Source organism: Microcoleus sp. B4-C2 (assembly GCF_036705265.1).
Lineage (GTDB): Bacteria > Cyanobacteriota > Cyanobacteriia > Cyanobacteriales > Microcoleaceae > Microcoleus.
This window is the reverse complement of record NZ_JAUBUB010000001.1, coordinates 1-115,343: the sequence shown is the minus strand read 5'-3', so window position 1 is coordinate 115,343 and position 115,343 is coordinate 1. Positions and strand designations below refer to the sequence as shown.

Annotated in this window: 93 protein-coding genes; 40 read left to right on the top strand and 53 right to left on the bottom strand. The window is 45.6% G+C overall.

All coding sequences use genetic code 11. The features are described 5' to 3' along the window. Positions 1-19: 19 nt before the first annotated feature. The 7 genes from QUB20_RS00465 to QUB20_RS00435 all read right to left on the bottom strand — a co-directional run bounded on the left by QUB20_RS00465 (position 20) and on the right by QUB20_RS00435 (position 5,613). The gene (locus tag QUB20_RS00465; protein WP_333242161.1) at positions 20-1,060 is read right to left on the bottom strand and encodes a CBS domain-containing protein; all 1,041 of its coding nucleotides are present in this window, start codon (positions 1,058-1,060) and stop codon (positions 20-22) included. Between the two features lie 22 nt (positions 1,061-1,082). Then, on the bottom strand, positions 1,083-1,601 hold the full coding sequence (locus tag QUB20_RS00460; protein WP_333242159.1) for a CBS domain-containing protein: 519 nt from the start codon (positions 1,599-1,601) through the stop codon (positions 1,083-1,085). Between the two features lie 70 nt (positions 1,602-1,671). Further along, positions 1,672-3,033 (bottom strand): IS4 family transposase, encoded by a 1,362-nt coding sequence (locus QUB20_RS00455; protein ID WP_333242156.1) that lies wholly within the window; start codon positions 3,031-3,033, stop codon positions 1,672-1,674. A gap of 102 nt (positions 3,034-3,135) precedes the next feature. After that, the gene (locus QUB20_RS00450; protein WP_333242153.1) at positions 3,136-3,570 is read right to left on the bottom strand and encodes a CBS domain-containing protein; all 435 of its coding nucleotides are present in this window, start codon (positions 3,568-3,570) and stop codon (positions 3,136-3,138) included. Positions 3,571-3,583: 13 nt separating this feature from the next. Beyond that, positions 3,584-3,802 carry a hypothetical protein gene (locus QUB20_RS00445; protein WP_333242150.1) on the bottom strand — a complete coding sequence of 73 codons (219 nt, stop codon included), beginning with the start codon at positions 3,800-3,802 and terminating at the stop codon, positions 3,584-3,586. Positions 3,803-3,991: 189 nt separating this feature from the next. Further along, on the bottom strand, positions 3,992-4,999 hold the full coding sequence (locus tag QUB20_RS00440) for a P-loop NTPase fold protein (RefSeq protein ID WP_333242147.1): 1,008 nt from the start codon (positions 4,997-4,999) through the stop codon (positions 3,992-3,994). Between the two features lie 26 nt (positions 5,000-5,025). After that, positions 5,026-5,613: an adenylate kinase gene (locus QUB20_RS00435; RefSeq protein WP_333242144.1), complete on the bottom strand. Its 588-nt coding sequence runs from the start codon at positions 5,611-5,613 to the stop codon at positions 5,026-5,028. Positions 5,614-5,889: 276 nt separating this feature from the next. Here QUB20_RS00435 and QUB20_RS00430 point away from each other — a divergent pair, with 276 nt between their 5' ends. Then, positions 5,890-6,417 carry a DNA-binding response regulator gene (locus QUB20_RS00430; RefSeq protein ID WP_333242141.1) on the top strand — a complete coding sequence of 176 codons (528 nt, stop codon included), beginning with the start codon at positions 5,890-5,892 and terminating at the stop codon, positions 6,415-6,417. A 149-nt stretch (positions 6,418-6,566) separates the two neighbouring features. Here QUB20_RS00430 and QUB20_RS00425 read toward each other — a convergent pair whose 3' ends face one another. From QUB20_RS00425 to QUB20_RS00410, 4 genes are all read right to left on the bottom strand, one after another. Continuing rightward, positions 6,567-7,769 carry a catalase gene (locus QUB20_RS00425; RefSeq protein WP_333242138.1) on the bottom strand — a complete coding sequence of 401 codons (1,203 nt, stop codon included), beginning with the start codon at positions 7,767-7,769 and terminating at the stop codon, positions 6,567-6,569. Positions 7,770-7,967: 198 nt separating this feature from the next. Next, positions 7,968-9,614: a peroxidase family protein gene (locus tag QUB20_RS00420; RefSeq protein WP_333242136.1), complete on the bottom strand. Its 1,647-nt coding sequence runs from the start codon at positions 9,612-9,614 to the stop codon at positions 7,968-7,970. 75 nt (positions 9,615-9,689) lie between these two features. Continuing rightward, positions 9,690-10,877 (bottom strand): DUF2235 domain-containing protein, encoded by a 1,188-nt coding sequence (locus QUB20_RS00415; protein ID WP_333242132.1) that lies wholly within the window; start codon positions 10,875-10,877, stop codon positions 9,690-9,692. Between the two features lie 489 nt (positions 10,878-11,366). Next, complete coding sequence (locus tag QUB20_RS00410; RefSeq protein ID WP_333242129.1) at positions 11,367-12,809, bottom strand: MFS transporter; 1,443 nt, start codon at positions 12,807-12,809, stop codon at positions 11,367-11,369. 681 nt (positions 12,810-13,490) lie between these two features. Here QUB20_RS00410 and cbiD point away from each other — a divergent pair. The 5 genes from cbiD to QUB20_RS00385 all read left to right on the top strand — a co-directional run bounded on the left by cbiD (position 13,491) and on the right by QUB20_RS00385 (position 19,680). Further along, positions 13,491-14,612: a cobalt-precorrin-5B (C(1))-methyltransferase CbiD gene (gene cbiD / locus QUB20_RS00405; RefSeq protein ID WP_333242414.1), complete on the top strand. Its 1,122-nt coding sequence runs from the start codon at positions 13,491-13,493 to the stop codon at positions 14,610-14,612. 347 nt (positions 14,613-14,959) lie between these two features. After that, a complete protein-coding gene (gene guaA / locus QUB20_RS00400; RefSeq protein ID WP_445299360.1) occupies positions 14,960-16,561 on the top strand; it encodes a glutamine-hydrolyzing GMP synthase in 1,602 nt (533 codons plus the stop codon). 361 nt (positions 16,562-16,922) lie between these two features. Continuing rightward, positions 16,923-17,138, top strand: a complete 216-nt coding sequence (locus QUB20_RS00395) for a hypothetical protein (RefSeq protein WP_333242122.1) — start codon at positions 16,923-16,925, stop codon at positions 17,136-17,138. A gap of 661 nt (positions 17,139-17,799) precedes the next feature. Then, entirely contained in the window at positions 17,800-18,399 is a 600-nt protein-coding gene (locus tag QUB20_RS00390) for a pirin family protein (protein WP_333242119.1), read from the top strand. Between the two features lie 87 nt (positions 18,400-18,486). Beyond that, positions 18,487-19,680, top strand: a complete 1,194-nt coding sequence (locus QUB20_RS00385; protein WP_333291076.1) for a transposase — start codon at positions 18,487-18,489, stop codon at positions 19,678-19,680. Between the two features lie 206 nt (positions 19,681-19,886). Here QUB20_RS00385 and QUB20_RS00380 read toward each other — a convergent pair whose 3' ends face one another. The 4 genes from QUB20_RS00380 to QUB20_RS00365 all read right to left on the bottom strand — a co-directional run bounded on the left by QUB20_RS00380 (position 19,887) and on the right by QUB20_RS00365 (position 30,323). Continuing rightward, a complete protein-coding gene (locus tag QUB20_RS00380) occupies positions 19,887-24,479 on the bottom strand; it encodes a response regulator (RefSeq protein WP_333244300.1) in 4,593 nt (1,530 codons plus the stop codon). A gap of 277 nt (positions 24,480-24,756) precedes the next feature. Then, entirely contained in the window at positions 24,757-26,034 is a 1,278-nt protein-coding gene (gene iscB, locus QUB20_RS00375; RefSeq protein ID WP_333244297.1) for an RNA-guided endonuclease IscB, read from the bottom strand. A 914-nt stretch (positions 26,035-26,948) separates the two neighbouring features. Continuing rightward, positions 26,949-30,047: an MFS transporter gene (locus QUB20_RS00370; RefSeq protein WP_333244295.1), complete on the bottom strand. Its 3,099-nt coding sequence runs from the start codon at positions 30,045-30,047 to the stop codon at positions 26,949-26,951. 120 nt (positions 30,048-30,167) lie between these two features. Then, positions 30,168-30,323, bottom strand: a complete 156-nt coding sequence (locus QUB20_RS00365) for a hypothetical protein (RefSeq protein ID WP_333244292.1) — start codon at positions 30,321-30,323, stop codon at positions 30,168-30,170. A gap of 41 nt (positions 30,324-30,364) precedes the next feature. Between QUB20_RS00365 and QUB20_RS00360 the strand changes: the two genes are divergently transcribed. Next, positions 30,365-31,774 carry a 2-polyprenyl-6-methoxyphenol hydroxylase-like oxidoreductase gene (locus QUB20_RS00360; RefSeq protein WP_333244289.1) on the top strand — a complete coding sequence of 470 codons (1,410 nt, stop codon included), beginning with the start codon at positions 30,365-30,367 and terminating at the stop codon, positions 31,772-31,774. Positions 31,775-32,237: 463 nt separating this feature from the next. Here the strand turns inward: QUB20_RS00360 and QUB20_RS00355 are convergent, their stop codons facing one another. Further along, on the bottom strand, positions 32,238-33,119 hold the full coding sequence (locus QUB20_RS00355) for a glycerol acyltransferase (RefSeq protein WP_333244286.1): 882 nt from the start codon (positions 33,117-33,119) through the stop codon (positions 32,238-32,240). 750 nt (positions 33,120-33,869) lie between these two features. Here QUB20_RS00355 and QUB20_RS00350 point away from each other — a divergent pair. Next, positions 33,870-34,865 (top strand): SH3 domain-containing protein, encoded by a 996-nt coding sequence (locus tag QUB20_RS00350; protein ID WP_333244283.1) that lies wholly within the window; start codon positions 33,870-33,872, stop codon positions 34,863-34,865. A gap of 142 nt (positions 34,866-35,007) precedes the next feature. On the opposite strand, the gene QUB20_RS00345 is transcribed toward QUB20_RS00350, so the two are convergent. The 8 genes from QUB20_RS00345 to groES form a co-directional block, all read right to left on the bottom strand. Continuing rightward, positions 35,008-35,193, bottom strand: a complete 186-nt coding sequence (locus QUB20_RS00345) for a hypothetical protein (protein WP_333244280.1) — start codon at positions 35,191-35,193, stop codon at positions 35,008-35,010. Beyond that, entirely contained in the window at positions 35,193-35,852 is a 660-nt protein-coding gene (locus QUB20_RS00340; RefSeq protein ID WP_333244277.1) for a glutathione S-transferase family protein, read from the bottom strand. The genes QUB20_RS00345 and QUB20_RS00340 overlap by 1 nt, the downstream gene beginning before the upstream one ends. 46 nt (positions 35,853-35,898) lie before the next feature. Continuing rightward, positions 35,899-36,408 carry a hypothetical protein gene (locus QUB20_RS00335; protein ID WP_333243083.1) on the bottom strand — a complete coding sequence of 170 codons (510 nt, stop codon included), beginning with the start codon at positions 36,406-36,408 and terminating at the stop codon, positions 35,899-35,901. Further along, positions 36,368-36,856 carry a hypothetical protein gene (locus QUB20_RS00330; protein WP_333243080.1) on the bottom strand — a complete coding sequence of 163 codons (489 nt, stop codon included), beginning with the start codon at positions 36,854-36,856 and terminating at the stop codon, positions 36,368-36,370. The genes QUB20_RS00335 and QUB20_RS00330 overlap by 41 nt, the downstream gene beginning before the upstream one ends. A gap of 87 nt (positions 36,857-36,943) precedes the next feature. Then, positions 36,944-37,324 carry a hypothetical protein gene (locus QUB20_RS00325; protein WP_333243077.1) on the bottom strand — a complete coding sequence of 127 codons (381 nt, stop codon included), beginning with the start codon at positions 37,322-37,324 and terminating at the stop codon, positions 36,944-36,946. A 176-nt stretch (positions 37,325-37,500) separates the two neighbouring features. Further along, a complete protein-coding gene (locus QUB20_RS00320) occupies positions 37,501-37,866 on the bottom strand; it encodes a Tse2 family ADP-ribosyltransferase toxin (protein ID WP_333243074.1) in 366 nt (121 codons plus the stop codon). Between the two features lie 213 nt (positions 37,867-38,079). Next, complete coding sequence (gene groL / locus QUB20_RS00315) at positions 38,080-39,720, bottom strand: chaperonin GroEL (RefSeq protein ID WP_333046934.1); 1,641 nt, start codon at positions 39,718-39,720, stop codon at positions 38,080-38,082. 138 nt (positions 39,721-39,858) lie between these two features. Further along, positions 39,859-40,170: a co-chaperone GroES gene (gene groES / locus QUB20_RS00310; protein WP_332945088.1), complete on the bottom strand. Its 312-nt coding sequence runs from the start codon at positions 40,168-40,170 to the stop codon at positions 39,859-39,861. 552 nt (positions 40,171-40,722) lie between these two features. On the opposite strand from groES, the gene QUB20_RS00305 reads away from it, so the two are divergent. The 7 genes from QUB20_RS00305 to QUB20_RS00275 all read left to right on the top strand — a co-directional run bounded on the left by QUB20_RS00305 (position 40,723) and on the right by QUB20_RS00275 (position 47,379). After that, on the top strand, positions 40,723-41,148 hold the full coding sequence (locus QUB20_RS00305) for a ferredoxin (RefSeq protein WP_333244271.1): 426 nt from the start codon (positions 40,723-40,725) through the stop codon (positions 41,146-41,148). A gap of 650 nt (positions 41,149-41,798) precedes the next feature. Next, positions 41,799-42,449, top strand: coding sequence for a response regulator transcription factor (locus QUB20_RS00300; protein ID WP_015174512.1), 651 nt, complete (start codon positions 41,799-41,801; stop codon positions 42,447-42,449). A 338-nt stretch (positions 42,450-42,787) separates the two neighbouring features. After that, complete coding sequence (locus QUB20_RS00295; protein WP_006633075.1) at positions 42,788-43,309, top strand: LabA-like NYN domain-containing protein; 522 nt, start codon at positions 42,788-42,790, stop codon at positions 43,307-43,309. A 329-nt stretch (positions 43,310-43,638) separates the two neighbouring features. Then, positions 43,639-45,279 carry a 2-isopropylmalate synthase gene (locus tag QUB20_RS00290; RefSeq protein ID WP_333244268.1) on the top strand — a complete coding sequence of 547 codons (1,641 nt, stop codon included), beginning with the start codon at positions 43,639-43,641 and terminating at the stop codon, positions 45,277-45,279. A gap of 142 nt (positions 45,280-45,421) precedes the next feature. After that, the gene (locus QUB20_RS00285) at positions 45,422-46,222 is read left to right on the top strand and encodes a class I SAM-dependent methyltransferase (RefSeq protein WP_333244265.1); all 801 of its coding nucleotides are present in this window, start codon (positions 45,422-45,424) and stop codon (positions 46,220-46,222) included. Between the two features lie 390 nt (positions 46,223-46,612). Then, positions 46,613-46,918, top strand: a complete 306-nt coding sequence (locus QUB20_RS00280) for an antitoxin family protein (protein WP_333244262.1) — start codon at positions 46,613-46,615, stop codon at positions 46,916-46,918. Then, positions 46,912-47,379, top strand: a complete 468-nt coding sequence (locus QUB20_RS00275; protein ID WP_333244258.1) for a type II toxin-antitoxin system VapC family toxin — start codon at positions 46,912-46,914, stop codon at positions 47,377-47,379. Before QUB20_RS00280 ends, QUB20_RS00275 begins: the two co-directional genes overlap by 7 nt. A gap of 88 nt (positions 47,380-47,467) precedes the next feature. On the opposite strand, the gene hisC is transcribed toward QUB20_RS00275, so the two are convergent. The 4 genes from hisC to QUB20_RS00255 form a co-directional block, all read right to left on the bottom strand. Further along, positions 47,468-48,514: a histidinol-phosphate transaminase gene (hisC, locus tag QUB20_RS00270; RefSeq protein ID WP_333244255.1), complete on the bottom strand. Its 1,047-nt coding sequence runs from the start codon at positions 48,512-48,514 to the stop codon at positions 47,468-47,470. Between the two features lie 130 nt (positions 48,515-48,644). Further along, positions 48,645-49,358 carry a glycerophosphodiester phosphodiesterase family protein gene (locus tag QUB20_RS00265; protein ID WP_333244252.1) on the bottom strand — a complete coding sequence of 238 codons (714 nt, stop codon included), beginning with the start codon at positions 49,356-49,358 and terminating at the stop codon, positions 48,645-48,647. Next, positions 49,355-50,209: an alpha/beta hydrolase gene (locus tag QUB20_RS00260; RefSeq protein WP_333244249.1), complete on the bottom strand. Its 855-nt coding sequence runs from the start codon at positions 50,207-50,209 to the stop codon at positions 49,355-49,357. Before QUB20_RS00260 ends, QUB20_RS00265 begins: the two co-directional genes overlap by 4 nt. Before the next feature lie 178 nt (positions 50,210-50,387). After that, positions 50,388-51,689: an esterase-like activity of phytase family protein gene (locus QUB20_RS00255; protein WP_333244247.1), complete on the bottom strand. Its 1,302-nt coding sequence runs from the start codon at positions 51,687-51,689 to the stop codon at positions 50,388-50,390. 21 nt (positions 51,690-51,710) lie between these two features. Between QUB20_RS00255 and QUB20_RS00250 the strand changes: the two genes are divergently transcribed. Then, on the top strand, positions 51,711-53,045 hold the full coding sequence (locus QUB20_RS00250) for a tetratricopeptide repeat protein (RefSeq protein WP_333244244.1): 1,335 nt from the start codon (positions 51,711-51,713) through the stop codon (positions 53,043-53,045). A 70-nt stretch (positions 53,046-53,115) separates the two neighbouring features. Here the strand turns inward: QUB20_RS00250 and QUB20_RS00245 are convergent, their stop codons facing one another. Further along, the gene (locus tag QUB20_RS00245) at positions 53,116-53,637 is read right to left on the bottom strand and encodes a GNAT family N-acetyltransferase (RefSeq protein ID WP_333244241.1); all 522 of its coding nucleotides are present in this window, start codon (positions 53,635-53,637) and stop codon (positions 53,116-53,118) included. 446 nt (positions 53,638-54,083) lie between these two features. Here QUB20_RS00245 and QUB20_RS00240 point away from each other — a divergent pair, with 446 nt between their 5' ends. Beyond that, complete coding sequence (locus QUB20_RS00240; RefSeq protein ID WP_333244238.1) at positions 54,084-56,153, top strand: ABC transporter ATP-binding protein; 2,070 nt, start codon at positions 54,084-54,086, stop codon at positions 56,151-56,153. Between the two features lie 50 nt (positions 56,154-56,203). After that, positions 56,204-56,398 carry a hypothetical protein gene (locus tag QUB20_RS00235; RefSeq protein ID WP_333291073.1) on the top strand — a complete coding sequence of 65 codons (195 nt, stop codon included), beginning with the start codon at positions 56,204-56,206 and terminating at the stop codon, positions 56,396-56,398. A 38-nt stretch (positions 56,399-56,436) separates the two neighbouring features. Here QUB20_RS00235 and QUB20_RS00230 read toward each other — a convergent pair whose 3' ends face one another. The 5 genes from QUB20_RS00230 to QUB20_RS00210 form a co-directional block, all read right to left on the bottom strand. After that, a complete protein-coding gene (locus tag QUB20_RS00230) occupies positions 56,437-56,655 on the bottom strand; it encodes a hypothetical protein (protein ID WP_172184703.1) in 219 nt (72 codons plus the stop codon). Positions 56,656-56,800: 145 nt separating this feature from the next. Further along, positions 56,801-58,018, bottom strand: a complete 1,218-nt coding sequence (locus QUB20_RS00225; RefSeq protein ID WP_333053031.1) for a DNA double-strand break repair nuclease NurA — start codon at positions 58,016-58,018, stop codon at positions 56,801-56,803. Between the two features lie 415 nt (positions 58,019-58,433). Next, on the bottom strand, positions 58,434-59,228 hold the full coding sequence (locus QUB20_RS00220) for an HAD hydrolase-like protein (RefSeq protein WP_333244233.1): 795 nt from the start codon (positions 59,226-59,228) through the stop codon (positions 58,434-58,436). A gap of 230 nt (positions 59,229-59,458) precedes the next feature. After that, positions 59,459-60,193 carry a DUF928 domain-containing protein gene (locus tag QUB20_RS00215; RefSeq protein ID WP_333243029.1) on the bottom strand — a complete coding sequence of 245 codons (735 nt, stop codon included), beginning with the start codon at positions 60,191-60,193 and terminating at the stop codon, positions 59,459-59,461. Positions 60,194-60,475: 282 nt separating this feature from the next. Next, entirely contained in the window at positions 60,476-61,216 is a 741-nt protein-coding gene (locus tag QUB20_RS00210) for a DUF928 domain-containing protein (protein WP_333244230.1), read from the bottom strand. A gap of 336 nt (positions 61,217-61,552) precedes the next feature. Here QUB20_RS00210 and QUB20_RS00205 point away from each other — a divergent pair, with 336 nt between their 5' ends. From QUB20_RS00205 to malQ, 4 genes are all read left to right on the top strand, one after another. Next, a complete protein-coding gene (locus QUB20_RS00205; protein WP_333244227.1) occupies positions 61,553-63,343 on the top strand; it encodes a CHASE2 domain-containing protein in 1,791 nt (596 codons plus the stop codon). Between the two features lie 74 nt (positions 63,344-63,417). Then, complete coding sequence (locus tag QUB20_RS00200; protein ID WP_333205872.1) at positions 63,418-64,176, top strand: MinD/ParA family protein; 759 nt, start codon at positions 63,418-63,420, stop codon at positions 64,174-64,176. Between the two features lie 175 nt (positions 64,177-64,351). Further along, positions 64,352-64,477, top strand: a complete 126-nt coding sequence (locus QUB20_RS00195) for a photosystem II protein Y (RefSeq protein WP_333105443.1) — start codon at positions 64,352-64,354, stop codon at positions 64,475-64,477. A gap of 464 nt (positions 64,478-64,941) precedes the next feature. Beyond that, positions 64,942-66,450 (top strand): 4-alpha-glucanotransferase, encoded by a 1,509-nt coding sequence (malQ, locus tag QUB20_RS00190; protein ID WP_333243021.1) that lies wholly within the window; start codon positions 64,942-64,944, stop codon positions 66,448-66,450. A 521-nt stretch (positions 66,451-66,971) separates the two neighbouring features. Here the strand turns inward: malQ and QUB20_RS00185 are convergent. Then, positions 66,972-67,853 (bottom strand): RodZ domain-containing protein, encoded by an 882-nt coding sequence (locus QUB20_RS00185; protein ID WP_333243018.1) that lies wholly within the window; start codon positions 67,851-67,853, stop codon positions 66,972-66,974. After that, positions 67,850-68,644, bottom strand: a complete 795-nt coding sequence (locus QUB20_RS00180) for a pseudouridine synthase (protein ID WP_333243108.1) — start codon at positions 68,642-68,644, stop codon at positions 67,850-67,852. Before QUB20_RS00180 ends, QUB20_RS00185 begins: the two co-directional genes overlap by 4 nt. Before the next feature lie 618 nt (positions 68,645-69,262). Between QUB20_RS00180 and QUB20_RS00175 the strand changes: the two genes are divergently transcribed. Beyond that, a complete protein-coding gene (locus QUB20_RS00175) occupies positions 69,263-70,054 on the top strand; it encodes a DUF2993 domain-containing protein (protein WP_333244223.1) in 792 nt (263 codons plus the stop codon). 139 nt (positions 70,055-70,193) lie between these two features. Here QUB20_RS00175 and QUB20_RS00170 read toward each other — a convergent pair whose 3' ends face one another. The 3 genes from QUB20_RS00170 to QUB20_RS00160 form a co-directional block, all read right to left on the bottom strand. Next, a complete protein-coding gene (locus QUB20_RS00170) occupies positions 70,194-71,111 on the bottom strand; it encodes a phosphatidate cytidylyltransferase (protein ID WP_333243012.1) in 918 nt (305 codons plus the stop codon). A 335-nt stretch (positions 71,112-71,446) separates the two neighbouring features. Further along, positions 71,447-72,040 (bottom strand): precorrin-6Y C5,15-methyltransferase subunit CbiT, encoded by a 594-nt coding sequence (gene cbiT, locus QUB20_RS00165; protein WP_190659397.1) that lies wholly within the window; start codon positions 72,038-72,040, stop codon positions 71,447-71,449. Between the two features lie 99 nt (positions 72,041-72,139). Next, positions 72,140-73,702: an aminotransferase class I/II-fold pyridoxal phosphate-dependent enzyme gene (locus QUB20_RS00160; protein ID WP_333244219.1), complete on the bottom strand. Its 1,563-nt coding sequence runs from the start codon at positions 73,700-73,702 to the stop codon at positions 72,140-72,142. A 358-nt stretch (positions 73,703-74,060) separates the two neighbouring features. Here QUB20_RS00160 and QUB20_RS00155 point away from each other — a divergent pair, with 358 nt between their 5' ends. Beyond that, complete coding sequence (locus QUB20_RS00155; protein ID WP_333244216.1) at positions 74,061-74,309, top strand: gamma-aminobutyric acid A receptor, epsilon-like protein; 249 nt, start codon at positions 74,061-74,063, stop codon at positions 74,307-74,309. Between the two features lie 137 nt (positions 74,310-74,446). Here the strand turns inward: QUB20_RS00155 and QUB20_RS00150 are convergent, their stop codons facing one another. Next, complete coding sequence (locus QUB20_RS00150) at positions 74,447-74,806, bottom strand: hypothetical protein (RefSeq protein WP_333243004.1); 360 nt, start codon at positions 74,804-74,806, stop codon at positions 74,447-74,449. A 121-nt stretch (positions 74,807-74,927) separates the two neighbouring features. Here QUB20_RS00150 and ychF point away from each other — a divergent pair, with 121 nt between their 5' ends. Beyond that, positions 74,928-76,019, top strand: coding sequence for a redox-regulated ATPase YchF (ychF, locus tag QUB20_RS00145; RefSeq protein WP_333244213.1), 1,092 nt, complete (start codon positions 74,928-74,930; stop codon positions 76,017-76,019). A gap of 23 nt (positions 76,020-76,042) precedes the next feature. Beyond that, a complete protein-coding gene (locus QUB20_RS00140; RefSeq protein ID WP_333244210.1) occupies positions 76,043-76,414 on the top strand; it encodes a phage holin family protein in 372 nt (123 codons plus the stop codon). Positions 76,415-76,564: 150 nt separating this feature from the next. On the opposite strand, the gene QUB20_RS00135 is transcribed toward QUB20_RS00140, so the two are convergent. The 3 genes from QUB20_RS00135 to QUB20_RS00125 all read right to left on the bottom strand — a co-directional run bounded on the left by QUB20_RS00135 (position 76,565) and on the right by QUB20_RS00125 (position 78,767). Then, positions 76,565-77,011 (bottom strand): NUDIX hydrolase, encoded by a 447-nt coding sequence (locus QUB20_RS00135; protein ID WP_333244207.1) that lies wholly within the window; start codon positions 77,009-77,011, stop codon positions 76,565-76,567. Between the two features lie 158 nt (positions 77,012-77,169). After that, the gene (locus tag QUB20_RS00130; RefSeq protein ID WP_190659407.1) at positions 77,170-77,622 is read right to left on the bottom strand and encodes a DUF3531 family protein; all 453 of its coding nucleotides are present in this window, start codon (positions 77,620-77,622) and stop codon (positions 77,170-77,172) included. Positions 77,623-77,750: 128 nt separating this feature from the next. Further along, positions 77,751-78,767, bottom strand: a complete 1,017-nt coding sequence (locus QUB20_RS00125; RefSeq protein WP_333244204.1) for a Sll0314/Alr1548 family TPR repeat-containing protein — start codon at positions 78,765-78,767, stop codon at positions 77,751-77,753. A gap of 416 nt (positions 78,768-79,183) precedes the next feature. Here QUB20_RS00125 and QUB20_RS00120 point away from each other — a divergent pair, with 416 nt between their 5' ends. Both QUB20_RS00120 and rsmG read left to right on the top strand, forming a co-directional pair. Continuing rightward, positions 79,184-79,855, top strand: a complete 672-nt coding sequence (locus tag QUB20_RS00120) for an energy-coupling factor ABC transporter ATP-binding protein (protein WP_333053058.1) — start codon at positions 79,184-79,186, stop codon at positions 79,853-79,855. A gap of 104 nt (positions 79,856-79,959) precedes the next feature. After that, positions 79,960-80,703 carry a 16S rRNA (guanine(527)-N(7))-methyltransferase RsmG gene (gene rsmG / locus QUB20_RS00115; protein ID WP_333244201.1) on the top strand — a complete coding sequence of 248 codons (744 nt, stop codon included), beginning with the start codon at positions 79,960-79,962 and terminating at the stop codon, positions 80,701-80,703. Between the two features lie 66 nt (positions 80,704-80,769). Here the strand turns inward: rsmG and QUB20_RS00110 are convergent, their stop codons facing one another. The 3 genes from QUB20_RS00110 to rpiA all read right to left on the bottom strand — a co-directional run bounded on the left by QUB20_RS00110 (position 80,770) and on the right by rpiA (position 84,037). Continuing rightward, on the bottom strand, positions 80,770-81,525 hold the full coding sequence (locus tag QUB20_RS00110) for a Fe-Mn family superoxide dismutase (protein WP_333244197.1): 756 nt from the start codon (positions 81,523-81,525) through the stop codon (positions 80,770-80,772). 214 nt (positions 81,526-81,739) lie between these two features. Continuing rightward, entirely contained in the window at positions 81,740-82,945 is a 1,206-nt protein-coding gene (locus QUB20_RS00105; RefSeq protein ID WP_445299359.1) for an aldo/keto reductase, read from the bottom strand. Between the two features lie 375 nt (positions 82,946-83,320). After that, entirely contained in the window at positions 83,321-84,037 is a 717-nt protein-coding gene (gene rpiA / locus QUB20_RS00100; RefSeq protein ID WP_333153978.1) for a ribose-5-phosphate isomerase RpiA, read from the bottom strand. A gap of 409 nt (positions 84,038-84,446) precedes the next feature. Between rpiA and QUB20_RS00095 the strand changes: the two genes are divergently transcribed. Beyond that, positions 84,447-84,809 (top strand): hypothetical protein, encoded by a 363-nt coding sequence (locus QUB20_RS00095; protein WP_333244303.1) that lies wholly within the window; start codon positions 84,447-84,449, stop codon positions 84,807-84,809. 42 nt (positions 84,810-84,851) lie between these two features. After that, positions 84,852-88,127, top strand: a complete 3,276-nt coding sequence (locus QUB20_RS00090; RefSeq protein WP_333244194.1) for a tetratricopeptide repeat protein — start codon at positions 84,852-84,854, stop codon at positions 88,125-88,127. Positions 88,128-88,271: 144 nt separating this feature from the next. Here QUB20_RS00090 and QUB20_RS00085 read toward each other — a convergent pair whose 3' ends face one another. Both QUB20_RS00085 and QUB20_RS00080 read right to left on the bottom strand, forming a co-directional pair. Next, positions 88,272-88,400 (bottom strand): hypothetical protein, encoded by a 129-nt coding sequence (locus tag QUB20_RS00085; RefSeq protein ID WP_333244191.1) that lies wholly within the window; start codon positions 88,398-88,400, stop codon positions 88,272-88,274. Between the two features lie 43 nt (positions 88,401-88,443). Next, complete coding sequence (locus tag QUB20_RS00080; protein ID WP_333244188.1) at positions 88,444-92,397, bottom strand: PAS domain S-box protein; 3,954 nt, start codon at positions 92,395-92,397, stop codon at positions 88,444-88,446. A 639-nt stretch (positions 92,398-93,036) separates the two neighbouring features. Here QUB20_RS00080 and QUB20_RS00075 point away from each other — a divergent pair. Further along, positions 93,037-93,624, top strand: a complete 588-nt coding sequence (locus QUB20_RS00075) for a cytochrome b (protein WP_333053073.1) — start codon at positions 93,037-93,039, stop codon at positions 93,622-93,624. A gap of 86 nt (positions 93,625-93,710) precedes the next feature. On the opposite strand, the gene QUB20_RS00070 is transcribed toward QUB20_RS00075, so the two are convergent. After that, a complete protein-coding gene (locus tag QUB20_RS00070; protein ID WP_333244185.1) occupies positions 93,711-97,517 on the bottom strand; it encodes an alpha-mannosidase in 3,807 nt (1,268 codons plus the stop codon). Positions 97,518-97,860: 343 nt separating this feature from the next. On the opposite strand from QUB20_RS00070, the gene QUB20_RS00065 reads away from it, so the two are divergent. From QUB20_RS00065 to QUB20_RS00050, 4 genes are all read left to right on the top strand, one after another. After that, positions 97,861-99,846 (top strand): hypothetical protein, encoded by a 1,986-nt coding sequence (locus QUB20_RS00065; RefSeq protein WP_333244182.1) that lies wholly within the window; start codon positions 97,861-97,863, stop codon positions 99,844-99,846. Positions 99,847-99,919: 73 nt separating this feature from the next. Further along, positions 99,920-100,036 carry a photosystem II reaction center protein I gene (locus QUB20_RS00060; protein ID WP_039887172.1) on the top strand — a complete coding sequence of 39 codons (117 nt, stop codon included), beginning with the start codon at positions 99,920-99,922 and terminating at the stop codon, positions 100,034-100,036. A 444-nt stretch (positions 100,037-100,480) separates the two neighbouring features. Beyond that, positions 100,481-103,009 carry a DUF3769 domain-containing protein gene (locus tag QUB20_RS00055; protein WP_333244179.1) on the top strand — a complete coding sequence of 843 codons (2,529 nt, stop codon included), beginning with the start codon at positions 100,481-100,483 and terminating at the stop codon, positions 103,007-103,009. 131 nt (positions 103,010-103,140) lie between these two features. After that, a complete protein-coding gene (locus tag QUB20_RS00050; RefSeq protein WP_333209691.1) occupies positions 103,141-103,812 on the top strand; it encodes a hypothetical protein in 672 nt (223 codons plus the stop codon). A 25-nt stretch (positions 103,813-103,837) separates the two neighbouring features. On the opposite strand, the gene QUB20_RS00045 is transcribed toward QUB20_RS00050, so the two are convergent. Then, positions 103,838-104,353, bottom strand: coding sequence for a phycobiliprotein lyase (locus tag QUB20_RS00045; protein ID WP_333053082.1), 516 nt, complete (start codon positions 104,351-104,353; stop codon positions 103,838-103,840). A gap of 703 nt (positions 104,354-105,056) precedes the next feature. On the opposite strand from QUB20_RS00045, the gene QUB20_RS00040 reads away from it, so the two are divergent. Next, the gene (locus QUB20_RS00040; RefSeq protein ID WP_333244176.1) at positions 105,057-107,285 is read left to right on the top strand and encodes a hypothetical protein; all 2,229 of its coding nucleotides are present in this window, start codon (positions 105,057-105,059) and stop codon (positions 107,283-107,285) included. Between the two features lie 105 nt (positions 107,286-107,390). On the opposite strand, the gene QUB20_RS00035 is transcribed toward QUB20_RS00040, so the two are convergent. The 3 genes from QUB20_RS00035 to QUB20_RS00025 all read right to left on the bottom strand — a co-directional run bounded on the left by QUB20_RS00035 (position 107,391) and on the right by QUB20_RS00025 (position 111,557). After that, on the bottom strand, positions 107,391-108,086 hold the full coding sequence (locus QUB20_RS00035; protein WP_333244173.1) for a Uma2 family endonuclease: 696 nt from the start codon (positions 108,084-108,086) through the stop codon (positions 107,391-107,393). A 226-nt stretch (positions 108,087-108,312) separates the two neighbouring features. Continuing rightward, positions 108,313-109,722: a heterodisulfide reductase-related iron-sulfur binding cluster gene (locus tag QUB20_RS00030; protein ID WP_333244170.1), complete on the bottom strand. Its 1,410-nt coding sequence runs from the start codon at positions 109,720-109,722 to the stop codon at positions 108,313-108,315. Between the two features lie 374 nt (positions 109,723-110,096). Further along, positions 110,097-111,557: an FAD-binding oxidoreductase gene (locus QUB20_RS00025; RefSeq protein WP_333244167.1), complete on the bottom strand. Its 1,461-nt coding sequence runs from the start codon at positions 111,555-111,557 to the stop codon at positions 110,097-110,099. Positions 111,558-111,654: 97 nt separating this feature from the next. Between QUB20_RS00025 and QUB20_RS00020 the strand changes: the two genes are divergently transcribed. From QUB20_RS00020 to QUB20_RS00005, 4 genes are all read left to right on the top strand, one after another. Next, entirely contained in the window at positions 111,655-113,118 is a 1,464-nt protein-coding gene (locus tag QUB20_RS00020) for an ATPase domain-containing protein (protein ID WP_333244164.1), read from the top strand. A 409-nt stretch (positions 113,119-113,527) separates the two neighbouring features. Then, the gene (locus QUB20_RS00015) at positions 113,528-113,899 is read left to right on the top strand and encodes a response regulator (protein ID WP_333244161.1); all 372 of its coding nucleotides are present in this window, start codon (positions 113,528-113,530) and stop codon (positions 113,897-113,899) included. Next, positions 113,896-115,056 carry an ATP-binding protein gene (locus tag QUB20_RS00010; RefSeq protein ID WP_333244158.1) on the top strand — a complete coding sequence of 387 codons (1,161 nt, stop codon included), beginning with the start codon at positions 113,896-113,898 and terminating at the stop codon, positions 115,054-115,056. Before QUB20_RS00015 ends, QUB20_RS00010 begins: the two co-directional genes overlap by 4 nt. Before the next feature lie 19 nt (positions 115,057-115,075). Further along, on the top strand, positions 115,076-115,270 hold the full coding sequence (locus QUB20_RS00005; protein ID WP_333245387.1) for a DUF4079 family protein: 195 nt from the start codon (positions 115,076-115,078) through the stop codon (positions 115,268-115,270). The last annotated feature ends 73 nt before the right edge of the window (positions 115,271-115,343 follow it).

Genomic DNA, 115,343 nt, shown 5'->3' with positions numbered 1-115,343 from the left:
GCGTCAATTATCTCGCAGTTTATTTGGGATTTTCAGGAGTTGGCGATCCTGGATTTATAAACATTAGGAAGCCTCGAAAAATATCAGTATAGCTGATTATTCCATCGAAGGTAAATTTACCACTATCAGAGTCTTTTGTGCAAACTACAAGAGCAGTAGGTCTATCCTTAGAATTATCGGGAACAAATGTTTCGATCACTTTAGAGGTAACAGTCCTAGGACTTACGGTATTTCTCTCATTTACCCGAAGCATAATATGTTTCAACGGCAATTCTGAGTATCGATCAAAAGTTATATCGTGTAAGAAAGTATTAACCATTATATCATCAACTATTCCGGTCACAAATCTACCATCTGGTGTTGTGATAGGAATATGAGTGAAGGGATTTTCATTCAACGTACTTCGGGCTTGCAACAAATCGTCATCCTCAGTTAATACAGTAAGATCCTCTCTTTTCTTAAATAGGCTATTTTGATCTATAGTTGCCCTTAAGAACTGTGTATGATTTGGATCGTTGATTTTACGCAATACATCGGTGTAGGATATTGTTCCTACGATAAGCTTATTGTCTCCATATACACATAGAGTCCGATATCGTCGAGTAAAATTTTGTCCTTCAGGTCTTACAGGATTCATTAAAGCCTCAAAAACATCTCCAACTCTACTATTTCTTAGAGAAAGAGTCTTGACAGGTATCGTCATAAGTTGTGCAAAATCTGGAATTTGATCGAGACGTTTTGCATGAATTTCTTTAGTGAATTTTTGCACTTCCGATTTTTGTTGAGGTGTCAGAGGAAATTCTGGCGGATATAGTTCATTGGGAGGGGTTAAAATTTTTGCTAGGTCTGTCTTGCTAATAACAGTTTTTAGCTCCCCTCTTGGTTCATCACTTTTAGGATCAATAGGCTCAATAATGGGAACGTGCCTGATCTTCCGTATGTCCATCATAGCATCTAACTTGGCCACTTTATCAGTTGGCTTTAACCACCATAATGGTCTATTCTCTTGGAATTCAGGGAACCCCTGATTAAAAAGTGATCCTGGGTTATTAATAGACATGGGTAAAATCCTCCATTGTTATTTAATTTTGACGGTAAACTTGTAAGCGAAGTTGTAAGATATCAATCGGCGTTACTACCATTTTCGGGTAAGTTTTGCCGTCTAATTGCTCTATAATAACTACTTCCTTAAATCCCAAATGTAAGTAAGCATTAATACACTCTTGCAAGGTTTGACTTTTCTCAACCAAACATAGTTTAGTTACAGGTTTCATTATTTCCGATAAAGATATACCCATTAAACTAAAATACATGGGATGAGTCAGTGTTGTCACCTGCTTTTTATCAACCATTCCTAGCAAATTGCCATCGCGATCGCAGATAGTTATATGCTCTATCGGCAAATATTTCATCGCAAATCGAGCTTGAGCTAGGGTATCTGATGGTAGTAGAGTATATGGTTGTTCCATACTACCTACTTCCGATAACGCTAAAAAGCGTTCGGCTTTCAATTGACAAAATTTTTGATTAGATTTAATGTGACTTAAGATGCTTTCGGGAGAAGCTACGCCATAAACTGTTTCGTCCTCATTGATAATCATTACTCACAAGTTAAGCTAAAAGCACTATTGTCAATGAGTAATTTTACTCATTTTTTACCTGTTGCTCCAATTAAAATATGACTCCATTTGTTCCTTTATTATTAAAAAAAAATTGTTCTGGACTTCTTTGAGTTCCAGGGAAAGGAGAAATAATGAGCCTGACATGAGGTTTTCGTCGTCGCTTAACAATCCCTAAATCTTGATTTTTATCGTCGGCAAAATACTTAACTAGGTCAGAAGCTATTCCTTTTTGATAGGCCACAGAAAAATGATACATCCCCCGATAAATCATTTCTAATGAAACACGTTCAATTGGCACTCCTAATTCATCTGCAACCGCATCTCCTAAATCTACTAAAATCGCATAAAATAGCCAAGTACCCCAGATTTGTAGCTTGATTCCGTTTAACGAACCTGTCCATAAATAGCTGAGATTTAGTAATCTTTTTACTAGGCAAAATGCCTCTTCAATTCGCCAGCGTCTTTGATATAAATCTGCTACTACATAGGGGGGTAATATTTCGGGTTCTTGGACACTTGTTAGATAAGAACGCCAGGATTTTTTCGAGCGAATTTGTACTAATCTTATAGTCAACGCTGGTGTTTTTTTTGTCCCTGCACCTATCCTAATTATCTGGTCTTTGACATCATAAGTATTGGTTAATACCCGCTCGACTTGATAAGATGCACCTTTCTTAATCCGAGTAATAAATCCAATTTCTTGCTCGATTAATTTTGACCAAAAAGCGAAGTGATAGAAGCCTCTATCTAATAACAGCAAGGTTTTTGGCTTAACTGTTTTTAGTAAGTCTTCCTCCCAATTAGTATCTGCTTGTTTCGGGTTTGTCCAAAACCAAATTTCTTCGGGAAGATGAGTTACTAGGTCTATTATTACTCCCATTTTCCCGGATAATTGACCAATTGGAACATCTGATAAACTTTCGAGTTTACGAAATAATGCTTCTAAGGTTGAGCCGTCAGCTATCCAGATATTTTCAAAGTTTTTTAAGGCAAATTGTACACTATCTGGTAATGGTCTCGATTTTCTAGTCAACCATTCCCGACGAAAATGAGGCAGTAATTCTTTAAATACTTTTTCAAATAAAACTGCGGGAAAAGTTAAAAATCTTTGTGATAATGCTTGTTGACTAATTTCAGACGGCTCACACCATAAAAATCCTTCTCTATTTAATAATCTAGTTAATTCTGTTACTCCTGCTACATTTCGCCATAATAAACTTAATATTGCTGCCATCATTAATGGTAGTGTTAGAATTCTATCTCTTAAATTTAGTTGGCGATAAAAAGTTTTTTGGGCAGCCATTGCTGGAATTAATAAATCTTCCAGGTGATTCGCAATCGCTTCATTTTCTACTTGGGGACTATTTTTTTTCTTTGCATGATCTCGGTTGATTCGTTTTTTGCTATTCATAACTGGTTTAATTATGGCTCAACTGCTTGTCCGGTAAAGGTTTCATCCTATTTTACCTTTTTTTGTCTACCCCCTTGACAATTTGCACTTTTTCTTAACTTGTCACAAATGATTGATAATAGGTAAAACTCTGATTGCTGAAGTTGATTTATAAGATTCCACTAATTTATCGATCGCATAAATTAGCCTCTGATTTTTAGAAGTATAAGGCTTGATTTTTTCTAGTTTAAACACCTCGATTATCGGCTTTTTTAAACTATTAACTAATTCCTCATTTAATTGTTTGCGGATTTTAGAGATTTTAATTCTAAACTTAACAGGTACATCTAAAACTGGCGGTGGTAGCGATCGTAAAATTGATAAGTCAGTTAGGATACCCGCCATTTTTTTATCCTCATCTACAATAACAATTTCACTCGCATTTTGCACAGTAACTAAAGCTAATGCTTCTGCTACTGTATCTGTATCTTTCAAGATACAAAAGTCATTGGTTATAACTTTTGTGTCTTCTATACTAACTGCATCGCTATTTTCCATAAATTTTCAACGATTACATATAAGTTACTGATTGAGATAATTTTTGAATCGCTTTCCAGTCATCACTATTTGTGATTTTACCATCATTATAGTAGGTAACTATAAAGTCTATTAAATTTCGATTTTCTAAGAATTGTGCAAATATTGGATTTTTGTTCGTAGACTTGATTAAATTATCTATGCTATCATCTGTTCCACCTTCATGTTGCCAAGCAGTGTATATTTGATCCATAAGTTGATGATTGTTAGCTAAACGATCGTAAAACTCAGGAAAATTTAACAGGAGTAAAATTATTTTGCAAAATTTATACTTGTCATCAGTATTCCAGTCTATTTTTTTCTTTTCAAGAATGCTTCGATCGTCGGTTAATCGGGGTTGTGCCAGCTTATCAGCAAGGGTAGAGTTGTGTTTTTTGACAATCTATTGAATCATATAAAAAGCCGTAATAAATTGCTGCATTTTACGGATATTTGAATTAGTCGCTTTAGAAATCATCCCCCATATTTTTTCATCATTACTATACTGGGCAGTTAAAGAACCTTGAAGCAGTCTATCTTTAACTTCATCTCGATTTTTATCAGATAGAAAAAAGTTAAGATTGATGATTTTTTCTATATATTCCCTACCAGTAATACCAAGCTCTTTAGGATATCTTTGTCCCACTGCCTGCTCAATAATTCTTTTATCAATTCCAATGACAAAAATACAGTTAGACTGATCTAAATGCAATTTCAAGCATTCTAGGACAAATAAAGCATTTTCTGGTAAGCAACGATCCAAATCATCAATAAATATCATCAATCGGCCATTGTTACCCACATAACTTTCTACTGCTTTTCCAAAGACATCTTCAAATTCATTGATAAATTGATAAGGATTAATGAGGTGAGGGTTTTCACCAGGATTAACTAACATTGCAAGTTGTTTAGCTATGGCTTCGGTATTAATAAAACCTGCTGTTGCACCATTAACATATCCTGTCGCTAAAACACCAGCTAATTTAAAAGCGCAAACTGAATAAGTTAAAGCGGCTTTTGTAATAGTTTGACGCTCTTTTGGAGAGATACTTTCATCTGCACATATTTGACTAAGAATTGTCTGGATAAGAGCATTCTTAATATCCAGTTTATCGTCATATTTCCAAGCATTAAACCAAACCGTTTTATATCTTTTTGCAGGAGTTGCTAATTGTTCAAAATCCCGTTTCATCTGTGCCATGAGGCTAGTTTTGCCGCTCCCCCAAGAACCAAAAATACCAATGGTAAAAGCGCCTTCTTTATGATGTGAATTTTGATTTTGTCGGTCAGGTGGTTGTGTGGCATCAATCGCCATATTACACAGTAATTCTGCGTAAATATCATAATTAAGCTCACTGCTACTTCCTGGGCCGCCGCGAATGATATTTCTATCGGCTTGAGTAAAAGGCATAATTTGTTTCCTCCTTGATTTATCAATTAAGACTTAGTGGACTTTTTTACTTCTGACAAAACTTCTTGAATTGCTGAGCTAACTGCCTCTTTAGACATAAACCCGTTGATGGTTTCTAGCAATAACCACTCACTATATAAGTTGATTAAAGGTGCCGTTTCTTCTTGAAAAATTTGGATGCGTCGCCGAATAACTTCTGGAGTATCATCTGTACGATTTTCCTTGATGGCTCTCTTTCTCAGTCGCTGAACTAAAACTGAGTCTGGTACATCAAAATTGATAACACAATCACAACTTGGCTGATCTAAATCCCTTAATAATTTGTCTAAAGCTCCAACTTGAGCGACGTTCCGAGGAAATCCGTCTAATATCCAACCTGGTGTTGCTTCTTTTTTTGTCAATTGTTCTTTTACAATATCTAGCACAATGCTATCAGGGACTAATGCCCCTTTATCTATATAAAATTGTGCTTTTTGACCTATTTTAGTTTCGTTTTTTCGCTCATGTCGCAGTAGTTCGCCGGTTGAAATGTGATGAATCCCGAAGTCCTTGGCTACGATCGCAGCTTGAGTGCCTTTGCCTGCGCCATTCGGACCTAAAAATATAATTCGCATACTTTTTATGATTCAACTGTTGGATAAGCTAGGATTGTTCTGTTGATAACGAACTTAAAGCTAACAAAGACTACCAAATTACGCTATTATTACATTAGCCTTTTCCAGAATACTCGAAACGGCCACAAAAAAATATGACCGCAAGCGTTCTATAAAAGACCAATGTATGTAATATCACTGTTATATCTACCTTAAAACAAAAAAAAATAATCCGCAACTATTAAACATTATCAATTTATGCTACCATTACGTTAGCAATTTCCACCAAGACGAAAAATGGTTACACGAAAACCTACTAGAAAGGATCTATTTGCCGAAGCAGCCCAAACTTGGGACTTGAATCGCATCTATGAACTATTTACCGAAGCTAAACGTCGCATTTTCCCCAACGCCCGCCAAGGGCTCACTGATACAGAAAAATTATATTTGCGTGGTCTTTTGTGCAATTTCAGCCCTAGTGATATTGCGCGTCAATTGTCGAAAAGTGCTAGGGGGGCTGAGTTTTATATGTGCAAAACTCTCTATCAATATTTTAAGGGTATTCCTGAAACTCCTAGTGATGATGTTGGCAATTGGCGCAATGTTCATCAATGGTTGGATAAAGCTGGTTATAAAATAGATTTATCCGGTGATTCAACTGTCGGTAGGTCTTTACCGAAAGACGCTAAAATACATATAACTGATATGATTTTTTTTAATGATAGTGAAAATAATAATGCAACAATTTCTATAGATATCAATATTAAGTTATCGTTTCCTTCAGATGTGACAAATCAAGGTGAGGATAAAATAGCAAATGATTAAAGATAAATTTAGGAAAACAACGTGAAACAGGCTACATTTAAAGGGTTTGGGAATCGCCCGATGATAATCGATCCAAACTCTTACAGAAGGACATGATATTACTACACAGAAACCCGGTAACTTCTGCGAAACCGGGTTTCTAGGCTGTACTAAAATGTTTCTTCTCCGGTTGGTTCTTGGTGGACAAGACCTCGCTTTTGAAGGCGATAATTCGCTACAACCGGGTAAACAACACCGCGTATCCGATTGATCGCACCTACGGGACGATGAACTGCTAAGCCGTTCCAAGGAGAATATCTCAGGTTTTCGTTGAAATCAGATTGTTTGTCATAATCAATAATCTGATGCTTGACGGTGAGACGACCTACTCTCAAGAAGGGTGATTCTTTTTCCTTCCAGACATTGATGCCATCGTCGATCGGCATTTTTAAGCTGGTTTGGAACTGAATGCCAAAATCCCACCAATATTGAGCATCAGGTTTCGCCAAGGCTTGAATTAGATCGTCCCGGTAATAATTGTCTGGCTTATTGGGATCTAAACCCAAGGCTTTAGCGCGATCGACAAAAGGAATCTTAGGAATTCCCGGTCGAGATTGTTCTGGAATTATCTCGTGCGGTGGTTTGCATGAAACCGGAGTAAACCCATACTTAATTACCGCAGGATATTCGACAGGAACTACACCAGGCTGGGAGGGATCGAAATCGGGATTTAGACCCAAAGCAGAGGGTGAACCGCTCCAATATTTTGCTGTTAGCAAACTCTTCGGAGTCCGGCTACCCGTAAGCGTTGACACAGCTAAAAAGTGTCTGGGATGTCGTATTAGCCACTTTTTCAATGTCTCTGGTGATTCAACCAGAGCCGAAAAAAAGCCGTAGTAGTCTTTGATGGTTTGGCTCACAAATAGCTCTGAATTGTGAACAATGATGTCCTGGGTTTTTGACTCGTGGCTTTGCGCCAGTCGTTCCCCTTCCACCCCCATCACTTTCAGTGATATTGAGCGCGAATCTTTTTGGTAATCAGGGTATACTTTGGTAGCTCCGTTAGCAAATCGCAACCAAACAGGATATTCTTTGGGTTTTGCTAGCAAACCTTGCTTAAGGGAAATAGCATTGAGTCGCGAAGAACTTAATGAAGCGCGTTTGCCCAATTCCTGTTTAATCGCTTCCTCATCAAAGTCAAAAATTTCCAGAGTTCCTTTAACGCAGGCATGAGCTTTGGCGTGAGTATCTCGCAGCGCCCGATCCTTATCCCCGTAAAGATTATCCATCCGAAGCTTGGCCTGCTCAACCAAAAGATCGTAGTATTTGCGTTCGTCTTGTTCGGGATATTCGGTAAATAACTTCTTGCTCATAAATAACCTTCGGTTAATCGCTAAAAAAGGTTCTACACAAACCGTTGCATCTGTTAAATAGTATAACGGCTGGTGCAATTGCTCCCGAATTGCCGTAGCCGATCGCTTGTGAAAAGAGCGCCTTTTTCTTCCTCATTTTTGAGGGCGCAGGTGTGTTTGCGCCCCCCACTACCTTGAGTCTTAGTTGTCAGCTACAACTTAAAGCTCGAAGGAGACTTTGTACTTAGGATCGCTTGGAGGAACATTACGATTCACTAAATCAGAGACTGTTTTGGTATTTTGGATAATTTCCCAACCAACCTCAGAAAAAGTTTCCTTATTGAAGACTTTAGGCGATAACAAAGGATTAGTTAAAGCTTGGGAGAAAGCATCAATGCCAATTATCCGTGCTACTAAAGGCGGAATTGCTGAATTTTCTCGGACATCTTCAGCGTACAATCCGACAAATAATTCAATCTTATCAACATGACCGTACAACTCTTTTAATTTCTGTTGAGCGTATTCGTCACCCGTAATTTGATTGAAATCAGTCACCTTGGGATAACCACACATTTCGCGGTAATCGTTATAACTGGCTAACTGCGCCTGCCGTCCGAGTTTAACAGATGCTAGTTCGGTAGCATCAATAAATGTATAGGGTGTTCCTGCGATCTTAAAATCAGGTGTGTTAAACAAACCAATTCTAGTGCCTGGTTGGGAACAAGTTTCTTCCATCAATGCACCCAACCCTTTATCGATTAACATCTGATTATTCCAGAGGGAATCGTACATAGATTTTTCTTTGCCGTCATAGGTAAAGGTTTCAGGAACCGCACTATGCCAGCGATAGACAAAACTAAACTCAATCGCCATCCAATTTTCTCGATACCAACTTTCGTTGGTAAAAGCTTCTGGATCGGCAAAGAACCTAAAATTATAGGGCGTAATGTGGAAAATGTACTCTTCCATAATGATATTGAGAACAATCACCATGAGAATATTTCTCGCGGTTTGGAAGAGCCTCTCATCGTCCCATTCTGGATAGCTTTTGGACAAAACATCACAAATTCGATTATGCTCCCTGATACATAAAGTGTTGAGCATGACATAGCCAACTTGGACGTTTGCCCGTTCAACTCCCATTGCAAATAGCTTGCTTTTCTTTTCGGGGGGTTGTCTTTTCTCATCATTAAGGGGTGCATGAAGACCTTCAAATTGAGGATCGATAATACCCTGCTCAGGATCGGCATAATAAAAGAGTGGATACTCTTCTTCTACGCCATCTTTGCGCTTGAGTTTTTGGGTTTTAAATTTACCGTCTTTGAAAGCTCTGAGCATATTTGTTTGTTTGCGGGTCAACCCGTAAACATTACACATATCAATCTGATGGTTGGAGGTATTTTTGAAGCGGTTTTCCTGATCGATCCGGAGAAAACTATCTGTAAACCACTGCACCCAATAGGGAAAGAGCAGAGTCGATTTTTCCGAATAAATGGTTTTTCCGTCTCTTTTTTGGAATAATGTCTTTACTTTGTCGAGTGGTGGTAAATTCCCTTCTTTGTTGAATTCTGGGTCTGGAGGTAAATGTCGCCCAGTATAAGTCTTGTCTGTAAGTGAATCCCAAGAGATGTAGGTATCAGTTTTCTTGGGATTATCTGTCCCTGGAATTTTGGGATCTAAGCCCATTAAGCTATAGGGAAGCGGGCGAGTCGGAAGTTTGTAAATGATGCTATTGAGAAAAAATTTGTTTAGTTTACGTTTCAGAGGCTCGTAACTTTGAACTAAGTCCCAAATTGGTTTGAAATGAGTCAACGTATATGCCAAAGCTTTGTTGCTGAATCCATCTCTAGATGTATCTCTTGTCATGATTGCTTTTCCTTTCGATTGTTGTAGATTAGATCGTCTTCTTATGTTCGCTTCTGAGAGATTGATAAAGTTCGATCATTTTTCTATATTTTCAATTACTTTGGAGAAAATTTTTTGCAAATTCTTAGGCCGATAGTCTTGGCGTTTTTTCAATCGCTCGATCGCGCTTTCATGAATATCCTCAAGGGTCTCCCCCACCTCGCGCCACTTGATTCCTGCCAATTTGAAGAACCCAGGATTGTTTTGAAATGGAGCCTTATAATCAGGCTGGATATCCTTAATGGCATCTGGGTGGAATTCAAGCTTCAATTCAAAGTCACTGATTTGATCCAACATCCACTTCAAGACAGCATCTGATAACCCGCGGTATTCTGGCGTACCACCGCCGATGCAGCCATGCTCGCCTGGAAACCAAACTTGACGAAGCTTCTGGTTCGGGGCATCAGGATTTTTCTTCATCAGGGTAACATCAAAGATTTCGCGAATTTCGTCGATCGCAACGGCGTGCAACGCATTCTCAATATCCTTATTTAAAGTGGTGTCGTGGAATTTGTACCTTGTTTTGATCTGTCCCTCAAACTTCTTCAAGGCGGGTACAAGAGGAATACCAAGGGCTCCAACGGTGTCGAAACAACCAAGCAAGGTAATCGGGACGCGATCGCCCTTATCTTTGCCGAATTTTTCGCGGAAACTCTTTGCTTCCGAATGCTTTGGTGAAATCTCTCGCTTACGGTAAAGCTCGTAAGCTTGTGATGCCATGGTAACGTTACGGCGGGATAGGAGACCGGAGCAATAGATCATCCCCGCTAGACTCCTGACTGTGTAAGCACCGCGACTGAACCCGAATAGATAGATTTCGTCACCCTGATCGTAGTTGAAAGAAAGAAAACGATAGGCATCTTGTATATTTTTATCGATTCCCAGCCCAGTGACTCCGCCCACAATCTTGTTACTGTCTACTCCAATTCCCTCGTCATAAAACACAATCTGCGGAACCCCATCACTGGCTGTCCGTTTCACGGCTTGGGCAAGCCTAACCACATTAGTTGGGCAATGAGTATCTAGTTTGTTCCAAGTTCCATCACAGCAAACTATCAGACGTTTCCCTGGTTTCGTCATTTTTATATTCTCTCTTTGAATTTGAAATTGGAGAGCGAGCTGTCTTTGGTAATCGGTTACAAGAGAATTGCCAATTCCGGTGTTTCTATCGCCTGACAGCGATCGCTGATTATTGATTGCTGGAAATCGATATTTTGCTGGCAATCTTTAGCTTTTTCGATTCTCAGGATAGTAGTCTCAAAACACCATCAAGTCTAGTTGGCTGTATTAAAATGTTAATTTTATTTATATTTGTTAACTAAAAAATTCAGAGCGTGAAATAGATAGGTTGGGTTCTGGGAAAATCCTCAATTCTCCTAAAACGTAAAAAATTCAGAGCGTGAAATAGTAGGATGGGTTCTGGGAAAATCCTCAATTCTCCTAACAGAAGTAGCGATCCGACGCCCTAGCTAACACACCTTTAAACACATTTACGCTCTGCCTTGTCAGCTTGTCAAACAGCTATATCTGATCGATTTGTCCGTTGGCTGCAAGATAATAGTGAGGTATTGGCTACAGAGGTATCAGGTTGGATGCTCTGTTGAGGTTAAAATTTGTTTCAATCACTCTCAGGTTTTCTGCGATGTGGTTGAAGTTTTTAACAATCTGTGGGTTTTTCTGGTTTCTCGATCGGTAAATTTGTGCGAAAATTTCCTAGCCACGGTTTAAATTGAAACGTCCCAAAGTGGGGACGATCGACCGCAGCGACTGGCTACGAGGTTCTCGCACCAAAACCAAAGGCAGAAGAGCAATCAGCCGCACAGTAGCCGAGAGGGCAAACACTGCTCCCAAACTCATGCCGGGAAGTTCGGCAAGAAAGCCGCCGGCGGTAGTTCCCAAAGCCCCAGATACTCCCGAAACTGCTGCGGCGATCGCAAAATAAGTCGAAGGTTGCTCGATCGACGCTATCTCCATTTGAATATTGTTAGTACACAGCCCGATCGCGCCTAAAGTCGTTCCCCCCAACAAGTGCAGCAGCGGCAGCCACACCCATAGGGCAAACGGGTAATTGCCCGTACCCAACCACAGCAAAGGCGTTATCGCCACCACCAGCCCCACCGCAATTAGCAGGGGGCGATTTCCCCAGCGATCTGCCAACTTACCCCAAAACATCAGCAGCACTAGATTTGCGCCGGAACTTAAGCTGGTGTAAATCGTTACCAAACTCACATCCAAGCTTAAATTTTTCAGCAGGTAGATATTAAAAAAAGGCGCGCTGAGATTAACAGCAAATGTCCACACACTGAAGTAAAGAATAAATATTAAAAAATTAGAATCTTTCAGCACAGAAGGCACAAAATCTGTTACGTGCTTTGCTTTTTTCTCTGTAAGTCGATCGTTCTGTGCATTTTTTTTGTATACCTGGGGATTCACATCAACCATCAAGGATTGACACCCCAAACTAATCATTCCCGCCAAAACACCCACCAATAAAACAATACCGTAGCCCAAAATTGGGCCGCCGTCCCAAGTTGACACTCCCAATCCCATCAACGGCACTCCCAGCAAAGTGATGAGGCTGACAGCACTGTTGCGAAAGCCAAAATAGCGTCCCCGCAAGCGCTGAGGAACCACAGCAGCCATCCAACTGAACCAGCTAGAATTGGCAAGAGCTGCCAGCACGCTAGCTGCTACGACTGTTACCAGTGTCCATTGCAGCAGTTGCTGGAGGTCTGCGTGCTGGGAACCCCAAACAATTGCCACCGCCAGCACCAGCCACAGTAGCCGCGAAACGCTGAATACAAATAGGTTGTACCAGCGGCGGCTGGTTGTCCGGTCTGCGATGTAGGCTCCTAATGGTTGCAGGAGATTTACCACCATCGGAATAGCAAAGAATATACCTATTTCCACGCTACTCGCGCCGAGTTGCAGCAAGAAGTTGCTCAGCAGCACGCCGGTGGTCGCCGACTCGAAGATAGTGGCAAAAACGCCGTCTAGAGTTGAGGCTTTCAGGGTCGATCGAACGTCTTTTTTGGAAAATTTGAGAGCTATTTTTGGAGAGAGAACGAGCTGAAATATTTTCGGGTCTACTATTTCTACTATTTCTGCAGTCTGAAGAGATAGAGGTTCATTTAACTCTGCAACTGGTTCAACCATAGTCAATCGATTTTAGATTTTAGGTTTTAGATTGTAGATTGGATAATTGAAGTAACAGGGTTAGATAAAACCAGCCCCACCTTCAAGAGGCTAACTCGAAAGTAGGACTGGCACGTCCGGGTAATTCAGATCAATATAAATGACTTGCGATCGCTAGGACATCAACCGCTTGGGAGATATAAATTTGCTAATTGTGAAAAAGTAGGTTTTAGGGCTTAACCAGGAAGCGAGCGCAGCATTTCGCATACCAAAAATTGCTCTAATTCCGCCTCAAACAAGTGGCCCCAAGGGCAAAAGCAAATTTCGCGCGAGCTCATCGACTCGGCTCTGACACCTTTACGGCTAGGTAAATTTATAGAAGGAAAGACGATCGACTTGCCGAGTATAGCTGCTAACGATTTGTACCTAATTGCTGGAATCCGTTTGTTCAGTGCCAGCGCTCGCGATCGAGATTCCGGGTTTTTTGTGAAAATCGCCCCCAGGTGCCGGTAAAGCTTCGGAGTGGGTTATTGGCGATCCTCGTAGAGGATCGCCAACTGGTAGGACAAAATTATAGTTGACAAAAATTACGCTAACTGCAGATAATAGCAAACCCTAGAATTACACTTAAATGTTTGAGGGGTATCAGTGCTAAGGCGTGATGTCGATCGCCAGCCAATTTACGGATTTCTGAATTACAACGTGACAAAAACTCAACCTTTATCGGGGTATACACTGCCAGTATTTGCCTGTGCGGCCGCACTTGCAGCTTTGCGGTGCTTACGCGCAGGTATTCAGTCTCTAGATAGCGTATCAGTCAATTTACTGGAACCGCCAATAACGGCAGAAATTCCGATCGAACAGGCGTCTGTACTCAAAACTGATACCGCTTTAGGAGTGACTCGCTCCGATCCGGGGGACAATCTCGATCTGACTCGCAATACCCCCGTTTGGGCAATGGTGGAATTGGGGAATTGCGAAGAGGGAGAGCAGATTGTGATTCTCGGCGGTGAAGGTATAGGGCGTCACACAGTCGATGGAGGGGCGGCGATCTATGATTACGCAATGCGGCTGCTGCGATCGAATCTGAGCCGAGAACTCGCAGGGGGAGAAAAAATTACTGTCACCCTGATTCTGCCGTCTGGGCGGCAACTAGCCACCCGCACTTCTAACGAAGCTTTCGGCGTGGTAGAAGGACTTTCGCTGCTGGGTACAACGGGCATTTCTCAACCGCTGAGCGCCCCTGGACAGTTGGAAGTTTACCGCGAACAACTGCAACAAAAAGCCGAATTGTTTGACTGTTTGGTTTTCTGCATCGGCGAAAACGGCTTGGATTTGGCGCGACAACTGGGGATTAATCCTGAGAGGTTAGTCAAAACCGCTAACTGGCTCGGCCCGCTGCTGGTAGAAGCAGGATATCAGGGCGTGCAGTCAATTTTGCTGTTTGGCTATCACGGGAAACTGATGAAATTGGCGGCGGGAATTTTTCACACTCACCACCACCTCGCTGACGGGCGCAGGGAAATTCTCACAGCTTACTGTGCTAAGGCTGGAATGCCTGCCGATGCGTGTTCCGCAATTTTTGCCGCAGCGACAGCCGAAGATGCTCTCGGGCAACTGCGGGCTTTGGACGCCCAAACTGGGAGCAATTGGGTCGATCGAATTTACGGCGACATCGCCCGACAAATAGACTTGCGATCCTCGGATTGCATTTTTACTCACACTAACTTGCACATCCCCGTGGGCTCGGTGATGTTCGGGCGCGATCGCAAAATTATTGTTAAAAGTGATATAGGAGATACATTTTTGACCCAAATTTGTTAATCTAGTGTGAATATCCCTGAATTCTGTTTAAAACATCGCTCAGGGATAATATTTAACAAGTAATAATTCTTTGTCCCTAGACCTTAATTATACTAGGTTGCTTCGGGAAGCTATTTCTGAAGCAATAATTCAATTAATTAGGGTAAGGCTCGAAGTAAATCTATGCTTGCCCTGTGCCCGATTAATCGACTAACATCGCTGACTGCAATCTAGTATGAATAAGATTTATTCCTAGCGACTAATGGTTCCTCGCCTTCCTTAGAATTGTACTGAGACCGCGACAGATACCTCCGCTACTTTCGACCCAATTAGCAATTAGCAATTACGCAATAACCGTGACTACTCAAATAGAAACTGAATCCGTTCTCACAAACTCTTTTGTGGAGCAGATCGATCGCCAGATCATCGTGATTCTCGACTTCGGTTCGCAATATTCCGAACTGATTGCTCGTCGAATTCGCGAAACTCAAGTATATTCAGAAGTTATTTCTTACCGGACTACTGCAGAACAGTTAAAAGCTATCAATCCTAAAGGAATTATTCTTTCAGGAGGCCCAAGTTCTGTATACGATGAAAAAGCACCCCACTGCGACCCAGAAATTTGGAATTTGGGAATACCGGTGTTGGGAGTGTGCTACGGGATGCAGTTGATGGTAAAGCAGCTCGGAGGCACAGTTGAACGGGCTAAGTTAGCCGAATATGGCAAGGCATCGCTATTTATTGACGATCCTACAGATTTGCTGACAAATGTCGAAGAAGGCAGCACGATGTGGATGAGCCACGGAGACTCCTGTTCCGATTTGCCGTCGGGTTTTGAGATCCTCGCTCACACGGACAATACTCCGTGTGCTGCTGTTGCTAACCACGAGAAAAATTTGTACGGGGTTCAGTTTCACCCCGAAGTAGTTCACTCGATCGGGGGAATAGCTTTAATTCGCAATTTTGTTTACCACATTTGCGAGTGCGAACCGACTTGGACGACTGCTACTTTTGTGGAGGAATCGATTCGCGAAATTCGCGCGCAAGTGGGAGACAAACGAGTTTTGCTGGCTCTATCCGGCGGTGTAGATTCTTCTACTTTGGCTTTCTTGCTGCACAAGGCGATCGGCGACCAACTTACCTGTATGTTTATCGATCAAGGGTTTATGCGGAAGTATGAACCAGAACGGTTGGTAAAATTATTTAAAGAGCAATTCCACATTGACGTTGAGTATGTTAATGCTCGCGAACGCTTTTTAGCTCAACTTGAAGGGATTACCGATCCTGAAGTAAAACGCAAGCGGATCGGTCACGAATTTATCAACGTATTTGAAGAAGAATCGAAGCGTCTGGGCCCCTTTGACTACCTCGCCCAAGGTACTCTTTATCCTGATGTGATTGAGTCGGCTGACACTAATGCAGACCCGAAAAGTGGTGAGCGAGTTGCTGTTAAAATTAAAAGCCACCACAACGTAGGCGGTTTGCCGAAAGATTTGCGATTTAAGCTGATTGAACCGCTGCGAAAACTGTTTAAGGATGAGGTGCGAAAAGTCGGCCGGTCGATCGGGCTTCCCGAAGAAATCGTGAACCGACAACCTTTCCCCGGCCCGGGATTGGCGATTCGGATCATAGGAGAAGTTACCTCAGAGAGACTAAATATTTTGCGGGATGCTGACTTCATTGTTCGCCAAGAAATTAACCGACACGGATTGTACGGTGAACTTTGGCAAGCTTTTGCAGTTTTGCTGCCGATTCGCAGTGTAGGGGTGATGGGTGATCAGCGCACTTATGCTTACCCCATCGTCTTGCGATTTATTAAGAGTGAAGACGGGATGACGGCTGATTGGGCGCGGGTTCCTTACGATTTGTTGGAACTGATCTCGAATCGGATTGTGAATGAGGTTAAGGGGGTGAACCGGGTGGTTTACGATATTACTTCTAAGCCGCCGGGAACGATCGAGTGGGAGTGATTTCTAGTTAGCGATTAAGTAGGCGGACTAATTTTTTTGTCTGTCTACTTATTTGGATTTTGGATAAAAGGGCGATTTTCCACATTCCGCCCTTTTACTGTCACCTTTAGGTATTTTTGACCAAGCCATGAGGTTTGCGTCAATTTTGAGGGAATTCCAAGTCAACAGTTGCTCAAAGGGCGGAAGGTGGGTTCTAATTGTTCCACCGCTACATTGGTTTCAATGTTGTGACTTCGATCACTGGTAACACGGACTTGGTTCACCGAAGATTTTCAGTATTATCACGGAAAAAAACCAGCACCATCACTTGCTCTTAGGAGAAACCACGAGATGATTAAGGTGTCGAGTTCAAAACAATCCCATGTATCCAGTTAATCTTCTCCCCGGCGCTATCAACGAATTAATCGCCACTGTCACCGATACTCGCCGCGTTACCAAAGCTGACCGCTACGGCATGATGGCCGCCATCCTCGATGAGTCTATCAGTGAAGAAGAACGTGGCTCACTCGATCGTCTGATTCGCTCCCTGGTCAAAGGTAGGATTCAAGTCAGTGATGAACTCTCCATCGTCTCTTGACATTCCCCAGCTATCAGGCGTGGGGATTCTTGGTTCTGGCGACATACCTTAAAACTATCTATCCTTGCGGCCATACTTAAACCAAATCTCCCTTCAAAGGAACCAAATATCGAGCCTAATTTAGTTAGTCCCAGAGGGTTTTATCTCCCCAAGCGTTCGAGAATTACTTCTCATGTTACTGGATGCCCTACGGTACGTTTTAACTTTCAAAAATTTACTTTTCTGGTTTTGGCTTACGTTAGTCAGGTTACGTTAGTCAGCCTAGCTATGTTTTTCGTGGTTTTCGCCACCCACTAACCATTATTATTTTCCGACCCGTCGTTTGAGCTTGGTGTCTCATGTGTATAGGCGGTTATTCTACCTGTGGTATAAGTATCATTGTACTCTACTTTAAATAGAATGCTAGGAAATTTAAAAAATAGATACTAACGCAACTAAAGGATTAAAACAAAAATCGGCAATCAATTAAAGCCGTCCTATTAAGAAGGGGCTTTAGGGCCAATTATCTTGGTAAGCAGAAAGCTGGTTGAGAACTCGACACTCTACAGCGGCTTTCCCTTGGGGAAGTTTAAACAAGTCACTGATACAACTCTCTAGAAAGAGCTTTTTGTATAATGCACTTTTGACATAGACAATTAGCGTTCGCAACTTCATAAACATTATGACGGATACCATCGAGCATCTCATTGAGCCACACATTCAAGATTTGGGTGGATTCCAAGCCCGCCGCTTGCTTCCCTCAGACGTTCTAGCATTGGTAGGCCCGTTCATCTTTTTTGACCATCTGGGCCCTGCGGTGTTTCCACCCGGCCGGGGCGTGGATGTCAGGCCGCATCCGCACATCAACTTAGCAACCGTCACCTACCTGTTTGAAGGTGTTTTGCTGCATCGTGATAGTGTGGGCAGCGTTCAAGAAATCCGTCCCGGTGCGGTGAACTGGATGACGGCAGGGCGAGGCATTGTCCACTCGGAACGCACCCCTGACGACGATCGCAGCAAAGAAGCCATCCTGCATGGCATTCAAACCTGGATAGCCCTTCCCGATGAATACGAAGAAACCGACCCCTGGTTTCGGCATCATCCGGCTTCTGAGCTGCCTGTTTGGGAGGATGCAGGAGTTTCCTTCACCCTAATTGCCGGTGATGCCTACGATCGCACTTCCCCAGTTCAAATATTTTCACCCATGATTTATCTGGACGTGCAACTAACTGCTGGAAGAGAATTTACCAAGAAAACTGGGTCTAAAGCCCCGTCCTTCTAGGACGGATTTGATTACAAGGAGTGTGAATATTTGTTAAATATACAGACTTGCAAGTAAAAGTCTTTGTAAAAGTGATAGACTATTGCAATGATAGTATTAGAGTTTAAATTGAAGGGCAAAGCGGAGCAATATAGAATCATTGACGACATGATTCGGACGGCTCAATTTGTCCGAAACAAAACTCTAAGACATTGGGTAGACAATCAAGGAATTAAACTCGTAGACCTGTACAAACAATGCGCCGTGATGGCGAAAGAGTTTGAATGGGCAGGCAAGCTTAATTCGATGGCACGTCAGGCTTCTGCCGAACGTGCCATTTTTGCTATAGGGCGTTTTTTTGCTAATTGCCAAGCCAAAAAGCCAGGAAAAAAAGGCTATCCACAGTTCAAGAAATATACCCGATCTGTTGAATATAAAACTTCAGGATGGGAACTTTCTACCGACAAAAGATGCCTAACGTTTAAGGACGGCTTTGCTGCTGAGAAATTCAAGTTAATCGGTAGTCGGGATTTGCATTTTTATGCACCTGATGAGATTAAACGAATTAGAGTTGTGCGTCGTGCCGACGGATACTACGCCCAATTCTGTGTCAATGTAGAGCGGAAAGAGGAAGCTATTTCCACTGGCAAATTCATTGGCATAGATGTCGGGTTAAACCACTTCTATACTGACAGCGACGGCGAAACAGTTCCTAATCCTCGGTATCTCAGAAAAAGCGAAAAAGCTTTAAAGAGATTGCATCAGCGAGTTTCTCGGAAAAAGAAAGGTTCCAAAAATCGAAAAAAGGCGATAAACAAGTTAGGAAGAAAGCACCTGAAAGTCAGCAGGCAGCGTAAAGACTTCGCCATCAAAACGGCGTTGTGCGTGGTAAAATCTAACGATTTCATAGCCTACGAAGACCTTCAGGTGCGGAACATGGTGAAGAACCATAAGCTTGCCAAGTCAATTAGCGATGCAGCTTGGTCGCAATTTACTCAATGGTTGGAATATTTTGGGAAAGTGTATGGCAAAACAGTTATTGCTGTAGCTCCTCAATACACTTCCCAGAATTGTTCAAACTGTGGCAATTTAGTTAAGAAAACCCTGTCAACTCGAACCCATATTTGTGGTTGTGGAACGATACTAGAGCGCGACCACAATGCCGCAAAAAACATCCTGGCAAAAGGGTTGAAGCAGGCAAAAATCAATTTAAATACGGTGGGACACACCGGAATTCACGCTGGAGGACAGACCGATCTCTACTTGCTGGTGGTGACATCAACGAGCAAATCGACTGGCTGATCTCAGAATCCTCGCGCCTTCAGGCCGGGGAGTGTCAACTCTCCGGGGACTGGAAGAGTTTATTTCTTGGATGTCCCTTAATAGTTAACAGTCCCCTCCTTGGGGTGAGTGAGATAACTTTCGATTGTCTCGTGTTGCTTCAGATGGACAGCCTTACCCGGAGCGGACTTGAATTTATGAGAAATCAATCGAACAGGATATAACGGTCAACAATCAACAGACTGCATTTCTATTTTCAACGCCGTTTCCACTCTTTGATACTCGGCCTCAACCTGTTCTAAAAGAGCGCAGGCCGGATCAGGTAAAGGCTGGTTAGCATTTGTCCCGATGCGGCCCATGATTTCGAGTTCCTCGCACAGCTCAAACAAGCGAAAAGCACCGAGAGTACCGCTAATCGACTTTAAAGAGTGAGCCGATCGCCGCAAAGCCAGCGGATCGGCGTTGCACAGAGCCATAGAGATGCCTCGCAGCAGTTCGGGAGCTGTTTCGAGGTAAATCTCGATCGCCTCGTCCAAAGCTTCCACTTCTCGCAATCCCTCTATAATCTTGGGACTCAGGGAATCGTGGCTCTGTGACAAAGCCCGATCGAGATTTGATGCACCCCAATCGACGACTGCCGGCGAATTGGAAATTGTCAGTTGTGGATTTCCCGCAACAGCCACATTCGATCGCACTTCTAATTCACTCGTTCCTTCGATGTGTTCCGCCGGGGCATCCAAACAAACGATCGGCTGCAGACGATCGAATGCGGAGTTCGATCGAGATTTACAAGCGAGCAAAGCTCGCACCAACTGCTCAATTGCGATCGGCTTGCTCAAATAGTCGTCCATCCCCGCAGCCATACACTCTTCGCGATCGCCCTGCATCGCATTTGCCGTCATCGCCACAATCCAAGGCCTTGTCGATTTTCGATTTTCGATTTTCGATTTTCGATTGTTAGATTCATCAGTCGATTTTCGATTTTCGATTTTCGATTTTCGATTGTTAGATTCATCCTCAGTCAATTTTCGATTTTCGATTTTCGATTTTCGATTGTTAGATTCCTCGTCAGTCAATGGGGGATTTTCGATTTTCGATTTTCGATTATTAGATTGCTCATCAGTTGCGGAAAGTTCTGATTCTCCCGTGAGATTTTCTAAAGTTAAATCTGCTGAAAATTGCTCGCGGATGTGGCGGGTAGTTTCCAGTCCGTCCATTTCCGGCATTTGCACATCCATCAGCACCACATCGTAAGGCTGGCGGCGCAAAGCTTCGAGCACTTCGATACCGTTTCCCGCCACATCCGCGCGATACCCCATCCGCTGTAAAATTTGCAAAGCCACCTTCTGATTCACCAAATGATCGTCAGCCAACAGAATCCGCAGGGGTAAGTTCTCTGCCAACACGGGTATGGTTTGCAAGAAAGACCCGCTAGTGCGTTGCCCTTTAAATTCAGTTGTCTGTTCTCCAAAAATATTAATTAAAACATTGTAAAGCTGAGATTGTTTGATGGGTTTATTCAAAAAAGCAGCAAAATCCATCTCCATAGAAGGGGGGTTAATTTCTTGCCTGCCGATCGAAGTTAGCATCACTAACGGCAACTTTTCGCAATCAGGATACCGGCGAATTTGCGCCGCTAAAGCCAACCCGTCCATTTCCGGCATTTGCATATCCAAAACTGCCAAGTCAAACATCTCTTTAGCAGCCAGCCAATCTAAAGCCAAACGAGCCGAAGCTGAAGCCCTAGCCACCATTCCCCAAGACTGAGCTTGGAGAGTCAAAATTCTGCGGTTGGTAGCATTGTCATCGACAATTAAGACTCGCTTCCCAGCTAATTCAGGTTGAGAATTGCTCAAGTTAAGTGGTAAGGAATTCTTGCAGCCAGAAACGATCGTACTAAAATAAAAAGTAGAGCCAACAGATTTCGTATTTTGGGCGATCGGCTTGTTGCTGAGTACAGATTTGGCATACCCATATTTTTCGGCAATTTCGCAAGATTCTGCCCATCCCAAATCAATAACTGCCGACGATCTAAAATGGGCAGGAGGATTGCCCGCAACACTACCCATACTTTCCACCCACATCCGGCCGCCCATCATTTCGGCCAAACGCTTGCTAATTGCCAAACCCAATCCGGTACCGCCGTACTGCCGGCTCGTTGAAGAATCCACCTGGCTGAAAGATTTAAATAGCCGATCCATGCGATCGCTCGGAATGCCGATACCGGTATCTTTGACCGCAAAATGTATTTCGTATGCTGGGTTAATTGCTACCGGTTCGCCAGCAATTAATGGCGGTTCTTTAGCATTAGCCGCCGGCACTGAAATCTTTTTGGCAGTCACCGAAACCACCACTTCTCCAGCGTCGGTAAATTTAACCGCATTACTGAGCAAGTTGATTAAAATTTGCCTCAAGCGGGTGCTATCGCCGATCGCCGTTGCGGGTACTGTACGATCGATCAAGTAACCCACTTCCAGTTTTTTTTCTGCCGCCTTAGCAGCTACCAAGTCTAGAGATTCCTCAATGCAAGTGCGGAGGTCAAACGGATGTTCCTCCAAGTCCAATTTGCCCGATTCAATTTTCGAGAAATCTAGAATATCGTTGATCAGAGTCAGCAAGGCATCGCCACTGCTGCGGATAGTTTCTACAAAATCGCGCTGTTCGCGAGTTAAGGGGGTATCCAGCAGCAAACCGGTCATGCCGATGACTCCATTCATCGGAGTGCGAATTTCGTGGCTCATGGTGGCTAAAAATTCGCTTTTGGCTCTAGTAGCCGCCAGTGCTTGATCGCGAGCTTTTGCCAAATCTACGTCGGTTTGCTGGCGTTCGAGTTCGCTTCCCACCCACTGAGCCATCAGTTTCACCAACTCTCTGTCTACAGCTCGGAACGGTTCTGTTACAGGAGTCGGAGAAAAGAAGCACAGAGTGCCGTAAACTTCACCTGCCACCGTGACGGGAATGCCCATGTAAGCTTCGATGGGGAAGGCTCGATCGTGCGTGTTGAAGGAAAAACCCGAAAATCGCACCGACTCAAAGTAAATCGGTTCTTTTGCCATTGCCGTAGCGACGCAGAAAGTTTTTTCCAGATCGTAGATTTGGTTTTTGACGATCGACCCGTCGGGACACTCAACAGCCATTATTTGATAGTTGTCGCCTTGAATGCAGGACAAAATTCCCACCGACAGGCCTAAATGCCGACATCCCATTGCCAGCAGTTCTTGGAGGCGCAAATCAAAGGTAGAGAGGTGGTTGAGCGGGTCTGTACGGGGAGCAGAAGTCACTTGGTACAAAGCTTTGATGGCAGCTTCGCTTTCTCGCAGTTCTTGTTCTGTTTGCTTCCGCACGCTGATGTCGCGGGAAATGCCGATAATTTCTTGGACTTCGCCGGTTTTGGGATCACTGATCGTGCGGCCGGTGGTTTCAAACCAAATGTATTTGCCGTCTTTGCGGCGGATGCGGTAGCTGACGGTGTAAGTAACTGGGAGTGCCAGGACTTTCCAGTGAGCTTTGGCAATGGTTTCTAAATCGTCGGGGTGAAAATAATCCTTGGGGACGCGGCCGATGAGTTCCGAAGGTTCGTATCCCAGCAAAGCCCTGCTGGCAGGTGAGACGTAAATAAACACGCCTGTGGGGTCGTGTCTGGTGATCATGTCGGTTGAATTTTCCGCCATCAACCGATAGCGGTCTTCGCTTTCATTACGTTCGACTTGAGAATTGCCCAATGCTTCTAGCATTCGGTTGATGGCGTCGGCCAAGCTTGCGAGTTCATCTTCTCCGGCAATATCAACGCGCAAGCTTGGGTCGCCGTTGGCTGCGATGTTGCTGACGCTGGTGCTCAAGGAAGCCAATCTCGCTAAGACTAATTTTTCTAGCAACAGCAGGGTGATGGCGCTAAATATTAAACCTACTGCCAGTATTGATAAGGTAAACAGCTCCAAGGTAGCCTGACCTTGACTGTAAATGATGCGATCGGTCTCTACTCGCAGCAGCAGCGCTAGGTTGCCGTGGATGTCGCGAATCAGGGCGTATCCTGCGACTAAGGTGTCGCTGAGTGGCTCGACTAAAATTTCTGCTGATTTGAGGTTGGAAATTTTGAGTTTGACATTTTCCAACTCCTGCCTCGATCGAGCCATCGCCTTGGCGCTGTGCCCGGAGTAGTTCGCGGCTCCCACTTTAAAATCTAAACTCGGCAATCTAAAATCCACTGACAGGTGAGTCAGTTCTGAAAGCAAACCGATTTCGCTGCTGTCTAGGTAGCGTCCCAAGATCAGCGTCCCCCGCGACGGGCCTTGGGAGTTGCTGTTCAAGATGGGCTTGGCGGCAATCAGCAGTCTGGCTTCTGGCAGGGTGAGGACGCCTGTTTTGGCGACGGGGCGATCGCCCTCGACTGTCGATGAGTCTATTAGTGCCTCGGTCAAGTGCTGTTTTAAGCTTTCGCGAATCGGGATTTCTGTTTGGGATTTAAGGTCGAAACCTTTGCTGAAGATCGTCTTACCGTTGGAGTCAAGCAGCACCAAGAAGTTTAGTCTCAAGTAAATAAATGTCGAATCGACGAAATTTGACTTGACAAAATTTTCGTTCCGTGTTTCGACGAAAGAGTAAGTATCGTCCCACTCGGCGTAATCTTGGGCGCTGGTGTCTAAATTCGACAAGTCATCATCTAATGCGTCCAAAGCCCGTGCGACATCCTGGCGGACGTACTGTGCCTCCAGGTTGTGAAAATCATGCAGCAAAATAGTTGATGCAGTGGCATAGAGAACCACAATCAGGCTGATCAGCGCTGCACCGATGATTAATAGTGTTTTTTTTCGGAGTTGCATGGCGTCGCCCTCCTCACGGTGCTAATAGGCAACTAGCCAGGAGAGGTTTGAGACGTAGGTTGTTTAACATTGGCGATCGCAGGGCCTGCGTGTTTGGACTTTTCTGGGCTGACGAAAGCAAAGCCCTTGGTATTCCCAAGGTATCCGGTATGTTGCCCCCCACAGCCAGTGTAGTATTTTCAGAGCTTTAGTTCCATATTATTCACCAAAAAACGAGCGAGAAGCCCCTGGCTTTAGACATGGGGAGGAAAGCGGCTGCGACTTCAGTCGCCTCTCTTCAAAATCCATACGAATAACCATCTTTTTTGTGAATGGGTTTGCAATATTTATGGCTAATCCCTGCCACTCTTCCCATCGTGGTGGCGATATCAAACGAGCCGGATGCACGGCACAGAGCTCGTCCCACATAGGAGCCGACTTTCTTTCCTGCGGTGACTGTCGCGCTGATAATATCACCAGTTTGAAAACCGAAATGGATTTGCTTTCTTGATTTATGGCGAATTGGAAAGCCAAACTTATCCGTGCCACACATCTGTCTGCTGCCATGTCCCGTCGCCTTGATTAGCAGTGGTTGAGAAGTCAGCACCTTTAATTCTTCGACTTTGCCTACACAAGCAGCATCTAACCAGTGACATTTAGGTAGTTGCAAACGAGTTCGATTGAACTTCGTTTGACCGCCAGAACCCGTAGTTACCGGAAGTTCAGTTTTGTTGAGCTGATTGAACAACGCCCAACGTGTCGAGTTGACGGCAGCAGCATCTTTTAAGGGTCGTTTTCTTTGTGCTTGAATTCTTTTAAGAACATCAGGTTTTTTGGCCAGGAATTGCTCAATTTTTTGAGTATCTTTCTTTTTATTGCAAGAATCGCAAGCCAGACATAGATTTGAGATACGATTCGTGCCGCCTTTAGCTTTAGGGTGAATATGTTCGACTTGTAAAGGTATATTTTCACTACCACAATAAGCGCATTTTCTGTCCCACGCATCAAGAATATATTCGCGAACCTCGTAGCCCAAAAGTGTGCCTTGCTGATATTCAATACCTGAGATTTCAGGGTTTTCAAGTTGTTGTAAATCAAATCGCACAAGTTCTTGAGCTATTGACCCGATAGGCGCAAGTTTGATGAGTTTGTTCACCCAAGTGAGTGTAGTCAAAACTCGGTGTTCAAGACTGGGTGCCAACCAACCTCTAGGACCTGTGCGATTCAAGAACCTTGGTTGACGATAACGAGTATGTCGATTTCGTCGTCCCCTCCGCAGTTGACGGCGTGAGAGCAGAGCATCTTTGATTGCCTGACCTCTGTGAGTCAATTCTGCTGCCCAAATGACTTGTGCGCCGTTCAATATGGCAAAACCAGTTACCCTAGAACCAGGATCGATTTTAATCTTTAAATGGGGTCTGATTAAATCGGGTCGGGACTCTTCAAGAATCAAAGTGAACGGAAACTTACGGTAAATAGCCGCTTGTTTCTGCTTCAGAAGCCTCCTTGCAAAACCGGGATGAATTGGTGTTAGCGGTCTTTTTTGGGCATCAATTACAAAAACAAAATTAGACATAAAGTCCTCCATTGCTGGGTAAAGTTCGCTTCGAGAATGTTTATTGAGCTTGTTATGCCAAAAGCACTGGTTTAACCCCGTTAAGCCTGTTTAACTTTTGGCGATAGATCGGAAAACTAGCGTCGCATTCTCCGGTATCGTGACTCAAAAAACGTAGGTCTAATCCTGTCTCTGGTAAGGTTCGGGCTTTCTTCTTGAACCGCTGGCGATCGAGCCGGACTTCCTGAAAGCCCCTAGCTTTAGCTATGGGGTTCCTTACAACCTATGACCTACAAGTCAAAACCTGACGATCGGCATCTTCAAAATTAACCGCCGATCGAACTCAAAACAGTTCGCGTTTGTTTGATACTAACGCAGCCAGGGAGGTGGGCGGTTGGGAGAACAGGCGTGCTGGGTTGAGAACCCTCTCTATTATTGTACCTAAAAAATATTGAGGAGAGAGGGAACTGGCCCGCGAAGTTTGCTTTGCCAAAAGGTTTTCACTCCAATAAATGTTTTGATTTTTGTCATTCTTCAGTAATCCTTGCAACACTTGTAGAATCTGCCTCAAAGCAAATCCAGCCTGCAAGCCTGAACCCCGTTCAAAAATTGTGATAGCAGAGGCAATGAACATCCGGCTACTTTTTATTTATTACATCTGCAAATAAAATATACAACAATCAATAAAATCGGCTTTTCACTTTTCTATTTTAAATTCATCAAAACTGCTAATTAAAATGTATAGATTCACCGTTGGCACTAGCCTCAAAAAACGGGTAGGAACTGGTTTACCATAACATTATTCAACCGTACTAACAAATTAATACAAACTCGTTCCCAATCCCCGATCAAATCCTTTACTAACATTAGTGCCTGATGTCAGTAGAAACTCACATCAGGCACTATATGCAATCCGATCGCAACTTGAGTCTTTTTTATCGGATGACGGCTAAAGCACCGGCGCCGGCTGCTGCTGCGGCCGAAGTAAGAGCGGTGAAAAATAGCCACCAAGAGGCAACTTCTGCTGCTTTCCGGGTTTCTTCGGCTTGTTTTTCGGCTTGCACTTTGATGCTTTCGAGGCGAAGCTGCGCCTCTTGCTGCAAGCGTTCTGCTCTTTGCAAGACGCTGTTGCGGCTTCTTTCAATTTGGTCGATCAAGCGGTTGGCATCTGCTTCGGAAATGTCCTCGCGAGAGCTCATTAATGCTACTAAAGTATCGCGATTGAAATGACCCAGCCGATCGCGCAAAGCATCAAATCCGGCTTGCGGATCGTCAAATAACTTCCGCACGTCCCGCGTAATGCCTTCGTAATTTAGTTCAGGGCGATCGAGCGAATTGAGGTAATCCCGAATTTTTCCGAGAACCCCGTCAATTACCGACTGAATACCCTCCTGTATTTTCTGAATTTGCAGTGCGAACTCATCGCGCACCGACAAAATGCCATCGACAATGCGATTGGCTTCTGCTTCAGAAATATCCGGCCGCTGAGACAGCAGAGAAACAATTGTAGCTCGATCGATGTGTGACAAGCGCTCGCCCAAACTGTATGCACCGACTTTCGGGTCATGCAGCAGCAGTTGCAAGTCGCGCTTGATGGATTCGGGATTTAATTCATCCTTGCCCGTATTACGCAAATAATCTTCTAAAACACTCTGAAAATCGTGCACTTGGCTTTGCACCCGTTTTGCCAAACGGCGGGGCGCTTTCACAATCGAGCCAAGGGTTTCCTGCACTTGGTCGATAATTTGATTGACTTGTTCCTCGCTCAAATCTTGTCTCTGAGAAAGCAGTTTTACCAAAGTATCGCGATCGACTTGAGACAGGCGGCCACGCAGCGCTAAAGCTCCTTCTTTTGGATTTTCCAGCAGTTTTGTCAAATCCCGCTGAATCCCTTCAGGATTGAGTTCTGATTTGCCAGTCTTACGAAGGTAATCTGCAAGGGCGGTGGTGGTTTGGTCGTACTGATCCTTAGCTTTTTCTGCCAACTTTTGCGGCGTATGTACCGCGCTGTGCCAATTTTCTTCGGCGCTTTCGAGAAGCTGATTTACTTGGTCTTCGCTGAGGTCTTTCCGCTGAGATAGCAATTTTACCAATGTTTGGCGATCGAACTTAGAAGCTCTAGCTCTGAGCGCCCACATTCCCGCTTCCGGGTTGTCCAGCAGCGTTTTCAAATCGCGCTTGATGCCTTCGGGATTGAGTTCTTCTTTGCCCGTAGACTTCAAGTATTCTTGTACTCTTTGCCACTGGTTATCTAGTCGGGCTTGCGCTGCTTCTTGCAGACCTTTAGCATCTGCTAAAACTACATCTCGCGTCCTTTCTAACTCTTGAACAATCTGTTCTACTTCCTGGAATCCGAAATTTTCGCGACCTCGGAGAATTTGCACAAAACTGTCGCGGGTGTAAGGAGAAAGTCGATCGCGCAACTGTTCGTAACTAGCGTCGGAATCCTCTAAGATTTTTTTGAAATCGCTCCCGATACCTGCTGCTGTCAGTTCCTCTTTCGGCGTCAGCTTCAAATAAGTTTCCAACCGCCACTGCAAATCGCGAGCTTTTTCTTGCTCCTCGGCAAAGATCACGGTTTGTAAAACGCGCTGTCTAATTGCTTCTAATTCCTGGGAAATTTCTTTAATTTTGTCTTGGGTAAAAACACCTCGACTAGCCAAGATTTCGGCAAAATTAGACTGTTTTAGTTTTTCTAATTCGCGGCGCACAGTTCCTGGGTCGGCGGTAGGATCGTAGAGCACGTCCCGAAATTCGCGCTCGATGGCTTGGGGGTTCATCTGCCACGAATAAGTGTTGAGTAGGTAGTTTTCTACGTCGGCACGAATTGGGCTGTAAGTTACGGGTTCGCCTTTGACTTGAGCGGTAATTTTATCAGTTTGCTGGGTAACTTTGTCTTTAGCTTCTTTGAGCTGACCAACTACTTTTTCAACATCGAAGTCGGACATATCCGTGCGACCCAATACTATTCCCATTAAAGCATTGACTGCCATTGTCGTTGCTTGGTTCATCATGGTCGGGCTTTCTCCGGAATTTTGACCCCCCAGATTGCTGAGGGCTTTTTCTACCCTACTTGCCAATTTATCTGAGACCAAATCTCCCGATTTTGCAGATTTGAGATAGTCTACTAATTGAGCGATGCCGTCTGATGGCTGCCCTTGTTTTCCTACTTGTTTCCAAGCATCTTGAAGTTGGTCTACAATGCGGTTTACGTCGCGTTTTGATAAGTCCGATCGCGAACTTACTAAATCTACGAGAGTTTGCCGATCGAGATTTGGCAAATTTTCGGCTGCAATAGTTTTTAGTTGCGGATCATTAAGCAATTTTTCAAACTCGCTACGCATCCCTTTGATGTCTAATTCTGGCGGTTTGAGGCTTTGGATGTAGTCTTCGACGTTTTCGCGCAAGCTTGTGGGGTCGATCGCGCTACCGAGTTCATGGCCCACTGCTGCTGCTGCTGCTTTGGCTGTGGCGACTACTTGGTTGCTGGCTGCTTTGGCGCCGATAGCCGAGGCTGCGGTGCCGACAATGGCTTGAAAGCCTGATGTCGCGGTGTTGACGACGGAACCAATCAAGGAACCGACGGTGGTGGAGCTCACCCAAACAAGCATTGAGAAATAGGTAGCCCACACGACTAAACCGACGATCGCACCTAAACCGGGACTGCTAATCAAGCTGAGCTTAACTGCTAGCAAGCACGCAAAGAATAGGGCGATGGTGACGGTAATCAGCGTCCAAGTGCCTACTTTTCGGCCGATGTGGCGGACTGGGGGGCTGCCGCTATCCGAGTGGTGATCGTCGTCGTGGGATTGTCCAATGTACGAAAGGCCGGCTGCTACTGATAAATTTGTTAGCAAGAGTTGGAAAGCGCAGGCGAGTACCACTCCAGCTATCAAGGCGATAAAAAATTGTGGCCCGGAATACAGGAGTGCTGCGTCTTCTGCTGTGTTTGTAGTAGTCTGCTCTACTGGCACTTGGGCCAGCCAGAACCCGATGTTATACAGTTGTGGATTTATTGGCAAATTTTGATACATAGTATATTCCTCGTTAAGGAGTGGGTGCGCGCGCTCATTGGCGCAAGTTAACCAAGGTATAGTTTTAGACTCATGCCCCCAATGGCAAGTATCGCCTTATTGTCGAGCTAAAGCATCCCCCTACAGTCGGAAGTGTAGAAATATGTCTGCGGCCGGCTGTTTATTTAGGGCTATTTGTGGTATGTAAGTCTGATGAAAATAATCGCACAGGAGCATCTGTGGTCGATCGATATTCAGAGTCGGCACAGAAGCCCAGACAAATTGTTCAAAATTCATCAACCAATTCCATAGCAAATTAGCTTTGAAGGAATTCGATAGTGCAGCGAGAAAGTCATGCCATTATTATTGGCGGCAGTTTAGCAGGACTGTTGGCCTCTAGAGTATTAGCAAAACACTTCTACCGAGTAAGTATTGTTGAACGAGATTTTTTCCCAGAAAAACCCGCACCTCGCCCCGGTATTCCTCAATCTCGTCATCTTCATATCCTTTTAAATCGAGGAAAAATCATCCTCGAAGAGTTTTTTCCCGGCTTGGAAAACGAACTGGTAGCTGCTGGTGCTCCTAGTGTAGATCCGAAGTCGATCGGGTGGTTTAGTCCGGCGGGTTGGGCCCCGCAATTTAGCCCGGATCTAAATAATTTAATTTTGTTCAGTCGGGATTTACTTGATTGGCAAATTCGCCGCCGCTTGGCTGAAAATACGAACGTACATTTCCTCGAAGGAGGGACAGTAACGGGGTTGCTGGCGAATGCCTCGCGCGCGGAGATTGCTGGCGTGTCGGTGCGTTTTCGCGATCGTCAAAACCCAGCAAACATTCATGCAGAGAATTTGTATGCAGATTTAGTAGTTGATGCTGGTGGCAAAGTTTCCAAAACACCTGAATGGTTGAAAAGTTTGGGCTGGGAACCTCCGCAAGAAACCGTTATCAATGCTTTTGTCGGCTATGCCAGCCGCATCTATAAATGCAGCGGTAAATTGTCAGACACAGCGCCAGTATTTGTGGCAACAGCACCGCCATTTCGCACTCGTGGCGGTGGAATTTTTCCGATCGAAGGCAATCGCAAGCTGGTGATTCTCATCGGGGGCGATCGCGATTATCCCCCCACAGACGAAGCAGGTTTTCTAGAATTTGCCCGCAGTCTGCCAACCCCGACAATTTATCATGGAATTAAAGACGCAGAAGCAATAACACCTATTTATAGCTATCGAGGTACCGAAAACCGTTTGCGACACTACGATCGCCTTCGTCGTTATCCTGAAAACTTAATAATTATCGGTCATGTAGTTTGCGCTTTTAACCCAGTTTATGGCCAGGGAATGACCGTTGCTGCACTGGATGCTCAGATGCTAGATGAATGTTTGCAAAAGCAAAGAGAGCGGTATCCAGAAGGAGATTTAACAGGCTTTGCGCGACAATTTCAACAAAAACTAGCAAAATTACATACAATTCCTTGGACATTTGCCATCAGTCAGGACTCTCGCTATCGGGGAAGTACAGGTGCAAAACTAAACCTCGCTACGAGGCTGACAATTGATTACATGGATTTGGTGTTAAAAGTGCTCGTCGGAGATGCTAAAGTTTGTCAAGCATTTTTGGAAGTTCTGCACATGATTGAGTCGCCGGCTGTACTTTTTCATCCCAGTATTGCGCTGAAGGCGATCGGGCAATTAGTCACCGTTCGGCAGAAGGCAGAATTAAGATCGAGAGTTTATACAGAATCAGGTTAGGATCGCGAATTAAATAACTTACAATTTTAATTGTTATTGTGGGATGGGCGTCCCGCCCGTCCCACTTTCAAGAGTGGAAGTTATTTAATTCTCATTCCTTAGTTTTGCCAGTTCTCTTTTTTCACCGCCGATGAAAGGAGATAAACGCAGATGAAATCTATTCACCTGCATTTATTTAAGCTGATATTATGTCTGCTTGAACCTAAATTATAAAAGCGTGACTTGTGCGACTGCGATTTTCGGGTATTTCACGTAATTAAGATGGATAAAATCAGACTTTGCACCCCAAATTTCTGTTTTTGAAATAAATCATTAGATTGATGGCAAAAAATGTTGGTAGTCACGACTTACCCACAGGAGTCAAGAAACCATTTTTTTTACCCATAGCCCTCGCGCTTCACGCTATATTGTTGTAAAAAAAATCGGTTTCTGCCGCCTAGACTAATATAGAGTTGTGCAATTCTCACTTACCAGCCAAACGATCTAATTCCCCTTGCATTTGGGCGGTAACTCGCTCGAAACAAGCATCAACATAATCGCGATCGCGCGCCGCCTCCGAACCATACCTCTCAAATACAATCGGTTCGCACACGCGAGTCCGAATTTGCACAGGTAAAGGCAGGTTTGGCAAAGGCCCAATACTCAATCCCCAAGGCAATCCCAAATACACCGGCAATACCACTGGATCGATGCCAAATAGCCACGGCATTCCCAATTCATGCAATTGCTTTGCTTGTTCGTACAAATCTGCCAAAACTATCAAAGTATCGTGAGCACCGTGCGATATAATTGGTACAATTGGCACTTCTTCTCGCAATGCTAATTTGATAAATCCCTTGCGTCCCGCAAAGTAGATTCGATCGCGCAAATGGTGGGGGCGAAAAACATCTTGGGCGCCGCCCGGATAGACGAGAACTGGGGCATTTTTGCGTAAAGCTGCGATCGCCATTTTCGGATGCGCCTTGAGGGCTCCACACTGAACCGCCATGCTAGCAACATCAGGAGAAACTTGCCAAACCGTGGGGTGCATCAATCCGTAGGCCAAGCGTTCCGTACCGTACCTGCGGAACCATTCGTATAGGAACATAAACATATCTGGAGCAGCGAGTCCCCCGTTGTGAGAACCGACAACGAGCATTTTTCCGCTGGCGGGGACGTGGTGCCAGCCGTCGCTTTGTACGCGGAAATAGTAGCGGTACAGCCATTCCCAGATTGGCAACAAAAGCTGAATGAATTCGGGATTGCGATCGTCTAAAGATAGACCGTCAAAGGGATAGTTAGAGGATTTTCCGTATTTTTTGTTAGTAGTTTTTGTCACTGGAAAAATATTTAACGCTTTGGTCATTATATAGCAGAAGGAAGAAAGCTTTAAATCTGGAAGACAGAAGGCTTTAGTTATTTGGGAAATAAGGAAGAAGGAAGGATATTAGTTTGGATTTTCCTCTCCTGGTGCGTGCGATCATCCCGATAGCCCTCCCAACAAAAGATTTTTCCTATCATTAATAGGCTCCCATTCCGCAGGAATCTACCGAATTAGTTTCAGCAATTGAAAACCTCATAAATATCGAGCGCGGTTGCTATAGCAATATAATTAAATCAGAATTGGTGCAAATATTTGGTTTCTGATTTGAGCGGGCTGCTTTTGTTCGGAGGTTTTGTGCTGGTTGTCTCCACAGGAACAAAACCGTTTGCAAACAGCTACAGCAACTGTCGCTGATGGCGGGGCGGCTTTAGCCACAAAAACACAACTGTGCCTCAAGCCGATAAGTTTCCGTTTTGGAAGATTTTATCAAGTTGACGCCCGCCATCGGGTCAATGCTAGCGATTGGCGCTGTTTACTTTTCCCCTCTGCCATTCCCAGACTCGGACACTTCCACCTTCTCCCCCTCCCCCACTGTGGCATAATGAGCAATTTATAGGCGTAGCAGCTTTATGTGTCTTCGCTCAACTCACCAAACATTAAATTATATAAATTAAACTTGACTTGCGGTAAAAAAAAGTTACATAAAGCTTTTTTGTGGAAGACAAATCGATTTTTTTGCTATATTGACCTGCAATTAAGATAATGATTGTGGTTAAGTGAGGATTTGAACGGATGAAAAACTTGAATTGCTGGAATAAACCCGCTGCATTGCTGGGCGCGATCGCGATCGCAACCGGAAGTTTGCAAGCGAATGCGATCGTTGTTGCCGCCCCATCAACATCGACTGTCAGTCAAGATGCTGAAAATATTTCCTTTGAAGATAGCGCCACCTTTCAAATAGCCCAGGCTGGCAACCTTTGTCGCAAAGTCACTCCCAAAGAAGGTTTGACCGTTCGCCAGAGCCCAGACCCAAAATCCCCTAGAGTTGGCGGCGTAGGACTTAACACTCAGGTAACGCTGTCCCAAGGCGCTACTTCTGTTAAAGCCTCCGACGGTCGCCTCTGGATTCAAATTACCGCTCCCGTCACAGGGTATGTAGCTAGCGGATATCCCAACGACGAAAGTAATTTAGGTTCGTGCACAATTAGTCAAACTCCTGCACCGGCACCAGCACCCGCACCAGCGCCAGCGCCAGCACCCGCACCCGCACCCGCACCCGCACCCGCACCTGCACCAGCACCCGCACCAGCACCAGCGCCCGCACCAGCACCCGCACCAGCACCAGCGCCAGCACCCGCACCAGCACCAGCGCCAGCACCTACACCGGCACCTACACCGGCACCGGCACCAGCACCGGCACCAGCACCCGCACCTACACCGGCACCCGCACCAGCACCCGCACCAGCACCCGCACCCGCACCTGCACCCGCACCAGCACCCGCACCAGCACCCGCACCAGCACCAGCACCCGCACCAGCACCAGCAACGGGCCCAGTAAGTCTGTGCCGCCAAGTAGAACCTCGCGTAGCGCCGAGGGGTCTAGCTATCCGCACTGAACCTTCAAGGACTGCTGCGGTTAAAGGTGGTGTACCGGCTAACGGTCAAGTAACGCTTGTGCCGAATTTCCAGTTAGTGAGAGATAAGAATGGAGAAGACCGCAATTGGGTTGAGATTTCAGCCCCTGCGGCGGGATTCATCTCTGCTGGAAATTTGATCATGTGCAAGTAAACTTGTGAGTTCGATCGCTCTTTTTGACTAAAAGAGCGATCGACACCGAAAATAGTTTTAAGATTGTCGCGCAGCAAGCGAACAACGCGGAACCCAGATTGCTTCGATGACTTACCCAGGAATAACTGATTTCTGTCGCGAGTCAGAGTTTTGCTGCGATATCTTTGGGGTTGGAGACGGTAATTTTGCGATCGGCAACGAACTGTTTAGCGTTAATTGCTTCGTAGTTCGATCGGGCGGCGGGCTGCCCCATTGCTGCGATGGGAATTTGGATGCAGGTAAAGACAGCTAGGAAAAAAAGCGATCGCTTGACAATTGATGGGTTCATCAGGCTTGAGATTGTGCGAGAAACTTTTGTCTCCGAGATGCAAAAGCCGCCAAATCTGCCTCGGTGAATTGAGTTTGCTGCCATGAGGGGCGGGCAAGCAGTCGATCGCACCAAGCTTGAATTTTAGGATAGCCGTCTAGGGACACACCAACCCAAGATAGCAAGGGCACGACGGTGCCGGCAACGCACTCGGCAAACGTGACACTGTTGCTAGCGAAAAAAGGGCGATCGTCCAACAAACCTTCAAAAAATGTCAGCACAGTATTGACTTTTTCCTTAGCCTTTTCTATTACTTGAGGTTCAGGAGTTCCCCAGCCCATTTTTTCACTGCTGAGGGGGTAAAGTGCCGGCGCAAGTTCGTTAACCGTGACCAATTCTACCATCCTCACAACTGCCAAATCTGTCGGTTCTTTTGGCAACATTGCCGGTTCGGGATACTTCGTTTCTAGATAGTCAAGAATTGCCAGAGACTCGAAGACGGTGAAGCCATCATCGACCAAAACAGGGATGCGGTGAAAAGGATTCATTGCCACAAATTCAGACTGCAAGTGATCGCCGTCCAAGTGGATTTCTACTAATTCAAAGTCGAGGTCTTTTTCTAAGAGGGCGATCCACACGCGGCGGGAGTTGGCGGAAATGGGAGTATGGTAAAGTTTCATAAATGTTGTGCCTGGTTATTCAAAGGTAATAAAAGCCACATTTTGATTATGCACCTTGACTGTCATTTGATTTATTTTCTCCAATTTTGTCCTCTCCAGTTTCACCGTCTCCACTGTCGTCTAAATTTTTACTTTCATCTGAAACTTCATAATTATCCATAATTTCGATCAATAAATGCTTTAGATTCTTATCGGGTGGTCGTTTCTCGAATTCTGCGTGCGTGTAAATCCACAGCAACACAACTTCTTTTTTTCTAATATCTAACAAATATATAAGTCGCCCTTGTTCAGCGGCTCCGCGAAGCTGAGGCATTTTAAACTCCAGCTTCCAGAATTCTAATCCATCACGGCTAGAGCCTTGAGGCCAAGGTTCTAAATGTCCCAACGGTGGACGGGGACGGGGGTCAACGCTCAAAATTCTGAGGAATTTTTGGAGTAATTCGACAAATTTTACTAATCCTGCCTGATTTTTACGATATCTATCGCGGATCAGTTTTTGCTGACTTCTCTCAAAGTTATTCGAGAGCTTGATTTGAAATTGCTCTGATCCGTTCACACGCCTCCTCCGCCGTCATTGCCTCGCTAGTTTCCCACCCTGCCAAAGTTTCCTCCAGAGCTTCGGATAGTGCTTTTTGATAAGCCATATCTTCCCGTTCTACTCCACTCAAAATCGCATTAATAAGTCTATTAAAGGCGTTAATATAAGCTACAAAACTATCGAGTTCACCTTTAAGTACCATCCAAGGTAAAGCGATAGCCAAAGAAAAAAGCCCCACAAATTTAAGCAACCTGTCTTTAATTCCTTGAGGGGGTTCAATGAAAGCATAGGCAAAAACTTTAAGTAATTCTTGCGTTTCAGCAGGAATTTTTTCCCAACGGTCTTCAATTTTTACAGCTAAATTGTTTGCTTTTTGAGCCAGTTCCCAAAACTTTGAAGCGCTGGACGTGCGTGGCTGAAATATCTGCCGAATTTCGCTGGGGCTAATTGTGATAGTGGCTGACATTGGCCTGACCTCTGCTCACTTTACGATTAATCAGTCATTCTCAGTATATCATCAAAACAAACTTCTGGAAATCCTGTAATTGGCTGATTATTTACTTATTGTGACTTCCTGACGCACAGATGCGGTAATCGCCTCTACTAGGAATAGTCGCTCGCTAAGTGACAAATTAAGCGTTAATTTCATTATTTCTTGAAATGATAATTCTTTTGCATATTCGGAAGAATTATCATTTCGAGCGGGCGAAAAAACCTCATCAGAACTTAAATGCTTGACTGAAGTATTACGATCTAAACTTGCCTTCATGTCTGCGAGTAGAAGTTCTAAAAATTTAATATCGTTCCCTAGATCGGCAGCCTCATCTTCATCTTCTTCTATCTCTTCAATTACTTGCAAACGTTCTTGATAGGCATTGATTTGGTGTTCAATCGCTTCTATAATAAACCTGAAATCTTTAAATGATAAGTTCATATTAGTTACCTTCCTAAAAATAAATAGTCACTCGTCCAAAGTTAATTAAAAATCCCCAAAATACTATTTTTTAAGATTTCAGGTTATTTGATAGATAGAAGAAACAAGTAATCAAACATACTATGAATTATATTAGTAGGTTGGGTTTCTCTACTTAAACCCAACCTCAGACTAACTTATTCTAGTTTATGGAACAAGGTGCCTATGAGGTGAAGTGCCTCTTTGTATTTTTCTAGAGTCATCGGTCTACTGGGCTGGAATAACCAATGACCTGGACGATCATTCACTAATTCCAGTTCTGGTGGAATGTCAGTGCCGAGGTCTAATTTATACCAATTTTTTCCTGAGCCTGGCCTCTCAAAGGTTGATATTCCTTCTGACCGAGACATTCCTCCTGACAACCTTCCTTCTTCTAAAGTAGGCATAACCCATAATTCATCTTGCTGTTCATAAACGGTAATATCTTTATTGGGTCTGACATTATCCATTCTAGGTGAACTAGCATTCCCCTGTCGATACAGCGCAACGGGTGTTTTAGGCATCTTTAATCTCCTGAAGTTGTAAAAAATTAACTGGTAACGCAGGATTAGGTTTTTCGTTATAACCTCGCGTTTGAGTACAGAGGCACGGGGGCCTTATGGATTGAGCGTTTAGTTAATTTCGCTTCAGAGTTAAAGTTATGCCTATGCTAAAAACCGTTACCAAAATAACAGGGCGGGCCCTAAAGCCCGCCCCATCAAACTATCGACTATCGATTAATAATCGAAGTCGCCGCCGCCCATGCCGCCGCCAGCGCCAGCAGCAGCGCCATCCTTCGGTTCAGGCTTGTCAACGACGATACACTCGGTTGTCAACACCATGCCAGCAATAGATGCGGCATTTTGTAGAGCAGAACGAGTCACCTTCGCGGGGTCAACGATACCAGCTTCAAACATATCGACAAACTCATTTGTCGCTGCGTTGAAACCAACGTTGAACGGCTTTTCTTTGACGCGCTCAGCAATCACAGCGCCATTCAAACCAGCATTTTCAGCAATCCGCTTCAGAGGAGCAGCCAGAGCCCGTGCCACAATCAAAGCACCGGTCAATTCTTCGCCCTTCAGGCTGCTGTTAGCCCACTCTTCCAATTGAGGAGTCAGGTGAGCCAAAGTTGTACCGCCACCGGGGACAATGCCTTCTTCTACAGCAGCTTTGGTAGCGTTAATCGCATCTTCCAAACGCAGTTTGCGATCCTTCATTTCTGTTTCGGTAGCCGCGCCGACTTTGATGACTGCGACGCCGCCAGCCAATTTGGCCAAACGTTCTTGCAGCTTTTCTTTGTCGTAGGAAGACTCGGTTTCGTCCATTTGACGGCGAATTTGTTCGCAGCGGGACTTAACGGCGGCTTCGTTACCTTCGGCAACAATTGTGGTGCTGTCCTTGGTGATGGTGATGCGGCGGGCTTTGCCGATCATGTCGAGCTTGGTATTTTCCAGTTTCAAACCGGCATCTTCGGTGATTAGTTGACCGCCGGTCAATACGGCGATATCTTCTAACATGGCTTTGCGTCGATCGCCAAAACCGGGTGCTTTAACAGCAGTCACGTTCAACACACCGCGCAGTTTGTTGACAACGAGGGTAGCTAAAGCTTCTTTCTCAATGTCTTCTGCAATGATCAACAGCGGGCGGCCGGAACGAGCTACTTGTTCGAGCACAGGTACTAAATCTTGTACCAGAGCGATTTTCTTGTCTGTCAGCAAGATGAAGGGTTCTTCTAGAATCGCTTCCATCCGCTCAGTGTCGGTGACGAAGTAGGGAGAAATGTAGCCTTTGTCGAAGCGCATCCCTTCGGTGATTTCCAATTCGGTGGTCATAGACTTCCCTTCTTCCAGGGAAATCACGCCTTCTTTGCCCACCTTGTCCATTGCGTTAGCAATCATTTGGCCGACTTCATCGTCGTTACCAGCAGAGATGGAGCCGACTTGAGCGATGGCTTTGGAATCTTCTACTTGTTTGGCGTGTTCGGCAATTTTTTCTACCAAAAACGTCGTTGCTTTGTCAACACCGCGCTTAAGGGCGATCGCATTTGCGCCGGCTGCTACGTTACGCAGACCTTCTTTGACCATTGCGTGAGCCAAAACGGTAGCAGTTGTTGTACCGTCGCCTGCTGCGTCGTTGGTTTTGGAAGCTGCTTGACGGATCAAGGCAACGCCTGTATTTTCTACGTGGTCTTCTAGTTCGATTTCTTTGGCGATGGTAACACCGTCATTGACGATCTGAGGAGCTCCGAATTTCTTTTCGAGAACCACGTTACGGCCTTTGGGGCCGAGGGTTACGGCCACTGCTTCGGCCAAAATGTCCATACCGCGTTCGAGGGCGCGACGTGCATTTTCGTTGTAGATGATACGCTTAGCCATAGTTTTTGGGGATGAGAGGGTTTGAGATTTTGGATTGGGGATGATGGATTTTAGTCATTTGCCCCGTGTCATTAGTTGTTTGGCGGCGTTCGCTTTAAACTAATGACTGATGACTAAGGACTGATGACTAATGATTAATTAGTTAACGATCGCCAGAATGTCTTTTTCTGCAAGCAAGACGTATTCGTCTGTGCCGAGTTTGATGTCGGTGCCGGCGTACTTCGAGTAGAGAACTTTGTCGCCGACTTTGACTTCCATTTCAATGCGGGTGCCGTCGTCATTGCGCTTGCCGGGGCCCACGGCCGCGACTTCGCCTACTTGGGGCTTTTCCTTAGCTGTGTCGGGCAGAAGGATGCCGCCAGCGGTTTTTTCTTCGCTAGCGCTTACTTTTACGAACACGCGCTCGCCTAACGGTTTAACGGTAGAAACACTCAGTGATACTGCTGCCATAAATAAATCTCCAGATTACAGATTGTCGTCAGTCAGGGGTCAGGGTCGCTATGAAAGCAACAGCGGACTACTTACAACTGACATATTAGCACTCTCGACTCCTGAGTGCTAATTTAGCTTTAGAAAGGGGCGATCGCAACTTAGTTGTCAGTACGGGTTCCCGAACCGAGCATGAGTTGAAGGGAAGGAGAGGGGGGAGTGCAGGGCTGTTTCATTCTTTTGTAGGGGCAGCCCCCCGTGGCTGCCCCCATGTCTGTGCAGTCGTCTGTGGCGGGCGGGTACGCACGGGGTACGCACGGGGTACGCACGGGGGGTACGCACGGGGTACGCACGGGGTACGCACGGGGTACGCACGGAGTACGCACGGGGTACGCACAGGGTACGCACAGGGTACGCACAGGGTACGCACGGGGTACGCACGGGGTACGCACGGGGGCACTACCCCTACAGAGTCAAAATTCATGTTTTTGGTGAGAATGAAACAGCCCTGGGATTGGAGGCTGTGATGATGACTTTTGATCGCTAACCAATTACTTTTGATTGATGAAGACAATGACAGAAAATAACATGGAATCTTGCAGCCAAGGCTTGAGCGCTTGCGTCCAAAGCCTGGGAATCCCTCAAATCGAGCGGCATATTTTTATCTGTGCCGACCAAACCGTGCCCAAGTGCTGCGATCGGCAAACCAGTCTGGAGGCGTGGAATTACTTAAAAAAACGCTTGCAAGAATTGGGGTTGGACAAGCCAAGTGCCACTCGACCAACCTGCGTCTTTCGCACGAAAGCCAATTGCCTGCGAGTGTGCGTGTCTGGCCCGATTATGGTAGTCTATCCAGACGGAGTGTGGTATCGCGACGTTACTCCACCCGTGATTGAGAGAATTATTCAGGAACATCTCCTAAACTCAAAGGTGGTTCAAGAATACGCTTTCTTGACTCATCCTTTGCCTGTGCCTGCTGAGACCCAGCCAAACATTTAAGTGTAGCGCTGTTTAAAGTACAGGGTTATAGGTAAAGTGTTAAATTTAAGGTTAAGGGTGAAAAATTGAGACAGTTTCGCGTCCTGGCGATCGCACCTGCTACAGCTCCATAAAACTGTAGTTAGGTTCTTGTCTTGCTGGTGCCGCTTCCCGTGTTCCTTGTGTTTCTCAAAAGGTACAGTAAAAAAAATCGATCGCAGGAACTGAGAAATTTTGTGCAAAAATTTCTCAGTGGCAGACACTAAGCAGGTTGCCAAACTACACTAGAAACAGTTAAATACGTAAGTAGGGAGTCTGCTTAAATTTCTCTATATCAGAAGTATCATTTAAAACCGGGGCATTAACCTGAAATTGAACCATCGAGATTAAAGATATTTAACTTGCGCTCTGTTAGGGAATCTGCAATCAATCAAGGCTGATCTTGACAGGGCGATCGTCGATTACAGGTTTGGGCTGCGTTCCAGGTCGTAAGACACTCACAAACAGCCGTCGATTATAGGTTGGAAAGCGGTAATACCCGCCCCGCTTTCCCTCACCGCCATCCCTTCAGTCGATCGTCGTCCTCCACTCCCAGCCGGGTGGCGGGGGACTGACCGAAAAAACAGAAGTGAAAACAAGGAAGTGTGCGGGATACTTTAGCGGGAATAAACATGACAAAGGACAATAATTCAGGAGAACAAAAACGGCTGATGCTGGTTGACGACGACCCCAATTTGATCTTGCTGGTCAAAGACTACTTGGAGTTTCGGGGTTACAACGTCATTACAGCAGAAAACGGCAGAGACGCTCTGGAAAAACTAGAACAAGAAGTTCCCGACTTGATGATCTGCGACGTGATGATGCCGGAAATGGACGGCTACACTTTAGTCAAACACATCAGAGAAGACCCGCGCACGAGCTGGATTCCGGTTCTTTTCTTGTCCGCAAAAGGTCAAAGTTCAGACCGAGTAAAAGGCTTGAGCACTGGCGCTGACGTTTATATAGTCAAGCCTTTTGAACCAGAAGAACTGGTAGCCCAAGTGGAATCTTCTCTGAAAGCAGCATCCCGCTTGATTCGTCACTCAAATCCCGGTATGGAGAGTGGCCCAAAAATTAAGGCGCGCCGCAATGTCGAATTGACTCCCACTGAGTTAAAGGTGGTACAGTTGCTAGCGCAGGGTATGGCAAACCGCCAGATCGCAGACGTGATGAATGTCAGCCAGCGGACTATCGAAAGCCACGTCAGCAATATGCTGGGCAAAACAGGTCTGCACAACCGGACAGAGTTAGCTCGCTGGGCTCTTGAAAGCAAAAAGGCTTGAGCGGAGGTAGTCTGCGCTATGAAATCAGGGGAGCAACATCTACTGCTATGCGCTGGGCGTATGCCTGCTTGGCGGTAGGGCGGTGGGCGCGGTAGTTTGAAGACGCCCTTAACCTTGACACGGCAGTCGGTATTGAGTTACTAGGCGTATAGTTTGTGAGGGTCCCTCGCTCAAAAGCAAGCAGGGTTAAAAGAACCCTCTGGCGGTAGAGCCGAAAATATGAAATACTGGGGAGATGGAGTTTTCTGAAGTCTAATCTATTGCCTCAGTTAGCTCCATGTTGCTAAAATGTGATATTTAGATTAACTTCTTTCTACAATTATTAGGTCTAAGTTTCTATGACAAACTTAATGAACCGCCTTTCTATTTTTGTGGACGGGAACAATATGTTCTACGCTCAACAAAAGAACGGTTGGTTTTTTGATCCTCGCAGGGTGCTCGAATATTTCAAAACTTCGCAGCCGAATGTCATCTTGATCAATGCTTTCTGGTATACGGGTCTGAAAGACCCCCAAGATCAAAGGGGATTTCGAGATGCTTTGATCAGTCTAGGTTACACGGTTCGCACTAAAATTCTTAAGGAATATTACGACGATGCTTCGGGCAGATATTCTCAAAAGGCTAATTTAGACATAGAAATTGTGGTTGATATGTTTAATACCGTGGATCAATACGACCAAGTTGTGCTGTTTAGCGGGGATGGGGATTTTGAGAGGGCGATCGAGCTGCTCCGCTCGAAAAATACTCATATTACTGTGGTATCCACCGAAGGAATGATTGCTAGAGAGTTACGAAATGCTACAGATAGGTATATAGACCTAAATGAAATCAGGGAACATATCGAGAAGATGGATTATTAGTCAGTAGTTAGTAGTTATTAGTCATTAGTCATTAGTCATTAGTTAGTAGTTATTAGTCAGCAGTTATGGGTTATGGGTTATGGGTTATTAATTATTCGTTATTGGCGCGAAACACGGGACTGGTGCTCCCGCCAAAAAACGCATACTTGCTTTCCGATAGGAGCCACCAGTAGCCCAAAATTTTAGACTAAGGTTCAAGTTCCCAGATTCATCTGTGGAGTAAATCTAAAATCTAAAATCTCAAATCTAAAATCTAAAATCGACTGACTGGAGGCTAAAAATCCAGAAAAACGGACAAGTAAAAATCAGGAAAACACTTTTGTAGAGCTATGAAAACTCAACCAAGTCAAGACCGGATTATTATTTTCGATACGACTTTGCGGGACGGAGAACAATCTCCGGGTGCATCTCTAAATGTGGATGAAAAGCTAACTATCGCCCGCCAGTTAGCGAGATTGGGCGTGGATGTGATTGAAGCGGGTTTCCCTTTCACCAGCACAGGAGATTTCGAGGCAGTCCAAAAAATAGCCCGATCGGTTGGCACGGAAAATGGGCCGACAATTTGCGGTTTAGCAAGGGCGAGAAAGGAGGATATTAAAACAGCAGCCGAGGCTCTGAAACCCGCCGTCAAATCGCGAATTCATACGTTTCTGGCTACGTCCGATATTCACTTGGAGTATAAGCTGAAAAAGACGCGGGCTGAGGTTCTGGAAATTGTGCCGGAAATGGTGGCTTACGCTAAGTCTTTTGTGGATGATGTGGAGTTTTCGCCGGAAGATGCTTGTCGCTCGGAACCGGAGTTTTTGTATCAGGTTCTAGAACGGGCGATCGCAGCGGGTGCGACTACTGTTAATATTCCCGATACTGTCGGCTACACGACTCCGAGCGAGTTTGGGGCTTTGATTCGCGGAATTAAGGAAAATGTGCCGAATATCGATCGCGCAATTATTTCAGTTCACGGTCACAATGATTTAGGATTGGCTGTTGCTAACTTTTTGGAAGCTGTGAAAAATGGCGCCAGACAGTTAGAATGCACGATTAACGGGATTGGCGAACGGGCGGGAAATGCAGCTCTCGAAGAGTTGGTAATGGCGCTTTACGTGCGGCGCCAATATTATAATCCGTTCTTGGGCCGGCCTGCGGATTCTGAGGAACCGCTGACAAATATTGACTCGCGCCAAATTTATAAAACCTCGCGGTTGGTTTCCAATTTGACGGGGATGTTGGTGCAGCCAAATAAGGCGATTGTGGGGGCAAATGCTTTCGCTCACGAGTCGGGAATTCACCAAGACGGAGTGCTCAAAAATAAGCGGACATACGAGATTATGGACGCTGAGTCGATCGGCTTAACTGAAAATCAAATCGTTCTCGGTAAATTGTCGGGGCGCCACGCTTTCCACACTCGCTTGAAAGAGTTGGGTTTTGAAATGGCCGACGATGAGCTAAATAAGGCTTTTGTCAAGTTCAAAGATTTAGCGGACAAGAAAAAAGAGATTACTGATTGGGATTTAGAGGCGATCGCCAATAACGAAGTGCACCAAGCACCGGAATTATTCCGGTTAGAATTGGTGCAGGTTTCTTGCGGCGACAAATCTCGCCCGACAGCAACTGTCACTGTGCGGAATCCGGCGGGCGAAGAATTGACCGATGCTGCGATCGGCACTGGGCCTGTGGATGCGATTTACAGGGCAATTAACCGGGTGGTAAACGTACCCAACGAGTTGATCGAGTTTTCTGTACAATCGGTAACAGCAGGAATTGATGCGATCGGCGAAGTAACAATTCGCTTGCGCCACGAAGGCAAAGTATTTTCTGGTCACTCAGCAAATACCGACATTATTGTAGCCTCCGCAGAAGCATACATCAGCGCTTTAAATCGGCTGTATCAGGCATTGCAGCATACTACTGAAAAATCCTCGGAACAGCAAACTGCGATCGCAAATCAAGTTGTTGCAAAAGCACAGCGCTGATAAATTTATTGTCAGCCATTTTTCTTGAAACCAACCGCAGACGAACCCAGATCGAAGCAGATAAATCTCAATTAATCTGCCTTAATCCGGGTTTATCTGCGGTTTAAAATTACTTTTTTTACTAATAACCAAATCTTGAAAAATGCAAGACGAAACCTTAAAAAAAGAGCGGCAATTCCACGATGCTTGGGCATCCACAATCGATATTGACGGCATTCAAGTCAATGATTACTTTGAAGCTTGTACCGCCCCAGAAAATAGATTTATCGTCCAGCAAATGGGCGATATTACAGGCAAACGCCTGTTAGATTTAGGCTGCGGCGCGGGAGAAAATAGCGTTTATTTTGCTAAAAAAGGCGCGCATTGTGTGGCTGCCGACTATTCCCAGGGCATGGTAGACGTTGCTCTGAAATTGGCAGAGAAAAACGGCGTCAAAATAGAGGGCTGCACGGTGAATGCAATGGCTATGGATTTCCCGGACAATAGTTTTGATATTGTTTATGCTTCTAATTTGCTGCACCATTTGCCGGAACCTGAAAAGGCAATTCGCGAAATGCACCGCGTGCTGAAGCCTGGGGGTAAAGCTTGTTTTTGGGACCCGATGAAGCACAATCCGGTGATTAATGTTTACCGCAGGATGGCGACTGAGGTGCGGACTGAGGATGAAAGTCCTTTGGATATTAATATTGTGAAACTTGTTCAATCTTTGTTTTCCGAGACGGCTTATGATACGTTTTGGCTGACATCGCTGTGGATTTTTTTGCGCTTTTATTTGATAGAAAAAGTGCATCCGAATGAGGAGCGTTATTGGAAAAAGATTATCATTGAACAAGAGAGATTGAAACCGGAATATTCTCGGTTGGAAGGGTTGGATGGGTTTTTGAAGAAGTTGCCTTTGATGAAGCGCTTGGCTTGGAATTTGGCTGTGGTGGCAACGAAGTAAGACGATTTTAGATTTTAGATTTTGGATTTTCGATTAAAGAATCGGGAATGACTGATGATATCAGTGGTAGGGTGCGTCAGTTTTGAGATTTTAAATCAGCGCCGAAAGTATTATTCTGACGCACCATTTGTTGTCAGGTGCGTCAGTTCCGAGATTGTTTGTTTGGAGCAAAAATAATCACAACTGACCAATAATTTCTTGATGGTACAAGCCCCCGCATTTATCCGTGGAATCAATCCAAAATCGAAAATCGAAAATCCTCAAGCCCCCGCATTTATCCGTGGGGTCAATCTAAAATCTAAAATCTAAAATCTAAAATCGATTGACGCACCCTACTGAAAACTCTAAAAGAAGTACAATAAGTCAAAGCATTTAATTAAGAGGCTAATTATGCCAGAAACTATTACTGCTATCTACGAAAACGGGGTTTTTCGTCCCTTGAGTCCTTTGTCATTGAATGATGGGGAAACTGTGGAAATCACAATTGTAGCGGAAGTGTCGCCGGAAGAACTCAAGGGCGATCGCGAAAAGGCGATTAAGTTGATGGATGTACGAAAATTGATGGGTTTGCCAACAAAACAGTTTAAGCTAGATGCAGCCGCAGAACAAAAGCGGCGCGAACTGTTTGAAAAACTCAAGGGAAGAGTGGGGAAACCTCTTTCTGAAATCGTTATTGAGGATCGTGGCCCGTGGTAAATGCCTATTTCTTAGACACCAGCGCTTTGGTTAAACGGTATGTGCCTGAATTGGGAAGTAATTGGATTCAATCAATTACTCTTCCTGCAGCAGGTAACTTTCTCGCGATTTCTCAGATTACTTGGGTGGAGGTATGCAGCGCTTTTTCACGCCGTCAACGAGAGGGTAGTCTATCTGTCGATGAGGTTGACCAACTTATGGAAGATTTTCGCACGGATTTTGACAACCAGTATGAAGTTCTTGAAGTCGATCGCACTTTGATAGAAACAGCGGGCGCACTGGTGATGCAAAACCCGCTGCGGGCTTATGATGCTTTGCAATTAGCGTCAGCTTTGCGCGTTCAATCTACTCTCGTTTCCGTGCCAGATACTCAACTGGTTTTTGTTTCGGCGGACAATCGATTGCTGAATATTGCTCATTCAGAAGGGTTGGCGATTGATAATCCTAATAATTATCCGTAATCAAGCTGTGTGTAGTAAGGACTTTAGTCCTCATAAAAATCAGAGGACTAAAGTCCTTACTAGCAAATAATTTTAGTGCGATCGTTATTTATAGAATTTCTTTCAAAGTTTTAACTAAAATTTGATTCTGTTCATCAGTACCTACACTAATCCGCAATTTGTCTTCCAATCGCGGCTGATTGAAGTATCGAATCAAGATTCCCCGTACTTTGAGTGTTTGATAAATCCTTTCTGCATCGCCGTTGGGTGGCCTAACTAACAAAAAGTTGGTTTGCGAGGGCCAAACTTCAAAGCCTAATTCCTGGAAACTAACGGCGAGTTTTGCTCGCGAAGCCTTAATTTTTTCGGCGTTGGCTGTTTTGTGGTCTTGATCTGCGATCGCAGCCGCCCCCACTGCATAAGCTAAAGCATCCACATTATAGCTGTCTTTGATTTTATTTAATTCAGCCAGCAGCGCCGGATTTGCTATGGCCAAACCCAGCCTCAATCCTGCGAGGGAATAACCTTTTGAAAGCGTTCTCAAAACTATAACATTACTGTACGTTTCTGTCAAGTTCAAAGCATTTTCTTCGGCGAAATCTACATAAGCTTCGTCGATGACAAGAATGCCCGATAACTCTTTAGCTAGTTTCTCCAAATCTGCCACAGATATGGCTGTTCCCGATGGGCTGTTTGGCGAAGCTACAAAGGTTACTGCCCCTCTGGCTGCTATTAATAAATCGACTGGTAACTTGTAGTCGTCGGGATAAGGAACTTCGACAAATTCTGCCTCTTGAATTTCTGCCAAAGTGCGGTACAATACATAGGTAGGCGCGGGACAAACAATCTGTTTCCCAGATTCGCCGACAGCGCGAACTATCAAGTTTAATAAATCGTCGCTGCCGTTACCTACCGCAATCCAATCGTCAGGTACTCCTAAAACTTTACTAGCAGCAATGCGGAAACTTTTGCCCGTTGGATCTGGATAGCGTCGCAGCATTTCTCCGTCTATTTCCTCAAGCACTTTTAAGGCTTTGGGAGAAGGCGGATAGGGATTTTCATTAGAATTTAATTTAATAATTTTTGTGCCTAGCGGTGGCTGTTCTCCCGGCACATAGCCAGACATTTCGTGGATGCTTTTGCGAAAGTAATTCATCTATATAATTGAGTTTTGTGGAACGGGCCGGAGAGCCCGTTCTTGATAATGGTGCAAGATATATTGAGTTTTGTGGAACGTGCCGGAGAGCCCGTTCTTGATAATGGTGCAAGATATCAAGTTAAACAAATTATATCAAACAATTAGTGACTATCCGCGTTATACCCAAATCAATTAACTTTTGCATATCCGCTCGATCGTCCACCGTCCAGGCTACAATGTCAACTCCCTGACTCCGGCTTTCTGGAATTAGTGCGGGGTTTTCCAGCAACACGCGGTACTGGCTGCTAATCAAATTATCCCGATGCGCCACAGCGTGAGCTAATTGAGTTTTGTATGCTTCTAGATTAGCAACAATGTGTCCGATCGCCAAATCGCCAGATAGCCGCCGCACTTGTTCCAGAAATCCAGCGTTAAAGGAGGTAATAACGCATTTATGTTGGATTTTTTCGCCCTTCAAACTATTGACAAAATCCGCGACATCTGCATCCGACCACTCGCAGTGTGGCTTGACATCAAAGTAAAGAAATTTATCAACATTTTTGAGTATAGCTAATGATTCTTTTAAGGTAGGAATTTTTTGTTGTGAAAATTCATCGCTAAACCATTTTCCCGCATTAAGTGTCTGCAATTGAGACAGGGTTGTTTCCCTAACTTTGCCAGAAACTCCAGTGATTCTATCTAATGTGGCGTCGTGAAAAATCACTGGTACGTTGTCGGCGGATAGCTGGATGTCAAATTCGATCGAATGAGCTCCACGGGCGATCGCCAGTTCAAAAGCTGCTAAAGTATTCTCAGGGGCGATCGCTGAAAATCCCCGATGTGCGATAATTTCTACATTCACTGTCTTGTACCCTCTAAAAAATCTGCCACAGTTTGATTAAAAGTTTCCGGTTGAGTCAAAAAAGACCAGTGATTCCCCGGTACTTTTGCAACAGTAAGATTTTTCAAATATCTCTTGTATGGCTGCATTTGCCAAGCCATGCGATTTACGCCTTTTTCCGGCTGTACAAACAAAGTTGGTATCTCAATATTTTCAGTTAAACCGGCAACTTTCATCACTTCTGAAAATATCTGATTTCTGGCTGCAATCGCAAATTTACTGCCCCAATTTCCGTCGGATTTTGGTTCGATTTGCTGTTGGAATACCATTTGCTGCACATCACTCCAATCTGCGAATTCTCCCGATTGTTTAGCTGCTGCTTCTGCTTGGGATAAAGTCGCAAACGGGCCCACACATTTGAGACAGTCTAATTTTCGGTAAACAATTGGCAAGGTGAGTTTCATCGCGGCGGGCAGTTTGGTGATGAAGATGGGGTCTACTAAAATCATACTGCAAAAGCGATCGGGATTTTGCCTCGCCCAAATCGGTGCTAGTTTTCCCGTCCAAGAATGTCCTAAAATGTGGGCGTCTGGCCAGTTGAGATGTGCCATCAAAGCTTCTAAATCTGCGATCGCACTTTCAAAAGTATAGCCTGTTTTCGGTTTGCTACTCTCTCCGTGACCGCGCATATCTGGCGCTACAATATGATAGCGGTTGGACAAGTAATTGCCCAAGCTAGTCCAGACACACGCACTATCTGCTAAACCATGTAACAATAGCAAACGCGGAACTTTGGTTTTCCCTGTTTCTGGCTGCCATTCTAGGTATGAAAGCTCGATTTCTGGTAAGTGCAAAGTGTTACGACTTGGCATGATTAGGGGGTTTTATATTTGGATAAATTTGATTTAACTTTTTTATGAACAGGCAAGATGCCTGTTCCACAAAGAGTGAATTTTATTGTACGGTTTTCCTCAACAGGCTTGCGGGCCTGTTTCACAAAGAATAAATCTTTTTGTGGGGTGGGGTGGGCTTCTAGCCCGCCCTTCTGACTTAACCTTTGCCCTTCAAACTCAACAAGATAAACTGAGTTTTCTGCGCTTCATCAAAATTGTCATCGCTGACCAAAACTAAACTCTGGCTGCCATCTGGCAAGCGCGGGCCGAGGGTCATCCCCTCTAAATTGTACAGCGGAATTCCGAGTTGGCTTAAGTCTAGGAGCAACTTTTTCTTAACAGGTTCGACGGCCACTCGTCCTTTGAAACTTTGGATTCTAGAAGTATCTGTAGCCGCCCCAACCGCTACTTGATAAATCCTAGCGCTGTATCCCGACAGGCCAAAAGAACGTTCTAAACTCAGAATCTGACCGCCACCGATTGTCACTAATTCTGTTAAACCGTTCAAAATAGTCATGGGAACCTGGTCTAGTGTGTAAAGATTTTCCGAGACTAATTGCGGCGTTTTATCGACGATGATATAATGTAAAAGACGGAGTTTGCTTGCCTGTTCGGGGTCTAAATCTTGCATTAACGGGGCTTCCGTAGCTGCGAACAAACGAAACGGATCAAGACCGCCCGGACTAAAGGTTTCTGGGTCGATAGTTAAAGATTCAAAACCTAAATTGTCCACCACTCCTTGCTGCTGTTTTTCATCGCTGGCATCGGGAATATAGCGCTTTGGTATCGGCAAATTTCCCCGCATTTTCCCTGTTTGGAGGTCAAATTCTCCGAGAAAAGGAGGGATGCCCACATGAGTAACGCCTTCGCTGGCGACAAATACTGAATTGCGGGGAGAAAGGGCGATGCCTTCGGGATTGATGGAACCCCAAGAGAAGGTTTCACCGTCTGCTTTTTTGAGGGATGTAACGCCGTCAACGGTAACTTTTTTCAGGCGAATGTTGCCGGGGTCACTTGATGTGAGGTCGAGTCGGAGACTGTAAAATCTGGCTTCTCCGTTTTCGCTGGGGTCGTCGGAAAGAGCGTAAAAGCGATAAGCTTTGGAAGTGACTGCGCTAATACCTTTGGGATCGTAGGTAATTCCTGACAAACCGCCGACGGGTACTCCTTCAAAATTCATTTTTGGCAATTCGTACTCGCCCAAAAATTCTAGGGACAATTCTGGAAAAGAGCGGTCTTTTGCAACTGCGGGAGGGGGGGCGCAAGCTGTGCAAACAGTTAAGAGAATTAGGGCTAGACTAAATAAGCGTAAAATGCGTTGGCGAAGCCCGCCCCTACGGGGGCTACGCCAACGAAGAGGATCGCCCAGCGTCTTTAAATCCCAATAATTGCTCAGTGCGGTGACATTTATTTTGTTGCTCTTGTTGAACTGTTTGCTTTTGTGCCATCTTGGTGACATAATTTATACCGTTTTGTAGATATGCAAAACTTGATGTTTCCAGAAAAGATGCCGAATCGCGGCAACCAAATTTTAAGAATGAGAAGTTCTGTACCAATTGGGTGCTTGCTTTTCTTGTGGCTGTGTGCTGGTTCTATTGCTAGCGCCCAAACTAATCCACCAGCCCTCGATCAATTTTCTCCTAATCCTCTAGAAATTACCACACCCGATCCCCTAGCTCCTGCCAGTGAATCTTTGAGCAGCACTCAGCGGGACGAACTGACAGCGGCTTTGGAAGAGTTAAACTTAGAAGCAGCGGCTAAACTGCAAGCTGGAGACGGCGCGGGTGCTTTTGAAATTTGGTTCCGAGAATTGCGGCTGCGGAGGTATCTGGGCCCGGCGGCGGAAATTGCTGCTTTGAGTCGGGTGGGAAGTGTTGCTTGGAGTAATGGTAAAAACCTCGAACTACAGCTTATTACCAAACGGTTGCAAGCAATTCAAAAAGAGGTCAAATCCCAAGTACCACTTAATACTGAGTTGCTCCCCGCCTTCGCTGCGGCTTTTCAGCAGGTGCGCGCTAAAGGCCCGACTGTAGAAGTTTACCAAGAAATTCTCGAAAATGCGCGCCAAAACCAAGATATATTGGCTGAAGGTCAGATTTTGAAGGCGATCGGGCTTATTCACATCAATTGGTTGAGTTACGATAAAGCTGCTCCCGTGTATGAGGAATTGGCAACTTTAATTCAGGAAAATCGCGATTTATTTGCTGCTAATTCTGCTGTGCAAAATTCTGCTGTTGTTGCGGGAAACGGTGCGCCGCCGCAGCCTGTAACTCCTCCAACTGAGGTAGATACTCTGAGACAGTTGGCCTATGTTTACCAGCAGTCGAAACAACCCCTAAAGGCGATCGCAGCTAGGGAAAAACTAGCATCAGTGTATCTTAACTTGCAAAATCCCAGCGCTATACCTCCGCTCAAAATTGCGATCGCCAGTGATTACCAAACCATAGGTCAAATCAATTTAGCAGCTCAATACTATCAGGAAGCGTACAATTTAGCCGTCCCCATTCAACAGTATGCCCAAGCTAGTGAAGCTTTAGATAAATTAGCATTACTTTATCGATCGCAAAAGCAATGGGAGCCTACTTTGCGGATTTATCAAATGCAGTTGCTGTTAGAAGAGCGGGCTTACAATTTCTACGGATTGATGAACACTTATGACAATATCGGTCAAGTTTATCAAGAGATGAAGGCTTACGATAAAGCTTTGGAATCCTATCAAAAAGGGTTGGACGTGGCTAAAAAATTGGGACACAGACAAGAGTATTTTGCTAAGAAAATTCAAAAAGTCAACAAGCAATTGCAAAAAACTTCGTAGTTATCCGCAGGCAATAATGACAAATTGCAAGGTGAGTAATTTAAACGCAGTAAGGTGTGCAACGCACGCCTTACAAAACTACTTTTGAATTGTAGGTTTCTCGCGAAATAGAGTAATATAGTACATCGGTTTCGTAATAACGAGCATTTTTTTCATATTTCATGCCAACTTTCTGTATCACTCGCTGGGAGGCGATATTTTCTGGTCGGGCGATCGCAACTATTCTATCCAAATTTAATATTTTAAATCCATAATTTAGACTAGCAAAAGATGCTTCTGTCACCAATCCCTGATTCCAATAAACTTTGTCTAGCGCATAGCCCAGCTCAACTTCCGGTGTCTGATCCAGAAAAGCCAGTCCGCAGCGACCAATCATTTTACGGTCTATTTTATGTACTAAAGCCCACATTCCGAAGTTGTTTTCTGCCCAACGTTTGAGCATAGTATGAATGGCGATTTCTGTTTCTTCTATAGTTTTAACTCCTCTCAAGTATTTCATTATTTCTGCATCACTGTAGATGCGGTACAGCTCATCTAAGTCGTCTGGCGTAAATTGTCTCAGATACAATCGGGCTGTCTCTATTTCTTGCATAAGTTATACCCAAAAAGGCTAATACACTTTCATTGGGACGACGGTGAAATGTAAAATCAATTTCTTCAATGCAGTGAACTGCATTTTGAAAACCCAGCATTTGACACAGTAACTAAAACCAGTGGTCAACTCTATGTCTAAAGGCATAAAGTGGCAAGTAGCGGATATCCGCAATTGTAATAAATATGGGTGACTGAGCGCTGTCAGGTTTGATAATTTGCTGGATCTGTACAATATTTCCTAATTTGACTGACTCTATTTGCTACAATTATTAGTTGGATATATTGTACAGCTTTTTTGCTCAAAGCTGAGCGAACTGATCTCGCCCGCGGGCCCTACAAGCCGCGCAGCGAAAAAAAAGCTCGATATCCTCACAAAAAGCCGCCGAATTTAGCAGCATAATAGCTTCTGCAATCTAAAATCTAAAATCTAAAATCTAAAATCGGATGACTCTTTCCTCACCAGTAGCAGACACCAAAAACAAATCCGGCCAGGAAACAGACTGGCGGTTATTCATGAGGTTGGCATCTTACGCAACCCGCAGCAAACGCTTGTTGATTATTTCGATCGCACTATTAGTACCGCTAGCAGTCTCAGGAGCAATTCAACCCATTCTCATCGGACAGGCAATTTCGGTAATTCGCTCGGAACCTACCTACGAATTCTTGCGGGGAGTGCCTTTATCTGCTGCATTGAATATTTTGGCTATTTTGCTCATGCTAACTATAACACTTAGATTAGCACTGCAATCACTTCAAGGCTATTTAGTCACGAAAGTAGGGCAAATAATTACTACTGATATTAGAAATGATTTGTTCGCCCACGTCACATCGCTAGCAGTGAGATTTTTCGATCGCACTCCTGTCGGTAAATTGATGACTCGCCTCACCAGCGATGTAGAAGCTTTGGGAGAGGTTTTCTCTTCAGGGGCGATCGGCATTGTCAGCGATCTATTTTCAATTTTAGTAATTGCCATTTTCATGTTTACTATGCAGTGGCAACTAGCTTTAATGTTGGTGCTGATGATGATACCAATTACCGCTGTCATAGTTTATTTTCAGTACCAATATCGCATAGCCAATTACAATACCAGAGAAGAACTTTCTGAACTCAACGCACAACTGCAAGAAAACCTGACTGGTATTGGCGTAGTGCAGCTATTCCGCCGCGAAAGGTTCAATTCACAATTGTTTCGCGTGACCAATAAACGCTACATTAAAGCAGTTGATAAAACTATATTTTACGACTCAGCCGTATCGGCGACATTAGAATGGATTGCTTTAGTAGCGATTGCAGCCGTTTTGTGGATGGGCGGCCAAAGAGTTTTAGCCGGTAATCTTAACTTCGGTACTCTCTCGGCATTCATTTTATTTGCTCAGCGTCTCTTCGATCCGCTGCGGCAATTTGCTGAGAAATTCACGGCAATTCAAGCAGGATTTACCGCTGTCGAACGCATTAGCGATATTCTCAATGAACCGATCGAAATTAAAGATCCAACTAGCGGGAAGAAGGAAGGGCACAACACGGATTTTGACACGGATACACGGATGTTTGAAGGGAGAGGGAAGAGGGAAGAAGGCAGAAGGGCAGGTTATTCACCGTTGTTGATAACTGGACATCCAGAGGCAACGGCTTACAACTTGTCTCCGGTCGATCGAGAATTGCCAGATAATCATCAAAATCCAGCAAGTTCAGAATATCGTTTATTGTCTAACAATCCCAAATCACCCCCCGACAACACCACCTTGCTAAGGGGGGGAGAAAATGCCAAATCGCAGAATTCTGAATCGGGAGAAATCCAATTTGACAACGTGTGGTTTGCTTACAAAGAAGACGAATATGTTTTGCAAAACCTCAATTTCACCATCAAATCCGGCGAAAAAGTAGCATTAGTGGGCCCCACCGGTGCGGGCAAAAGTTCGATTATCCGTCTCCTGTGCCGCCTTTACGAACCTAGCCGAGGACGGATTCTGGTTAATCATGTCGATATTCGGGATTTGCCTCAAGCAGAGTTACGCAGGCACATAGGCGTGATTATCCAAGATGGCTTTCTATTTGCTGGTGACGTGAAGAGCAATATCAGCCTGGGAGAAAGTTACTCGATTGAGGAAATTCAAGCAGCAGCAGAAAAGACTAATGTTGCCCGTTTAATCGAACAGTTGCCTCAAGGTTATGATACGCAATTGCGGGAACGGGGAACGAATCTTTCGGGGGGACAAAAGCAATTATTAGCCTTTGCTCGCGCGGCTATTCGCAATCCCAGTATTTTAGTTCTAGACGAGGCAACTGCTAGTTTGGATGTGGGGACGGAAGCTTTAATTCAAGAAGCTCTAGAGCGTTTGATGGCTGACAGAACGGCGATAATTATTGCCCACAGGCTCTCGACTATCCGAAATGTCGATCGTATTTTAGTGCTCAAACGCGGGCAGTTAGTAGAGTCTGGCAGCCACGAAGAATTGTTGCAGCTAGAAGGTTTGTATGCCAGTTTGTACAATTTGCAAATGCTGGGAAGTTAATATACTGAGATGTTGCACCCTTCTCAATAAGCTTTTTATGAACAGGCAAGATGCCTGTTCCACAAGACAATTCACTCTTTGTGGAACAGGCCGGAAAGCCTGTTCTTGAGAATGGTGCAAGATGTGAGTATATGAAGGAAAGCACGACACGGATTTTGACACGGATACACGGAGGAATTATCGATAAGAGGGAAAATTATCCGAATACCCAGATACCCGACTTCTTCAAGAAGTCGGGTATCTAAAAGAATCTAAAATCTAAAATCTAAAATCTAAAATCGGCTCACTTGCCCGAAATCATTTTCCCCAGGGTTTCCGGCAAGTGAATTATATGTTGAAACAACTGATTTGGGCCGATGCCAAACAATAACTGCATCGCCAGCACAATTGCTGCTAAAGCAATCGCTGTCCCGATGCTGGCTTTCAACACTTTAAAAGCCCAATTAAACACCAGCCAAGATACAAGTAACGAAGCAATTAAGATAATTAGTTCTATTGGCATATAACATTTTTAACTCTATTTTAACTCTACATAACTTACGCAGCAATCCCAAAGCAAGCGGGTTTTTTATCTGTGTTAAAGGCTCAATTTCTGTATTTCTGTAAAAAACCCGGTTTCTGCGTCCAAGATTACTTTACTTATTACTTTAAGCAATACTGCCGCGCTTCCGTGTTTCCTTATAAGAAATTCCGACATTTTTCAAGCCAGCTTTAATCATTTGCTGCTCTAACAAAGCGAAAAAGCGAGTTCGATCGCCCCCCGTGACTACCGCTTGATTATGAGCTTCTGCTAGCGTCACCGGATAGCCGCCGCCTTTGTGTACTTGAGCCAGCATCATTCCCAATGCTAAATCTAGCTGTGCTGTATCTTGTGCTACCCATTCCGGCACTTCTATTCTAGCAATTTCTGTGCCAACGTGAACGTAACAGAAATAGACGGAATTAATGCCGTACAAATCTAAAATTCGAGCTTGGGATTTCCACAAAGGGCTTCTTTGTCCCGGTGACAGGATTGTTGCCCACAATATGGCATCCCGCAAGGGTTCAAATTCTTGACAAGGTGCTTTGTCGGCGAAAGAAATTGTGGCGGCAAATCCGACGTTCGGGCAATTTGTCATGCAGTCTGGTACTTCGTGGGTGCAAGCTTCAAACCGCAAAAAAGATAAGCTTTCGCTGCTGCGAGAAGCGCTTAAGTATCCTAAAAGGGGAATTCCTGCTAAACGCAACTTGTCCCAAGATTCTAAAATTGGCAGCAAAATTTGATCGCGCGCTTCGGTGGGTAACTGTTCCAAAAACCAATAAATCAGGGAACCGTCTACCATTGCTAAAGCTGGCGCGGGCAATTTATTGTCGTTAACTTTTGCCCAATTGCAGCCCATTTCTGCTAAGGCAATTGCTTCGGAAACTGCTCGCCGGTATCCCATCCATTCTTCGGTTCTAATTCCCCACTGTCGCGAACCGTACAAGTCTTCGGGTTTGTAGAAAACTTCGGGTACGCTGTCTAAAACTGGGTGGCGACTTTGGCCGTAGTGTAGCATGACTGTGCCGACGTTTAGCAGGTAGCAGTAGGCTATTTCGTGATGGTTGGGGGAAATTTGCGATCCGTCTGTGGCAAAGACTGTGTGAGAGGCGGGGGGTGCGGTGATGTAGGTGCGATCGTCTAATGGCTCGATCGGCGTGGCAGCATTGAATAAAGTGCGATCGCGCCAATTCTCTTGCAATTCCACCAATTTTTCCTGTTCCGCTGCAGCCTTTACCAGCAAATTCTGAGCCACTTCCAAACGTTGGCGAGCGGCAGCCGCTTCCACATTCAAATGTTGGCTCATTCCCTGCATTGCCTTGGCTGCTTTAGTTAAATCGAGCATGGGTTTTAAGTCTCAATATTAGAAAGCTTTCAAGCTGATAAATTATCAAAACACTTTTCAATTTTTTGGTTCCGAATCTGGTTTTTTTGTGATAGACGCGGTTTAATTAACTAAAACACTTCGTGCGTGCGCGCCCCCAGAAATAGTAAAAAAACCAGGTTTTTGAGGTCAAGAGTACCTGCAATAGTCTAAAAAAAAACCTTTTTTTTTTGTCGATCGGCTTGCTTTTTTGAGAAATTTCTGTTATATTTATCTTATAATGGGATGGTGGCAAAAATATTATTTTTGCCACCATCCCATTATAAGATAAATACCATGTCTACGCCGCAAAAGTCAACCAAAAAAATGTAAATTTTTGTGATTTTTTTTAAAATCTGAAAAGCGAAAAAAATCACCACTGTGAACAAATCTAACATCAACAGTCGATCGGCAGCCAATCGGCAAAATCTCCGGCAAACTGCGACAGAGAAAGCAATTGAACTGGTGGATTTTGAGCCACAGATTCCCGTTCTGGCAAAGTATTGTAGCCCCAATCAGCCAAAAATAACCTCACCTGAGATAAATCCGACTGCTGCTTCACCGACAGCAAAGTTTTTAACCTGTCTTCCACAAACCAAATAGTCGAATCTTTGCCAGACGCGGCCAAAAATTCCCGCAAAATTTGGTGCTTAGGCTTGTTGTATTCCTTGCCAAAAATTAACTCTGACGGCATTTGTACGCCTGCTAGTTGCAAAAGTTCCCGCACAAAACGGCCTTCCTTTGTAGTGACGATCGCCACTTTCACCGAACTCTCCTGCAACGAGTGCAAGCGATCAGCAACCCCTGGATAAAAGCGGTGCAAAGACAGCCACCCAGCTAAATCCTCAGCAATCCAATTATCCCGCAATCCGTCTAACATAGCGCCGACAGACTGCGCTTTTAAATTATTTTCGGTCAACAAATACGGTACTATATTAGGCCACTCCAGCAAAATTTGCTCTGGAGAAATTCCTGTCAGCAGTGCGCGGATCAGCAGCGGCATTTCCCAACCAGTTTCGATGGCGGGCCGCACTCGGTAAAAACTCAAAGCTAAATCTGGATCGGGCACTGTTTCGACGGGTTTCCAGATTTGACAGTAGGTACGCCAAGCGGTTTGGAAATATTCGATTAGTCCGTCACAAATCACACCGTCAAAATCAAGAGCTAGAATTGTCGGAAAGTTATTAGCCATCAATCGATTTTAGATTTTAGATTTTGGATTTTGGATTGAAGAATTGAAGAATTGGAGAATTGAAGAAAGCGATATCACTGATGAATCCGGGGACTGGTTATCGGATAGTATTTTTGGGTTGTACCAGGATAAGAACGGGGGCTTGTACCCTGGCTGCTTTCGGTCACTGGATTGAATAATTGAAGAATTGACTATGCAAACACTCAGCAATGATTGGTCAAGAGTCGTTATTAAAAAGACTGAACTAGCGGTTGATCTGCGATCGATTCTAGTCCTTGGGACTGCAACAATTGCGTCCACTCGGTCGTCAGCCGCGAATCATTGGGTGCGAGGCGTCGCATTTCGGCTAGAGTAGCAAGAGTCTCGTACCAAATCCCATTTCTAGCATAAGCAATCACCTTAGCCATAGGGTCGGGATTTGCCAAATCGTTCTTGAGATTTGCCTGGGGTTCAATTCGCTGCATCCATCCTTTAACAATATAATCTCCAGAACGCTCCAGAGGATCGCAGGCTAGCGCAAACGACCACACATATCGCTTACCAACCTCAATTTTTTTTGTCTTGTCTTTCTCAGAAAGGTTAACTCCAACTATTCCGGCTTTGTCATTTTTTAAAGTAGTTTCGTAAACTACTTCGGATTCATCTGCGTTTAGCAAAATAAACTCTACTTGAGCTGCCGGTTGAGAAACATATACAAAAAATGTTGGCGACTCTGTTAGCGTTAAGCCAATATTGCTTTCAGGTACTAAGGGAGTAATGAATAAACCATCCCGTAACTTACAGCCTCGATGCGTTCCCCCTTGCCGATTGTCGGGGGCTGTTACATCGGGAGGTGTGAAATTAACATTCTGACTCAGCAGGATTGGTGCGGGCACAGCCTGCATCGGTGTCAGCAAACTGGGGAGAGTAACGGCGATCGCCAATACAGTCATCACCAGTGCAGTAAAATTTATAAAACGTTTCATTTTTCCACCAACTTGTAGAAATATTTATAGAGTACATCTCTAATGTTAACCCGGAGTTTTAGCTCCGGGCGCGATCGAGTGAATTTGTCAATCGATTTTAGATTTTAGATTTTAGATTTTAGAGGCGACCCCACGGATAAATGCTCTTTCTTGAGGATTTTCGATTTTGGATTTTGGATTCATTCCACGGATAAATCACGTGGCGGGTACCACCTTTGAAATTCGTGGTCAATTTTCACATCGCCATCGGCCGATCGACAAAACTTCAAGAAATAGCGAGATTTAAAGAGGCGCAACCAGTGGTTGAGCTGCAACTGATTCCAGTCCTTGGGACTGCAATAATTGCGTCCACTTGGCTGTCAGCTTCACATCCCCCGGTGTCTGGCGCCGCATTTGGGCTAAAGTAGCGATAGTTTCGTACCAAATCCCATTTTGAGCATAAACGTTGAGCCTAGTCATGGGGTCGGGATTTGCCAACTCGCTCTTGAGAGTTGCCTGCGGTTCAATTCGCTGCACGAACCCTTTAACAACTAAATCCGCAGCTCGGTCTTCGGGGTCGCAAACTAGCGAAAATGACCACACGTATCGCTTACCAACTTCAAGGGATTTGTTGTTGTCCACGGTAGCAGGAATAGTAACTCCAACAATCCCAGATTTGTCTAGTTTAAATGTTTTTTCGTAGACGACTTCCTCTTCCTTGTCGTTGAGCACAGTAAACTCTATTTTTGCAGAGGTTTGAGGAACATAGACAAAAATTGTGGGAGAATCCGTTAGGGTTAAACCGATATTAGTTGGAGGTACTAAAGGAGTAATAGATAAACCCGCTGGACAAAGCTTGTTGCCGCGATGTGTTCCTCCTTGTCGGTTGGCGGGGGCTGTTACATCGGGAGGCTTGAAATTAACATTTTGACTCAGCAGAAGCGGCTGGGATTGTGCGCGCATCGGTGCAAGTGAACTGGGTAGGGTAGCTGCGATCGCAGATACGGCGACGGCAAGTGTAGCCCGATGTAGAAAACATTTCATTTTGTTGTACCTTTCACTATAATTGCAAACACAGGCATTCGCTGATGGCGATAAATATTTTTGAGATGCTAGTCGAGGGCGCAGATACACAATTTATACCTTGACATATCATCAATAACATTAATTAATTCGAGCGGCAAGTGGATTCTCTGTCGGAAAAATCCGGTTGCCTAGGTCGCAAGTATCATTGGATACAGTTGGTCGCTACGTAAGGTAAATTTTTGTAACAAAGTGGTCGGAGTTTCCGAGTGTTCTAAGATGGAGGAAGTCTCCAGCAGGCGGGAAATGTGAAACAACTGCTGTTCCAGAAACGAGTCAAACTTTTATGCTGGGATAATGAGTAAAATATCTAACAAAATTCGATCGGCAGTGGCTCAAGTGAGTCAAAGGTATAAACCATCACTAGCATTGGCTAAGTCTGTATTAATTGCCAGCGCGGCAGTAACATTATCCTTGATGGGAGCCAGACAGCTAGGAATACTCGAACCAGTAGAATTAAGCGCTTATGACCAAATGGTGAGGTGGCGTCCCGATGAACAGCCAGACTCGCGTTTGCTAGTTGTGGGGATTACCGAAGCAGACATTCAGAAACTGAATCAGTGGCCAATATCCGATCGCAAAATAGCCGAAATCTTACAAAAACTGGAAAAAATGCAGCCGGCAGTCATCGGTTTAGATGTACTGCGAGACGTACCTTTAGGAGACGGGCGCGAGGAATTGACTAAATTTTTACAAAAAAGCGATCGAACGATCGGGGTATGTTTAGTCACCGACGGAAGCCCGGACAATCCCGGTTCTCCGCCTGCGCCGGGGCTGCCACAAAACCGGGTGGGATTTGCAGATTTCGGAGTCGATCCCGGTGGCATACTCCGCAGGGCTTTATTATTTATGAAACCGCCGAAAATTGAGGGCAACTCTTCTGCCCAAAAACATCTTTGCAATGACAATTCTCAAGTTTTATATTCCTTCAACCTCCAGCTAGCACTCCGCTACCTGCAAGGGCAAAAAATCTATCCCAAACTGGCACCAGATCAATCTTTATGGCTGGGAGAAACTCAATTAAAACAACTAGCAAGCAATGACGGAGGATACAAAAATGCCGATGTCAGGGGATATCAAATATTAATTAACTATCGTTCCAGGCGGCAAGTCGCAAACCAAGTCAGAATTACCGATGTTTTAGAAGGGAAAGTTAACCCAAATTTAGTTAAAGATAAAATAGTTCTCATCGGTTACACCACAGAAACCGTTAAAGATTTATTTTATACTCCTTACAGTGGGCGACAGCAAAGCAACCAATTCATGCCTGGTATCGTGGCACACGCACAAGTAGTCAGCCAAATTCTGAGTGCTGTTTTAGACAACAGACCGATGTTTTGGTTTTGGCCGGAATGGGCAGAAATCATGTGGATTTCGGCATGGTCAATTGTGGGAGGAACCTTGGCATCGCGGATGGCTCACCCAGCGAAGTTGACAGTGACATTTGGAGCACTGCTGTCCGGGTGCTGCGCGATCGGCTTTGGGATTTTTCTGTTGGGAGGGTGGGTGCCTGTGGCAGCGCCAGCCTTAGCATTAATCGTAACTGGCGGTAGCATTGTATCAGCAGAGAGATTTAATAAAGCCGGATACGGGAAAGCAATTAGCGATCGAGTAAAACAAGTCTTCAAAATCGAAATAGACCAAGCCAAAAAAGAACAGCAAGTCGCAGAAATCACAGAATCTGATTTCTTTAAAGAATTGCAGCAAAAGAAAGATAAACTGAGGATTAGCAAACAAGAAACCTCTGAAAAAGCATCTTCCGAACCCCAAGAAATAATTGCCATTACCCCAGAGCTTCCCAAGGTCGAAAGTCAGACAGACGATTACTTAGCTCAGTTGCAGGAAAAAGCCAAACAGCAGAAGCAGCGCGCCGCCGTGACTGAATCGGAAAGCGGCTCTCAAACAGGTGTCCCCATCAATGGGGGCGGCGGTGCTAGTTCAGCCGAAACCAAACCTGATGACGAGTTCAGCGATTTGCAAACCAAAGCCAAACAGATGCGGCAGCGCAGGGGCGGCCAAAAGATGATAAAAGATGAAAAAATTGATAGTTTAGCAGACAAGGAGGATTTGGGGGACAAGGAAGAATGACCGACAACTCGACTGTATCATCGAGAATTGCATCATAATGGGTTCTCCCCGTTTCTTACCCTCATACGCAGATCATGTCCAAAATCATCTCTGTCCACTCTTACCGGGGCGGAACTGGCAAATCGAACACGACAGCAAACCTGGCATCTATTATCGCTCGCGGCGGAAATCGAGTCGCCATTGTGGACACAGACATTCAATCGCCGGGGATTCACGTGCTGTTCGGTTTCAGCGAGAGCAATATGGATCGCTGCTTGAACGATTACCTGTGGGGCCGATGTCCGATCGCGGATACGGCCTACAATGTGAGTTCCCTGCTGCCAAAATTAGCCAGTAACGGCAGCCTCTACCTGATTCCTTCGAGCATTAAAGCAGGGGAGATAGCGCGAGTTTTGCGCGAAGGCTACGATGTGGGACTGCTTACCGACGGCTTTCAAGAACTGATCGAGGTTTTGAACTTAGACTACCTATTTATAGACACGCACCCGGGGCTCAACGAAGAAACCCTCCTCAGCATCACCATTTCCGACATCCTGCTGCTGATTCTGCGTCCGGATCAGCAAGATTTTCAGGGAACTGCTGTCACGGTAGATGTGGCCCGCAAATTAGAAGTTCCCAAGATTTTGATGACGATTAACAAAGCCCCAGAATCGCTGGATTTCGAGGATTTGAAGCAGCAAGTAGAGAGTATTTACAACATCCCAGTGGCAGGGGTACTGCCCCACAGCGACCAGATGATGCTGCTCGCCAGCAAGGGGGTGTTTGCGCTGCACTTCCCTAACGACCCTCTAACTAAGGTTGTGGAAGGAATTGCCAAACAGATTGTGGGATAATTGGTGCAGCGAATGCCGAGATCCCGCCCAGGAGTTTCGCTTTCGCTCTCAATTCTTGGGGAGCGATGTCCTCCTGCGTATCCCGAATATTTGCTTAGAGAGTCAGGAGAATGGCGACAAAATGAGATACAAATAGATTATGAGAATTTGTTAAAAAACTTTAGGAGGAGAACTCATGGATTTTGACTTCCGCATACTAATAGTATTGATGCCCGTATTGTTGGCGGGCGGCTGGGCGGCTTACAACGTCGGCGCTATAGCTCTCAAACAAGTGCAGAAAATGTTGAACAAGCAAGCATGAACTAAGCATTATCACCAGTAATTTCGCAGCCGGCTGTTTTTTGAGATACAAAACAGCCGGCTGATTTGTGCATGGGCTCTGCTTAAGTGATGGCTGATTTTTTGTGGGCAATTTACGACTGCAGAGAGATGGGGCAAAAACCCAAAAAAAGTTAAGTTTAAAGGTTAGGCAGAAACCGACTAGGCTCAAGCAACATACTTTGTTGCAGCAAACGAGCCTGGGTAAAAAAAACCTAGCTGTGAAAGCAGGGCGATCGTGTAAGTTCGGATTTTGATGTTTTGAACTCTACTCAGGATTTATGAGTAGAGTGCCATAAAAATATTTGGTAAGCACGTTATCGCAGAAAATATGAGACAATCACAAAAGTATTTGCCCTGAAAATCGCCCTAAAAACTGCGAAGTTTAACTGGTAGGGAAGATAGGTCAAATTGTCAATGTTAAATTCCTATATCTTTAGATAGATTATGCTTTTTCCCCGATCGAGCGGCATATTACTCCACCCCACATCCTTTCCCAGTCGATTTGGCATTGGGGACTTGGGAATGGAAGCATATCGCTTTATTGACTTTTTAGTAGAGAGCGACCAGCTATACTGGCAGATATTGCCGCTGGGCCCGACAGGATACGGCAATTCTCCTTATTCATGCTATTCAGCAATGGCGGGAAATCCGCTGCTGATTAACCCTGAACTGCTGCGGAACGATCAATTGCTCGCAGATGAAGACTTCGCTAATTTGCCAGAATTTCCGCTGGATTATGTAGACTTCGAGCGGGCGATCGCCCTGAAAGTGTCTTTGCTCAAAAAAGCTTGCGAAAACTTCAAAGCCAAAGCATCGCCGGTGCAGCAAAGAGACTTCTCAGCTTTTTGCGAAAGCAAAGAGAGTTGGCTGGAAGATTATGCCTTCTTTATGGCACTCAAGGATCACTTTGGCGGTGTTAGCTGGAACAATTGGGAACCCGAAATTGCCCGTCGAGAACCCAAGTCCCTAGAAAAGTGGCGCCAGCAGCTAAATGCTGAGATTTATTACTACAAATACGTTCAATTTGAGTTTTTCCGCCAGTGGACGGAGTTGAAACGCTATGCCAACCAGCGTCACATTCAAATTATTGGTGACATTCCGATTTATGTAGCTCACGACAGCGCGGATGTGTGGTCGAATCCCCACTTATTCTGCTTGGATGAAGCCAGCAGAGAACCAGCTTTAATGGCCGGAGTTCCCCCGGATTACTTCAGTGCAACAGGTCAATTGTGGGGCAACCCCGTATACAATTGGGAGAAGTTGCAAGCAACTAATTTCGAGTGGTGGGTGCAGCGTTTTGAAGCGATTTTCTCTTATGTAGACGTGACTCGGATCGACCACTTTCGAGGATTTGACGCTTACTGGGCGGTGAAGCGCGGACAAGAAACTGCGATCGAGGGAGAGTGGATTAAAGCGCCGGGAACAGCTTTGTTGGATGTAATTAACGAAAAGTTTGGCAACTTGCCGATTATCGCTGAGGATTTAGGGGTAATTACTCCAGAAGTGGAAGCTTTGCGCGATCGATACGAGTTTCCAGGAATGAAGATTTTGCAGTTTGCTTTTGGCGCTGGTCCGGGCGATCCTTTTTTGCCTTTCAATTACGATCGCAACTCCGTAGTCTACACCGGCACCCACGACAACGACACGACTGTTGGATGGTTCAATCAACTGCAAAACTACGAAAGAGACGAGGTTTTGCGTTATTTGGGCTGCATCGATCCCCAAGGAATTCACTGGTCTTTAATCCGCATGGGCTGGATTTCTGTTGCTAATATGGCAATTGTGCCGTTTCAAGATTTGTTGGGTTTAGGTACTGACGCGCGGATGAATTTTCCGGGGAAACCAGAGGGAAATTGGGGCTGGCGGTATCGGCCCGAAGCTGTGAATTGGGAAGTGCGCGATCGGCTAAAAACTATGACTTACATCTCCGGGCGCGCTCCTAATAAACATTGATTGTCGGGAAGGGGTAATTGGTAATTGTTAATGGGTAATATCAAATCTGTTAACATCGGAATTATTCCTATCTCTCTTCTCTTTATCTGCGTGAATCAGCGTCAATCCCTTGTCCGGGGCGGTTCAGAAATTATCTTTTCTTGACCGCAGATACAGGCAGATGCAACACAGATTAACGCAGATGAATTCTATCAATTCCGGTTGCACCATCCGTGATTGTTAACCGAAAGCATCCAGGATACAAGCCCCCGGATTCATCCGTCCAGAAATAAAAAACCTGTATCCCATGAAACTTGCCGAACGTATTTATCTCGCGCAAGTCAATGCTTCAATTCTAAAATCTAAAATCTAAAATCTAAAATCGATTGACTGTTGACTGGATATGACTATTCCGATGCAACCGGGTTTGATAGAATGGGTAATTGGTAATTGGTAATGAGTGCATCAAGACGGACATTCTAATTAAAATGTATGGACTGCCCGCTATTACCTATTACCCATTAACAATTACCCATTAACACTCAACCTTCATTCTGGGGCGGTGCTGAAGGCTTAAGTTCGCTTGCTTTAAAAACAACTTCTTTAGCGACTCCAGGCTCTCCGAGTTGTTCGGCTTGTCCGTTATTAACAGCAACCATTACCCCGCCTGCGTTACCTGCTACCACTACCAATTGCTTTTGAGCCCCCCAGGTGCGAACAGTCCCGGTCGGCAAAGTTCCCTCAAACTCTGTTTTACCATCGACTTCAACCTGCATCCACGATTCTGCTTTAAAAGTGACGCTAACCATTACTGGTTTATTGCCAGATTTATTTAAATTTTGACCGGTTCTTACTGCTTCGACAGCCTCGTAACTATCCGGTTTCTGATTTTGTGAGGCTCTTGATGCCTCAGCAGCGGCGCGAGCTTGTTCTTGCTGCCCAAGCGCTAGTTCTTCGGCTCCCGCACCGTTTTTTGCGGTAACAGAACCGCTCATCAATTGAGATAAGACATTGACCGAACAGATAATTAGAAATGTGTAAAAGAGGTAGAGGTGCATCGGCCGCAACTGAGGCCCATCTTGCCAAGATAGCTTGCTTATCGATCGGGGCGGCGGTTCGATCGGAAAAAATTCGGCAAACTGAGTTCCGTCCAAACCCATTGCTTCAGCGTAGCGCTTGATCAAACCCTGAGTGTAGACGGGTTCGGGAAGTTGGTCGAGTTGACCGTCCTCGATTGCTTGTAGCAGATTCCGCCGAATCATTGTTACCACGGCTACTTTGTCCAAACAAATCGACTGCTGTTCGCGGTACTGACGGAGTTTAGCTCCTATTTCCGCTAGCTTCTTCTGAGCTGGTTCTGGCTCTTGGGAGTGCAGTTTCTGCTTAGTGGTTTTGAAGAATAAAAACAATAAATTCTTTGTCATATGCTGTGCTCCTGGGAATTTACTGGCACGCTTATTGATGTTAGGTTGACTAGATTCCATAAATAAATAATTTCCGCATCTTCTAGGGGTCGGCAGCAGCCTGGTGGCAATATTGGCGAACCGGGCCGCTGCAATTGAATCGGGCCAATGGCTGTGCGGTGCAGGCGCACCACGGGATATCCCAAGAGCTCGGCTGTTCGCCGAATCTGTCGGTTTCTGCCTTCTGATAGAATGACTTCTAACAGAGTTTGGTCTTGCGCGCGATCGATAACTTTAACTTTCGCGGGCAAAGTTTTTCTGCCGGACAAGATGATGCCCTGACGCCACGTTTGTAGTATGGGTTCCGGGGGATCGCCGCTCACCCAAACCTGATAAGTTTTGGCGATCGAGTGACGCGGATGGGTCAAACAAAATGTCAGCTTACCATCATTGGTGAGCAAGAGGGCGCCGGTGGAATCTGCATCTAAGCGTCCTACGGGGTGGATGCCTTGACCCGAACGCAGTTGGGGTGGCAGCAAGTCGAGAACTTTCGATCGGGATCTTGGATCGCTGCAAGTAGAAACTACGCCTGCCGGTTTGTTGAGCAACAGATACACCTTTGCGGGTTTATCCGTTGGTTTCACCGGGACTCCATCGACTTGGATGAGATCGCGATCGGGATTCGCTTTTTCTCCTAAGTGAACAATATTGCCATTAACTCGGACTCGTCCAGCTACAATCATCTGTTCTGCAAGACGGCGAGAGGCAATGCCCCACTGGGCGAGGATTTTTTGCAGCCTTTCATCAGACATGACGGGAGTGTGGAAATCCCCAACGAGCCAGCGGTGGGGAGGAAACACGACACGGTTAATTGATTAACCGTACTAGCAATGCTCAATTCCTGGTTGGGAATAAATTATAATGCTGACCAATTATTACAGGACGTCCGGCAAGAGTGCAGATTGTCCTTGTGCCCGGTGCAGATTGTCCTGATGGCATTACCCTGAATGCTGTGCAAAAACTACGACGAAAAGACTCGCGGCAGGCACAGGTTTGCACCGTTGGTTTGCGGCTGGTTTGAAAGGTGTGGGTCTGACCCGACCATAAACCAACACTACCATAAATCCCGTACTCCTGGTTAAATTTATACGCTCGATCGCGAATTTTTCATCGGGATCGCACAACTCGTGAACTATCCAAATATCTCAAGGGTAGAAAGGTGAGAATTTTTCTGCTTCTGGCGTTGCTGATGCCAGATTTCTGCTTGATTTTGGAGTTAATCAGACTTGTGTTCATCAACCCGGTTTCTCAGGAAAATCAGAGGTTGACAGCGGTATATCTGTGCAGAAACCCGGTTTTTGAGGCCGGAGGTGCAAGTTCTAGTTAAATTTCTGTGCTTGAATATTAAGGTTTATATTCTGAAATTGTTTATGACTGTCGATCGAAACTCTCTTCAATTTGACAATAGAGATGGCGCTGCTGGCTCTGGTGAGACTGTTAATCTGGGCGAGGAACCGGGGAGAGCTTCGCCGAGTCAAGGCAGCCGGATCGCGAGCGCGGTGCTGTCTCCGGCGGTGCAGTTGTGGCTGCGATCGCAAGTTCAGCATGTGGACGAGTTGAAGGTGAAAATTGAGGGGAGCGATCGACAAATCTTCAGCGGTGCGATCCCCAAAGTCACGGCGGCCGCGATCGGTGCTGTGTATAAAGGACTACACCTAACTGACGTTGCCATAGAGGGCTGTGGCATTCGCATCAACCTCGGTCAAGCTCTCAAAGGCCAACCCCTGCGCCTCCTGGAATCCGTTCCCGTAACAGGCGTTTTGAGGGTCAGCCAAGCGGATTTGAATGCGTCGCTGAAAGCGCCTTTGCTGGCTGATGCTTTGAGCGAATTTTTGCTCCCCCTGCTGCCACTAACAGATAGGGAAAAGTCGCTGAAGTTGCAAAATTCGCAGATTGCAATTGAGGGGGGTTTGTTAACGCTTTCGGCGACAATTTTGCGCGCTGGCGGTAGGCAAATTCCTTTGGTATTGCGGACTGGTTTGCGGATAGCCAGCGGTCGCGAATTGATGTTTGAATCACCAGAAATCGAAATGGATGGAGAATTAAAGAGCAGTGATTTCAATGGTTTTAAAATTGATTTTGGGCCGGAAGTTGAGATAGAAGAATTGATTTTGAGTCCGGGGGAGATTGTTTGTCGGGGGGGAATTAGAGTTTTGCCTTAGTTAGTTGACAGTTGACTGTTGACTGTTGGCTGTTGGCTTTAACCTGGTTCTTCGGTAGATCCTGGGAATACATACCCAATGCCCTGTTTGGCCAATGCCCTGTTTGGCCAATTCCCAATTCCCAATTCCCAATTCCCAATTACCGATTAATTAAAAAAGAGTCGATCGCTGGCAAGAGTAAAGTGACAAAATAGTAGACTAACGGCGCGGTAAAAACATAACTGTCGGTGCGATCGAGAATGCCGCCGTGACCGGGGATCAACTGTCCCGAATCCTTAACGCCGGCGTCTCGCTTCATCATCGACTCAGTTAAATCTCCCAACAGGCTAGCAACCCCAATCAACATACCAAAAGCAGCCCCAGTATACTGCCACCCCGGCCAGTGTAAATACCAAGAACCAGCGACTGCCACGGCGATGCTGCCGCAAACTCCAAATACGGCACCTTCAACGGTTTTTTTGGGGCTGATGTGGGATAGGCTAGTGCGCCCGAAGAATTTGCCGACAAAATAAGCTCCAATGTCAGCGGCCCAGATGCAGAAGAAAGCCAGCAGCAGCGAAGTCAATCCTAAAGATATATGGCTAGAAGTTGTCCAAGACGGCGGCGAGTAAATGTTAACGGGCAAATTGCTTGCTACTGCTTGCGAAAATTGGGTTGTAGCAAGATTGGCTGGGTCGAGGCCGACTCGCAGCCGTACCCAATAGCTGGGCAAATAACCGCCGTAGAACAATCCTAAAACTGAGGAGGCAATATCGGCGATCGTCGATAATTTAGGTTGGAATAACAGGTAGAAACAGATTAAGGTTCCCGCTAGAGGGAACATGGCATCTACGAGTTCCGGTGCTAGGGCGGCAGTAATTAATAGCCCTTGACTGACGGCTAAGGTAGTTTTGGCAGCGGGTGCAATACCTTTCGCCCTGGCTAATTGAAAATATTCCAATTGGCCTAGGTAGACGATGACTCCAAAGCCGACGGTGAAGTACCATCCGCCCATAATAATCATTCCCAAAGCAAGGGCGATCGCAACTATTCCACTCAGGATACGAGACCAAGGCATAAAATGAATTTCTCTTGCAGACGGCGGTGGATCATTCGATTTTGGATTTTGGATTTTGGATTTTGGATTTGAGATTTGGGATTTTTCTAGAGCACGAGTTGATCCCTTGCACAACTAACCCCCATCCCCCATCGGTCATCCAATATCTCAAGTCAGGCGGTCAATCCAGCTATGGTGGCCCCTATTCTTAAGTATGAAGGTTAAGTGAACTTAAAAAAGATTAAGAATTACATTTAGGAATGGGCATAGGGCATAGGGCATGGGGCATTGGGTATGTATTCCCAGGCTCTGCCGAGGAACCAGGTTAAAGTTAACTGTCAACTGTCAACTAACTTCTAATCCAGCTTTTCGCCGCTGAGAATAAATATGGGATTGACGGCGGCAAAGGTTTGACTGAGGCCGCGAGTCTCCAAGCGGTTGACGGCGGACTGGACTACTTCAATGTTGCGGACTTGTAACTCGGCGAAACCTTCGGAAAGGGCGTAAAGATTCTCTAAATTCGATGCTGTGGCGACAACTCTACCGTGGGGTTGCAAGTACCGCCAGACTTCTTGGAGAATGGCTTTAATGGGGCGACCTCCTTCGATGCAGACTCGGTGGGGGGGTTGGGGCAGGTTTTCCAGACATTCCGGGGCACTACCTTCTATGACTTCTACGTTGTCGAGCTCGAATCGATCGCAATTTCTGCGAATCAAGCTTGCTACTTCTTCGTCCCTTTCAACGGCAATAATCCGACCTTTAGGACACAGCAAACCTGTTTCTACGGCGATCGTACCAGTACCTGCACCGATGTCCCACACGACTGAATCTGCTTGCAGCCGCAGGTGGGATATTAACAGCAGTCGGACTTCTCGCTTACTCATGGGAATTCCCGGTAAACGTTCAAATAAGTCATCCGGGATGCCTGGAGTGACGTAGGGCCAAAGCATAGTTATATTTTTGATTTTTGATTTTTGATTGAAGCAAGACCGAAGTTGGAACTCGCGGAAGAAGTAGAAATTCTGCCAATTTCCCCCAAGCCTTAATATTTACTGTCGCACAACCTTGAGAGTTTGGAGGCCGGGATCGCTACAACCTGTGATTTTTCCGCCGGCGGCCAGGATTTGTTGCAGGTAGTCAACGGCTTCTGGGGTAATGATTTCACCGGGCATCAGGACTGGTATTCCTGGGGGGTAGGGACAGATGAGTTCGGCACTGAGTCGATCGACTGCTTTGTCTGCTGGTACTGTTTCCGCTGGAAAAAAGAAAGCCTCGCGGGGGGAGAGGAGAGGGGGAGAGTGGGAGATTGGGAGATTGGGAGATTGGGCAAATCTTCCATCGGACATCGGACTTCTTCTCTCGGACTTCTTCTTTTGGACTTCTTCCTTCTTCCTGACATCCGTTACATCCGTTACAGAATCCGTTGCCGAACTTCCTTCTTCCTTCTTCCTTCTTCCTTCTAAAATCGTAAAAGCTTTAACTAAATTGTCAATATCTGATTCTGTATTTCCCAAGCTGATAATAAATGTTAAATGTTGCGGCATTGGTAATTCTGCCGTGACACCGAGTTGCGAGTGCAGAATTTCATCTGCGGCAAATCCTGTAATTCCTAAATCTGATACTTTTACTGTTAGCCTGGTTCGGTCTAATGCTGCAAAACCCGGTGTATTTAATGGTTCTAAAACTGATAAGCCGGGAATTTGACTGATGCGCGATCGCGCTTTTTCTGCTAGCTGTAAAGTTTGCGCCATTAATTCTTTGCCGTGGAGTGCGATTTGTTGGCGGGCTGCGTCTAGGGATGCTAATAGTATATAACTCGGACTGGTAGATTGTACTAACTGCAATGCTCTATTTAATTTTTGGATATCTATGCGATCGCCCTTGACGTGCAGCATCGATGCTTGTGTCATTGCACCGAGGGTTTTGTGGATTGATTGTACTGTTAAATCGGCGCCGGCTGATAGTGCCGATTCTGGCAAGTTTGGATGAAAGTTAAAGTGCGCGCCGTGGGCTTCGTCTACTAATAACGGTATGTTGTATTGATGGGTAAGTTGGGCGATCGCCCGCAAATCCCCGCAGACGCCGTGATAGGTTGGGTAAACTATCATTACTGCTTTGGCGTCGGGATGTTGTTCTAATGCGGAGGCTGTGGCTTCTGGGGTGATGCTGTTGGCAAGATCCCAATCCGGGTTGTACTCTGGATTGACAAAAATGGGAATTGCACCGGATAAAATTAAACCAGAAATTGCCGATGAGTGGATATTTCGAGGTAGGATAATTTTATCTCCTGGGCCGCAAGTTGCTAAAATGGCGGCGATAATTCCGCAAGTTGAACCGTTAGCCAAAAATCGAGTTGATTGGGCTCCAAATGCTGCGGCGGCTAATTCTTGAGCTTCGGCAATTGCACCTTCTGGGTTAAAGAGATTGTCTAATTCCGGCAATTCGGGCAAATCCGATCGAAATACTGCCGCACCGAATAAGTCAATTAGGGGTTGAGAGATTCCTTGTCCGCGTTTATGTCCGGGGGCGTAGAATGGGGCGTGCGGATGATTTGTGCGATCGCGCAAGGCATCTAATAGAGGCGTTTGTTGTTGAGAGTTTGCTGGTGACACGATTAATCTTGATTGCTGTATTTGATATCTAAGTAGAGCGATATGAAAAAACCATAATATCTTGTAGGGACGGGCTCGGCCAGTACCTTTACTCTCAGGCAGTTTCTTGCTGTACTCACGCGCCCTCCCCATCTAATGTTTATTTGTAACCACCTACTTAGTTTAATGCTAAAGGCATAAATTTCTGCGGAACTAACAGTTAATTATAGCTATTTAGATAGATGTACGCCCTGCAATCTTTAGTTTAAAGTTGTGATATAAAACAGTACCACAACTCAGTTATTTTTGTTGAAAAATATAGCTAGAAGTGGCGACCAAATATTTTTGAAACATCTCTATTAGCGAGCAAAAAACTAACATGATTTTTCCCAACCCTAGTCCGTTTCCAGGCCCGCAGATTCCCAGTACCGAACCGGGGTTCCCGACTATACCCGCATCGCCACCAGTGCCGGGCCCCGTACCCGAACCGATTCCCGGCTTCGTACCGGAACCCGTACCTGCGCCAATTCCGCAGCCAATTCCCGAACCGGTGCCGGAAACTGTACCCTCTCCAATTCCTCAAACAGTGCCGGAGCCTATTCCTCAGACAATCCCTGAACCTGTTTAAATTATGTTTTAGTCGATCGCGAAATTTAAGATTGTTTGTCAGGCCGATCGCAAAAACCGAGTTTCCCCAAAGTCCCCAATATTTTTGTGGAATATCAGACTTGAAAAAACTCGGTTTTTGCCTAAATTATCGATTAACTACTTACTGAAGTTGATCGACGGCGCTGTACAAAAGTTAATACCACGCAAATCAGACTGTGTGCCGTCAGAGTATGTGGCCATGATATCAAAAACACAGCCATCCGAGATATCATCCTCGTACTCAGCTGAATCAAATTCAAAAGGGACAGTGCCCCGATCGGCAAGCGGACCGTCTAACAGGTTTTCTCCCCAATCATCGTCGGAATTACTCGACTGGAGGACTGTCATCGTCTTGCCGCTGTTGTTAATCACCGAAAGTTTGACCCTCTCAGCGAAAACGCTAGCTGCTGTGAGTCCTAACAGAGGCAGCGAGAGCACCGCAGCGATCGTCACTTTGCTTAACCATCGGTTAACCATTGAGCCATCTACCTTAAGTTGTATATTTACTCAAGCTTAGCAGTGGAAGTTAAAACACACAAGTCATATATATTGCTATTCCTTATGATATTTTGATACAGTGATATGTTTCTAAATAGCTATGCTTACTGCCGGAATTGTCGGACTGCCTAATGTTGGCAAATCTACTTTGTTTAATGCTCTGGTTGCTAATGCCAAGGCGACTGCTGCTAATTTTCCTTTCTGTACGATCGAGCCAAATACGGGTATCGTGGCAGTGCCAGACGAACGGTTGAAGGTGCTGAGCAATATTTCCAATTCCGCGCAAACTGTGCCGACGCGGATGGAATTTGTGGATATTGCGGGTTTGGTGAAGGGGGCGAGTCAGGGAGAAGGACTGGGAAATCAGTTTTTGTCTCACATTCGGGCTGTGGATGCGATCGTCCACGTTGTCCGCTGTTTTGACAATGATGATATTATTCACGTTGCCGGTTCTGTAGATCCCCAGCGAGATATTGACATTATCAATCTCGAATTAATTTTAGCAGACTTAGCTCAAATTGAACGCAGGCTCGATCGCACTCGCAAGCTCGCCCGCAACAATAAGGAAGCTCAGGCAGAAGTGGATGTACTCGAAAAATTAGTCGCAGTTTTGAATGCCGGGAAACCTGCGCGGCAGTACAATTTCACAGATGAAGAAGCTGAATTAGTTAAAGGTTTGGAATTACTGACCAACAAACCAATTATCTATGCGGCTAACGTATCTGATGACGATTTAGCAACGGGAAATAGCTATGTCGAACAAGTGCGGGAAGTAGCAGAAGCAGAAAATGCTAAGGTTGTTATAGTTTCGGCGCAAGTTGAGTCAGAATTGGTGGAGTTATCCGAGGAAGAACGAACGGATTTCCTAGAATCTCTGGGGGTAAAAGAAGGTGGCTTGAAATCTCTGATTCGAGCTACTTACGAATTATTGGGTTTGCGGACTTATTTTACTAGCGGCCCGAAGGAAACTCGCGCTTGGACAATTATCGCGGGAATGTTAGCACCGCAAGCTGCGGGGGTGATTCACTCTGATTTTGAACGGGGTTTCATCCGGGCCGAAACTGTAGCTTATGAAGATTTGGTTGCTACGGGCGCGATGAATGCGGCTAAGGAAAAAGGCTTAGTTCGCAGTGAAGGAAAAGAGTATGTTGTACAAGAGGGGGATGTGCTGTTGTTCCGATTTAATGTTTAGCTTTTTTTCGAGGAGATTGCCAAATGAAGCTCGATATCTTTTCGGTGGCAATTGCTTGGCTGCTTAATTCTGTGAGCTTTTTTATTCTTTCCAAGTTGCCCATCGGGGTAGATATTGACAGTTTTGGAAAAGCGATGATTTCGGCTGCCGTTTTTGGATTGCTGAATGCTTTGGTGCGGCCGGTTTTTGTGGGAAATGTTGAACCATTTGCGTTGCCCACTTATAGCTTGTTTGCGATGGTTATCAACGCTGCTATGTTTGGATTGGCGGCTTGGCTAGTCCAAGGGTTTCGCTTGCGGTGGGGAATTTGGAGTGCTTTGCTGGGGGCGATCGCCCTCGGTTTTATTAACTCTCTTCTCTATGACGTGTTGGATAAGCTGCCAAATTTACGGTAGATCAAGGTAACGCGCGGGCGGAAGGAAGGGGCGGGTTTATTCATCCTGTTAGTTATCGTCAATATTTCAGGTGAAACCCGCCCCGACGGCAAATATTTTAGGTGTAATTCTGCCATATCAGGTATTTGTTTTTTGGTATGGGTTGAGTTATTAGCCTTCACAGTAGTCGATAAATTTGTCGGGAACTAGGCGCAATTCGCCCGATCGAAAGCGCTCGATCGGTATCCAAAATGCAGTATGTTCCCCATCTCCGTCTGCAAAATCCAGACTCTCCAATTCATAAAATTTGCGATCGACAAAATCGCACTGGTATAGTTGTATTAGTTCGTGTCCGGCTTGGCCATTAAAAATAAAAAAATTTTCCAAACAAGCCAAATATTTGATATTTGTTAACTCGGCTTTAATTTCTTCTTGAAACTCTCTTTGCAAAGCGTCGATGCTGTGCTCTCCGAATTCTACGCCGCCGCCCAAAGCGCGGTAAAATGTGTCTTTTGTGACCGGATCTTCGCATTCTGACACGAAGATGCGATCGCCCGATCGAATTAATCCTAAAACAATGACGCGAATTTTACCTTGCATAATATAGCCATCAGTCATCAGTCATTAGTCATTACGCATCAAAACCAAAGAAACCGGGTTTTTTGCCCTTCAAGCGTTGTAACAAAGTATTCAAGGAAAAAAACCCGGTTTCTGATTACCCGTGCGTCCAGGACTATATTATCCGTGTATCCGTGTCATCCGTGTCGTGCCAACGTTTAATTATCAGCAGCAAAACCCTCTCTGCTCCTCCTATTTTCAATCGGCCAGTCTATATTTTCACCGCCAATAATTAGTTTTTCAATCGTTACGAATTCTTTGCTGAGTTGCTGGAAAACATTAATCAAAACATCGAGGCCAATTGCATCGCTAGTGCCCAAATCAAACCAGCAGCGAGCCCAAGAACCTTGATACTCCATTTCTCCCATATTGTGCATCAAAGCCATCATGCTTTGGTCGGCTAGATTAACATCGTAATTCATATCACTGATGTCTAAGCCTTCATCTTGAACTTGCAAATTTTCCGCATTAAATCCTCCGAGTTTTCCCAAGAAAAACCAAGAGTCAAACACTTCTTCAACATACTGTTTTTCACCGTTTGAAGGCACGTTGCTGAACTTCAGCCAAATCCAGAGGTCAAAGGGGTTAAACTCGCGAAACTCTACTTGCATCAATTTTATCAAAGAAAGGGAATGGAATTGCAGGAATTGGATTGTAGGAGAGAGGAAAATTGGGAGAGAGGGAGACAGGGAAAATTTTCCTCCTGACTCCTGACTTCTGACTTTTACTCTGACTCTTTTTATAGTGGTGGTAAGGCTGCCGGCCCCCAGACTCCATCTGCATCTCTGATTTTATCGCGCATCGGGTCGCAGGCGCGAGATTGGCTGTCGAGACGGTTACGGGTTCTGCACTGCTGAAAGAAGATTTCGGCTACTAAACTGCGCGGCAGTTGGTCTGGTTTTGCTAAGGCGGCGTCGAAGTTTTTTCGGGCTTCCTCAAGTAAGGTTTTGTTGCTGTCTTTTCCCTGGGATTTGGAGAACAAAATTTGTGCTTTTAGATAGAGAACTTCGGGATTATTTGGCGTTTCTGCTAGGGATTTGTTCGCAAATTCTAAAGCGCGATCGTACTTTTTCAAGTCTCGATAGCCTACTGCCATGCCGCGATAAGCTAAGTAGCGGGGAGAGGCTTTTTGTTCGAGTCTTTGAATGGCTTCGTTGGGGTTGGAAAAGGGCAGGTTTGTGGCTAGAATTAAGTCCATGTAGCCTTTGAGCAGGTTTAGTTCTGGGTCGTTTGGCGCTATTTTTTCTGCTGCCTCTAGGTATTGAAATACTACTCGCAATTTACTCAAAGCTTGGGGCGCGCCTTTGGCTGTTCCTTCTTTGGCTATAATGTTCGCCCCTTCTAGAAAGTGACCGGCTGCTGTGTAAATATTGCCGCGCAATGGATTAGTTTTAGTCAATTTTTCGCCGACTTCGCGGGTTTTTTGCGCGTAGGAATTCATCGAGTTTAAGTCCTGCTCGATGTATGAGAGGGAGGCTGCCATTGCATAGGCTAGCGGCTCGTTTGGTTCGGTGGATAGTGCTTGTTGAACTTGTGCTTTTGCTTGTTTGTAGTTTCCTTGCTGAAACATTGTTTTGAAAGCGGTTTCGGTGTTGGGCCCGATCGCCTGCGGGTTGCTGCTGCGAAAGGGATCGCCCGCTACTGCTGAGTTAATGCAGATGCTGAGGGCGATCGCTCCTGCACAGGCGATCGCCCGCACTGTCTGTTTAGAACTTAACATTTGCTTGCCCACCGATGCTAAAGGAGTTTTCGTCATCGTCAATTCTCTCAATGTAATATACTGTAAACTAGAAACAAGAGAGTTAAATTTTCAGACTTTCGGGCCGCCACCAAAAAAAGAGTGAAATTTGCTTGATTTTTTGTGGTTGTTGAGGTATATTTTAATAATGGGAGTGTGACTTGTAATATATTGACGGACAGATTTCCATTATTAAACTATACCATGAAAAAACAGAAAAATCAAACGCCACTCCTGAAAAAAAAAGGAAATTTTTGTTAAGATTTATGTAAAATAATTGTGTGCGATCGACCCCTGCCAAAAACCGCCTTAACTATCAATAGCACAACCAGAAGTTCCCCCCTCCAACAATAACTATTTTTCTGATTGTTGACTGTAGAGTGTTAACAACTGCCAACTAGCAACTGCCAACTGCCAACTAACAACTGCCGTTAATGCTTTATCTAAAAAACTTAGTATATCATCCTACCGCCTGTCCGAATCCTATTCTGAAAAATATTAACTTAGAACTGCCATCGCAGCAAATGGGGCTGATTGTGGGTCGCAGCGGTTCAGGCAAAAGTACGCTATTAGAAATATTAGCAGGTTTAGCCGAAAAAACTAGCGGCGATATCCGTTGGCGGGAACAAGAATTAACACCGGAACACTTGCAACAGTTAGGAGGGTTAGTGTTCCAGTTTCCAGAAAGGCATTTTTGCGGAGGCACAATTTTAGAAGAATTGCGGTTGGGGCATCCTGAATTGGGACAAGAACAAATTAACTCAGCAATGGCAGAAGTGGGGCTCGGACATTTGCCGCTGCGCGCTTCCCCCCACGCTTTGAGCGGCGGACAACAGCGCAGGGTAGCCCTGGCGGTGCAGCTAATTCGGCAGCCACATTTGCTACTTTTGGACGAACCGACGGCGGGTTTGGATTGGTCGATGCGACGGCAGTTGGTAAGCCTGTTGAGTAAGTTGAAAAGTCACTGGACTTTGTTGATTGTAACTCACGATGCTAGCGATTTGCTGAGTGTAGCCGATAAATTTTGGACTCTAAACCACGGGGATTTGCAAGAGGTCGATCGGGCTAAATTAGAAGCTAAGGAAACGAGTTTTGTTAGTCATTAGTCATTAGTCATTAGTCATTAGTTAGTGCGGGCGGGTATATCGCATTATGAAGCATTTTTAAGTGCAGAGAATTCGCAGAGCTTACAAAAGAGTGGGAATAGAAGATGAATCAAATTACAATGCCTGTGTTGCCCCAGATGAACGAGTTGTGGCAAAAAACGCTGAATTGGCAGCCGGATGAGTCGCAGCAGCAACAATTTCAGCGACTTTATGAGTTAATTGTCGAGGGAAATCGCTCCTTGAATTTAACTCGAATTACCGAACCGATGGAGTTTTGGGAAAAACATTTGTGGGATTCTCTGCGGGGAATTGCGAAACTGCTGCCAGCTAATCACAATTCGGCGGAAAATCCCGAATTTGTCGCCGAGTCGGTGCAGAAAGCGATCGATATCGGGACAGGTGGGGGTTTTCCGGGCCTGCCGATCGCGATCGCCCTGCCACAACTATCAGTTACTTTGCTCGATTCTACCCGCAAAAAAATTACTTTTTTGGAAACAGTTGTGCCGTCTTTAGGGATAGAAAATGCGGCGACTTTGTTGGGCAGAGCCGATGAAATTGCCAGAGCGCCACAGCACAAACAAGCTTATGATTTAGCAGTTCTCCGAGCAGTTGGAGCCGCTCCTCTCTGCGCTAAATGCGCGCTGCCTCTGCTGAAAAATGGCGGTTTGGCTGTACTTTACCGTGGGAATTGGACGGTGGAGGAAGAAACGGAGTTGCAAAGGGCGATCGAGCATTTGGGCGGCACAGTTGAGTCAGTCGAAGCATTCACAACGCCGACGAGTCAGGGGGCGCGGCACTGCGTTTACTTGCGGAAAGTTGTACAGCAGTTCGAGCGTCCCGTGCGCTAGTAGGGACACGGCACTGCCGTGTCCTGTATTTCATCGGCCGTGTCCTGTATTTCATCTAATTGAAAACTACCCGATCGCCTGTTCGTAGCGCTTGTTAATTTCCGCCCAATTAACCACATTCCACCAAGCTTTTAAGTAGTCGGCGCGCAAATTTTGGTATTTGAGATAATAAGCGTGTTCCCAAACATCGTTACCCATAATTGGATAGTTGCCCTCCATGAAAGGAGTGTCTTGATTTGCCGTAGTTGTAATCTCAAGTTTGCCAGCTTTATTGCGGACTAGCCACACCCAACCGCTGCCAAAACGCTTGGCACCGGCATCGTTAAATTTTGTTTTAAAATCGTCAACACTGCCGAAATTTTGCTGGATTGCTGTTGCAATTGCCCCTGTGGGTTCGCCGCCGCCTTTGGGACTCATGATTTCCCAAAACATACTGTGATTTAGGTGTCCGCCGCCATTGTTACGCACGGTTGTGCGAATATCTTCCGGCACTTTGCTCAAATCTCGCAGCATATTTTCCGCAGTGATATTTTTGAGTTGCGGGTATTTACTAACAGCATCGTTGAGATTTTTAACGTAGGCGGCGTGGTGTTTCTCGTGGTGAAATTGCATTGTCCGCGCATCGATGTGCGGTTCTAAAGCATTGTATTCGTAGCGCAGAGGTGGCAGTGTAAAAGGCCCCGGAGTTTGGGCTATTTTTGGGCTTTCTGCAATTGGACTTGCTTGAGATACATTATTTCCTGACGCTTGGCAAGCACCTGCGGTAAGAGCTCCGACGGTGGCAGTCACTAAATACAAGAAATCTCGGCGTTTGAGAGTCATAAAAAGTACCTAAGTGAATTATTAACTGTTTTATCTCAGCTTAAAGCAAAATGGGAGTGAGTTGAGAAAAAAAGTTGTATCGCCCGAATGGATGAGACGGATGGGCGATGGTGGTGAGAGTTTCTCAAGTATAGGCTAATTGTATGCGCGTAACTAACTCACGTGCTCCGGTTCACCAACCCGGTTTCTGTCTCGAAACCGGGTTTTTTTTTGATTATTCTTGGGACAAGCGTTGGATGGCTTCGCCTCCAAAAAGCCGATCGGCTGCTTGGAGAATACCGGGAATTTTAGCAGCGTGGGGACTGTGGGCTAGGCAGCGGCGCAAGTCTAATTCATCGAGGCGATGGCGTTCCGCCCCGCAAGCTACGGCTTTTTGGCCGGGGAACCAGTGACTGGCATTACCTAAAAGGTTGTAGCGCATCTTGCAATAGTCGATCGTATCGTAAGCCTGCGCCAAATTCCACAGCCACAGAATCACATAAATATTAATACCTCCGGGAGTATTTTCGATAGTTGGTAAACCGACGTGCCAAGTCTTAAACCAATCTTCTCCTAATTTATCAATTGCTGCTTTTTCTAACTTTTCTAATATCGGTGGCAAAATTTCATCGGCTCTATCTAACAATTCTACAGCTTTCAAATGCTCGTTAAAATCTTCAGGTTTGGCGGCGCCCAAACTTAAAGTGTGTACTTGCGGATGCGACAAACAAAACAAATCATTAAACACCATCGGACTCAACGGATAGCACAAGTCTACCAATTTTTGCGGCGGGCTGTAAAGTTGACCGCCTTTATCGGAAGGACTGATAATAAAAACGCCCATATCGTGACGTTTAGCAGCTTCGATAGCAGGCCAATTACTTTGATTGATGTAGTACCAGTGCAAGTTAAGATAATCAAATTGATTAGTTTCAATTGTTTTGACTATCACATCAGTCGGGCCGTGAGTCGAGAAACCAATAAACTTAACTTTGCCTTCTGCTTGCAACTTTCTCGCCACATCCATGCAGCCGCCCGGACGGATAGACTCCTCTAGCAATTCCCACGTATTAATGCCGTGTAGTGACAGTAAATCGACGTATTCCAGTTGCAAATAAGCTAAGGATTTATCAAATTCTTCGCGGAACTCTTGGGAGTTTGGTTTAGGACTAACTTTCGTTTGCACTATCAATTTTTCGCGGGGAAACTTCGGCAAAATTCGCCCCAATTGCATCTCGGAAGTGCCGTAACCGCGAGCAGTTTCTATGTGATTGATGCCGCATTCAATCGAGTAGCTAATCGTCGCTTCTAGATTTTGTTGATTGTCTGGGGGAATTTCATTGGCTGGCACGTCTTGCCATTTGTACTGATATCTCATGCCACCGCAGGAAAAGACGGGCATGGATAATTCTGTGCGACCGAATCTGCGATATTTCATCATCATAATCAAAGTCAATCGATTTTAGATTTTAGATTTTAGATTTTAGATTGAAGCTTTGACCCCACGGATAAATACGTTCGGCAAGTTTCATCGGATACAGGTTTTTTCTTTCTCCACGGATGAATCCGGGGGCTTGTATCCTGGATGCTTTCGGTCAAAGCTATAGCAGAAGGAAGAAAGAAGAAGGAAGAAAATGTAACAATCGCAAGGGTTTCACTGATTAAGAACTTCTTAATAGTCTTGGCGGTTGCTATAGGGTAAAAAACCTTATTTTTGGTATTTTTGCGGGTTGTAACTCCCATATGGCAGCCTTCTCCTGAACAGGCAAGATGCCTGTTCCACAAAGAGTTTATGACCAAACCTGGGCAATTTTGACTATTTAGAAATTTCGCGTACCACTGGTTTTCCGTCTTGGATTTCGCCGACTAAAACTAAATCTGTACAGTCTACAAACAAACCATTTTCTAACACACCGGGAATGTTATTCAAGCTTTTTTCCATTTCTCCGGGGTTGGCAATGTCATCAAATTTGACATCAATTACCATATTACCTTGATCGGTAATTACGGGGCCTGCTTTTTTCACGCCCATGCGGAGTTCGGGTTTGCCGCCCAATTTTTCAATGGCGCGCATCACTGGTGTTAATGCCATGGGTATAACTTCGATGGGCACGCGAAAAGTCGAACCCAATTTATCTACGATTTTGGAACTGTCAACTACTACAATAAATTGAGTGGCGAGGTAATCGACTACTTTTTCGCGGGTGTGGGCTGCGCCGCCACCTTTAATTAAGTTGAGGTGGGGATCTACTTCGTCAGCGCCGTCAATAGCCACATCAATTCTGTCAATTTCATCGAGTGTTGTCAGCGGTACTCCGTACTGTTTGGCTAACACTTCTGATTGAAAAGATGTCGGCACTCCTTTGATATCTTTGAGTTCACCGGATTTTATGCGATCGCCCAATGCTTGAATAGTATAAGCTGTAGTTGACCCGGTGCCGAGTCCGACAATCATACCAGATTTTACGCGATCGGCGGCTGCAAAGCCGACTTGCTGTTTCATCAATTTTACGGGATCTTGTTCTGTGGTCATGTTCGGTACTCCTTAATAGTTTTAAGATTATACCATTTATTATGGATTTATTTAACCGCAGAGAGCGCAGAGAACGCAGAGAGGAAGAAGATGAAGAGAGGGAACTGGCAAATTATTTCAAGTGGGAACTTCTCTCTTTTTTCTCTGCGCCTTCTGCGTCCTCTGCGGTTAAATAAAAAAATCTAGTTCACAAATCGGTGGATAATTGCCACAATGAAAATCTGATTTCTCGATATCGAAATTCGTCAATCTGTTTCCATAACCAGATTAAACTATTTTAAAGCATGAAAGTACACCAAATATACGACAATGATAACCAGCTTTTTTTTGTCAACTTTACCGCCAGTGCCAGGAAACAGAAGGCGTCGAGTACGTCGGTTCCGTACCGCAACCCGAACTCGTCCGGCAACTGCGTTCAGTGGCGGTTTTAGCTTACTCGAATACCTGTTTGGAAACGTCATCTATTGTCGCGATGGAGGCGATGGCCTGCGGTTGCCGGATTGTGACGAGTGCATTGGCAGCTTTGCCGGAAACAACTGCTGGATTTGCCCGTCTAGTTTCCATGTCAGGGGTGGAAAATTTGGCATCGGTAACTAATTGGAAGCGGGCGGGTAAACCAGATTGGGAGGGATATACAAGGCGGTTTTTAGAGGCGATAGTCGGAGTTTTAAAAGAGGGCGCGGGTGCGGGCGGCGCAACTGCTGAAAATCATCTGAGACAGCAGGTAGAATATATAAATCGAGGGTGTACTTGGTCTGTGCGATACCGATAGTCGGTAGAATGGTTGAATATTATTAGTGTAAAATCTGTAAGAGTGGCAGAGCAAATGATCGGGAATTCTTTAGTAGGTTTAGAGGCAGTGAGAGATTATTTTCAAAAGGGAAATTGGCGGAAAGAGCGAGGCGATCTCGGTGGCGCTATCGAGAATTATCAGAAAGCTTTAGAGTTTAATCCCGAAGATGCGGAAGTTCATAAAAAGTTGGCGGAAGTTTATGTTTTGCAAGGAGAATTTGAAAAGGCGATCGCCTCTTGTAATGTCGCTCTTCAATTTCAACCCACTTTTGCTCCTGCTTACTTGACAATGGGCAATGCTTTGCACAGTCAAAACAAGCTGGAAATGGCTATTCAAGCTTACTTGCAAGCTTTAAAAATTCAGCCTGAATTTGCCGAAGCTAGCGCGAATCTCGGCAGTATGTATTACAAATTAGGGCAATTGGAACAGGCGGCCAATTATTACCAAAAAGCTCTCGCCATTAATCCTAAATTAAGCTCGGTTAATTTGATGCTGGGCAGCGTTTTGCAGCACCAAGGAAAGTTAGATGCAGCAATTAATTGCTATCAAAAAGTGCTGCAACAAGAACCGGAAAATGCCAGCGCTGCTGAGAAATTAGCGAGTTTAATCGCACAAAAAGAGCGGGAAACTACTGACAGCAACTTTATCGAATTAGAAACAGAATCAGGGGAATCGCAATCAGTATCTGTCAACAAAGATGAAGGCTACGGCTTGCAGCCTTCGAGCATCAATTTGCCGCCAGCGCCAACCACTGAGACTTTAAATACTCCGTTTACAAATCCATCCGAACTTTCCGAACAAGTTACATCGTTAAATGTTCCAGATAGCGGACAAGTTGCTAATTTTCAAGAAGTAGAACCTTACAAAAAACTGGCAGAACAGTTTTTAGTTCAAGGTAAAATTAAAGAGGCGATCGCAGCTTGTCAGCAAGCGCTAAAAATTCGGCCGGATTTCATCCACGCTTACGTAACTTTAGGGAATGCTTTGCAAGCAGGAGGCAAAACTGAAGCTGCGATTCGATCGTATTCTCAAGCCCTAGAATTGCAGCCAAATTTTGCGGAAGTGCGGGCCAATATCGGCAGTATGTATTTCAAAATGGGGCGTTTGGAAGAAGCGATCGCCCATTACCAGCAAGCCATCGCCCTGAGTCCAGATTTAGCGGGAGCTCACTGGAATTTAGGGAAAGTATATCAGCAACACGGCCACATCGAAGCAGCGATCGCCTGTTTTAAAAGAACATCCGAACTCAACCCGCAGCTAGTGGGTGCAGACTTCCACTTTAACTTAGGTAATCGACTTTTGGGCCAAGGAAAGCGTGAGGAAGCCATCGAAAGCTACGAAAATGCGATCGCCATTAAACCGGATTGGGCAGAAGCTTACGGTAACATCGGCAGCGCGCGATCGCAACAAGGCAATCTCGACGCCGCCATCGCTTACTATCAGAAAGCTGTAGCTTTAAAGCCACATTTAGAAGTTTTGCACTTCAATATAGCCAACTCTTTTTTACAGCAAAACAAGTACGATGAAGCGATTACTAATTATCAAAACACTCTGAAAGTTAAGCCCGACTGGCCGGAAGTTCACGCTAACCTCGGCAGTTGTTTTTCCATGCAGGGGCGGCTGGAAGAAGCTTTAGCCAGCTATCAGCAAGCTTTGGCATTAAAACCGAATTGGGCAGAGGTTTACTGCCGGATGGGACACATTCAAAAACAAGATAAGCCGTTGGAGGCGATCGCCAATTTTGAAAAGGCGATCGAATGCAACTCCAAATATAGCGAAGCCTACCAACAACTGTGCGACTTGCTAAGCCATTCCACCAACCTCGCCGCAGCCCGTAGCGTAGCCGACAAATACTGCGAAAACTGCGGCGAAAATGCCCCAGTCATGTCCGCTACAGCCTACGTCTTTTCCTACCTGCAATCAGGTGTCAGCAAACAGGCAATTCAGAAACTCGAAGAAATCGAAAAACTATGCTACGAAAAAGTCGAAAGCTTTAGCATGATCGAACTAAAACTGCTCTACGAAATCTTCCTGTTTGCAGTTTCTCACCTGCGAGACAACCGCGAAAAGAATGCCAGTTTCTACAGACTTATTGCCAAAGAATACTACCAAAAAGCCGTCCCTAAGCGCCAGGAAATTAACAGAAGCAACCTAGCAAATTACCAAACAAAAGAACAGCGTCCTTTAAAAATCGGCTTCCTTTCCAAACACTTCCGCCGCCACTCAGTAGGCTGGTGCAGCGAAGCTTTAATTCGCGAATTAAGCCACATCACCCCCCACGTTCACCTTTACGTCACCGGGAAACTCCACCGAGATGAAGTTACGCAGCGGTTTGAAGACATGGCGGGCAAGTTTTACTGGCCTAAAAAATATCCAAACGGCTTTGCTGACGGCGGCGAAATCTTTGCAGAAGTAGCGCAAGACAACTTGGATGTTTTGATAGACTTAGACTCGATGACAGTGCCCACAAATGTCGAAGTGCTGTATCAATATCCTGCGGGTATTTGCGTTTCTTGGCTGGGATTTGACGCACCCTACATTTCAGATAATCACTACTTTCTGTGCGACGAACACACTCACCCCCCTGGTGTTGAAAAAAATTACTTAGAACAGTTAGTAAGATTGCCTGCTGGTTCGGTAGCAATTGGCGCACTGCAAAGCATTCCTGTGAATCGAGAGGCGATTAGAAACGCTCTCGGAATTGGCTTAGAGCAAATGACTTATTTGTGCGTTGCGCCAGGGAGAAAAACCAATCCAGAAATGGTACGAGCTCAAGTTACAATTCTGAAGGAAGTACCAGATAGTGTGTTAATCCGCAAAGGTCAAGGCGACCCCGATATTATTCACAGCACTTACCGCGAAGAATGCGAAATTCAGGGAGTAGATTTTGCTCGGATTAAGTTTATAGGTCAAACCAGAAGTGAAGAAGAACACCGCGCTATTTATTATGTAGCCGACGTGCTTTTAGATTCCTATCCTTACAACGGCGGCACTCACAATTTAGAGGCTTTGTGGGCGAATTTGCCAGTGGTAACTCGATCCGGCGACCAATATCTTTCGCGCATGGGTTACGCTTTTCTGAAAAGTGCAAATCTTGATGTAGGTGCGGCGTGGAGTTGGGAAGAATACACGCAGTGGGGAGTTAAGTTTGGCCGTGATGCTGGTTTCCGAAATGCGGTGAAAGAGCATTTAGTAAAATCTAAGCAGCCAGAACATCTCGCACCTTTGTGGAATCCTAAAAAGTTGGCTGAGGATATGTATAAGGTGTTTCAACAACTTTTGTCAGTTGACGGTTGACGGTTGACGGTTGACTGTTATCAGTTATCAGTTGTCAGTTGTCATTAGAAGGAAAAATTTCCGCATCTCTCACTCTTCCCCTCTTTCTGTGAAGTCTTGTAACAATCTTCGTGAAAAGGCGTAAAAGCTACGCCCAGAGTCTGATTAATAGATAGCTGATTCATAGTACCGCGATCGCACTAACTTTATGCCAGTTAGGGCGATCGCTTTTTTAGTAATACCAGTTTCAAACAAGAATGCAACTGTAGACAAGCTCCAAACCAGCAGCTTCATCAGTAATTCCCAAATCTAAAATCTAAAATCTAAAATAACCTGACTACTCACTAATAGCCACTCGATCGCGCCCGCCAGACTTAGCTCGATAAAGTGCCTTATCCGCAGCTTCAATCAACATTTTCGGGGAATTTTGACTTGGCGAAACAGCCGCAACTCCCAAGCTGAGAGTCACAGAATCACTGACAACAGACTTGATGTGGGGAATTGCCAAGGCTTTGACGCGGCTGCGAATTGCCTCCGCAACCGCCTGTGCAGCGACGATATCCGTATTTGGCAAAATTACCCCAAATTCCTCACCGCCGTACCTAGCAGCCAAATAAAGGCGTTCTGCGGGTGCGTTTGTGCAAGCATCCCCGATCGCCCGCGCCACTTGCTGCAAACAAGCATCCCCGGCTTGGTGGCCGTAATTGTCGTTGTAAGGTTTAAAACAGTCAATGTCGCACAGAATCAAAGATAGCGGTTCCAAAGAGCTCGACTGCTCCCATTCTCGGTTGATCACCTCGTCAAAACGGCGCCGGTTAGCTAGTTGAGTCAGACTGTCCAAATTCGCCAGCCCGTCCAACCGCTGGTTGGCAGCAGCTAGCTGCTGGTAAAGTAAAGATTGTTCGATCGCGATCGCAACTTGAGTACCCAACTGACTCAGCAAATCCACATCAAACTGCTGCCACTGGCGGGGTGCCGAACAGTGGTGGGCAATCAGTAAACCCCACAACTTCGGCACTTGACAAGAACTGTTACCTTCCCTCGGTTCTATGCCCTGCTGGACAATCGGCACCACCAAATTTGCCTTCACCTGACAAGTCTCCAAAAACTTAAGGTGACACTCGCTCAAATTAGAAGCATGAATATCCTCTATGGCGCGAATGCGACCCTTTAAATACTGCCCGATGTAAGTATTAGCAAAACAGCAATCGTCAATTCCCATCCCCTTGAGTGGCATCCATCCTTCTGCAACCGACTCCACCACCACATCTCCGTTCCAGTCGGGTCGGAAGCGGAAAATCAGCACGCGATCGGTTACCAAAAACTCCCGCACTTCCGCTACTGTAGTGTTGAGAATATCTTGGAGATCCAGAGAAGAACGAATGCGCGATTGAATCTGCCCGATCAGGCGTTCCCGTTCTATTTGTTGCCGCAGCGCGACTTGGGCTTGCTTACTTTTAGTAATGTCCCGACCTTCCGGCAGCAACAATACTATTTTGCCAGTTTCATCCGCAACCGGTTTGAGAGAAAAATCAACTGTTGCCGTCCGATTTACACCTTGAACTTCCACTTCATAGCGGACAAATTCACCTTTTGCCGATCGAGAAATCGCCTCTTGCAACTGTTCCTGAACTTCCTCAGAATCTCCCCACCAAGGCAACAGCCAAAACGGTTTATTGGCCACATCCCGTAGCTTAATTCCCGCAAAGTCCAGAGAAGTTTGGTTAGCTTCCAGCAGAGTGCCGTCCGGTTTCAATAAGCTCACAAATTGGAAAGAAGAATCAAAAATTGCCCGAAAGCGCCTTTGAGAATCTCCCAACATTGCCGTCACCTTTTCGCGAGAGGTAATATCGCGGAAGCGCCACACCCTGCCAATAATATTTTGTCCGACTCGAATTGGCTGCGTGTAGCGCTCAAAAGTGCGGCCGTCTTTAAATTCTAGAATATCACAACCCTCCGACTCCGCATCGCTATAAAATTCTTTAACTCTCTGCAAAAAAGCCCTCGGATCTTTCACTTGCTTCGTGAGAAATGCCAGCCGCAGCGTTCTATCCATTGAGTTTCTAACTTCTTCATAAATTCCCCACATTTGAACTAACTTTTCGTTATAACTAATCATTTCTCCGGCGGTAGTAACGGCGAGGATGCCGTCTGCCGTTGCTTCTAAGGTAGCGTGCAGCAGAGAGCGCGATCGCTCTAATTCTGCTGCGAGCAATTTGCGTTCTGTGAGGTCTCGGACTGCTTTCACCTGGACTAAACGACCTTCCCAAAATACGAATTTGCTGCGAACGTCAGCAGGAAAAGCAGTTCCATCTCGCTTGAGAAAAATTGTTTCACAGACTGTATTGCTGGCTGCAGAAATCATTTGAGGCGCTTGTTTGTATGATTTTGGCGACAGTAGTTCCAGCAAGCTCATTCCCACCATTTCCCCCGGTTCGTAACCGAAAAGTTCGGCAAAATTGCTGCTAACGCTCAAAATTGTGTCGCGGTCAGCCACGGCAACTGCTTCAAAATAAGCTTCGCATTCGAGCAAGCGCGCTGCTGAGTGGCTGCTGCCATTTTCGCCAGAGCAATAGCTGTTGTTAATTAACTGTTGCAATTGCGTATTTGCCGAGTACAAAGCGGTCATGGCTTGCCTGTACATAGCAGTACGTTTTTCGACTTTTTGTGCGAGGCGATCGCGATATTCTCGCAGTTCTTTTTCGACTCTAATTAAATCAGTAATATCTACGGCAAACACGATGACACCAGCGACTTTACCGGTTTCATCGCGGTAAGGTATTTTATCTGTCCGCACCCAGCATTTTTGACCAGAGGCTGTTGGTAGTAGTTCGACTTGCCCCTGTTTGGGAACGCCGGAATTGATTACTTCCAAATCTTCTAAATAATATTGCTCTGCTTCGTCTGGATAGATTTCATAAAAAGATTTACCTTCTAATTGAGCTGCGGGCAAACCTCTCGATGCAGCGGCGGCTTGATTAATTCGCAGCAGGCGACTTTCGGTATCTTTGAGCCAAATCATCGCCGGCACGGAATCAAAAATAATTTGCTGTTCTTGTTGCTGCTGGCGTAGTTCGGCTTCTGCTTGTTTTCTTTTAATTATTTCTTGTTGTAGTTTTTGGTTGGCTTTTTTGAGTTCAGCAGTGCGTCGTTCTACTCTTTCCTCTAGTTGATCGTAGTATTGGGTAAGCAAGTTTTGCTGCTGTTCGTGCCGCATTGCTTCTAATTTTAACTTTTCGCTAGCTGACAAACTTGAGGATACAAAATCAGCTAATATTTGGGTAAATTCGTGTTCTTCTTCCGTCCAATCACCGTCCGAACCCTGGCGTTCGGCGCTGACTATTCCCAAGCTTTTACCTGCTAGCACAATCGGTACGTTCAACAAGGAAGTCGCGCCCCGATCGAGCAAATAAAGACCGACAAGTTCTCGCGTTCTGGGGTCATTTTCTGCAGCCACAGTTGCGATCGCACTTGCCGATTTTAAAGCTTGAAAATATGCCGGACAGTCGGCTGCTGTGATGATTATTTGTACAGAATGGAGTTTAGTATTTTGTTCGTAAAGGTCAATGCAGTGAAGCTGCGTTTTGTCTTCGCCATACAGCCAAATACTGGCTCGATCGCAGTTGACAATACTGACAGCGGTTTCTGTTACTTCGCGGATGAAGTCTTCTATATTGTTGCGTTCTTTTAGTTGACTTTTGGCTAATTTTGCGATCGCCAAAGTTGGACTGCGCCAATTTCCTCTCTGGTTGGGCGGCATGGGTGACTGCGAAGCAGCCTTAATTTCTTCGCAAACTAACAGTACAGCCGGCCGTTGGAAATTGGCAATTGAACGACCATTAGTATTTTCCTCTATTTTCCAATCTACCGCCGGCATTGCGCGCGCGGTAGCTTTTACCCTAATAATCTTGCCGTCTTTGCAAGTCAAGCAGCCTTCCCAACAGGCAACTTTTGGAGTTGACGTACCGTTTTCCGGCTGGGCCAATCCAGCAAATTCTGCCTGCATTTTGCCTTGTTCTTGGCAGTAAAATATGTTAAAAATTGAATGACAAATTAATTCCTGCGATTTGTAGGCGAGGCGAGACGCGCCGAATTGATTGAGCGAAAAAACTCTTCCCAAAGCATCTAGAACGAAGTAAATGCCCGGAAAATTCTCGTAGAGAGTTCCATACCAATCTTGTTCGACTTGTTGGCTGCACGCAAGTTTTGCTGTCGCGAACTCGCCCTCTGTGTCGATCAAGTGAGAATAGTTGGTTTCGGGGTTGCTTGAATTACTTTTTTTAGCAAACACTTTTAGCTTAACTCGACTGTAATTAATTTTACTTTCTGGAATTTAACTTTTTTGTGAAACTAAATTAAACCTGTTGTTTGAAAAAAGTTACAAGTTGTAACAAAAATACCACTTGTCCAGCACCCTGATTTTCGCTTCCCAATGCAACCACTGTGTTTGTTTGTAGTTAGTAGACCGTCTGCCGACGATATTTCCCGCTAGTTGCAATGCCAGCAGGTTTAGCTGCAATTACCCGGTCTGTACTTTTAGCATCCTAGACAATGGAAAAAACTGGCAATCAATGATTTTAAGTATATATGATAACACTCAAATACCTAGTATTGGGACTGACCTACTTCCGATTCGATTTGGGATATTTGCCGGGGCTGCGGATGAACCGGGCGGCGGTTGCAATTATCGAGTCAGATGAGTGCTGTGGCTTTTGGGGATACTCGACCTGAAAACTGCTTGGGAGGCGATCGACCCCAATACGATGTTTTGTATTGGGAATGACGAGCGTGAATCTAATTAATTAGACTGTTTAATAAATATTTATAATACTTAAGTTAAGTAAATCTTATAATGCACAATCGGCCACCGACTTTAGTCCCATAGTTTATACTTAATCTTGTCCAGCAAACGCTAAGGAGGTAAGGAACAGTGACTACCCAACCCGCTGCGAAACCCAGACTTAATTCTGCGTTCAAACAACTGATGTCCTTACACTGGGTGATGTCAGCTTGCTATTTAGTGCTGTTTATTGGCGGTATGTTTATGGCTCGATTGCCGAGAGGCTTGTTTATTCGAGGCCCCCTTTATGATTTTCACAAATCCGTAGCGGTGCTGACAATGGCTTTACTGACTTGGCGGATTTTAACTCTGTTGCGGGTATGGTGGAAAAAATATACAAAACGCCTGCCAAAGTTTACGAATGAATGGTACAAAAATTTTGCTTTGCACGCAACTTTGTACGTTTTTATGTGGCTAGTTCCGGTTACAGGCTTCTTTTTTTCTAACTCTTTCAAAAGTAACAATGTGAAATTTTTCGGCATTGTTTTACCCGATGTGTTTCCGCAGAATTCCGCAATGGTTGATTTGGGAAGGAGTTTGCATTTTTGGCTGGCGTACACATTTTTAGCGTTCGTAATTTTGCATATTTTAGATCAGAAGAAAGTTGTGAGAGCTAATTGGCGCAGGTTGACAAATTTTGTTAACAGTAAGTTCCCAAAGTCTCAAAAGGTGGGATAAATTTGCGATGGGGTACTATTCTCAATTGGTAGCGGTAAGGTGCAGGCTGCCCACCGTACATAATTAGTTGATGCGTCCAGGACTATTTATGACAAATTGACTGCAAAACTCGCTATTTTCCACGGTGATATTGTGAAACTTGTCCCATCGTCTGACTTTTGAGGCAAATTTATGGGTTGTTCTAATAAATCGACAGGCTGACTAATCGCCAAACCCAAATCGCTCTTTAATTCCAACTTCGCCTCTTCACCGTGACACTCGCAACACCGCAAAATCCACACATTAGAATCATCTTCCGATTGTTTGAAAGCCATCAGCACTAAATTTTCGGCGGACAAATCCAAAAACTTGCCAACTGTCGGCAGAGTCTTGTTGCCATTTTTCTCTAACTTGGGTAACACCTTTACTAGCAGCGGTAAATTCAACTCGTACCCCTGTCGAACTGTGCCGGCTTCTTGCCAATTTCCAGCATGGGGATAAACTGCACAAGTAAATTCCGAAACTCCTAAATCTGCTTGTTCATCCGGCCAAGTCGAACCCCGAAGCAAAGTCAGCCGAATTCGATTCGGTTGAAGGTCGCAACCGTATTTGCAATCATTGAGCAAACTCACTCCAAAACCGTCATTGCTGATATCAGTCCAGCGCAAAATCGGCACTTCCCATTTGGCTTTTTCGGCGGGTGTTTGCGGCTTGGTTGTGCGTGCGATCGCACCGCCGGGAATTTCGCAAGTTGCAAAATCTGCTTCTACATTCAACCCAAAGGCTGCTTTTACTAAAACGTGAGTTTCTTGCCAATCTGCAACTGTCTTAATTTTCAGCAGCGGCGAACCTATTTCTACTATATAATCTTGGCAAAACTCCGACTTGCCAATTTGTCGGACTACGCGCAAACTCTGCCGTAATTCTCCCTGCTCTATCCAGGCAATATCTTTCAGTGTCGGCGCGGGTAATTGATGTTTTTCATAATTTGGGTCAATGTTCCAAGCATCCCAATATTGGCCGCTGTCTTGAAATGCTTGCAGTTGATTGCCGCCTGCTGCATTCAGGACTTCTCGGTTATTTACTTTATCCCAAATGCTCGATAAATTGCCAGTTTTGCCGTCTATTGTTGCCCGAATAAATTCATTTTCTAGAACCATTTCTGCGGCTGCAAAATGCGTTTCTTGACAACGTGTGTTTTTTTGTGCTATACCGTATGTAAGTTTCGATAAATCTGTCTTTTTTTCAGTTTCTGGACTCGCGGACGCATTATCCACAGTTTGAGCGTCTTCGCGACACAGCCAAAACACCTGGTAGCCAACGGCGGGGATATTATTTGCCCAGAATAACAGTGTAGAGTGCGATTGCGGTTGATCGCCCCTGACAATCTGCGAAGCCAGTCGCCGTCGGGAAAAATCGTAAATTTGCCAAACTGAATCAGCGGAATCGGGAAGCGGTACGGCGACAACCTCAGAGCGCGACCAATTGAGGGTATTGAAAATCAAAATTGGTTGAGCGTCGGGCCCAGGAGGGGAGGGGAGAGAAATTTGAGCCGAGATTGCATCCAAAGATTTTAGCAGGATTTCGCGACAAGTGCGATCGACCTCAGCAAAGGCTAGATTAGCATCCGCATAAACTTGGGCGATCGCAGAACCGGGCAAAATATCGTGAAACTGGTTAAACAAAATTTGTTTCCAAGCAGACTCTAACTCGGATTTTGGATAAACCGCACCAGTACAAATCGTGGCCAGCGAAGACAGCAACTCCGCTTGGTAGAGCAATTCTTCGCAGCGGCGGTTTTGTCGTTTTTGGTCGGCGCGAGTCGTGTAGCAACCCCGGTGGAATTCTAAGTAAAGTTCGTCTTTCCAAACGGGAAGAGTTTTGAGTTGTGAGATGGGAGGATTTGCATCCGAAATTGCCGACAAGTTTGAAAATTCTAGCGCCGACAAATTCCCGACGGTTTCGACAACTGGCAAATTTTCCTGATTGTCCGATTCTGAAACATCGCTTTCTGGCTTAGTTGCGGAAATTGCCGACAAATTGGACAATTCTTGCGCCCGCAAAATCTCCTGATTATCCGGTTTGGCCACATCGCTTTCCTGCGAACTTTCCGCAACTTCAGGCAAAAACTGACTCTCAATCAAAGACAAATAATCAACCGCTTTCGCAAACTCCAACTTCGGGAAAAAAGGCGACATTTTCCAGCGTTTCGCCACCTCCAACATATCACGAGTCGGGCCACCGCCGTGGTCGCCAACCCCAGGCAACCAAAGAGCATCTGGCAAATTAGTTTTAGCTTGCCAGTCAAAAGCATAACTTGCCATTTTCACAGATTCTATGCCTTCACCAATGGGAGGAGACATCATACTAAATATTTTAGTACCGTCCAACCCTTCCCACCAAAACACACCGTAGGGAAATTCCGTTGTATCATTCCACCGCAACTTTTGCGTCACAAAATAATCAACTCCACCTTGCCGCAAAATCTGAGGTAATTGCCACCCAAAACCGAAAGTATCCGGTAGCCAAGCTACCCGCATCAATTCCCCAAAATTTTCTTTTGCATAACGCTGTCCATAAAAAACTTGCCGCACCATTGACTCAGCAGAAATCAAGTTTAAATCCGGTTCTACCCACATCCCGCCGACAACTTCCCAGCAACCCGCCGCCACCTGTTTTTTAATCGCAGCAAATAAGTCCGGCCGATGTTCTTCCATCCAAGCATAAAGTGCCGGAGTTGAATGGCAGAATATCAAATCGGGAAACTCCGATTGCAATTTCAATACCGACTCAAAAGTTCGCTGTGCCGCTTCCCAAGTTTCCGGGACAGGCCACAGCCAAGCCAAATCTAAATGAGCGTGACCCACCAAATAGATTTTACCTGTATATATAGATGTCAGCTCACCGCTTTCTCCTATATATATAGATGTAGCATTGCTATTGTCTCCAACCTGAGAAACCTCCTCCCTTCTTCCTCCCTCTGCGCCCTCTGCGCCCTCTGCGGTTCCCACATCTAAATCCCCAGAAAAAGATGTCAGTTCGCCGCTTTCTCCTATATATATAGATGTAGCATCGCTACTTTCTCCCACCTCAAAAACTTCCTCCCTTCTTCCTCCCTCTGCGCCCTCTGTGCCCTCTGCGGTTCCCCCATCTAAATCCCCAGAAAAAGCCCGCAGATATCCCAGTAAATTGTGCCGCAAAACAGACAGCGAGCGATCGAACTTTTCGCGATCGCCCACCGCCGCCCAATCAATCAAACCCATCGCCAAATCAATCTCAGATTTCAGCATTTCCCCCTTGACAAACCGGGGGCGATTTGCTATTGTTTCTGTGGGGAGGTATTGGGAATTTTCAATTTCTAAATTTCGACTAAGCGAATTTTGCAAAATCTCTAATTCGGCAGCCACAAAACCCGGATCGAAACAACAAGAATCAGCAGCTTCGTACAAACAAATCGATCGCACTAAAGCACCGTTATCGTGACCCGGACTTACCAACCGCAAAATTACTAAAAATTCATCTCCCGGATTAGCCGACGAACTCAACAAAACTCGATCGGCAAAATCAAATAAATCTCCCCGTCCGACTAACTCGCCGTTCACAAAAATTTGAGCATCTTCAGCCCACCAAGTCAAACCCAGCAGCAACCGCAAACCAACCACAGGATAGCCGTGCAAATTGTCAGGAATTACAAATTGCTGGCCCAAATACAAAACTTGCTTCCCAGACGGCCAAGCAATATGTCCTTTCCCGTTAAGTTCGGCAACGGGGCTGTTACAAATATTTACCGAAGAGACAGCCGAGTCAGAATCGCAGTACCTCCAACCAGACTGAACCTCCACTTGGCTGAGGCGGCGCAACTTCTCGACAACTTCAGAAATATTATTGCTAGCAGGTGACACAGAAGCGCTCATATTTCGCTAAAATAGGAATTGTGTATTAATCAAAAATCGGATTGAACTCACATCTTGCACTATTCTCAAGAACAGGCAAGATGCCTGTTCCACAAAGAGTGAATTTTCTTGTGGGGAGTAGGGGGTGGGCATCCTGCAGCCAGTAAAAGGCTTATTGACATGGGTGCAATATCTTATATCGAACCGCGAAGACGCGTTCGGCGAAGCCGTTCCCGAAGGGTAGGACGCGAAGAAATAAAGGTTTCAGAGGGTTTGAAGCTTCGATTAAGATATCGCTTTGATTTTACAGCAATATTCAGCAATTCCGGCGCGAATCAAAAATCTGAATTCAAGAATTAAACTTATGTCCAACGGTTACTACGGCCCATACCAAAGCCGACTATTAAATTTTATATCGAAACAGTCCCGCCAAGTCGCTGACAATTGCGATCGAACTTGGCGTCAAATTAAAGAAACAACTCTCACCGCCACCCAAATTCTGCTTTATCCAGCTTATTTGCTGGTGCAAAGTTCCCGAATGCTGGGCCGACAGTTGCGGGCATCAAGTCAAAAAATAGATTTACCGGAACTGCAAGAATTTGGCGGTGACGAAAATGCCGATTTGCCACAAAATTGGTATCAGGGCGAAACTTCCGACGAAAGTTCGATCGCGGAAATTTTGCACCTCGCCGAAAATTTACTAACATCGTCGCAAACTGCGAAAACTTTAGCCAGCTTCCCGATGTTAATTAATCAGGGAAATGCTGCTAGCGATTTACCTCCAGCTATCAATTTTAGCGGACAAATCGCCAAGCATCAAACAACTTCCGTCTTAGAACACCCGCTTGCTAAAACTGGATTAAAACCGCAACCGAAAGTTGAGGGAATTGCCAGTTTTATCCCAGCCCGCACTTTAGTATTGGTGGGAAGAGAAAATCAGATATTAGATATTTTGACACCCGAACAGCAGGAAATGCTTGAAGGTTGCATAACTTGGGAAGTAGCCAACAGCGGGCCGGAACGACGGGAAATTACCCAAAAAGAATTAAAATTTAATCTCGGTTTGGAGTCAGCGGCGAAAAAAGCGCAGTTACCGCCGATGCGTCGTTTTTGGGAATTGATGGCCTGGCTTCAGACGAGTCCGGTTGCTCTGAAAAGAAATCAGTTTGGAGAATCAATCCTCGCAGTTAAAAAATCGATCGACCGCAATGCCATCCTAGTCCAAAAAGCCCGCGCGCAGATCGAAGCAAAAACCGCACAGCAGTCAATGGCGGCATCAAATTCGATCGACCACAATACCCCAAAACTAGAAACTAATTTTAACAGCAAGTTCGATCGACCCCCAACTCCTCTCTCCTTTGTTACATTACTCGATCGCGCCGCCGTCAACATCGAGGAATTAACCCTCCCGCCAGCGGCAAAAACAACCGCCGCACCCACGGAAGCCCCCGGAGTCAAAATTGACACATCCGGCACAGATGCCAATGTAGATTTTTCCGCCCGTGACATCCTCGAAAAATACGCTAGAAACATCGAACAAATGATTTGGTCGTCAGTAGACCACCTTTTGGGCAAAGAAACGGCAGCCAGTGATAATACGGAGAAATCAGTTGCAATTCAGTATTATTTGAAACAGCGACAAGAACAAGAAAACACCCAAAATAGCCCAGAGGTCGATCGACCGTGGCTCAACTGGCAAGACTTATTCGGGGAAGCAGCACCGCCGCATTTAATCGACGGCAGTTCCCAGCCAGAGGCAGTAGTTCAAACCCTAATATCACAAGCTAACCCAAAAGTCAAGCAGGAAATAGCAGAAGTAGGAGAATTGCCCGAAGGTCGATCGACCGCAGTCTCAATCTCCCCTTACCCCGAAGCACTTCACCGCCTGCTGGGGCAGCTAAAACAGAGCTTGCTGACAAAAAGCCCAAATACTCAACCCCAAACAGCATCTGATTTATCAGATTTAGCAGTTACTCAAAAAAATAGCTCTGCACTCGCAGCAGAATCAACCCCAGGGCGCGCGCCGGAAACCCAAGTGCCAAAAAACACCAACCCGAACACCGCACAAAACAACAAATCCCCAGCAGCAATCACCGCGCAAACCAGCAGATACACCGCCCCAACCCGCGCTGCTGCTGAACCCAAAAATCCCAGCGCAGGCGTCCCCCCCGATGGCGAATACTTAGAAACAAAAGCAGAATCGATGGGATACATTAAGCACCCCCTAGAACAAGTGCTCGAATGGCTCGATCGAGTCATGCTGCGACTAGAAAACATCGCCGAGCAACTCTGGAATTGGGCAAAAATCAACTTGCCAAAAATCCTCAAAAGCAAAGATAAAATTGACTAATCTTTAGCTTATGATAAAAAAGTTGCGGCAACAGCAGCAGCTCAGTATTATGCCATCTTTGGAGACTCCCACAGTGCTAACCCTCAAAATCGTAGTTAATGTAGTTGTTTTATTTTTTGTTTCCCTGTTCATATTTGGATTTTTGTCCAATGACCCAGCCCGGAACCCCAACCGCAGAGACATGGAATAAACAACTTATCTCGCCCGCAGAGTAGGGGCGCGTCACCGCAGCCCCTGCAACAGCCGACAAACCCGCAAAAATTAGTCGGACAAAACTTGACAATCCAAGCATCCAGGATACAAGCCCCCTGATTCATCAGTCCAGAAATAAAAAACCTGTATCCGATAAAGGAGCCCCCGAATTGATCCGTGGGGTAAATGCTTCAAATCTAAAATCTAAAATCTAAAATCTAAAATCGATTGACCTCGCACCGCCAGCGAGGTTATCTTGTGGCGGAAGCAAGTTCTGAAAGCAGCCCTATTCCGGCGCGCCCAAGCCACTGCAAATTTTAGATGTCAGATTAATCTCTAAACAGTTACCTTCTTAGATGCAAAATTTTCAATAAATTGCACCCTATAAAATCTAAAATCTAAAATCTAAAATCTAAAATCGGATGACTTACCTGTAGTAACTATGCCCTATCCGGTACCGCCGCCAGAACCCCCTGGCATCATCTACATCGCAAAGCCAAAAAAAGTCGCCCTCACTGTCGCGGCCGGCGATGGAGACACCCTCCGCAACCCCGCAGAAATACCGGAACCAAGCCCAGATATCGTTCAGCCAGAACCCACACCAGCCCCAGCAGAACCCGCAGCCACACTCCTCGGCACCACCGCAGCCACCGATGGGCCTCCAGAAATCGCCGACCCCCTAGCGGAAGTCGAAAGTGGCCACGCAGTGGTGGGATTTCAGCGTCAGGCCCCTGTGGAAGAACCCGAAACTGCGGAAACTCCGAAAGATTCCTCGTTTACAGCTTACCAATTGGGTTCGGTAGAAAATGCCATTGCCATTCGCAATCGGGAACGAACCGCAGAGGCGCAGAGAAAACAGGAGAGAAATATTGCCGGAAAGCAGGAAAGTTGGTATCAGGCCCAAGGTCGGCAGTTAGAAGATAACTCTCCCGAACCTGCGGAGATTCCCGTTCCCGAACCCGCGCTAGAACCAGCACCTAGCGGGCAACAGCAGTTCGACATTCCCACACCAGGAACTGCCCCCGCACCCAGAACACCCCCTGCGCCGACACCGAAACCTAAACCAGCCGCGCCGGGAGTCCGCACCGCCCCTTCTCAGCGGACGGTGCCTTTTCCGGTGACTCCGGCCGATATTATTGAAGTTAAGGCTGACAGTCAAGAATTCGACGACCAGCAGCAAATTGTGACGGCGGTTGGTAATGTCGTTGTGCGGTTCCGGCAAACTGTGATTGATGCCGATCGAGCGATCGTCAACTTAGTCACCCGCCAAGTGGTAGCATCCGGCAATGTCGCCTATACCCGCGGGCAACAAGTAGTGCGCGGCCAGCGGATGGAGTTCAATCTCGGCCTCAACAGCGGCGCAGTCGAACAAGCAAGAGGCGAAATATTCCTGCCCGCAGCAGGTAGCGAATTGACTCCCACACTGCCGACAGATATCAGTGCCGGGACGATTCTCGAACAGCCGCTGAGCGATCGAATTACCAGCCAGCAGCCCCTGCGCGGAGTCAGATCCCCCGGCGCTGCTACAGTGACTCTCGGTGGGGGTGGACAGCTAGCAGCCCCCCAAGTGGTCGGCGCCGTCAACCGCATCCGCTTTGAAGCAGAACGCATCGAACTGCTGCCAGACGGCGCGAGGGTAGCAACCAACATTCGGCTTACTAACGACCCGTTTTCCCCCCCGGAATTTGAATACAGGGCCCGGAGGGCGACGATTAGAAGGATTTCGCCCACGGCAGAGGAATTAGTCACAACGAAACCCCGCTTGGTGTTCGACAACCGAGTGAAAATACCCGTGTATCCCCGCAGGCAAGTGTTTGACAGCAGGCAGCAGAGCGGCCCGTGTTTGACCTTTGGCTACGACGGGGGCGAACGCGGCGGTTTGTATGCCGAGTGCGGTTTTGAGGTGTTGCAAAACGGGCCGGTGCGACTGACTCTGACACCCCAAATTTACCTGCAGCGGATCGTGGCAGAGAACGGCGGCAATCCGTTTTCTCCCGACAGCTACGGGCTGAAAGCGAGGTTGGGCGCTAGTCTGGGCCCGCGTACCAGGCTGGACGGATCGGCAATATTTCTGAGTTTTGAAAATTTCCCGAACTTGCCGGAAGACAGCTTTCGGGGCAATTTGCGCCTGCGACAGTTGATCGGCACTCACACTCTGGCAGCAGAATACAGTTATCGCGATCGACTGTTTAACGGTTCTCTGGGCTTTCAAACCGTGCAGAGCAGCCTGGGGGCAGTCCTGACTTCCCCAGTCATCCCACTCGGAGGCACGGGCATCAATCTCAGCTACCAAGCTGGGTATCAATTTATCAATGCTGACACCGATCGACCAGACTTGCTCGAACCAGTGCGGGAAAACAACCGCATCGATCTGGGCCGTTCCCAACTCAGCTTTGCCTTAAGCCGCGGCTTCAACTTGTGGGAGGGCGAACCGCTGCCCCGCACTCCCACCCAGGGTTTGAGGTATACGCGGACGCCGGTGGTTCCTTTCTTGCAACTGGCCTTGGGACTCCGGGGAGTTGGTACTTATTACAGCAGTGGCGATCGACAAAATTCCCTCGCCCCCAGCGTCGGCATTCAAGGGCAGTTCGGTCATTTCTCCCGCCCTTTCCTCGATTACACTGGGTTTAACGTGACTTATACCCAAGTGGGGCGCGACGGTGTATCGCCGTTTTTATTCGATCGCCTAGTAGATTTGAGAGTCCTGTCTTTTGGACTTGTCCAGCAAGTTTACGGAGGCTTTCGAGTTGGATTTCAAAGTGCTATTAATTTAGAAAGCGGGGAAACAATCAGTACGAATTACACTCTAGAATACAGCCGCCGCAGCTACGCAATCATTTTGCGTTTTAATCCTGAGCGTCAAGTCGGCAGCCTGACTTTTAGAATTAGCGACTTCAACTGGAATGGGACTCCCCAACCTTTTTCCGGGGACGCGCGAACTGTAGAAGGAGGAGTGCGTTTATCCGATTAATTCACTTGGTAATTGGTAATTAGTGATTGGGAATTGGTCATTGGGAATTGGTCATTGGGAATTTTGAACCAACCGTCAACAGAAAACAGTCAACAGAAAACAGTCAACAGTCAACAGTCAACAGACAACACATGACAGAAGTGACCGCAATATCTGCACAAGCAGCGGCTCTGCTGGTTCACTACGGTTTTGACCTAGGTGGCAAAAAAGCCGAGAAATTGGCGGGTGAATGGCTGACCAAGTATCCCGGCTATTGGCTGCGTTTAGCAGTGGTTGAAGCGCTTTATCAAGGGCGCTACAAGGCTGTTTCTGTGGGACAGCTATTGAGTATGTGGCATCGGATAGGTCAACCTCTCTATCATTTCAATCGCGAGTTTGAACGCTTGGTATGCAATAATTTTCCTCAAAATTTAACCGGGGAAAGTGCTGCTCAACTGTCACCGGAAGATATACTTTTATCGCACCAGGAACCGGAAGTAAGTGCCGCAGAGTTAGATTTGCGTGGGCCGTCAGAGGCGCAACTGGATGTGGCGCTTCAAGCAGAAGTCCCAAACACAGAGGCCCAGGAAACAGGAAAATTACCTGCTGCCGACGATCGCACCAAAGAAAATACAGAATTTGTAGTATATGAAGATGTGGCTGTTACTGCCCTCGCCGATCGAGCCGAAGCCGAGCACAAATTAGCGGACAAACCTGTGGCAAAATCATTCCCAGTTGTCAAACACACTGATTTTCATACCAAGTTAAAAGCGATTGCCAGAGAAGGCCGAAGAAAGAAGGGAGAAAGCAGAAATAGAGTGTAAACTTTGGGAACTATATAGTTATTTTTCACTTTTCACTTGGGGCACTTACTCCCATCCGAATTTCCGAACAAAAAGAAGCTTGTTCCGTACCGTTAGCTTGCTTAACAACGCTAGTCCGCAGCCGCAAATTGGGCATGAGATACCACAGCCTTTCTTCCGCATGGAGGGTGTCTGATTCTGTAATCAATGTCAGCACGTCGTCGCCCATCACGTAGCGACTATTACCCTTGTCTTGCAACACTTTGCCTTCGCTGGGATTGTCGGGATTAGGTACGATCGCTAGTATTGTAGAACCGATTTGTTTAGCTTGGTCGCGATCGGGAATACCGTCCCAACTAATCCGAACGCTAGTTAGCTTAGTTGAAGCCGGGTTAATCGAGTGTTGTTGGCAAAGTTTAACGACTGCTGCATCGCTAGCTGTCAGTATTTCTATTTTGAGGTCGGATTTACCTGCCTGCAATTCCCCAGAATGGAGATTGTGTACGGTACGCTGAGAAAACCATTTACCTGCACTTAACTCGAAAAACTCGATAACATCCATGAAATTTGTCTCTAAAGTCAATACTGCTTTATTTGCGATCGTGACTTGCGCGCTATGGAGTCAGAAACCCGGTTTCTTCCTACGTACCTAGCGGTCAAACCAATGATTTTGTCTAGAAACCCGGTTTAATAGTGCAAGTCCTTTTCTATATTTTAGAGGAAGGGGGCGCACCTGCAAAGCTTTCTGAGAGCTTTAGGTGAAACAGATTGCAGATGCCGCCCTGGTAGCAAACCCAACCAGGGGGACATCTGCCTCCCTGATGTGGCCGACTTGAGAGAAAATTAGAGCATCCGCCATCATGTTTCGTTATAAAAAGTCTTTTTCGCACTTTCAATAGGATTGCGATACCTGAAAATTTTTAGCTTGAGAGTGTTTATCGATCGACCATTGCCCAAAGAGCCGCTATGTTAAGAAAAACAAAGATATATGTCAGCTTTTGTCGCTCAATCGGTAAATTGGGCGTTGCTGAGTTGAATTATATTGGCCGCGATTTATTGTAATCGCACTGCTTGAAAATTCTCAAAGCAGACTTCGACTAAAAAACAAGCAATTCATCGAACCATCACCAAACCGAGGACAGCAAGCCTATAGCACATAGCATTCAAATATGTCATGCTAAGTCTAAGAGAAAAGATTCTCGATCGGCTTTTCGGTAGGGTGCAGCTAGCGATCGTATACATTTAAAGAACACATCCGTAAATTTATGACCGAGTTTAAACAAGGGCTGGATCAAATCCAGCCCGCAGAACAGACGAACTACCTGGGAATATTGCCCAGTCAGCTAGCAGCGACTTCAGACTCCGAAAAATTATACAGCTTACTAACAGATTACAATTTTATTAAAGCCAAGCTGTCAGCATCGGGAGTACAGGCGCTAATAGAAGATTACGATTTAGCAACAAGTCCCGATATTATTTCAGACCAAAAAGCCGATCGACTCAAATTAATCCAAGAAGCAATTCGGCTGTCAGCCCACATTCTAGCCGCAGATAAAAGCCAACTAGCCACCCAACTAATAGCCCGCTTGATGCGCTTTGAAAGTCCAGAAATTCAAGCCCTGCTAGCACAGGCAAAACATCAAACAACCCCCTGGCTGCGACCGCTAACGCCCAGCTTTACCCCTCCCGGCGGGAGATTGCTGCGTACCCTCACCGGACATACAGACTGGGTACAAGGTGTAGCAATCACCCCCGACGGCAAGCGGGCAATTTCTGCGTCCTCCGACCACACTCTTAAAATTTGGCACTTAGAAACAGGAGAAGAACTTGGCACCCTCAAAGGTCATCTTACCTACGTCAATGCTGTAGCTGTAACCCCCGACGGTACTAAAGTAATTTCCGGTTCTTGGGACAATACAATTAAAATTTGGGATTTAGAAACAGCGACAGAAATATTTACCTTTGCAGGCGATACTTTTGCCGTAGAAGCAGTAGCAGTAACTCCCGACGGCAAGCGAGTAATTTCAGGTTCTTGGGATGGCAGTATTAAAGTTTGGGATTTGACAAGCAGGGAAGTAATTTTTAACTTCAAAGGTCACAGCAGTTTTGTCCAGTCCGTAGCAGTAAGTCCTGATAGCAAACGGTTGATTTCCGGGTCGGGAGACAACAGCATGAAAGTCTGGAACATAGAAACCGGAAAAGAACTTTTTACTCTCACCGGTCATACAGACTGGGTAAAAAGTGTAGCCGTTACTCCCGACGGCGAAAAAATAATTTCCGGCAGCTACGACGAAACTGTTCAAGTCTGGAGTTTGTCAGAAAGAAAGCAACTTTTTACTTTAGGAAAACACAGCAGTTTCGTTCAAGCTGTGGCTGTTACCCCGGACGGCAAACGGGTAATTTCGGCTGCCGGCGACAAAACGCTGAAAGTTTGGAATCTCGAAACAAAAGAAGAACTTTTCACTTTTACCAATCACATAGCCCCAGTGAATGCTGTGGCCGTTACCCCGGACGGCAAGAGGATAGTTTCTGGTTCCTCTGACAAAACTCTCAAAGTTTGGCACTTAGAAACAGGCCAAGAAAATTTATCATTTGCAGGTCACGATGACTGGGTAAATGCCGTAGCAGTGACGGCGGATGGTACGAAAGCGATTTCCGGTTCAGGAGACAACAGCATTAAAGTCTGGAATCTTGAAAACGGACAGGAAATTTTAACTATTTCGGGGCATCAAGATTGGGTAAAAGCGATCGCAATCACACCGGATAGCAAGCGAGTAGTTTCGGGTTCCGGCGACAAAACTGTGAAAGTTTGGGATATAGAAACCGGAAAGGAAATCTTTACTTTCACGGGTCACACAGACTGGGTAAATTCTGTGGCAGTGACGCCAGACGGAACGATGGCGATTTCCGGTTCTGGAGACAAAACTATTAAAGTTTGGAATCTAGAAACAGGAGAGGAAGTTTTTACTTTTTTAGGTCATGAGGACGGGATAAAAGCTGTGGCAGTTACTCCCGACAGCAAGCGGGTTATTTCGGCTTCCGGCGACCAAACTCTGAAAGTTTGGAGTTTGGGTAAAGAAAAGAATATTTTGGCAAATTTCTGGAATTTAGCCGTCAAAAATCTACTTTTCACTCTCAAAGGTCATGAGAGTTTTGTGAATGCTGTGGCAGTTACGGCGGATGGCAAATGGGCGATTTCAGGAGGGCGGGAACAGAATTTGAAAGTTTGGGATTTGTCAAGTAGAAAAGAAGTTTTTACTTTGGCCGGTCATGCTGATGCGGTAACATCGGTGGCGACTATGGGAACAAAAGCCATTTCTGTTTCGGACGATAATACTCTCAAAGTTTGGGATTTATTAAGTCGAGAAGTAATTGCTAGTTTCAGCGGAGATAGTGCTTTGAAAGCTTGCGCTATTGCACCGGATGGGGTGACAATCTTAGTGGCGGAAGCTTCGGGACAGGTGCATTTTTTGAGGTTAGAAGAGGAGAAATAGTCATTAGTCATTAGTCATTAGTCATTAGTCATGACTCATTAGTTGTTATGCCGATCGCACTTTTGCTAAAATTTAAAAGTGCGATGGTCTTTTCCCCCATCTAGTTTACAATTGTTCCGGGTCAATTCCCATCGATCGCAGTCTTTCTGCTAGGACAGCAGCCCGCTGTTCAGCTTGTTCTGCCCGCAGTCGTTCTTGTTCTGCCCGCAGTCGTTCTTGTTCCAAGCTGCGAGAAACATCCTCATAACTTGTAAACGGTTGGCCGTCAGGGCGATAAATTTGCAACTCTTCACCCGACAAATCAAAGCGAATTCCCAGTCGGGGACTGACCCAATTTTCGATCGCATCAATTACGTCCAAACGCCCCTGTGAACGCATCCAACCGCTGAAATCGTTGCGTTCCGGGTCGTACAGGTAATATTCCTCTACCCCGTGGCGATCGTAAAATACCTGTTTTTTATTCATTTCTGTTAGCCTGTTGCCGGGAGAAAGAATTTCAAACACTACTTGCGGCGCGATACTTTCTTCTTCCCACTGCTGGTAAGAACCTCTATCTCCTTTCGGTCTACCGAAGACTACCATCACATCCGGGCCGATAGAAGTTTTGTTATCTCCTTCAACAGGATACCACAGCAAATTTCCGGCGACAAATACATTCGGGTCGTCCGCAAATAGCCACGCTAAATTTTGTTGAATGATGAGTATCCAGCGAAATTGTTTGGTATTGTCTGACATTGGTTCGCCGTCGCTGTCGGGGTAAATTACATCAGGTTTTTGAGGAGACTTGAGTTGAGTTACCATAACTGTTGTCCGGGGTTAGGGACTGTTTAATTTAATTTTAGCTTGTAGGAAGAGTGAAAAGTGCGATTAAGAGCGGGATAGCTAAGCCGCGCGTACTTTCTCAATACAATAACCTATTCATATTTCTCTCTCTTCTCTTCCTCTGCGCCCTCTGCGCCCTCTGCGGTTCATAAAAAAAATCTCACTCAGCAGCGAAAATAGGGCAGACACCGCCCGCCCTACAAAACTACTTCCTCAGCAACTTCACCCCGCGAATCGAATAATCCAAAAGCTCAATTGGGTGCATTAAAGTAACTGTTTTTCCCTGCAACTCCAAATGCTTCTTAATTTGCAAAGAACAACCCGGATTAGAAGAAGCAATCAACTCCGCCCCAGTATTCAGCAAATTCTCCACCTTTTGCACTCCCAATTCATCAGCAACCTCCGGCTGAAGCATATTGTAAACCCCCGCACTCCCGCAGCACAAAGCCGCATCCACAGGTTCTTTTAACTTCACCCCCGGAATTTGTTGTAGCAACTGACGCGGCTGCAAACTAATTTTTTGGCCGTGCAACAAATGACAAGCATCCTGATAAACAATTGTCAAATCTCCCTCAATCAAAGGATTGAGTTTTGCCGTAATTCCCGCACTTGCCAAAAACTCTTGCACGTCCTTAACATTAGCAGCAAATTTCTCAGCTTTCTCCCGATATTGCGGGTCATCTGCTAAAATATGACCGTATTCTTTCAAAGTATGACCGCACCCAGCAGCGTTGATAATCACAAAATCAACACCCGTATTTTCAAAGCTATCAATCATTTGCCTCGCCAAAGCTTTCGCCTGTTGGGCTTGGCCTTGGTGTTCCGGCAAAGCAGCACAGCATCCCTGACTTTTAGGAACCACAACCTCGCAACCGTTAGCCGTCAAAACACGCACAGTAGCCTCATTAACTGGCGAAAATAACAGCCGCTGCACGCAGCCTAAAATCACGCCGACTCGATAGCGTTTCTCCCCTTGTGCCGGAATTACCTCTGGTAAATTATCCCGGAAAGAATCGACAGTAACTTTCGGCAAAATTGATTCCATCGCCGCCAAGCGGGGAAAGACTTTTTTCAGCAAACCTGTTTGGCGGACAAGTTTTGGCAGTCCTAATTTTTGATAAATAAACAGCGGTACCAGCAAAGGCCGCAATCTGTGAGGATAAGGGAAGAGATTAAAAATCAGAGTGCGAATTACATTGTCGGAAAAAGTGCGTTCCTGATTTCTAGTAACTTGGTGGCGAGTTGCGGAAATTAACTTGTCGTATTGAACTCCAGAAGGGCAAGTTGTAACGCAGGCCAAACAGCCCAAACAAGTATCGAAATGCTGTGAGGTTGCTTCGTTTAAAGGTGCGTCGCCTTCGTTAATTGCATCCATTAAATAAATGCGGCCTCTGGGGGAATCCATTTCTTTGCCGAGTACGCGATAACTCGGACAAGTTGACAAACAAAAGCCGCAGTGTACGCAAGTGTCGATTAATTTCGGATCGGGCGGATTGTTCGCGTCGAAACCTGGGATTTCGAGGGTTTGTAAGTGGGGATTTTGTGCTATAAAATTGCTTTCTTTGGCAGGTCTTAAATTGTCGCTGGGAACTTGAGATTTTTCTGAAGTTTGCATATATATATTACCTAATTGTTTTGGTTCCTAGTGACTATCGCCTAAAACCCTTGATAATTCTTGCTTTTAGCTGAGTCTAAATCCCCCTTAATAAGGGGAGTAGGGGTTGACTTTGAGCATTTCCTGTCCCCCCTTCTTAAGGGCGGCTAGGGGGGATCTAGAGTCTAATCGTCAAACAGTAGATCGGTACTACATAAGACGTTAAGGATCGTGGATTAAATAACTTCCGTAGGTTGGGTTGAGGCACGAAACCCAACAATCAAGCGTGGGGTTGGGTTTCGTTCCTCAACCCAACCTACAAAAAATGCAAGTTATTTAATTCTCATTCCTAAGTTGACACCAATGAAACTGAAGTCCTGACTATAAACTTTAAACTAAATACCGCTGATAAAACGATCGGGACTCAAAAGATTTTCCGGGTCAAACTGCTGTTTTATCCGGCGCATTAAATCGATCGCACTTCCAGTATAGCCCCAAACATCTAACTGTTGCTTGATGTCGGTCGGCGCTGCTAAAACAGTCAGAAAACCGCCTTTAGCTTCGCACCCTCTGCGTACCTGCAACAGCGTTTGGGCCGTCGCAGTCTCAAACCGCAAAACCCCCAAACCGCTGCCTGCATGAATCCAAGCGTCCTGTACCGGCAATTCGTTAATGGCCGTTACAGCTTCCGACGGTCTGATTCCTATTTTGCAAATAATTGCCGACTTTGTGCCAGAATCCCACATTGTTTCTGGCAATCTTTGCCATAACTGATGCTCATCATTTTCCCTGCTGCTAGTGCCTTGCAAACCCAACTTTTCGGCAACTTCCAGCAAGCGGGCTGATTGTTGTTTAACACTTTCTGCGATACTTTGAAATCTAACGATTAATCCCGTGCCCTTTCCTAAGCCTAATTTTGCGACTAATTCAGGTGACAGCAAATCAACGGCTGTTGGTGTCAAAGCAGAGGATAATAAGATTTGAGCCGTTTGGGACAAACCATTAACTTCCCCTGTCAGCACTACGGTTCCCGATGATTCAGGCAGTGGATAAACTCGGAAAGTTACTTGACTTATGACGCCCAATGTGCCGTAAGCACCAGTAAACAGTTTCATCAAGTCGTAGCCGGCGACATTTTTAACAACTCGACCTCCGGCTACGGCAATTTTACCGTCCGATCGCACAAAGGTAATTCCCAATAGCAAATCTCTCACCCCCCGATAGCGATGCCGCAAGGAACCCGCATCAGCAGTAGCGACAAGGCCGCCCAAAGTTGCCTGTTGCGGATATGCTGGATCGATCGGCAAAAATTGACCTGCCGCAGCTAAAATTTGCTGCAAATCCGCAAACTTCATCCCCGCTTCCGCAGTCACGGTTAAATCGCCCACAGCGTGTTCTACAAGCCGATTGAGGCGCGAAGTGCTGACAGCCACAAGCGCCGCTGCATCAGGAGGATTTGGGCGTGTTTTCAAACCCGGAGATCCCCCTAAATCCCCCTTAAGAAGGGGGACTTTGAGTGAATTCTCCCCCCTTTGTAGGGGCGGTGCCCCCGTGCCCGCCCTGGGCTGGGGGGGATCGGAGTCTAATTTAACTAAACCGCCCCAATCAAGTTTGCTGCCACTGCCACAAGGCAAGACTGCACAGCGATGTTGCTGTGCCCAAGCAATGACAGCCGCCAGTTCTTCCTGAGTATTGGGGTAAACAGTACAATCTATTTTCGTGTCGGGGGCAACTGCTTTTTCTACCCGTTCTTGCCAAAATGGCTCTGTATCTTGCCAGCGACAGATGCTAGCAGCCCCGACAATAATTTCTAATTCTTGTATGCTTACGTAATTTTCGGTAGAAAAAGATTTCATGAAGGTTATCAGACGCCCGGTAAAAAAAATTATCAAAACACTGCCTAAAACCATTAAATATTAATACGGGCCCGATATTCAAAACATGAAGAAACAAATGTCTCAAAACCGAATTTCTCTGGGAATTACCGGTCTCAACGAAGTGATTGGCGGTGGCCTAATTCCTCAACGCTCTTATCTGGTGCGCGGCGGCCCGGGTACTGGCAAGACTACACTGGGCTTTCACTTTTTGGCAGCAGGTGTGGCTCTGGGAGAAACGCCCCTGTTTATTACTTTAGGAGAACCGGAAGCGCAATTGCGGGCCAATGCCACAAGTCTCGGTTTTGATATGGAAGCGATGGCGTTCCTCGATTTGAGCCCATCCTCAGAATTTTTTACCCAAGTTCAAACTTATGACATTTTCTCCCCCTCCGAGGTTGAGCGAGAACCGACTACACAAAAGATTATCGAGCGAGTCCAAGCTGTCAAGCCACAACGGGTGTTTTTGGACGCAATCACTCAATTTCGCTACTTAGCTGCGGATGAGTTTCAGTTTCGCAAGCAAGTTTTGTCTTTTCTGCGGTTTTTGGTGGAAGGGGGGGCGACGGTGGTGTTTACCTCCGAAGGCACTTCAAGTGCTCCCGATGACGATTTGCAATTCATCAGCGACGGGGTAATTTATTTAGAACTGCGCCCTGAAGGACGCGCCCTGACTGTCACCAAGCTGCGAGGCTCCAACTTCCGCAGCGGCCGCCATTCGCTGCGCCTGACTCAGGCTGGTATGGAGGTATTTCCGCGACTGCTTCCAGACAACTTTCAACAGGATTTTGTTGCGGAAGCGATTTCTTCTGGGGTTCCAGAAATTGACGAACTACTGCACGGGGGACTGGAACGGGGGACTGTGACGGTGATTAGCGGGCCTAGTGGCGTGGGTAAAACGACGGTGGGCATTCAGTTTATGAAGGAAGCCGCAGGAAGGGGGGAGCGCTCGGTAGTTTACATTTTTGAGGAGTCAACTTCTACTCTGCTGCAGCGCTGCGAATCAGTTAACATCCCGGTTGGGGCGATGATGGGGCAAGGAAGTCTTTCGGTGATACCCGTGGAACCTTTGCTGTACTCGCCGGATCAGTTTGCCTGTATGGTACGGCAGGAGGTGGAGCAGGAAAAGACGCGGATTGTGATGATTGACAGTATTTCTGGCTATCAGCTTTCGATGCAGGGGCAAGATTTGGTGAACAATTTGCACGCTTTGTGCAAGTATCTGAAGAATATGGGAGTCACCGTTATCTTGATTAATGAGGTAGAAGCCATTAGCGGAGATTTTCGGCTGACCGAGATCGGAATTAGCTATTTGGCGGATAATCTTCTGTTTATACGCTATCTGGAACGCCAACTGCATAATAGGACAGAAATCCGCAAGGCGATCGGAGTAATTAAAAAACGAGTCAGCAATTTCGAGAGAACTCTGCGAGAACTCGATATTACTCGCTACGGCATCAAAGTCAGCAAACCGATAGCGGGGCTGCGTGGCATTTTGAGTTCGGCGCCGGTGTGGATTGAGGGGGAAGCGGATGAAGATTGAATCGGGATTGGTCGTGCTGTTTCTGGGCAAGTGCAGCTAATTTCGCAGTCGTGAATCTACTAATGAGTAGGGGGCGCACCGCGCACCTCACCACTAGCCTAAGTCCTGGAAAACTTAAATATATTGGTAAATTTGTGTATTTTTCGACTTTTATCGTAGTGTAGTTTTCAATTCTATGAAATACAGTAGGAGTACAGGGTACGCGGCCGTGTCCTGTACCCCAGCATCTGTACTTCACTCAACTGAAAACCTATGTAATCCCTCGCCGAAAAGTAAGCTAATACCAGATAAAAAAAGAATCCAACTTTATGCCACATCCCAACCCATATATAATCACTCACTCCCCATTCTAAAATCTAAAATCTAAAATCTAAAATGGTTATAACCCGTATTCACAGGAAGCTGATAAATGACTGGCAACTCAATAATTTTAGCCGTAGACCGCAATCAGCGAAACTTGGAACTATTAGCACAATTTCTCAATAAAGAAGGATACCAGATGATCGCGGCTTATAACTATGAAGATGTTGCACAAGCTATCAGTCAGCCTGCTAGGATCGGGATGGCTTTAGTAGATATTTCTGGTTTCGACCGCCGGATTTGGGAGTGCTGCGAACAACTGCGAAATCACCACATCCCTTTTCTGATACTCTCGCCCAAACAAAGCGCTGCCATTCAGCACGAAAGCCTCTGCCACGGGGCGCGGAATATGTTGGTAAAACCTTTGATAGTTAGAGATTTGCTGGGAATTGTTCACAGCTTGCTAGGAGAATCTGCGTGAGTCAAATTTTATTGCTTGTCGAACAGAAAGAAAATCGCCGCCTGTTATTAGAATGGCTAGCAGTTTATTATGAGGTATTGCTGCCACACTCAACAGAAAATAGTGAGGAGTTTTTACCATTTAATCAATCTTTTGACCTGGCGATAATTGACGGTATTTCCCTGAAACGCCACTGGCAATGGGTTGCCGCCCAAAAACAGGCAGAACACCCGGTATGCTTGCCTTTTCTTTTGATTACATCCCGCTCGGATGTAGGGATGGCAACGCAATTTATTTGGCAAAGTATTGACGATTTGATTATCGCTCCGATCGAGAAGATTGAATTGCAAGCGCGGGTGGAGATTTTGCTGCGATCGCGCCAGTTGTCTTTAACTCTCAAATTGTCTCACGACCAACTCGATCGCACTCTGCAAACAGCCCAAGAACTCAATGAGATGAAAACATCTCTGCTGTACATGATTGCCCACGACGTTCGCAATCCTTTGAATTTCATCATCGGCACTACACAACTTCTTAGCAAGTACAAGTTGACATTAACAGAGGAGAAAACACAAGAACTTCTAGACAAAACTCAAGCAGCCGCCAAAGGTATAGATTTGTTATTAGATGATGTTCTGCTGCTGGGGCGTGTTGAGTCGGGAAAAACAGGCTTTTCCTTGCTACCGATAGACTTAGCAAAGTTGTGTAATGAGTTGGTAGAGGAATTTCAGAGCAGCCTGAATTTGAAACCTGAAAATGATCGGGTGACGCTGATTTTTGTCAATCACCATCAATCCGCGATGGCCTGTTTGGAGGTAAGCTTGCTCCGGCGAATTCTGGGGAATTTGCTGTCCAATGCTATTAAGTATTCTCCCCCAAATACTGAAGTAATTTTTGAATTCAAACTTACTGAAACTGAGGCTATTTTTTCGATACAGGATGCAGGAATTGGCATACCTGTCGCCGACCAAGAACAGTTATTTGATTCATTTTACCGGGCTAAAAATGTCGGTCGAATTCCCGGTACTGGACTGGGGCTGAGCATTGTTAAAAAATGCGTGGACTTGCAGGGTGGCGAAATTACTTTGACCAGTGAAGAAGGCGTTGGCAGTACATTTACAGTAACGCTGCCGATCGCAAAACCAGGAAAAAAGCAAATGTCGCCTGCAACGCCTTAAACTAGATGCAGGCTTTTTCTTGGGATTTCAAGACGGGATTTTTCACAGTGATAATGTATGGCTGGTTTCTCATTTTTATTACGGACTCGATGGGACGCTTTTGATGGTTTTTTCGTGGGCTATTGCAGCGGAAATTTATCATGCTCGATCGCACCGCTGGCGGAAAATTTACACTGTTTTAAACTGCATCGCGCTGCTGCTATTTCTCTGCTAAGGAATGAGAATTAAATAACTTCCACTCTTGAAAGTGGGATGGGCGTCCCGCCCGTCCAAAAAGGACGGGCGGG

Coding starts and splice junctions, on each gene's coding strand:
- QUB20_RS00465 (WP_333242161.1), bottom strand. CDS start 1,060: ATGTCTATTAATAACCCAGGATCACTTTTTAATCAGGGGTTCCCTGAA.
- QUB20_RS00460 (WP_333242159.1), bottom strand. CDS start 1,601: ATGATTATCAATGAGGACGAAACAGTTTATGGCGTAGCTTCTCCCGAA.
- QUB20_RS00455 (WP_333242156.1), bottom strand. CDS start 3,033: ATGAATAGCAAAAAACGAATCAACCGAGATCATGCAAAGAAAAAAAAT.
- QUB20_RS00450 (WP_333242153.1), bottom strand. CDS start 3,570: ATGGAAAATAGCGATGCAGTTAGTATAGAAGACACAAAAGTTATAACC.
- QUB20_RS00445 (WP_333242150.1), bottom strand. CDS start 3,802: ATGGATCAAATATACACTGCTTGGCAACATGAAGGTGGAACAGATGAT.
- QUB20_RS00440 (WP_333242147.1), bottom strand. CDS start 4,999: ATGCCTTTTACTCAAGCCGATAGAAATATCATTCGCGGCGGCCCAGGA.
- QUB20_RS00435 (WP_333242144.1), bottom strand. CDS start 5,613: ATGCGAATTATATTTTTAGGTCCGAATGGCGCAGGCAAAGGCACTCAA.
- QUB20_RS00430 (WP_333242141.1), top strand. CDS start 5,890: ATGGTTACACGAAAACCTACTAGAAAGGATCTATTTGCCGAAGCAGCC.
- QUB20_RS00425 (WP_333242138.1), bottom strand. CDS start 7,769: ATGAGCAAGAAGTTATTTACCGAATATCCCGAACAAGACGAACGCAAA.
- QUB20_RS00420 (WP_333242136.1), bottom strand. CDS start 9,614: ATGACAAGAGATACATCTAGAGATGGATTCAGCAACAAAGCTTTGGCA.
- QUB20_RS00410 (WP_333242129.1), bottom strand. CDS start 12,809: ATGGTTGAACCAGTTGCAGAGTTAAATGAACCTCTATCTCTTCAGACT.
- QUB20_RS00395 (WP_333242122.1), top strand. CDS start 16,923: ATGTATCCAGTTAATCTTCTCCCCGGCGCTATCAACGAATTAATCGCC.
- QUB20_RS00390 (WP_333242119.1), top strand. CDS start 17,800: ATGACGGATACCATCGAGCATCTCATTGAGCCACACATTCAAGATTTG.
- QUB20_RS00385 (WP_333291076.1), top strand. CDS start 18,487: ATGATAGTATTAGAGTTTAAATTGAAGGGCAAAGCGGAGCAATATAGA.
- QUB20_RS00380 (WP_333244300.1), bottom strand. CDS start 24,479: ATGCAACTCCGAAAAAAAACACTATTAATCATCGGTGCAGCGCTGATC.
- iscB (WP_333244297.1), bottom strand. CDS start 26,034: ATGTCTAATTTTGTTTTTGTAATTGATGCCCAAAAAAGACCGCTAACA.
- QUB20_RS00370 (WP_333244295.1), bottom strand. CDS start 30,047: ATGTATCAAAATTTGCCAATAAATCCACAACTGTATAACATCGGGTTC.
- QUB20_RS00365 (WP_333244292.1), bottom strand. CDS start 30,323: ATGAATTTTGAACAATTTGTCTGGGCTTCTGTGCCGACTCTGAATATC.
- QUB20_RS00355 (WP_333244286.1), bottom strand. CDS start 33,119: ATGACCAAAGCGTTAAATATTTTTCCAGTGACAAAAACTACTAACAAA.
- QUB20_RS00350 (WP_333244283.1), top strand. CDS start 33,870: ATGAAAAACTTGAATTGCTGGAATAAACCCGCTGCATTGCTGGGCGCG.
- QUB20_RS00345 (WP_333244280.1), bottom strand. CDS start 35,193: ATGAACCCATCAATTGTCAAGCGATCGCTTTTTTTCCTAGCTGTCTTT.
- QUB20_RS00340 (WP_333244277.1), bottom strand. CDS start 35,852: ATGAAACTTTACCATACTCCCATTTCCGCCAACTCCCGCCGCGTGTGG.
- QUB20_RS00330 (WP_333243080.1), bottom strand. CDS start 36,856: ATGTCAGCCACTATCACAATTAGCCCCAGCGAAATTCGGCAGATATTT.
- QUB20_RS00325 (WP_333243077.1), bottom strand. CDS start 37,324: ATGAACTTATCATTTAAAGATTTCAGGTTTATTATAGAAGCGATTGAA.
- QUB20_RS00320 (WP_333243074.1), bottom strand. CDS start 37,866: ATGCCTAAAACACCCGTTGCGCTGTATCGACAGGGGAATGCTAGTTCA.
- groL (WP_333046934.1), bottom strand. CDS start 39,720: ATGGCTAAGCGTATCATCTACAACGAAAATGCACGTCGCGCCCTCGAA.
- groES (WP_332945088.1), bottom strand. CDS start 40,170: ATGGCAGCAGTATCACTGAGTGTTTCTACCGTTAAACCGTTAGGCGAG.
- QUB20_RS00305 (WP_333244271.1), top strand. CDS start 40,723: ATGACAGAAAATAACATGGAATCTTGCAGCCAAGGCTTGAGCGCTTGC.
- QUB20_RS00300 (WP_015174512.1), top strand. CDS start 41,799: ATGACAAAGGACAATAATTCAGGAGAACAAAAACGGCTGATGCTGGTT.
- QUB20_RS00295 (WP_006633075.1), top strand. CDS start 42,788: ATGACAAACTTAATGAACCGCCTTTCTATTTTTGTGGACGGGAACAAT.
- QUB20_RS00290 (WP_333244268.1), top strand. CDS start 43,639: ATGAAAACTCAACCAAGTCAAGACCGGATTATTATTTTCGATACGACT.
- QUB20_RS00285 (WP_333244265.1), top strand. CDS start 45,422: ATGCAAGACGAAACCTTAAAAAAAGAGCGGCAATTCCACGATGCTTGG.
- QUB20_RS00280 (WP_333244262.1), top strand. CDS start 46,613: ATGCCAGAAACTATTACTGCTATCTACGAAAACGGGGTTTTTCGTCCC.
- hisC (WP_333244255.1), bottom strand. CDS start 48,514: ATGAATTACTTTCGCAAAAGCATCCACGAAATGTCTGGCTATGTGCCG.
- QUB20_RS00260 (WP_333244249.1), bottom strand. CDS start 50,209: ATGCCAAGTCGTAACACTTTGCACTTACCAGAAATCGAGCTTTCATAC.
- QUB20_RS00255 (WP_333244247.1), bottom strand. CDS start 51,689: ATGTCACCAAGATGGCACAAAAGCAAACAGTTCAACAAGAGCAACAAA.
- QUB20_RS00250 (WP_333244244.1), top strand. CDS start 51,711: ATGCAAAACTTGATGTTTCCAGAAAAGATGCCGAATCGCGGCAACCAA.
- QUB20_RS00245 (WP_333244241.1), bottom strand. CDS start 53,637: ATGCAAGAAATAGAGACAGCCCGATTGTATCTGAGACAATTTACGCCA.
- QUB20_RS00240 (WP_333244238.1), top strand. CDS start 54,084: ATGACTCTTTCCTCACCAGTAGCAGACACCAAAAACAAATCCGGCCAG.
- QUB20_RS00235 (WP_333291073.1), top strand. CDS start 56,204: ATGCCTGTTCCACAAGACAATTCACTCTTTGTGGAACAGGCCGGAAAG.
- QUB20_RS00230 (WP_172184703.1), bottom strand. CDS start 56,655: ATGCCAATAGAACTAATTATCTTAATTGCTTCGTTACTTGTATCTTGG.
- QUB20_RS00225 (WP_333053031.1), bottom strand. CDS start 58,018: ATGCTCGATTTAACTAAAGCAGCCAAGGCAATGCAGGGAATGAGCCAA.
- QUB20_RS00220 (WP_333244233.1), bottom strand. CDS start 59,228: ATGGCTAATAACTTTCCGACAATTCTAGCTCTTGATTTTGACGGTGTG.
- QUB20_RS00215 (WP_333243029.1), bottom strand. CDS start 60,193: ATGAAACGTTTTATAAATTTTACTGCACTGGTGATGACTGTATTGGCG.
- QUB20_RS00210 (WP_333244230.1), bottom strand. CDS start 61,216: ATGAAATGTTTTCTACATCGGGCTACACTTGCCGTCGCCGTATCTGCG.
- QUB20_RS00205 (WP_333244227.1), top strand. CDS start 61,553: ATGAGTAAAATATCTAACAAAATTCGATCGGCAGTGGCTCAAGTGAGT.
- QUB20_RS00200 (WP_333205872.1), top strand. CDS start 63,418: ATGTCCAAAATCATCTCTGTCCACTCTTACCGGGGCGGAACTGGCAAA.
- QUB20_RS00195 (WP_333105443.1), top strand. CDS start 64,352: ATGGATTTTGACTTCCGCATACTAATAGTATTGATGCCCGTATTGTTG.
- malQ (WP_333243021.1), top strand. CDS start 64,942: ATGCTTTTTCCCCGATCGAGCGGCATATTACTCCACCCCACATCCTTT.
- QUB20_RS00185 (WP_333243018.1), bottom strand. CDS start 67,853: ATGACAAAGAATTTATTGTTTTTATTCTTCAAAACCACTAAGCAGAAA.
- QUB20_RS00180 (WP_333243108.1), bottom strand. CDS start 68,644: ATGTCTGATGAAAGGCTGCAAAAAATCCTCGCCCAGTGGGGCATTGCC.
- QUB20_RS00175 (WP_333244223.1), top strand. CDS start 69,263: ATGACTGTCGATCGAAACTCTCTTCAATTTGACAATAGAGATGGCGCT.
- QUB20_RS00170 (WP_333243012.1), bottom strand. CDS start 71,111: ATGCCTTGGTCTCGTATCCTGAGTGGAATAGTTGCGATCGCCCTTGCT.
- cbiT (WP_190659397.1), bottom strand. CDS start 72,040: ATGCTTTGGCCCTACGTCACTCCAGGCATCCCGGATGACTTATTTGAA.
- QUB20_RS00155 (WP_333244216.1), top strand. CDS start 74,061: ATGATTTTTCCCAACCCTAGTCCGTTTCCAGGCCCGCAGATTCCCAGT.
- QUB20_RS00150 (WP_333243004.1), bottom strand. CDS start 74,806: ATGGTTAACCGATGGTTAAGCAAAGTGACGATCGCTGCGGTGCTCTCG.
- ychF (WP_333244213.1), top strand. CDS start 74,928: ATGCTTACTGCCGGAATTGTCGGACTGCCTAATGTTGGCAAATCTACT.
- QUB20_RS00140 (WP_333244210.1), top strand. CDS start 76,043: ATGAAGCTCGATATCTTTTCGGTGGCAATTGCTTGGCTGCTTAATTCT.
- QUB20_RS00135 (WP_333244207.1), bottom strand. CDS start 77,011: ATGACTGATGGCTATATTATGCAAGGTAAAATTCGCGTCATTGTTTTA.
- QUB20_RS00130 (WP_190659407.1), bottom strand. CDS start 77,622: ATGCAAGTAGAGTTTCGCGAGTTTAACCCCTTTGACCTCTGGATTTGG.
- QUB20_RS00125 (WP_333244204.1), bottom strand. CDS start 78,767: ATGACGAAAACTCCTTTAGCATCGGTGGGCAAGCAAATGTTAAGTTCT.
- QUB20_RS00120 (WP_333053058.1), top strand. CDS start 79,184: ATGCTTTATCTAAAAAACTTAGTATATCATCCTACCGCCTGTCCGAAT.
- rsmG (WP_333244201.1), top strand. CDS start 79,960: ATGAATCAAATTACAATGCCTGTGTTGCCCCAGATGAACGAGTTGTGG.
- QUB20_RS00110 (WP_333244197.1), bottom strand. CDS start 81,525: ATGACTCTCAAACGCCGAGATTTCTTGTATTTAGTGACTGCCACCGTC.
- QUB20_RS00105 (WP_445299359.1), bottom strand. CDS start 82,945: ATGATGAAATATCGCAGATTCGGTCGCACAGAATTATCCATGCCCGTC.
- rpiA (WP_333153978.1), bottom strand. CDS start 84,037: ATGACCACAGAACAAGATCCCGTAAAATTGATGAAACAGCAAGTCGGC.
- QUB20_RS00085 (WP_333244191.1), bottom strand. CDS start 88,400: ATGAAGCTGCTGGTTTGGAGCTTGTCTACAGTTGCATTCTTGTTTGAA.
- QUB20_RS00070 (WP_333244185.1), bottom strand. CDS start 97,517: ATGAGCGCTTCTGTGTCACCTGCTAGCAATAATATTTCTGAAGTTGTC.
- QUB20_RS00065 (WP_333244182.1), top strand. CDS start 97,861: ATGTCCAACGGTTACTACGGCCCATACCAAAGCCGACTATTAAATTTT.
- QUB20_RS00055 (WP_333244179.1), top strand. CDS start 100,481: ATGCCCTATCCGGTACCGCCGCCAGAACCCCCTGGCATCATCTACATC.
- QUB20_RS00050 (WP_333209691.1), top strand. CDS start 103,141: ATGACAGAAGTGACCGCAATATCTGCACAAGCAGCGGCTCTGCTGGTT.
- QUB20_RS00045 (WP_333053082.1), bottom strand. CDS start 104,353: ATGGATGTTATCGAGTTTTTCGAGTTAAGTGCAGGTAAATGGTTTTCT.
- QUB20_RS00040 (WP_333244176.1), top strand. CDS start 105,057: ATGACCGAGTTTAAACAAGGGCTGGATCAAATCCAGCCCGCAGAACAG.
- QUB20_RS00035 (WP_333244173.1), bottom strand. CDS start 108,086: ATGGTAACTCAACTCAAGTCTCCTCAAAAACCTGATGTAATTTACCCC.
- QUB20_RS00030 (WP_333244170.1), bottom strand. CDS start 109,722: ATGCAAACTTCAGAAAAATCTCAAGTTCCCAGCGACAATTTAAGACCT.
- QUB20_RS00025 (WP_333244167.1), bottom strand. CDS start 111,557: ATGAAATCTTTTTCTACCGAAAATTACGTAAGCATACAAGAATTAGAA.
- QUB20_RS00020 (WP_333244164.1), top strand. CDS start 111,655: ATGTCTCAAAACCGAATTTCTCTGGGAATTACCGGTCTCAACGAAGTG.
- QUB20_RS00015 (WP_333244161.1), top strand. CDS start 113,528: ATGACTGGCAACTCAATAATTTTAGCCGTAGACCGCAATCAGCGAAAC.